General features: G+C 62.5%; 96 protein-coding genes and 1 pseudogene. 40 read left to right on the forward strand and 57 right to left on the reverse strand.

Features of this window, described 5'->3' with window-relative positions; all coding sequences use genetic code 11:
* The 5 genes and pseudogenes from KZO25_RS12690 to KZO25_RS12710 form a co-directional block, all read right to left on the reverse strand.
* Positions 1–313, reverse strand: a pseudogene (locus KZO25_RS12690) (TRAP transporter substrate-binding protein); the annotation flags it as partial.
* Positions 314–546: 233 nt separating this feature from the next.
* Positions 547–1,677 carry a serine hydrolase gene (locus KZO25_RS12695; protein WP_223137244.1) on the reverse strand — a complete coding sequence of 377 codons (1,131 nt, stop codon included), beginning with the start codon at positions 1,675–1,677 and terminating at the stop codon, positions 547–549.
* Between the two features lie 35 nt (positions 1,678–1,712).
* The gene (locus tag KZO25_RS12700; RefSeq protein ID WP_223137245.1) at positions 1,713–2,834 is read right to left on the reverse strand and encodes an acyltransferase family protein; all 1,122 of its coding nucleotides are present in this window, start codon (positions 2,832–2,834) and stop codon (positions 1,713–1,715) included.
* A gap of 22 nt (positions 2,835–2,856) precedes the next feature.
* Positions 2,857–3,228, reverse strand: a complete 372-nt coding sequence (locus KZO25_RS12705) for a hypothetical protein (RefSeq protein WP_201025367.1) — start codon at positions 3,226–3,228, stop codon at positions 2,857–2,859.
* Positions 3,229–3,292: 64 nt separating this feature from the next.
* Positions 3,293–3,988, reverse strand: a complete 696-nt coding sequence (locus tag KZO25_RS12710) for a LysM peptidoglycan-binding domain-containing protein (RefSeq protein WP_223137246.1) — start codon at positions 3,986–3,988, stop codon at positions 3,293–3,295.
* 336 nt (positions 3,989–4,324) lie between these two features.
* Between KZO25_RS12710 and glnH the strand changes: the two genes are divergently transcribed.
* The 6 genes from glnH (at position 4,325) to KZO25_RS12740 (ending at position 8,921) form a co-directional block, all read left to right on the forward strand.
* On the forward strand, positions 4,325–5,062 hold the full coding sequence (gene glnH, locus KZO25_RS12715; RefSeq protein WP_223137247.1) for a glutamine ABC transporter substrate-binding protein GlnH: 738 nt from the start codon (positions 4,325–4,327) through the stop codon (positions 5,060–5,062).
* 53 nt (positions 5,063–5,115) lie between these two features.
* Positions 5,116–5,772: a glutamine ABC transporter permease GlnP gene (gene glnP / locus KZO25_RS12720; RefSeq protein ID WP_066446968.1), complete on the forward strand. Its 657-nt coding sequence runs from the start codon at positions 5,116–5,118 to the stop codon at positions 5,770–5,772.
* A gap of 2 nt (positions 5,773–5,774) precedes the next feature.
* Positions 5,775–6,497: a glutamine ABC transporter ATP-binding protein GlnQ gene (gene glnQ, locus KZO25_RS12725; RefSeq protein WP_410505407.1), complete on the forward strand. Its 723-nt coding sequence runs from the start codon at positions 5,775–5,777 to the stop codon at positions 6,495–6,497.
* On the forward strand, positions 6,487–7,539 hold the full coding sequence (locus KZO25_RS12730; RefSeq protein ID WP_262488995.1) for a C45 family autoproteolytic acyltransferase/hydolase: 1,053 nt from the start codon (positions 6,487–6,489) through the stop codon (positions 7,537–7,539). The genes glnQ and KZO25_RS12730 overlap by 11 nt, the downstream gene beginning before the upstream one ends.
* A complete protein-coding gene (locus tag KZO25_RS12735; protein ID WP_262488996.1) occupies positions 7,511–8,434 on the forward strand; it encodes a MurR/RpiR family transcriptional regulator in 924 nt (307 codons plus the stop codon). Before KZO25_RS12730 ends, KZO25_RS12735 begins: the two co-directional genes overlap by 29 nt.
* A 79-nt stretch (positions 8,435–8,513) precedes the next feature.
* The gene (locus tag KZO25_RS12740) at positions 8,514–8,921 is read left to right on the forward strand and encodes a glutaredoxin family protein (protein ID WP_223137249.1); all 408 of its coding nucleotides are present in this window, start codon (positions 8,514–8,516) and stop codon (positions 8,919–8,921) included.
* Here KZO25_RS12740 and KZO25_RS12745 read toward each other — a convergent pair.
* From KZO25_RS12745 to KZO25_RS12755, 3 genes are all read right to left on the reverse strand, one after another.
* Positions 8,909–10,435 carry a PH domain-containing protein gene (locus tag KZO25_RS12745; protein WP_223137250.1) on the reverse strand — a complete coding sequence of 509 codons (1,527 nt, stop codon included), beginning with the start codon at positions 10,433–10,435 and terminating at the stop codon, positions 8,909–8,911. The genes KZO25_RS12740 and KZO25_RS12745 overlap by 13 nt on opposite strands.
* Complete coding sequence (locus tag KZO25_RS12750) at positions 10,432–10,977, reverse strand: PH domain-containing protein (RefSeq protein ID WP_223137251.1); 546 nt, start codon at positions 10,975–10,977, stop codon at positions 10,432–10,434. Before KZO25_RS12750 ends, KZO25_RS12745 begins: the two co-directional genes overlap by 4 nt.
* A gap of 123 nt (positions 10,978–11,100) precedes the next feature.
* Positions 11,101–12,027 carry a M28 family peptidase gene (locus tag KZO25_RS12755; protein WP_262488997.1) on the reverse strand — a complete coding sequence of 309 codons (927 nt, stop codon included), beginning with the start codon at positions 12,025–12,027 and terminating at the stop codon, positions 11,101–11,103.
* Positions 12,028–12,248: 221 nt separating this feature from the next.
* On the opposite strand from KZO25_RS12755, the gene KZO25_RS12760 reads away from it, so the two are divergent.
* A complete protein-coding gene (locus KZO25_RS12760; protein WP_223137253.1) occupies positions 12,249–13,115 on the forward strand; it encodes an SDR family NAD(P)-dependent oxidoreductase in 867 nt (288 codons plus the stop codon).
* 28 nt (positions 13,116–13,143) lie between these two features.
* On the opposite strand, the gene KZO25_RS12765 is transcribed toward KZO25_RS12760, so the two are convergent.
* The 3 genes from KZO25_RS12765 to trxC all read right to left on the reverse strand — a co-directional run bounded on the left by KZO25_RS12765 (position 13,144) and on the right by trxC (position 15,473).
* Positions 13,144–14,379, reverse strand: a complete 1,236-nt coding sequence (locus KZO25_RS12765; protein ID WP_223137254.1) for a methyltransferase — start codon at positions 14,377–14,379, stop codon at positions 13,144–13,146.
* A gap of 13 nt (positions 14,380–14,392) precedes the next feature.
* Positions 14,393–14,902: a hypothetical protein gene (locus tag KZO25_RS12770; protein WP_144439585.1), complete on the reverse strand. Its 510-nt coding sequence runs from the start codon at positions 14,900–14,902 to the stop codon at positions 14,393–14,395.
* A gap of 130 nt (positions 14,903–15,032) precedes the next feature.
* On the reverse strand, positions 15,033–15,473 hold the full coding sequence (trxC, locus tag KZO25_RS12775) for a thioredoxin TrxC (RefSeq protein ID WP_223137255.1): 441 nt from the start codon (positions 15,471–15,473) through the stop codon (positions 15,033–15,035).
* Positions 15,474–15,627: 154 nt separating this feature from the next.
* Here trxC and KZO25_RS12780 point away from each other — a divergent pair, with 154 nt between their 5' ends.
* The 6 genes from KZO25_RS12780 (at position 15,628) to KZO25_RS12805 (ending at position 18,979) form a co-directional block, all read left to right on the forward strand.
* On the forward strand, positions 15,628–15,915 hold the full coding sequence (locus tag KZO25_RS12780; RefSeq protein WP_066443838.1) for a DUF1330 domain-containing protein: 288 nt from the start codon (positions 15,628–15,630) through the stop codon (positions 15,913–15,915).
* Between the two features lie 41 nt (positions 15,916–15,956).
* On the forward strand, positions 15,957–16,310 hold the full coding sequence (locus tag KZO25_RS12785; protein WP_223137256.1) for a putative quinol monooxygenase: 354 nt from the start codon (positions 15,957–15,959) through the stop codon (positions 16,308–16,310).
* Positions 16,311–16,382: 72 nt separating this feature from the next.
* Positions 16,383–16,703 (forward strand): hypothetical protein, encoded by a 321-nt coding sequence (locus tag KZO25_RS12790; RefSeq protein WP_066443851.1) that lies wholly within the window; start codon positions 16,383–16,385, stop codon positions 16,701–16,703.
* Positions 16,704–16,806: 103 nt separating this feature from the next.
* The gene (locus KZO25_RS12795; protein ID WP_066443853.1) at positions 16,807–17,085 is read left to right on the forward strand and encodes a peptidylprolyl isomerase; all 279 of its coding nucleotides are present in this window, start codon (positions 16,807–16,809) and stop codon (positions 17,083–17,085) included.
* A 212-nt stretch (positions 17,086–17,297) separates the two neighbouring features.
* Entirely contained in the window at positions 17,298–18,221 is a 924-nt protein-coding gene (locus KZO25_RS12800) for an ABC transporter ATP-binding protein (RefSeq protein WP_223137309.1), read from the forward strand.
* Positions 18,218–18,979 (forward strand): ABC transporter permease, encoded by a 762-nt coding sequence (locus tag KZO25_RS12805; protein ID WP_066443854.1) that lies wholly within the window; start codon positions 18,218–18,220, stop codon positions 18,977–18,979. Before KZO25_RS12800 ends, KZO25_RS12805 begins: the two co-directional genes overlap by 4 nt.
* 49 nt (positions 18,980–19,028) lie before the next feature.
* Here KZO25_RS12805 and KZO25_RS12810 read toward each other — a convergent pair whose 3' ends face one another.
* Positions 19,029–20,852: a 7TM diverse intracellular signaling domain-containing protein gene (locus tag KZO25_RS12810; RefSeq protein ID WP_223137257.1), complete on the reverse strand. Its 1,824-nt coding sequence runs from the start codon at positions 20,850–20,852 to the stop codon at positions 19,029–19,031.
* A 501-nt stretch (positions 20,853–21,353) separates the two neighbouring features.
* On the opposite strand from KZO25_RS12810, the gene KZO25_RS12815 reads away from it, so the two are divergent.
* A complete protein-coding gene (locus tag KZO25_RS12815; RefSeq protein ID WP_223137258.1) occupies positions 21,354–22,580 on the forward strand; it encodes a GGDEF domain-containing protein in 1,227 nt (408 codons plus the stop codon).
* Between the two features lie 84 nt (positions 22,581–22,664).
* Positions 22,665–23,681 (forward strand): nucleoid-associated protein YejK, encoded by a 1,017-nt coding sequence (yejK, locus tag KZO25_RS12820; protein ID WP_223137259.1) that lies wholly within the window; start codon positions 22,665–22,667, stop codon positions 23,679–23,681.
* On the opposite strand, the gene KZO25_RS12825 is transcribed toward yejK, so the two are convergent.
* Entirely contained in the window at positions 23,662–24,411 is a 750-nt protein-coding gene (locus KZO25_RS12825; protein WP_235588912.1) for a glutamine amidotransferase, read from the reverse strand. The two genes, yejK and KZO25_RS12825, sit on opposite strands and share 20 nt — an antisense overlap.
* Before the next feature lie 156 nt (positions 24,412–24,567).
* On the opposite strand from KZO25_RS12825, the gene KZO25_RS12830 reads away from it, so the two are divergent.
* A complete protein-coding gene (locus KZO25_RS12830; RefSeq protein WP_223137260.1) occupies positions 24,568–26,343 on the forward strand; it encodes an ABC transporter transmembrane domain-containing protein in 1,776 nt (591 codons plus the stop codon).
* Positions 26,344–26,365: 22 nt separating this feature from the next.
* On the opposite strand, the gene KZO25_RS12835 is transcribed toward KZO25_RS12830, so the two are convergent.
* From KZO25_RS12835 to KZO25_RS12860, 6 genes are all read right to left on the reverse strand, one after another.
* Positions 26,366–27,337 carry a YbgA family protein gene (locus tag KZO25_RS12835; RefSeq protein WP_223137261.1) on the reverse strand — a complete coding sequence of 324 codons (972 nt, stop codon included), beginning with the start codon at positions 27,335–27,337 and terminating at the stop codon, positions 26,366–26,368.
* 71 nt (positions 27,338–27,408) lie between these two features.
* Entirely contained in the window at positions 27,409–29,193 is a 1,785-nt protein-coding gene (locus KZO25_RS12840) for a methyl-accepting chemotaxis protein (protein WP_223137262.1), read from the reverse strand.
* A gap of 899 nt (positions 29,194–30,092) precedes the next feature.
* On the reverse strand, positions 30,093–31,469 hold the full coding sequence (locus KZO25_RS12845; RefSeq protein ID WP_201025368.1) for a diguanylate cyclase: 1,377 nt from the start codon (positions 31,467–31,469) through the stop codon (positions 30,093–30,095).
* A 792-nt stretch (positions 31,470–32,261) separates the two neighbouring features.
* Complete coding sequence (locus KZO25_RS12850) at positions 32,262–32,543, reverse strand: DUF503 domain-containing protein (protein ID WP_223137263.1); 282 nt, start codon at positions 32,541–32,543, stop codon at positions 32,262–32,264.
* 47 nt (positions 32,544–32,590) lie between these two features.
* A complete protein-coding gene (locus KZO25_RS12855) occupies positions 32,591–33,532 on the reverse strand; it encodes a pirin family protein (protein WP_066447076.1) in 942 nt (313 codons plus the stop codon).
* 143 nt (positions 33,533–33,675) lie between these two features.
* Positions 33,676–34,437, reverse strand: coding sequence for a metallophosphoesterase family protein (locus KZO25_RS12860; RefSeq protein ID WP_223137264.1), 762 nt, complete (start codon positions 34,435–34,437; stop codon positions 33,676–33,678).
* 164 nt (positions 34,438–34,601) lie between these two features.
* On the opposite strand from KZO25_RS12860, the gene KZO25_RS12865 reads away from it, so the two are divergent.
* A complete protein-coding gene (locus KZO25_RS12865; protein WP_223137265.1) occupies positions 34,602–35,171 on the forward strand; it encodes a hemerythrin domain-containing protein in 570 nt (189 codons plus the stop codon).
* A 106-nt stretch (positions 35,172–35,277) separates the two neighbouring features.
* Here the strand turns inward: KZO25_RS12865 and KZO25_RS12870 are convergent, their stop codons facing one another.
* Both KZO25_RS12870 and KZO25_RS12875 read right to left on the reverse strand, forming a co-directional pair.
* Positions 35,278–35,766 (reverse strand): GNAT family N-acetyltransferase, encoded by a 489-nt coding sequence (locus KZO25_RS12870; protein WP_262488999.1) that lies wholly within the window; start codon positions 35,764–35,766, stop codon positions 35,278–35,280.
* A 158-nt stretch (positions 35,767–35,924) separates the two neighbouring features.
* Entirely contained in the window at positions 35,925–37,046 is a 1,122-nt protein-coding gene (locus tag KZO25_RS12875) for an alpha/beta hydrolase (protein WP_223137266.1), read from the reverse strand.
* Between the two features lie 61 nt (positions 37,047–37,107).
* Between KZO25_RS12875 and KZO25_RS12880 the strand changes: the two genes are divergently transcribed.
* Both KZO25_RS12880 and KZO25_RS12885 read left to right on the forward strand, forming a co-directional pair.
* Positions 37,108–38,040, forward strand: coding sequence for a helix-turn-helix domain-containing protein (locus tag KZO25_RS12880; protein ID WP_223137267.1), 933 nt, complete (start codon positions 37,108–37,110; stop codon positions 38,038–38,040).
* 195 nt (positions 38,041–38,235) lie between these two features.
* Positions 38,236–38,508 carry an NAD(P)-binding domain-containing protein gene (locus KZO25_RS12885; RefSeq protein WP_223137268.1) on the forward strand — a complete coding sequence of 91 codons (273 nt, stop codon included), beginning with the start codon at positions 38,236–38,238 and terminating at the stop codon, positions 38,506–38,508.
* 179 nt (positions 38,509–38,687) lie between these two features.
* Here the strand turns inward: KZO25_RS12885 and hutH are convergent, their stop codons facing one another.
* From hutH to KZO25_RS12910, 5 genes are all read right to left on the reverse strand, one after another.
* Positions 38,688–40,259, reverse strand: a complete 1,572-nt coding sequence (gene hutH / locus KZO25_RS12890; protein WP_223137269.1) for a histidine ammonia-lyase — start codon at positions 40,257–40,259, stop codon at positions 38,688–38,690.
* Positions 40,260–40,282: 23 nt separating this feature from the next.
* On the reverse strand, positions 40,283–41,416 hold the full coding sequence (locus tag KZO25_RS12895; protein WP_223137270.1) for an AMP-binding protein: 1,134 nt from the start codon (positions 41,414–41,416) through the stop codon (positions 40,283–40,285).
* An 86-nt stretch (positions 41,417–41,502) separates the two neighbouring features.
* Positions 41,503–41,886 (reverse strand): photoactive yellow protein, encoded by a 384-nt coding sequence (gene pyp / locus KZO25_RS12900; protein WP_066447085.1) that lies wholly within the window; start codon positions 41,884–41,886, stop codon positions 41,503–41,505.
* 599 nt (positions 41,887–42,485) lie between these two features.
* Positions 42,486–43,349, reverse strand: a complete 864-nt coding sequence (locus KZO25_RS12905; protein WP_066446752.1) for a sensor domain-containing diguanylate cyclase — start codon at positions 43,347–43,349, stop codon at positions 42,486–42,488.
* A 278-nt stretch (positions 43,350–43,627) separates the two neighbouring features.
* Positions 43,628–44,518, reverse strand: a complete 891-nt coding sequence (locus KZO25_RS12910; protein WP_066446749.1) for a DMT family transporter — start codon at positions 44,516–44,518, stop codon at positions 43,628–43,630.
* 380 nt (positions 44,519–44,898) lie between these two features.
* On the opposite strand from KZO25_RS12910, the gene KZO25_RS12915 reads away from it, so the two are divergent.
* The 6 genes from KZO25_RS12915 to KZO25_RS12940 all read left to right on the forward strand — a co-directional run bounded on the left by KZO25_RS12915 (position 44,899) and on the right by KZO25_RS12940 (position 50,361).
* Positions 44,899–45,780: an NAD(P)-dependent oxidoreductase gene (locus KZO25_RS12915; protein ID WP_223137271.1), complete on the forward strand. Its 882-nt coding sequence runs from the start codon at positions 44,899–44,901 to the stop codon at positions 45,778–45,780.
* A 96-nt stretch (positions 45,781–45,876) separates the two neighbouring features.
* Positions 45,877–46,731: an AAA family ATPase gene (locus KZO25_RS12920; protein ID WP_223137272.1), complete on the forward strand. Its 855-nt coding sequence runs from the start codon at positions 45,877–45,879 to the stop codon at positions 46,729–46,731.
* 2 nt (positions 46,732–46,733) lie between these two features.
* Positions 46,734–47,912 (forward strand): vWA domain-containing protein, encoded by a 1,179-nt coding sequence (locus KZO25_RS12925; protein ID WP_223137273.1) that lies wholly within the window; start codon positions 46,734–46,736, stop codon positions 47,910–47,912.
* Positions 47,913–48,025: 113 nt separating this feature from the next.
* Positions 48,026–48,673, forward strand: a complete 648-nt coding sequence (locus KZO25_RS12930) for a hypothetical protein (protein WP_223137274.1) — start codon at positions 48,026–48,028, stop codon at positions 48,671–48,673.
* Positions 48,670–49,428, forward strand: coding sequence for a DUF3307 domain-containing protein (locus tag KZO25_RS12935; RefSeq protein ID WP_223137275.1), 759 nt, complete (start codon positions 48,670–48,672; stop codon positions 49,426–49,428). The genes KZO25_RS12930 and KZO25_RS12935 overlap by 4 nt, the downstream gene beginning before the upstream one ends.
* Before the next feature lie 3 nt (positions 49,429–49,431).
* On the forward strand, positions 49,432–50,361 hold the full coding sequence (locus KZO25_RS12940; RefSeq protein ID WP_223137276.1) for an N-acetylmuramoyl-L-alanine amidase: 930 nt from the start codon (positions 49,432–49,434) through the stop codon (positions 50,359–50,361).
* A gap of 60 nt (positions 50,362–50,421) precedes the next feature.
* Here the strand turns inward: KZO25_RS12940 and KZO25_RS12945 are convergent, their stop codons facing one another.
* On the reverse strand, positions 50,422–50,868 hold the full coding sequence (locus tag KZO25_RS12945; RefSeq protein WP_066446723.1) for a hypothetical protein: 447 nt from the start codon (positions 50,866–50,868) through the stop codon (positions 50,422–50,424).
* A 130-nt stretch (positions 50,869–50,998) separates the two neighbouring features.
* Here KZO25_RS12945 and KZO25_RS12950 point away from each other — a divergent pair, with 130 nt between their 5' ends.
* The 7 genes from KZO25_RS12950 to KZO25_RS12980 all read left to right on the forward strand — a co-directional run bounded on the left by KZO25_RS12950 (position 50,999) and on the right by KZO25_RS12980 (position 58,608).
* Positions 50,999–51,592: a GNAT family N-acetyltransferase gene (locus tag KZO25_RS12950; protein ID WP_223137277.1), complete on the forward strand. Its 594-nt coding sequence runs from the start codon at positions 50,999–51,001 to the stop codon at positions 51,590–51,592.
* A 142-nt stretch (positions 51,593–51,734) separates the two neighbouring features.
* A complete protein-coding gene (locus KZO25_RS12955; RefSeq protein ID WP_223137278.1) occupies positions 51,735–53,456 on the forward strand; it encodes a proline--tRNA ligase in 1,722 nt (573 codons plus the stop codon).
* A gap of 3 nt (positions 53,457–53,459) precedes the next feature.
* Positions 53,460–54,134 carry a lytic transglycosylase domain-containing protein gene (locus KZO25_RS12960; protein ID WP_410505406.1) on the forward strand — a complete coding sequence of 225 codons (675 nt, stop codon included), beginning with the start codon at positions 53,460–53,462 and terminating at the stop codon, positions 54,132–54,134.
* 88 nt (positions 54,135–54,222) lie between these two features.
* A complete protein-coding gene (locus KZO25_RS12965; protein ID WP_223137279.1) occupies positions 54,223–54,900 on the forward strand; it encodes a methylamine utilization protein in 678 nt (225 codons plus the stop codon).
* Between the two features lie 9 nt (positions 54,901–54,909).
* Positions 54,910–57,252 (forward strand): EAL domain-containing protein, encoded by a 2,343-nt coding sequence (locus KZO25_RS12970; protein ID WP_223137280.1) that lies wholly within the window; start codon positions 54,910–54,912, stop codon positions 57,250–57,252.
* The gene (locus KZO25_RS12975; RefSeq protein WP_223137281.1) at positions 57,249–58,109 is read left to right on the forward strand and encodes a DUF3034 family protein; all 861 of its coding nucleotides are present in this window, start codon (positions 57,249–57,251) and stop codon (positions 58,107–58,109) included. Before KZO25_RS12970 ends, KZO25_RS12975 begins: the two co-directional genes overlap by 4 nt.
* Positions 58,110–58,161: 52 nt before the next feature.
* Positions 58,162–58,608: a group I truncated hemoglobin gene (locus KZO25_RS12980; RefSeq protein WP_223137282.1), complete on the forward strand. Its 447-nt coding sequence runs from the start codon at positions 58,162–58,164 to the stop codon at positions 58,606–58,608.
* A 76-nt stretch (positions 58,609–58,684) separates the two neighbouring features.
* Here the strand turns inward: KZO25_RS12980 and KZO25_RS12985 are convergent, their stop codons facing one another.
* The 5 genes from KZO25_RS12985 to rfaH all read right to left on the reverse strand — a co-directional run bounded on the left by KZO25_RS12985 (position 58,685) and on the right by rfaH (position 61,840).
* Positions 58,685–59,779 carry a sensor domain-containing diguanylate cyclase gene (locus KZO25_RS12985; protein ID WP_066446704.1) on the reverse strand — a complete coding sequence of 365 codons (1,095 nt, stop codon included), beginning with the start codon at positions 59,777–59,779 and terminating at the stop codon, positions 58,685–58,687.
* A 50-nt stretch (positions 59,780–59,829) separates the two neighbouring features.
* A complete protein-coding gene (locus KZO25_RS20025) occupies positions 59,830–60,312 on the reverse strand; it encodes a hypothetical protein (RefSeq protein WP_235588959.1) in 483 nt (160 codons plus the stop codon).
* Between the two features lie 183 nt (positions 60,313–60,495).
* A complete protein-coding gene (ccoM, locus tag KZO25_RS20170; protein ID WP_305038517.1) occupies positions 60,496–60,612 on the reverse strand; it encodes a cytochrome c oxidase subunit CcoM in 117 nt (38 codons plus the stop codon).
* Between the two features lie 146 nt (positions 60,613–60,758).
* Positions 60,759–61,265 (reverse strand): peptidylprolyl isomerase, encoded by a 507-nt coding sequence (locus tag KZO25_RS12995; RefSeq protein ID WP_223137283.1) that lies wholly within the window; start codon positions 61,263–61,265, stop codon positions 60,759–60,761.
* Positions 61,266–61,300: 35 nt separating this feature from the next.
* Positions 61,301–61,840, reverse strand: coding sequence for a transcription/translation regulatory transformer protein RfaH (gene rfaH / locus KZO25_RS13000; protein WP_223137284.1), 540 nt, complete (start codon positions 61,838–61,840; stop codon positions 61,301–61,303).
* A gap of 166 nt (positions 61,841–62,006) precedes the next feature.
* Here rfaH and KZO25_RS13005 point away from each other — a divergent pair, with 166 nt between their 5' ends.
* Positions 62,007–63,374 carry an AmpG family muropeptide MFS transporter gene (locus KZO25_RS13005; protein ID WP_223137285.1) on the forward strand — a complete coding sequence of 456 codons (1,368 nt, stop codon included), beginning with the start codon at positions 62,007–62,009 and terminating at the stop codon, positions 63,372–63,374.
* A gap of 129 nt (positions 63,375–63,503) precedes the next feature.
* On the opposite strand, the gene KZO25_RS13010 is transcribed toward KZO25_RS13005, so the two are convergent.
* Both KZO25_RS13010 and KZO25_RS13015 read right to left on the reverse strand, forming a co-directional pair.
* Positions 63,504–65,321, reverse strand: coding sequence for an SEC-C domain-containing protein (locus KZO25_RS13010; RefSeq protein WP_066446695.1), 1,818 nt, complete (start codon positions 65,319–65,321; stop codon positions 63,504–63,506).
* Positions 65,322–65,425: 104 nt separating this feature from the next.
* The gene (locus KZO25_RS13015; RefSeq protein WP_066446692.1) at positions 65,426–66,670 is read right to left on the reverse strand and encodes an ABC1 kinase family protein; all 1,245 of its coding nucleotides are present in this window, start codon (positions 66,668–66,670) and stop codon (positions 65,426–65,428) included.
* A gap of 166 nt (positions 66,671–66,836) precedes the next feature.
* On the opposite strand from KZO25_RS13015, the gene KZO25_RS13020 reads away from it, so the two are divergent.
* From KZO25_RS13020 to KZO25_RS13030, 3 genes are all read left to right on the forward strand, one after another.
* Positions 66,837–68,765 carry a DNA topoisomerase III gene (locus tag KZO25_RS13020; protein WP_223137286.1) on the forward strand — a complete coding sequence of 643 codons (1,929 nt, stop codon included), beginning with the start codon at positions 66,837–66,839 and terminating at the stop codon, positions 68,763–68,765.
* A 79-nt stretch (positions 68,766–68,844) separates the two neighbouring features.
* Positions 68,845–69,735 (forward strand): ketopantoate reductase family protein, encoded by an 891-nt coding sequence (locus tag KZO25_RS13025; RefSeq protein WP_223137287.1) that lies wholly within the window; start codon positions 68,845–68,847, stop codon positions 69,733–69,735.
* A gap of 237 nt (positions 69,736–69,972) precedes the next feature.
* The gene (locus KZO25_RS13030; RefSeq protein ID WP_262489000.1) at positions 69,973–70,434 is read left to right on the forward strand and encodes a hypothetical protein; all 462 of its coding nucleotides are present in this window, start codon (positions 69,973–69,975) and stop codon (positions 70,432–70,434) included.
* A 427-nt stretch (positions 70,435–70,861) separates the two neighbouring features.
* On the opposite strand, the gene ppc is transcribed toward KZO25_RS13030, so the two are convergent.
* The 5 genes from ppc to cysM are packed head-to-tail and all read right to left on the reverse strand — an operon-like array spanning position 70,862 to position 78,983.
* Positions 70,862–73,510 carry a phosphoenolpyruvate carboxylase gene (ppc, locus tag KZO25_RS13035; protein WP_223137289.1) on the reverse strand — a complete coding sequence of 883 codons (2,649 nt, stop codon included), beginning with the start codon at positions 73,508–73,510 and terminating at the stop codon, positions 70,862–70,864.
* Positions 73,507–74,379, reverse strand: a complete 873-nt coding sequence (gene mazG / locus KZO25_RS13040) for a nucleoside triphosphate pyrophosphohydrolase (protein ID WP_223137290.1) — start codon at positions 74,377–74,379, stop codon at positions 73,507–73,509. The genes ppc and mazG overlap by 4 nt, the downstream gene beginning before the upstream one ends.
* Positions 74,376–76,667 carry a GTP diphosphokinase gene (gene relA / locus KZO25_RS13045; protein ID WP_223137291.1) on the reverse strand — a complete coding sequence of 764 codons (2,292 nt, stop codon included), beginning with the start codon at positions 76,665–76,667 and terminating at the stop codon, positions 74,376–74,378. The genes mazG and relA overlap by 4 nt, the downstream gene beginning before the upstream one ends.
* A gap of 2 nt (positions 76,668–76,669) precedes the next feature.
* Positions 76,670–78,085, reverse strand: a complete 1,416-nt coding sequence (locus KZO25_RS13050) for a TRAM domain-containing protein (RefSeq protein ID WP_223137292.1) — start codon at positions 78,083–78,085, stop codon at positions 76,670–76,672.
* Position 78,086: 1 nt separating this feature from the next.
* Complete coding sequence (gene cysM / locus KZO25_RS13055; protein ID WP_066448761.1) at positions 78,087–78,983, reverse strand: cysteine synthase CysM; 897 nt, start codon at positions 78,981–78,983, stop codon at positions 78,087–78,089.
* A 118-nt stretch (positions 78,984–79,101) separates the two neighbouring features.
* On the opposite strand from cysM, the gene KZO25_RS13060 reads away from it, so the two are divergent.
* The gene (locus tag KZO25_RS13060; RefSeq protein ID WP_223137293.1) at positions 79,102–81,819 is read left to right on the forward strand and encodes an ATP-binding protein; all 2,718 of its coding nucleotides are present in this window, start codon (positions 79,102–79,104) and stop codon (positions 81,817–81,819) included.
* A 37-nt stretch (positions 81,820–81,856) separates the two neighbouring features.
* Here KZO25_RS13060 and pdxJ read toward each other — a convergent pair whose 3' ends face one another.
* The 10 genes from pdxJ to rpoE all read right to left on the reverse strand — a co-directional run bounded on the left by pdxJ (position 81,857) and on the right by rpoE (position 91,957).
* Positions 81,857–82,657 (reverse strand): pyridoxine 5'-phosphate synthase, encoded by an 801-nt coding sequence (gene pdxJ / locus KZO25_RS13065; protein ID WP_223137294.1) that lies wholly within the window; start codon positions 82,655–82,657, stop codon positions 81,857–81,859.
* 30 nt (positions 82,658–82,687) lie between these two features.
* Positions 82,688–83,389 carry a DNA repair protein RecO gene (recO, locus tag KZO25_RS13070; protein WP_223137295.1) on the reverse strand — a complete coding sequence of 234 codons (702 nt, stop codon included), beginning with the start codon at positions 83,387–83,389 and terminating at the stop codon, positions 82,688–82,690.
* Positions 83,390–83,442: 53 nt separating this feature from the next.
* Positions 83,443–84,342, reverse strand: a complete 900-nt coding sequence (era, locus tag KZO25_RS13075) for a GTPase Era (protein ID WP_066448536.1) — start codon at positions 84,340–84,342, stop codon at positions 83,443–83,445.
* Complete coding sequence (gene rnc, locus KZO25_RS13080) at positions 84,339–85,031, reverse strand: ribonuclease III (RefSeq protein ID WP_066448540.1); 693 nt, start codon at positions 85,029–85,031, stop codon at positions 84,339–84,341. The genes era and rnc overlap by 4 nt, the downstream gene beginning before the upstream one ends.
* 75 nt (positions 85,032–85,106) lie before the next feature.
* Entirely contained in the window at positions 85,107–85,910 is an 804-nt protein-coding gene (gene lepB / locus KZO25_RS13085; RefSeq protein ID WP_066448545.1) for a signal peptidase I, read from the reverse strand.
* Positions 85,911–85,924: 14 nt separating this feature from the next.
* Entirely contained in the window at positions 85,925–87,742 is a 1,818-nt protein-coding gene (gene lepA, locus KZO25_RS13090) for a translation elongation factor 4 (RefSeq protein ID WP_066448547.1), read from the reverse strand.
* Positions 87,743–87,952: 210 nt separating this feature from the next.
* Complete coding sequence (locus KZO25_RS13095; protein WP_223137296.1) at positions 87,953–89,392, reverse strand: DegQ family serine endoprotease; 1,440 nt, start codon at positions 89,390–89,392, stop codon at positions 87,953–87,955.
* Between the two features lie 70 nt (positions 89,393–89,462).
* Positions 89,463–90,467 (reverse strand): MucB/RseB C-terminal domain-containing protein, encoded by a 1,005-nt coding sequence (locus tag KZO25_RS13100; protein ID WP_262489001.1) that lies wholly within the window; start codon positions 90,465–90,467, stop codon positions 89,463–89,465.
* A complete protein-coding gene (locus KZO25_RS13105) occupies positions 90,464–91,141 on the reverse strand; it encodes a sigma-E factor negative regulatory protein (protein ID WP_223137297.1) in 678 nt (225 codons plus the stop codon). The genes KZO25_RS13100 and KZO25_RS13105 overlap by 4 nt, the downstream gene beginning before the upstream one ends.
* 210 nt (positions 91,142–91,351) lie before the next feature.
* On the reverse strand, positions 91,352–91,957 hold the full coding sequence (rpoE, locus tag KZO25_RS13110; RefSeq protein WP_066448558.1) for an RNA polymerase sigma factor RpoE: 606 nt from the start codon (positions 91,955–91,957) through the stop codon (positions 91,352–91,354).
* A gap of 299 nt (positions 91,958–92,256) precedes the next feature.
* On the opposite strand from rpoE, the gene KZO25_RS13115 reads away from it, so the two are divergent.
* Positions 92,257–93,333 (forward strand): 3-deoxy-7-phosphoheptulonate synthase, encoded by a 1,077-nt coding sequence (locus KZO25_RS13115; protein ID WP_066448560.1) that lies wholly within the window; start codon positions 92,257–92,259, stop codon positions 93,331–93,333.
* Between the two features lie 104 nt (positions 93,334–93,437).
* Here the strand turns inward: KZO25_RS13115 and dinG are convergent, their stop codons facing one another.
* Complete coding sequence (gene dinG / locus KZO25_RS13120) at positions 93,438–95,585, reverse strand: ATP-dependent DNA helicase DinG (RefSeq protein ID WP_223137298.1); 2,148 nt, start codon at positions 95,583–95,585, stop codon at positions 93,438–93,440.
* A gap of 219 nt (positions 95,586–95,804) precedes the next feature.
* The gene (rhlB, locus tag KZO25_RS13125) at positions 95,805–97,079 is read right to left on the reverse strand and encodes an ATP-dependent RNA helicase RhlB (RefSeq protein ID WP_223137299.1); all 1,275 of its coding nucleotides are present in this window, start codon (positions 97,077–97,079) and stop codon (positions 95,805–95,807) included.
* 218 nt (positions 97,080–97,297) lie between these two features.
* On the opposite strand from rhlB, the gene KZO25_RS13130 reads away from it, so the two are divergent.
* Together KZO25_RS13130 and xthA are read left to right on the forward strand one after the other, a co-directional pair.
* On the forward strand, positions 97,298–97,534 hold the full coding sequence (locus KZO25_RS13130; protein ID WP_223137300.1) for a hypothetical protein: 237 nt from the start codon (positions 97,298–97,300) through the stop codon (positions 97,532–97,534).
* A complete protein-coding gene (gene xthA, locus KZO25_RS13135) occupies positions 97,534–98,364 on the forward strand; it encodes an exodeoxyribonuclease III (RefSeq protein WP_223137301.1) in 831 nt (276 codons plus the stop codon). The genes KZO25_RS13130 and xthA overlap by 1 nt, the downstream gene beginning before the upstream one ends.
* A gap of 47 nt (positions 98,365–98,411) precedes the next feature.
* Here xthA and KZO25_RS13140 read toward each other — a convergent pair whose 3' ends face one another.
* From KZO25_RS13140 to KZO25_RS13165, 6 genes are all read right to left on the reverse strand, one after another.
* On the reverse strand, positions 98,412–99,248 hold the full coding sequence (locus KZO25_RS13140; protein ID WP_223137302.1) for an energy transducer TonB: 837 nt from the start codon (positions 99,246–99,248) through the stop codon (positions 98,412–98,414).
* The gene (locus KZO25_RS13145) at positions 99,245–99,652 is read right to left on the reverse strand and encodes an ExbD/TolR family protein (RefSeq protein ID WP_223137303.1); all 408 of its coding nucleotides are present in this window, start codon (positions 99,650–99,652) and stop codon (positions 99,245–99,247) included. Before KZO25_RS13145 ends, KZO25_RS13140 begins: the two co-directional genes overlap by 4 nt.
* Positions 99,645–100,178, reverse strand: coding sequence for a MotA/TolQ/ExbB proton channel family protein (locus tag KZO25_RS13150; protein WP_223137304.1), 534 nt, complete (start codon positions 100,176–100,178; stop codon positions 99,645–99,647). The genes KZO25_RS13145 and KZO25_RS13150 overlap by 8 nt, the downstream gene beginning before the upstream one ends.
* The gene (locus KZO25_RS13155; protein ID WP_223137305.1) at positions 100,162–101,535 is read right to left on the reverse strand and encodes a MotA/TolQ/ExbB proton channel family protein; all 1,374 of its coding nucleotides are present in this window, start codon (positions 101,533–101,535) and stop codon (positions 100,162–100,164) included. Before KZO25_RS13155 ends, KZO25_RS13150 begins: the two co-directional genes overlap by 17 nt.
* The gene (locus KZO25_RS13160; protein WP_316935703.1) at positions 101,532–102,305 is read right to left on the reverse strand and encodes a DUF3450 domain-containing protein; all 774 of its coding nucleotides are present in this window, start codon (positions 102,303–102,305) and stop codon (positions 101,532–101,534) included. Before KZO25_RS13160 ends, KZO25_RS13155 begins: the two co-directional genes overlap by 4 nt.
* A gap of 365 nt (positions 102,306–102,670) precedes the next feature.
* The gene (locus KZO25_RS13165) at positions 102,671–103,282 is read right to left on the reverse strand and encodes a superoxide dismutase (RefSeq protein ID WP_223137306.1); all 612 of its coding nucleotides are present in this window, start codon (positions 103,280–103,282) and stop codon (positions 102,671–102,673) included.
* Positions 103,283–103,537 lie beyond the last annotated feature (255 nt).

The raw sequence follows: 103,537 nt of genomic DNA on the forward strand, positions 1-103,537 counted from the left end.
CCAGGGTGCCGGTCTGCAGCATCTCCATCATCTGCACGTCGTCGCCCAGCTGGCTGTTGGGGAAGATATTGACGGTGATGCGGCCGTCGGTGCGCTGGGCAAGGATGTCGGCGAAGTAGCGGCTGGAGAGGTACTGCGGTGAGGTCTCGGCCAGGCCGATGCCCATGCGGATGGTATGGCTGCCGTGATCGTCGAGCACGGCGCCGTCGATGGCGGGCGGATCGGACAGCTCCGGTGATTGGGCATGCGCCATGCCGAGAGTGAGCGTGGCCGCGCCGGCCAGGGTGAGCGTGCTGCGCCAGTAGCGTGTCATGGCGAATTCTCCAAGGATTGTCGTTGTTGAAATAGGGTCATCGAAGCGTCTTGCAGAGTGCCTGTGCCTGGTCAAGGTGACCCGTCGACCAGGCCAATCGAATGGGAGGTGGCAAACACCTTGTTACCGGTAACATTCGATGCATTGAGGCTAGCCATAGCGACGAAAGGTGTCAACGCTTATAGCGCCAACACCAACTAGACTTTAGTGGCATGCAGGATGGCAAGCGCAGCTCAGGGGGCGTCGAGAAAGACACCCGACTCGTACAGGGCCCTCCCCACGGCTGCCAGCATCTGTTCAGAACGCGCCACGTTGAGAACACCGCGGGTACAGGCCACGATGACAGCCCGCTGCCGCGCACTCCCCTCCCCTTGGCTTGCGATACCGGCATCACAGGTGCGCCGGTGCTGGGTGCCGGTCTTGTGGGCGAACCGTATGTCACGCCCCATTCCCGCCTTTAGTCGCCTTTCGCCACTGGTGGTGCCTGAGAGGATCACCATCAGTTCTGCCGTGGCGTCAGCACCCAGAGCCCTGCCCTCGGCCAGCTCGGCGAGCAGTTCGGCAAAAGCGTCGAGTCGACCGGCGTTGAGGTCGGTTGCATAGTACGCCTGGAAGGCGTCATCCAACGAAGTGAGCTGCAGCGAATCATGCGCAACGCCCAGCCGCCTGGCGAGCCACCGGAGCCGCTGCTCGTCGCTTTCCAGCTTGCGCAGCTCGATGAAGTCGAGCCCACTCAGCGCGAAGGCCTCAGGGTGGAGCTGGCGGTAGACATGACGACGAACGTCCACCAGGGTGGTGATTGGTCCCAGTCCGTCAGGGTCTTTCACCAAGGACTGGGCCCGCCGATTTACGCTGTCGAGGCCAAGAAAATCGATCAGCATGTCGCTGGCCGTGTTGTCACTGACCGTCAGCATCGGCTCGAGCAGCTCCCGCAGCGTGAGTTCACTGCCGGGAGCGGCCCAGTTGGTAGGCCCCGCGCCGTCGACGTAATGGCTTTCGTACAGCACCAGGCGATCGTCCAGTGTCGCGCTGCCCGCCTCGACACGAGCCATCAGCTCGATGGCCACCGGTACCTTGACCAGTGACGCCAGGTACCAGGGTTCACGGTCGCGCCAGCCGTAGCGAGCCTCCTGCCCTGCATTGTCCAGTTTCCAGATATGGACACCCAGTTCGCCGTCGAAGCCCGCTTCAAGCAGGGCCAGTCGCGCGTCAAGCCGCTTGGTCCAAGCCGGTACAGTCGCGACACTGGCTTCGAGCCGATCCCTCCAGCCGGCACCGGACGTGGCCCACAGCGGAGACGCCAGCAGCGAGAAGGCAAACAGCGCAAGCAGCGGCAAGTGCGGCGGAAGAATCCATCGAGACATGGCGGATACCCGTTGCAAGGCGATGATTGAACCCGTCAGACGTACTTGCGGAACCAGCGGGTCAGGCTGATCCAGCCCGCCGTGGCGAGCACCAGCGCCAGGCCAAAGCCCAGCACCTGCGGGTAACTGAACACCTGCCAATACCCCAGCAGGAAGCGAAAGATCAGGAAGATCACGACGATATGGAAAATGAAAGCCATCAGCGCATCTGAGCCGACCACGGTGATCGGTTTCAGCCAGGCTGCCGCCGTGCCTCCTCCCAGCAGGCAGAGCGCGAGGATGACCAGCGCGCCACCCACGCTGAACAGCATGAAGGGCAGCTCCGGAGGGTGCTTGCCGACGTTCCAGGCCACCGCCACCAGCGCCTCGCCGAGCCCGGGCAGCGACACCGCCACGAACCCCATCAGCAGCGCCGCCCCGATGCCCGCCAGCCCCAGTACCAGCCAGCGACGCGCCGCTGGCTGCCAGTAGCAGCGCAGCACTGCCTCACCGATAAGCAGCCCCACCATCACCAGCGGTAGCCGCGAGAGCTGGCCCCAGGTGTAGTGATCGGGATCCTCGACCAGTATCGCCTTGAGCGGTTCGATGCCCCAGAAACCGAAGTGGCGCTCGAGCCACCCCGCCAGCAGAGCCACCAGCAGAGGGCTCGCCAGGCGCGACCAGAGTGGCATCCTGCGCCACAGGGGCAGCACCCAGGGGATCCACAGCAGTGCGATGGCATAGAAGCCGAGGATCTCGACCCAGATGGGAAAGCGCTGGTAAAGCAGGGTATCGAGAATGTCCTCCGGGGCGTAGAGCGGCATCATCTCAACGACGGTCAGCACCTTGTACCAGAAGAGCACCTGAAGCCCACGAAGCATCAGCTTCAGGCGCCGTCGCGGCCAGTCGGGGCTATCGCACTTCGGCAGGAAGGCCACGGCCAGGGCGATACCGAAGACGGTGATGAACAGCGAGGAGGAGAACTTCGTCAGCAGGTGGATCGGCACCATTCCCCAGTCGGGGACCTGCCGAATGCCCAGCAAGCCGCTGACGGCATGACTGACGATCATCAGCGCAATGGCAAACCCGCGCGCCAGATCGATCGCCTCGATACGCCCCGGCGATGGCGGCAGTACCGGCCGCTGCGCCAAGATCCCCCTCAATGCCTTCCTTAGCATGAAACGATTTCCTTATCCGCGCTCACTCAGGGGCGCTCAACGGCTCGACATGTTCCAGTGTCAGCCGACGTCCTTCCGTTGCCGAATATTCGAAATGGCCGACAACACGCACTCGCTCATCCAGGTGCGGTGCGATCTCCTCATGGGGGAAGATTTCCACGCGGTTGAGATCCTGATCCTCGACCCAGTAGTGCAAGGGATCTTCAAAACGCCGCACGACACCCTCCGTGGCAACCGTGGCACCATCATGGGCCGCCGGGTTTGCTGCCAGCACGGATAGCGTGACTTCCGCGTTGCCCTCATCCCCTCCACAGGCCGCCAGCAACAGCAAGCAGGCGCCGGCAATTGGCCCGGCGCGCCACGTCACCATGCCTGGGGTTCGTAGACGATGCATGTGGACCTCCTTCGACCGCCGGCAACGCCGACGGCCAAATCGTAACGGATGATAGCCAGTTATCTCAGCGGGGCAGTACCAGCGTCAGGCCCGGCCAGACCAGGTCCGGATTGCGCAACACATGAGCATTGGCTTCATGAATCGCCTCCCAGCGATTGCTGTTGCCATAATAGCGCCCCGCGATACCTGCCAGGGTCTCTCCCCGCCGCACCTCGTATAGCGTATCACCGCGACCACGAGCGACCAGTGCCTGGTCTCGTGCCAATTCCGCAATGAGCTGGTCGATGTTCTCTTCCAGCGCTGCATCGCTGCCGCCGGCCTGAAGCAGCTCACTGCGCGCAGAACGAATCGCCTCAGCCGTGAGACGAGCCGAGTTGACGGCAGAATCGAGATCGAGGTCGCCACCCTCCTCTTGTGGCAGGCGCGCGCGCAGTGCGGTCAGCTCACGCTGGGCCTGGCGCAACTGAGCCTCGCGCTCTTCCAGGCGGGCCGTCAGCTCATCGGCTTGCGCATCCGTGGCCTGCTCGTCGTTAGTCTCGTCATCCGCATCTTCTGCCACCTCGTTCTCTTCAACGGGGGCGCCCGTCGACTCCACCGTTGTTTCGTCGGTCTGCTGGGCCGCTTCGGCATCACCCGCCTCCTCATCCTGCTGAGCGATGGCTGTTCCCGAGAGGGCGAACACCAGCAGGCCGGCGCTCACCAAACGGGTAACCGTCCCGAGTTGTTTCGGCCCCGTCGACGTAAGGAAAAGATCGTTCATAGCGACACCTCTCTGCAACGGTTCTGACAGCATTGTCTTGTTCTTGATCGTCAAACGCCTTCCTGCAAAGGACGATGCCCCGACACCGCAGGCGTGCAGGCGTTGCTCATGGGTCAAGTATGGACAGCCATGGCTAAAGTTTCTCGTCGAGGCTTCAACGTAAATCAGGTCAGCCTGTTTCAGAAGAGCTGCATTCGCCTTCTTAGGCCTGAAACGAGCACTACACATTTCTTTACGCAAATATCTTGCTATTCTTCCAGTCATAGACAAATATATTTGCAGGCATGCCGCAACAGCATGTCTGCGCCATACAACAACGACAAGAGGAAAAAAATCATGAAACAGTTGCTTACCTGGTCCGCTCTCGGTCTGTCACTGGCCGTTGCCTCTGCCGCCACAGCCGACAAGCTCATCGTCGCAACCGACACCGCTTTCGTGCCCTTCGAGTTCATGCAGGATGGCGAATACGTCGGCTTCGACATCGACATGTGGGCCGCCATCGCCGAAGAAAATGGATGGGAGTACGAGCTCCGTCCCATGGACTTCTCGGGCATCATCCCCGCGCTGCAGACCAATCAGGTCGACGTTGCCCTGGCCGGCATCACCATCCGCGAGGACCGAGCCGAGGTCATCGATTTTTCCGACGGCTACTACGACAGCGGTTTCACCCTGATGGTCCCGATCGATAGCGAGATCGAAACCACCGATGACCTGGCCGGCAAGAGAATTGCCCTGCGCATGGGCACCTCTGCCGCCGACTATGCCCAGGAGCACTTCAACGAGACCGAGCTACGCCTGCTGCCCAATATCGACAACGCCTATCTGGAACTGCGCTCGGGCCGCGTCGACGCCGCCATGCACGACACACCCAACGTGCTCTATTACATCGCGACCGCCGGCGATGGCGAGGTCAAGGCCGTCGGCGAGCAGATGATGGCTCATGAGTACGGCATCGGCTTTCCCAAGGGCAGCGAGCTGGTCGAAGACGTGAACGCATCGCTCGCCGCCATGCGTGACGATGGCCGCTACGACGAAATCTATGAAAAGTGGTTCGGTTCCCGTCCGGGTGAGTGAAGCCGTTCGTCACACTCCCTCAACGACGCCCCTGACGAGATCCGAGGTACACGATGAATACAGACTGGTCCGTCATCGCCACCTTCATGCCACAGTTGCTGAACGGTGCCAAGATGACCCTTTTCATCACCCTGGTCGGGCTGTCCGGCGGCATGGTGGTCGGCGCAATAGCCGGCCTCATGCGCACCTACGGCAACTGGCTGCTCAACTACACGGCTATGATCTACATTGAGGTGATCCGCGGAACGCCGATCGTGGTTCAGGTGATGTTCCTTTACTTCGCGCTGCCGGTGCTGGCCAGTATTCGCATCGACCCTCTGACGGCGGCGATGATCGCCATCATCATCAATGCCGGTGCCTATATCGCCGAGATCGTCCGTGGTTCGCTGCAATCGATCAGCCGAGGGCTTGCCGAGGCCGGTCTGGCGCTCGGCCTGCCGCGCTGGAAGGTACTGGTGCATATCGTCGGTCCGCTGGCGTTTCGCCGGCTGATTCCCCCGCTGGGCAACCAGTTCATCATCAGTCTCAAGGACACGTCGCTGTTCATCGTGATCGGTGTCAGTGAGCTGACCCGGACCGGCCAGGAGATCATGGCAGCCAATTTCCGTGCCGTGGAGATATGGAGCGCCATCGCGGTGATGTACTTGATCATGACGGGTTCCCTCACCCTGATGCTGCGCTACATCGAGAGAAGGATGAAGATCCTATGAGCATCATCGAATTCAAGAACGTCTCGAAGCATTTCGGTGCGCTCAAGGTACTCGACGAAGTGGACCTCACGATTGACCAGGGCGAAGTGGTCGTATTGATCGGACCCTCCGGGTCGGGAAAATCGACCCTGCTGCGTTGCATCAACGGCCTGGAAATGATCACCGGCGGCGACCTTCTGGTAGACGACATCAGCGTACTGGCTGGCTATGCAAAGCTGCGCGAGATTCGCCAGGAAGCCGGCATGGTGTTCCAGCAGTTCAACCTCTTCCCTCAGCTGACGGCGCTGGACAACGTCGCCTTTGGACCCAAGCATGTCCGCGGACAGTCCACGCAGGCGGCCAGGACCCAGGCCTTGGCGCTGCTCGACAAGGTCGGGCTCAAGGATCGCGCCGACCACTTCCCCAACGAGCTCTCGGGGGGACAACAGCAGCGAGTCGCCATTGCCCGGGCGCTCGCCGTCAAACCCAAGGTGATGCTGTTCGATGAGCCGACATCGGCTCTCGATCCCGAGCTTAAGCAGGAAGTGCTCAACGTCATGCGCGACCTCGCCGAGGAAGGCATGACCATGGTGGTGGTTACCCATGAGATGTCGTTTGCCAGACATGTCGGTTCGCGGCTGATCTTCATGGAAAACGGCAAGATCGCCGTGGATGGCCACCCCCACGAGATTCTGTCCGGCGAGAGTAACCCGCGGCTGAAGGACTTTCTGCGCCATGTCCATTGACGCCTCCTCCATGACCACCGGTACCGCTGAGCTGTCGCTGGTGACTACCGGCGGTGGACCTTTCGACACCGGCCTCGCCCTGGGTCGCCATGGCTATCGCGCGGTACACGACAGCCTGGTGCGCAGTGATATCTGGCATGAGGTCACCGGAGAACGACACAATCCCCGGGTGGCGCGCATGCTCGCCTATAGCCGTCTCCATCACCCGGCCGTGGTGGAGGAGATCCGTGGTCTCGCCCAGGGGTTGGGGCTGCCCTTCGAGGCGGTCTTTGCCTGGAACTGTCGCGGCGATCTTCTAGCCAACAGCCCCGACGGTTGTACCACCGTCATTCTTCCCGGCCCCGAACCCTGTATCGCTCACAATGAGGATGGTCTGCCGTTCTTCGATGGCGAGAGTTTCCTGGCCAGCGTGAAGCCCGACGAGGCGCCCGCCTTCCTGGCCTTCTGCTACCCCGGCTCCATTCCGGGGCATACCTTCGCGCTGACGGCGGCCGGAATCGTACAGACAGTGAACAACCTACGCCTCCAGCGCATCGAGCCCGAGGTGCCGCGTATGGTGCTGGGGCGTGCCATGCTCTCGTTGGGCTCACTGGATAGTATCCATGGCCTCCTCCGGCAGGCGCCAGCCAGCGGCGGCTTTCACTTTACCCTGGCTCAACGGGGCGACCCACGACTGCTTTCGATCGAGGTTGGCGCCGGCCAGGTCTCGCAGCGGCATGTGGAAAACGCCATGATCCATGCCAACCACGCGCTGCATCACGGCTTCAGCCAGACATGCCAGATCATTACGCGCTCCTCCCATGACCGCCAGGTGCGAGGGGATGGCCTGATTGCCGCTGGTGAGCGCGACCCGCTCACCATCCTTTCGGACATTGGCGGCGGTGGCCTGCCGATCTACCGGCGTGAACCGGACGACCCGGATCGCGAAAACACCCTTGCGACTGGTATCTTTCGCCTGCTTAATGACGGCATTCAGTGGGAAGTTCACACCCCGGGGAGACAAATACCACTCCATGGCACCGACAAGTCGCTCTTCGAATAATGGCCAGGCGCCTCGTACTCTCGAGGAACTGCAGGCCCTGTCCATCGCGATTTCTCGCGGCGACGCCGACCTCCATCTGGGCCCCCGCGCCCGTGAGGTGCTGTCGCAGTTGATAGAGCTGCGTGGCGATCAGTCACTACTGTCGATTTCCTCCCTGGCCCGGCGCCTGGACGTCAATCCATCGACCATCTCACGGCTGGCCCGGGCGCTGGGTTACGAGCGCTTCGGTGAGTTGCAGAGCCTGCTGTTGAGTACGGGCTTGACGCCAGCCCGCTCTTTCTATCGCGAGCACGCCACCGCGGCGCTGGCAGCCGACAAGCAGGATCTTCAGGCCCAGGCGAGGCAGCTATGCGGGGAGCATCAGCTCAATATCGAACGCTTCATGGAAGGACTGACCAACGAGGATCTCGGTGCCTTCGCCAATGCGGTGATGGGAGCCCGCCGGGTTCGCCTTCATGGCATGCGCCAGTTCCACGCCTTCGCCAGCTTTCTCGCCTACGGACTGGGCATGATCCGCTCGGATGTGGGTCTGCTCAGCGACGACAGCCTGGGCGTGGCCGAAGGGCTCGCGTCGATGACGGCGGGCGATGTGCTGATCGCCGCGAGCTGCAAGCCCTACACACGCCATGTAATCGACGTATGCCGTGCGGCTCATGAGAACGGGATTCGTACCATTGTTGTCACCGACTATTCGAGTTCCCCCCTCGTCCGCCACTCGGAGATTGTCATCCTGGCGCCCCATGAGTCGAGCTTCATTTCCAATAGCATGGTGACGTTTCTTGGTGCTGCGGAGTGCCTGGTCAATGCATGCGCCACCGTGGGAGGCGATGGGGCAGCCCACGCTCTCTCACGGCGCGACAAGCTCATCGATCAGCTCGACATCGAGATCGGCTGACAATGGCATCCTGGCGCTTAGACCGGCATCATGGCCCCCCGAAACACGTTCATTCACGACCGAGACTACCTAACGCTCCATGAGAATCCTGATTCGCTACTTTTTCCGCGGCGTGCGCCTGGTGCTATCGCCGATCCTGCTGGCTTCTGAAAAACTGAGCAAGCCAACCGCAATGGCACGCTCACCCGAAAAGCAGGCAGAAGTCGATGCCGCCTGCGCCCAGTTGGCCCTCTACCAGTTCCAGAGCTGCCCCTTCTGCATCAAGGTACGCAAGGAGATAGCCCGGCTGGGCCTGAAGATCGAGCTGCGGGATGCCCGCAACGACCCGGCTCATCGCCAGGCACTCGAAACCGGCGGCGGTCGCATCAAGGTGCCTTGCCTGCGCATCACCGCTGAAGACGGCCAGGAGGAGTGGCTCTACGAATCCAATGCCATCAATGCCTGGCTGCATCGCCGCTTCGGCGATGCACAGCATCAGGCGACCTGATCGGATTCGACGCTGGCCAATAGCCGATTGGCCAGCTCCCAGGCCACGCGCTCTGGCAGGTACGGCAGTCTCAGCCGACCATTGGCCAGGTCGAGTTGCAGCGAGGCCACTCCTCGCCGGCGCTGCAGCCAGTTCTGCTGGATGACGACCGATATCAGGTTCTGCAGCGGGAAGATGCTGGTACGCTGTCCCCAGAGCCCCTGCCGGATGCGCATATGTCCCTCTTCCTGCGCCCAGCCCATGGCCATCCAGCGCAGCTGAGCCACCCCCGCTGAAGCCACCATCAGTGCGGCAGCGCCCACTCCCCAGGCCGCAGGGTGGAGACCACCCGGACCAACCGCGCCAAGCACAATCAGCAGTAACAGTGACGATCCCAACAGCAGGCGTAGAAAGATCACGCGACGATAGATGACGTCGACACGAGCCAGCGGCTGGTCCAAGCTCAACCCCGGCCACAGGACGGTGGTGAGCTCCCTGCCCTGCTCTGTCGTCAGGCCTGGCACCAGGAACCGTCGCGACTCTGCCGCTCCACCACCACTCATCGCGCCGAACTGATGACAGACCAGGTAGCCTCGACCCAGCAGGCGCCCAAGCCCGGTCTGCGCCCACTCCACAACCTGAAGTCGCGATAGGGAGAGAGCCTGCTCCTGGCGAGAAAACAGGCCGCTGACCTGCACCTGCCGCTCGCCGTCATCGAGCAGGGCATAGCCATGAAAGCGCCACCAGGCAGCCAGCACGGCAAGCAGCGCCAGCATGGCCATTAACCCCAGCACCCCCAGTCCGATCGCCAGCAGCGTCGACTCGGGCAGCCATGCCTGCAGATCGAGCTGAGGCAGGCGGTCATGAATCCAGCGCTCCAGCGGCCGGATCAGCGGTGAAAGCATCGCTGCAATGACATAGATCGAGCGACTGGTCAGCCCATGGAGTATCAGCGCTCCCGGCGTGATGGCAAAACGCAGGACGGCTTCCCTGCCGCCGGCCTGCCCCCTATCGCTATCCGCAGCCACCGGTTCCTTGATGTCCCACTTCAAGCCCCTCAACCCGTGGCCTAGCGCTTGAGCAACCCCACGGCGAATACCCGGCAGTTGAATGCTCGACGCCTCGCCGGCCAGCGTCTCGACCTCCCAGAGCACGAGACCGAAGGGGCGCATGTAGGCCGGCTGGTGCAGGGCGATATGCTGCACATGGCGAGCCGCCACCTTGAACTCCCGGTGTTCGAAAAGCCCCTTCTGAACAATCAGCACGTCGCCTTCGAGGCGAAAGCGGAAGCGCCGGTAGTAGAGCAGGCTTAGCATTCCGGCCACCAGCAACAGCAACATGCCCCCCAGGGCAAGCTCGCGCAGCCCGACCTGCTCGACCATGGCCAGGCCCGCGCCGGCGCCCAGCAGCAGCGGCATGTGCTGGCGCACCAGCGACGCCCCAGCGCTGATCAGCAGAAGCCCTACGGCCCAGGGGGAAAGCCGCTGCCAGCCGGACACCAGCCTCTCGCTGGGGGAGGGCTGCACTGGGCTCATGGCGTATTGGACTCAGGCGTGGCCGCATCATCCGGGGTTGCCGACAGGCGCATCAAAAGGTGTTGCTTGACCGCTTCAGCACGTTCTGTAGAGAGCCCCTCAAGCAGCAGATCAGCGCCCCTCCCTCCGGCAGTGAAGCATGCCAATCTGACGAGGCCGAAGGCACGCTCCACGGGATTGCTCAGGGTCTCGACGTGCTGCAATCTCACCAACGGTAGTACCTGCGTGCGGCACACCAGCAGGCCGCGGCGGTAAATCAGGTCGTGCTCACGGAGGCCATAGCCCCGCCGGCTCGCCTCTACCCAGCCGAGAGCGATGACCACCATCCCCAGGCCCGCCACACCAGCGGCAATCCACGGTTGCCACTCCGCCAACAGCTCATGCTGAACCGGGAAGAACCAGGCCACCAGCGTGAGGAAGGCCCAGTGGAACAGGCGAAGCAAGGACTGGCAGGGGGCCAGCCGTCGGGACACCGGTGTGAGCAGTGCGTGCTCCACTTTCGGTAAGCCTTCGGGGTCCAGCGATGGGTTATCGAACGTCACAGTGGCTCCTGTTGCGGCATCATCCCGGCTATCAGCCGCGCTCCGGCGGCCCTCATCCGACAACATAACAGAAGCCAGCAGGGAGTATCGGTCCAACAGGGGGCATGTCGCGGTGCCTGGAACTCAACGCCGAGCCATCACCTCCAGCGCCCTGGCCAGGCCCGCGGTGACCCTGGCCATGGTTTCGTAGTCGAGCCGATCCGGGGTATCGCTCGGACCGTGGTAGTGAGGGTTACGAAAGTTGGCGGTATCGGTCAGCATCATCGCAGGGTAGCCCATTTCCCAGAATGCCCAGTGGTCGGAGCGGCGAATGTCGCCGATCAGCTCGGGAGCCGACAACCCTTCCGAGGGCACCTGGGCACTTTCCCGGAACGCGCCAATGGCCTCGCGCACCAGAGAGCGGGAGGAGAGGTTGCCAATAAAGGCCACGAAATCCCCCCGGTCCGGGTAGAAGTACCCGAGTAGCGGCGGATGGTACTGGCTGCCGGGAGCATCGGTGTAATACCCCAGCATCTCCAGCGCAATCATGCCGGTAATGTTCATGCCCTCCTCTCGCGCTTGGCGGGCATAGCGCAGGCTACCCATGGCATCGGTACCGAAAAAGGGCATCTCTTCGTTGGCAAAGGCAACCAGATGCAAGGTTCGATCAAGCGGCACCCCCTGGAGCAGACGTGCAAGCTCAATCAGCACCGCCACACCGGAGGCATTATCGTCGGCGCCCGGACTGCCCCGCACCGTGTCATAGTGGGCACCGACAACCAACACCTCGGATGCCAGGCGCCCCCCCGGAATTCGCACCTCAACGTTATGGAACGTCTGGTTGCCGGTCGGTACAGCATGGCGAAGCGGCTCATGGCCGGCCGCCTGAAATGCGTGCTCGATGTAGTCGGCCGCGGCGTGCAATGCGTCTGGTCGCCAGTAGTGGCGCTCGCCTATCTCGCCGGCCAGCTGCAGGACATGGCCATGCAGCCGGCCGTACAGCGCTTGTGCCTCCTCATCCAACGCTTGCGGCTCGCCCTGGAACGACGACCCGGGCATATGCAGTATCATCCTGTAGCTTACTCCCAGTGCGAGAAGGAGAAGGAGAAAGAACAGGAGCAGCCCGAGTAGCGTGCTCATGCGTAAAAGTGGGTTACGCTTCATGGCCGACCTCCTGTCCGCCTGGCTATACCGCTAAAACAGCCACGGCCGATTCCCATCGACGCGAGGCAGAGTCTCCCTCATGGTATACGCTATCGGCGATTTTCACTGGCAAGGGCAAGGAAACGTACATGGAAGACACGATGGCCTCGGCATCGCCGAGTATCCTCATTACCGGCTGCTCCAGCGGTATCGGCCATGCCGCGGCCAAAACCCTGTCGCAGAGGGGCTGGCGGGTCTTCGCCACGGCCCGTCGGGAGCATGACGTTGAGCGACTGCGTCAGGAAGGCTTCAACGCGCTGCTGCTGGACCTGGCATCCAGTGCATCGATTTCGGCCGCGGTCGACGAGACGCTGGGACAGACTGGCGGCCGCCTCGATGCACTGTTCAACAATGGTGCCTACGGCCAGCCGGGTGCGGTGGAAGACCTCTCGCGCGCCGTGCTGCGCGACCAGTTGGAAACCAACCTGCTAGGCACCCACGAACTGACGACGCGAATCATCCCGGTGATGCGGGAGCAAGGTGCCGGCCGCATCGTGCAGAACAGCTCTGTTCTAGGCTTTTCCGCCCTGCCCTACCGTGGCGCCTATGTCTGCTCCAAGTTCGCCCTGGAAGGGCTGACCGACACCCTGCGCCAGGAACTCTACGGCACCGGCATCCACGTCAGCCTGCTGCAGCCTGGCCCCATCGCCAGCCGATTTCGCGAGAACGCCTACCGCGCCTTTCGCGACAACATCAATGCCGCGACCAGCCATCACGCCGTCACCTATTGCGCCCTGGAGGCCCGCCTGGCGGGGGAAGGACCATCGGCCCCCTTCACGCTCGAGGCCGATGCGGTGATTCGCAAGCTGATACATGCCCTGGAAAGCCGGCGGCCCAAGGCCCGTTACCACATCACGGTGCCGACCCACTTGTTTGCAGCTCTGAAGCGTATCCTCTCCACACGGGGCATGGACCGGATCCTGCTGCGAGCGACTCGGGGGGAAAGGGAAGTATGAGCGTCTAGCCCGAGCCGGCCACTTGCCCTCAGGCTCCGGCCTGACCGCTTGACCGGCTGGCTCGCAGCAGCAGGTTGCGGGGAGTCAGCTCACGATCGCAGAAGATGCCGAGCTCGGCATCGAATCCCGACTCGGTCAGCAGCGTCATGCGGTCCAGTGCCAACCACACCTCCAGCGGGCGCCGAAACAGATGGCGGACCAGCTCCAGCCGCTTCACCCGACATTGGCGTCGCCACCCGGCTGCCTCGAAGCTCGCCCAGTCAACGTCCGTGGCGTGGGACAGGCCCTTCTGTTGTGCCGCCCAGCGGCAGAAATCGGCAAAATTATCGGGCATGCGCCCATAGGCCAGGCTGGGAACGGGCAAATAAGCGTCGATACCACGTACTTGACGCTGCCATTCATCGAAGCCCAGACGCCAGGCATTGGCCCGTTCCCGGCTCCGCTGAACCCCGCCGGGGGCTGTTACGGTCTCCTGGACCGACATCGCCAGGTCTTCCCGGGAGAGCAACAGGTCATGCGCCTCGATCAGGGCTTTGGCGCGGCGGGACAGCGGCCGGTAGACCTCGTCACGGGTGCGCTGGTAGCAGCATGGCGCCAGCGTGACCGAACTACCCGTTTCTGCGGCGAGTTGGAGCAATCTCACATGCAGGTCGCCACAGGCATGCAGTGCCGCGATGTGGGTCTGCGACGACAGCGCCTGCTCCAGTTGAGAGGCCATCACGTCCTGCTGGCGCATGTCCACCGCCACACCCTGTCGCTGTGCAAGCTGGCGGCCCTCGTCACACAGGGCGCCCTGCCACTCCAGGGCGGTGACACCGACAGCATGTCGACGTGCCAGTGTACGAGCAAGGTGCCCCTTGCCGGCACACCACTCCACCAGCGATTCACCGGGCTTTATGCGCAGTTGCTCGACGAAGGCCTCGATCTGCGACCACTTGCGTCCTCCTACATGCTGCCCCCATTCACGGGGAAGCGAGGCAACCGGAGGGGATAAAATCGGCAGGTCAACGAGCGCCTCCAGCTCTGCCACCGGCAGCCACTCCGCAAGCGGCGAGGCATGAAAGGGATTGGCCTGCAGTCGCACCACGTCTTGCTCACTCAAGCCAAGCAGGGTCTCGCCAAGAGCTGCAAAATCGTCGTGCCAGGGCAGGCAACGGTACTGGAAGGGCAGCGGGCGCCACAGCGGCTGCCAGCGGGACAGCAGCTCGGTGAGGCGGGCAAGGAGATGATTAGCCTGAGGGTCGACTCCTTCTTGGCCTGGCACTACCAAAGACTGCCTAGTACTCAATGCGGGAAGCAGTGATATCGAACGTCACGGCGATGTCGACCCCCTCTTCCAGGTTCGGTGGCTCACCCAGGGCCTCCTGCAAGGCCAAGGTGCCCTGCACGCTGCCAGCCACCCGTGCGACGGCTCCCTCCACGGCAAAGGTAGCCAGGGTGAACTGCACATCGCCCCCCTCCGAGGTGTAAACGGGGGGCATGGCCGAGGTGCCGATCAGGTTGAGCACATCATAATTGAGCACCTCCCCGTCCTTTAGCGCCATGCTGATGGAGAGTGAATCCCGGCTTCTCCTCCCGTCGGGGTCGGCGAAGCCAACGATATCGATCAGGTAGTCACCGTCGCCGATATCGGTAAAGGTAGCGCTGGCGTCGTCGTACTGGCTCAGGATAAACCACTCGCGCTCGGTTCCATCGAGCTCACCTTCCAGGCGCTCCGCCATAGCCGATACCGACCAGAACCCGCCGGCCAGTATGGTACTCAGGACCATCGCCCCCCATTGCTTCATGCTTCCCCCTTGCTAGTGCCCAGCCACGCCACCTTTGACCAGCGGACCACGAGCGTAGACGTCTGCGTCTGAATCTCTTCTCAGGGTAACCGGAAAAGCCCCCATGATGCGCTTCTTGTCGAAACAACAATCAAGTCAGTAGATAAGGCTGCAACCATTGGCGGAGCTGTGCCCCCTGCACCAAACCGGGCTGCCGTGCCACTTCCCGGCCGCCACGGAAGACGATCAGGGTGGGGATACTACGTATACCGAAACGACCGACCAGAACCTGATGGGCTTCGGTATCAAGCTTGGCAAACCGCATCCGTGGCTCGAGTTCCCTGGCTGCCTCGGCGAATATCGGTGCCATCGTCTTGCAGGGACCGCACCAACTGGCCCAGAAGTCCACCACGACCGGCATCTCGCTGCGCTCGACAACCGCGCGGAAATTCGCCTCGGTCAGCTCGACTGGCTCTCCGGTAAAGAACCGATTCTTGCAGCTGCCGCATTTCGGCCCATCGGCCAGGCGCGCCTGGCTGACGCGGTTGATAGCGCCACAGCTGGGACAGCCAAGAATGAGTGAAGCGGACATGAAGGGGCTCCTTGATCGCGACATTGACTACAAGATGACGCCACAGCCAACGTCCATCAAGGGTTTACGCCAGGCAGTCGCGCCATTATCTGCGGCGGAATGATAAGGTGACCTGCCAGCCGCCTTGGCGCCATCCACCGGAGGATCGCGAGAAATGAGTAAAGCCTATGTCGTGGGAAACGTCACTATCAAGGATGCCAATAGGTGGGCGCAATACGTCGCCGACGTGCCTGCCACCATCACCCCCTGGGGTGGCGAGCTCATGCTGCGTGGCAAACGGGCTGCCGTGCTGGCGGGCGAGGCGCAGCACAGCAACCTGGTAGTCATCTCCTTTCCCGACCTGGAATCGATACACGGCTGGTACGCCTCCCCCGCCTATCAGGCGCTGATTCCACTGCGCGACGCCGCCGCTACGGTCGACCTGGCGGCATACGAGGACTGAGTGGTATCGTCTGCGCTCCACTGATTCCACAGAGACGTGACATGTCGCAGAAGATCTACTGCACTGCCAGATTCCTCCCCAAGCCCGGCAAGGAGATGGCTGTGTTCAAGGCGCTTCAGGCACTCGAGCCCAATAGCCATCGAGAGGATGCCTGTCTGCTCTATACCGTCACCCGCCAGATCGACAGTCCATTTGCCCAGGGTGACAGTTTCCCCATCGTCTTCCATGAGATATGGGCCAACCGTGAAGCCTTTGAGGCGCACTGCCAGCGCCGTGAGATCCAGCAGTTCTTCCACGATCAGGTCGAGTCACCCGACGGAGATATCGAGGCGGCCAATGTCTGCGTCTATACCGATGAACCGGTCGATTTCGATGCCCCGATTGCTACTCGATGACTGCGCACTACCGCGAAACGGGCAGGAGCTGCGGCTCCCCGCTGTAACTAGGTCAGCCTTCAAGGAGGCCCCATGGGGCGCCTGTTCTCTCTTATCGTGATGATGGGTCTCGCCTATGGCGGACTCTACCTGTATTACGGCGTGGCAATGAAGCAGGCCATCGAGCAGCAGGTCGCCGACCGCGGCCTATCCACCCTGGAGGTGGAGCGTATCGATTATGGCCCTCTGGCACCGCTCACCTCGGAGACCAGGATCTCGGCCACGGTCACCTATCGTGGCGCAGAAGCCACCCTGGACATCCGGGTCCTCGGCCACCCTATCTTTTCGGATGAGATCCGGGTCGAGCTGGACGGGCTGCAGGCACTGCGGTTAAGGATCGGAAGCGGGGAGTGAAGGCACTGGCGAAACCATCCCAGCGGTAGCGCCGGCTGACGTGTGGCCATGATAGAATTGCTCTCCCTTTCAACGGCAAGATGCCAACTTTGGAGATAACGACATGGCCAGGGCAACCGCGCGTCATATTCTGGTAAGCAGCGAAGAGAAGTGTGAGGCCCTCAAGGCGGAGATCGAGGGTGGGCGTGATTTCGCCGAAGTGGCAAAAGAAAACTCATCCTGCCCTTCCGGCGCCCAGGGCGGTGACCTCGGCAGCTTCGGGCCGGGCCAGATGGTTCGCGAGTTCGACGAGGTCGTCTTTTCCGGCGAGCTGAACAAGGTTCACGGCCCGGTCAAGACCCAGTTCGGCTACCATCTGCTGGAAATCACCAGCCGTAGCTGACCCGCAACGGGACAGAAAGAAGCCGCACGTGCCCGTCACGGCGGCTTTTCTCGTTCCATGCCCTGTGCCCGGCGCTATCTCGCGTTACGATGGCCTTCATTGACTCGTTCTCTAACGGAAGCAGGGACATGACCCTATCATTCAGCCAGGAGCCCAAGGCCAGAGCGGATACCGCTGCAAGCCTGGGACAGAGGACAGCTACCGGCTCACCGATGATCCAGGTAGCCCAGCTGGACAAGATCTTCGAGGGTGGCTTTCACGCCTTGAAGAATGTCAGCCTGGAAATCCAGCGCGGCGAGATCTTCGCCCTGCTCGGCCCCAACGGGGCGGGAAAGACCACATTGATCAGTGTGATCTGTGGACTTGTGCGGGCCAGCAGTGGCAGTGTCAGGGTGGATGGCCACGACAACGTGAGTGACTATCGCCAGGCGCGGGCAATGATCGGCCTGGTGCCGCAGGAGCTGACCAACGAGGCCTTCACCACGGTATGGGATACGGTGAGCTTCAGCCGCGGGCTGTTTGGCAAGCCCAAGAACCCTGCACACATCGAGAATGTCCTGCGCGCCCTGACCCTGTGGGAGAAGCGCGACAACCGCCTGCTTCAGCTCTCCGGCGGCATGAAGCGCCGGGTATTGATCGCCAAGGCCCTTGCCCATGAGCCCAAGGTCCTGTTTCTCGATGAGCCTACCGCCGGTGTCGACGTGGAGCTGCGCCGCGAGATGTGGGAGGTGGTACGCCAATTGCGCGACCAGGGGGTGACCATCATCCTCACCACCCACTATATCGAGGAAGCGGAAGAGATGGCCGACCGTATCGGCGTGATACTGGGTGGCGAGCTGGTGCTGGTGGAAGAGAAAGCGGCGTTGATGCGCCAGCTGGGGCGCAAGGAGCTGACACTGCATCTGGATCAGGCCCTCGATGACGTACCGGCGGCGCTGGCCGGTCACGACCTGGCGCTGATGGAGGACGGCCATGCACTGGTCTACACCTACGACGTGACACGACAGGAGGAAGGTACCGGAATCGCCGGCCTGCTTGCCGACCTGGAAGCCACCGGCATCCGGGTCAAGGACCTGCATACCCGGCAAAGTTCGCTGGAGGAGATTTTCGTCAGCCTGGTCAGGGAGAGAGCATGAACCTGCAGTCCGTCAAGACCATCTATCTGGCCGAGATGGCACGAAGCCTGCGCACCGTTCTGCAGAGCATCGTCTCGCCGGTTGTGTCCACTTCGCTCTACTTCGTGGTTTTTGGCGCCGCCATCGGCTCACGCATCAGCGAAGTGGATGGCGTGAGTTACGGCGCCTTCATCGTGCCCGGGCTGATCATGCTGATGCTGCTGACTCAGAGCGTCTCCACCGCCTCGTTCGGTATCTTCTTTCCACGCTTTTCGGGCTCGATCTACGAAATCCTCTCGGCCCCCATCTCCTACCTGGAGATCGTTCTGGGTTTCGTCGGTGCGGCAGCCACCAAGTCGCTGATACTGGGCCTGATCGTGCTTGGCACGGCACGCCTGTTCGTACCCTTTACCATCCAGTACCCGCTGGTCATGCTGCTCTTCCTGGTGCTCACCGCTATAACTTTCAGCCTGCTCGGCTTCATCATCGGCATCTGGGCCGACGGCTTCGAGAAGCTGCAGCTCGTGCCGCTGCTGGTGGTCACTCCGCTGACCTTCCTCGGCGGCACCTTCTACTCCATCGACATGCTGCCCCCCTTCTGGCAGACGGTGACGCTACTCAACCCGGTGGTCTACCTGGTCAGCGGCTTTCGCTGGAGCTTCTACGGCAGCGGCGATGTCAGCATCTGGGCCAGCATGTTCATGATCGTGGCCTTCCTTGGCGTCTCGCTGGCAGTGGTGAACTGGATATTCAAGACCGGCTATCGGTTGAAGCCTTGAAGGCACGCTGACAAGACGCGATCGCAGCCCAGTCGCTTGAGCCCGGGGGTTAGTTCACACTCAGTGGATAACAGCATACCCGGTTGCGTCCCTGGGCCTTGGCAGCGTAAAGGCTCTCATCGGCTGCCTGTATGAGACTCTCGGACGCCTGGACCGAGTCGGGAACAAGGGTTGCCACCCCGACGCTGGTCGTCACCTGCACGGAGTGGCCACCTAACTCGAGTACCAGGCCGGCCACGCTGGCACGCACACGCTCGGCGACAACGCGTGCGCCTTCCATTCCCGTACCGGCGAGCACCATGATGAACTCTTCCCCACCGAATCGCGCGACGATGTCGCCTGGCCGGGAGATTAGCCCTGAAATGGCTTTCGCCACTTCCTTCAGGCACTCATCACCGGCCAGGTGTCCGTGGGTATCATTGAAGTACTTGAAGTGGTCGATATCCATCAGCAGGACGCTGATCGGCTCGCGGTGGCGGAACGCTCGCTGGTACTCTTTGTGAAATTTTTCGACGAAGAAATGCCGATTATGCAAACCGGTGAGCTGATCAGTATTCGAGGTGTTTTCCAGTTGCCGATTCATCACTTCCAGCTTCTGCAGCGCGGTTTCCAGCTCTCGTGTGCGCTCATTCACGCGCCGCTCCAACTCCCGGTTGGCCGTTTCCTTGGCAGCCAGCAGGGCCTTCTGCGCCTCCTGCACTCGCCGGGAGGAAGCCAGGACCTCCTGTTGTGCCTGGAAGCGGGCCGCCCGTTCCTGATTGATGCGGTCCCCCAGGGCAAAGGAGAGCAACAGCACCTCCAACACTGCACCTATCCGGGCGCCATTGGCAAAAAGCGCATTACCCGGCAGTACCCCCCAACGATTCAGTGCCAGGGCGCTGGTCCCCACCACCACGGCAAACCAGGCTAGCGCAAAGTAGCGCGCATGTGAGTGCCCCCTGGCCCACATCCAGAATCCCACGGTCAGCATGGTGACCATGATCAGCATCCCCTGCAGGGAGTTGAGTCGGATACTGAGCGAATAATCGATCACGAAACTGAGCCCCGACAACAGCAGGGAGATGACCAGCAGAGCCATGAAGAAACGGTACATGGCCGGCCATAGCTGGCGCAGCCTCAGGAAGGTGCTGGAAAACAGCAACACCATGACGCCGGTAACGGCCACCGTGAAGGTGACTGACACTTCGTTCCAGGCAACCGCGCTGGGCCAGAGGTACTGATAGGTGTCACCGTAGAGTGAACCGATGAAAAGCGTGAAAGCGGCGACGAAGCCAATGTAATAGAGGTAGCTGCGGTCCCGGACAACGAAATAGAGAAACAGGTTGTAGAAGAACATGGCCAGCATGATGCCGTAATAGAGGCCGGAGATGATGGCCTCCTGCCGGGCATGCTCTGCGAAGGCCTGGGCCTGCCACAGGACCGGCTCGAAGTGCATGCTTCCGCTGGTACGAACCCGGACATAGAAGCGTGTGGTCTCCTCTTCACTCAACGACACCGGGACGACGAACTGGTGATGCTCGACAGGACGCGCATGGAAGGGGTGGTCGTTGCCCAACGCAAAGCGTGCCTGGAGTCGATCCCCATGCAGAACGTAGATATCCAGCTCGTTCAAGAGTGGTTCGGAAATATGCAGGAAACGGTGGCTCATGGTGCTGTCCACCGGTCCGACGCTGAAACGGTACCAATAGGGTTGGGTGGTGAACCCGAATGCCAGGCCCGCATCCTCGGAGGCTTTCCAGTCCAGGCGATCCTCGTTTTCAAGCAGCTCATTCAGCGACGTGTAAGCAGCGCCGTCATCGATAGCCCACTCCGTGGCCGTGCCCAGGGATATCCTTTCCGGCTGCGCCGCCACAGCAACGGCCGGTAGCAGCATCAGCAACAGGCATACCAGGATTGCTACCTTCCAAGGTGGTAACACCCGTCTATTTGCCAAACGTCTCAACAAAGGCGAAACAATCCTCTATTGCGTGTTATCGAACCCATTGCGGCACTGCGCCAGGTAGCAAGGAAGCGCCTTGCCAAAGCCATTGAAAGCAGTATGTCACATATTTTATTTAGCGAGCGTACAATCGAAAGGATGAGACAGGGTAATGCGAGGTACGTAATGGACAACCACAGGCATGTTATCCGACAGTCGGTAAATCATGCAGCGCATGACAACCACAGCCATTACGCAGGGATTACCGACTAGCGGAGTTTCAACGTAGTGGCATATTCTTGTCATCGCACGCGCTCAGGAGCGACTGGTAAAACGGGTGACTCGCGTCCATGCTTGATATGCAATGAAGCGGCGCATCCAGGGAACCGGCTCCGCGGACAATAGACAAGTATGATAAACGGAAGGGCTAGCAGTTCCCTTCCAAGGAAGGAGTCGATGGCTGCTGGCAACAACAAGGCCAGAGAGGCGCCTCTTCTAGACTGGCGCAGCGAGTTTCAGGATTCAGCGCTGGAAGCGTTACACCGTCGCACCATGCTGGCCCAGGATGCCCAGCAGCTTTGCTACGCCCTGTGGGCAATTTCCGGCATTTTCTTCGCCTTCACCCTGGCCGACTTCGCCCTGCTCGGCGCTGGCAGTGAATTTCTCGCATTGCTTGCCATCCGTACGTTCGTCGCCCTTTGCTGCATGGCACTGGCACTGGCCGTCAAGCTGCAGCCCGCGCTGGCGCATCGCCGCATGCCCGTAAACCTTGCCTATTTCGTCGGTATCACTGGGCTGCTTTTCACCATACCGCTTCACCCCGGCACAGACGGACTGCATATTGCCACCATGGTCGTGGCCACCACAACGCTATACCTGCTGGTACCCAACCGGCTGCACTGGATTCTTGTCTGGAACGCCTATCTTGCCATCGGCTTTGCCGTCGTGCTCGGTTTCAGCTCCGACCTCTCGCCTGGCATGTTGGCCAGCGGCCTGCTACTGCTGGGCTTCGCCAATCTGCTGGGCTGGGTGACACTCACTCGGCTCAACCGTCTTCAGCGCAGGCAGTTCGCCTTGCTGCTCGAGGAGCAAGACAACAATCGCAAGCTGCAATCCGAAATCGATGAACGACGTCTACTCGAGCAGCAGCTTCGCTTCTTGGCCAGCACCGATCACCTGACCGGCATCGCCAACCGCCGCCATTTCTTCGAGCTGGCCGCGCGGGAACTGAACCGTACCAAGCGTGAGGACACGCCGCTCGCCATCTGCATGGTCGATATCGACCTGTTCAAGGAGCTCAACGATCATCATGGCCATGCCGTAGGCGACCTTGTCCTGGCAACGGTTGCTACCTGTTGCGCATCGGTACTGCGTGACACGGATATCATCGGCCGATACGGCGGCGAGGAGTTCATCATCGCCCTGCCCGGGTCCGACGTTGCTACCGCCACCGTCATCGCAGAGCGGCTACGCGCGAAGGTGGCAACGCTGTCCCTGCCAATGCTCGGCGAAACACCCATGCTGTCCGTCACGGTGGGAGTCAGTCTCGTGGCGGAGGAAGAAATGACGCTCGAACCGGCCATGCTGCGGGCCGACGAAGCGCTCTATGAAGGTAAGGCGCAGGGGCGAAACCGTGTCGTGGTGGCCGACGCACCCTCATCTCACGCCGCCATTGAAGCCTGAGTGCGGGTAGTCAATCAGCCGCCGGGTTGAACTCATTCCCGTAGCGGGTATCATCCCCTTCCCGCCCCTCTTCCCGGACAGTCCATGCCGATACTGCACAGCATTATTCATCGCATCGCCAAGGCATCCAGCGAGCAACCGGCCACCCTGTATCCGGCACCTGCCGAAGCCGAGGCCTCGGATTCCCTCGAAGAGCTTTTGGTCCGCTTCAGCGATGCCTACCACGCCAAGCCCAAGGCCTGGGGTCACTTCATTAGCGCAGAGGACATCGAAAATGCTCAGGCGCTGCGATTTCCGCGGGCGCTGACGGATTACCTGGAGAACCAAAGCGACTTCGCCGCCTTCACCCGTGACGTGGCACAGCACATCGCCGAACTGCTCGATGCGCACCTTTCGGTCTCGGGGCACCTGCTGTTCGTCGAGTACCTGCATGGCGACACCCACTACCTGAGCCTGGCACTGCTCCACCATCGCGAGGGCTACGCCATCGACGCCGACCATGGCGTAACGACGTCAGCCCAGCTCAACCTGGCCCAGATGAGTCTGGCAGCGAGAATCAACCTCAGCCAGTGGCGCAGCGACGCCTCTTCCCGGCAATACCTCTCCTGGACCCGTGACCGTGGGGGAAAGAAGCTGTCCGAGGGATTTGCCGAACTGCTCGGCGCCACCGAGGGCGTGGACGCCACCGGCGAGACCCGCACCCTGCTGAAGGCGTTCAGCGACTATGTAGAGCAGGAGGACTTTGCCGAAGACAAGAGCCGGGAAAAGACGGATGTACTGCTGGAATATGCCAACGAGCAGGTCCGCAGCGGTGAGCCCATGACCCTGGAAACGCTCTCGGAACTGCTCGACGAGCAGCAGCCGAAGGCCTTCTTCGATCATATTCGCCACGCCGACTACGGACTCTCCCCCGAGATTCCACCGGACAAGCGAACCCTCAGCCAGTTTCGACGCTTCACCGGGCGCTCAAACGGCGTCTCGATCAGCTTCGACTCGCACCTGCTAGGCTCCAGCATCGAATACGACGAAACGCAGGATCGCCTGATCATCAAGAAAGTCCCCAATGGGCTGCGGGAGCAGCTCAAGGAGCGGCAGGGATGAGCTGGTTGGCCGCATCCGCCGCCATCAGCCACTCCCTGAAGACCTGCTGACCGCGCCGTTCGAGGTCGGGGCCTAGCAACAAGGCCTGCTGGCGAAGCGCAACGGGATCGACACCAGCCTCCGCCAGTTCGACGGCATGGCCGATCAGCCACTGCTCGATTCGCCCCGGGTCCGCCTCCAGGTGAAACTGCAGCCCCAGCACGGTGTCGCCCACAGCGAAAGCCTGGTGCGGGCAATCGTGACTATAGGCCAGGCGCACGGCACCGGGCGGGGTCTCGAACATGTCACCATGCCAGTGCAATACGCTATCCGGATTGCCGATATGGCGCAGCGGGCCTTCCTGTCCCTCGCGGGTCAAACTGACATCGGCAAAGCCGATCACCTTCTCCGGCATGGGAAACACCCTTCCCCCCAGTGCACGGGCGATCAGTTGGGCCCCAAGGCAGATTCCAAGCAGCGGCCGACCAGAGTCGAGGCGGTGTCGAATGGCGTCGAGTTCCGCGCCAAGGAAAGGGTATAGCGCCTCATCGTTGGCACCAATTGGCGCCCCGAGTATCACCATCAGCTCGGGACTCTCCACGTCCAGTGCCTCCAGGGCGTCGGCTCCCAGCACTCCTGGATCCAGGTAGCGAACACGATATCCCAACTCCTCCAGCACCGGTTCGAAGACCCCCAGGTCCTCGAATGCCAGATGGCGAATGGCAACCACACTCTTCATCCCGCTCGTCATCGTATGAAACTCCCTTTTCAGGTAACCCTTCCAGCTTAAACCGCTTCGAACCGATGCGAAAAGTACTGCAGCCGGTCACATGCCTGCCACTCCCATGCACTCCCAGGACGGTACTGGTATCGTGGCGGCATGCCTGCCACCAGCGACGACCCTGTCATGACCTCACGCCCCGACCCTCGTATCCTGCTACGCCTGCTCAAGCTGCTGGCGCCCTATCGTGGCCGTTTGTTCATTGCCGCCCTGGCACTGCTGGCGGCTTCGGCCAGTGTGCTGGTGCTGGGCCAGGGCCTACGCCTGGTGATCGACCAGGGCTTCCTGGCCCGCGACGGCACCCAGCTCAACCAGACGCTGGCAGCCATGCTCGCCGTCGTCAGCGTACTGGCAGCGGCCTCCGCGCTGCGCTACTACCAGGTTAGCTGGATCGGCGAACGCCTGGCCGGCGACCTGCGCCGGCAGGTCTTCGACCATCTTCTCGCCCTCGAACCGGCCTACTTCGAGAGTGCCAGCCACCGCGACCATGGCGCCGCCGAGATCGCCTCACGGCTGACCGCGGATACCAGCGTGCTGCAGACCCTGTTCGGCTCCTCGATCTCCATGGCGTTGCGCAACCTGGTGATGCTGCTGGGTGCCGTAGCGCTGATGCTGTTAACACAACCCTGGCTCTCGGCGCTGGTGCTGATCGGCATACCCGCCACCGTACTGCCGATTCTCTGGTTCGGTCGGCGCGTCCGTCGTCTCTCACGCCACAGCCAGGATCGCGTGGCCGAGCTCGGCCGCTACGCCAGCGAGGCACTCGATGGCATCCGCACGGTGCAAGCCTTCACCCATGAAGCGATCGACCGACGCGACTACGGCGAGCGCGTCGAGCAGGCCTTCGCCACCGCTGTGATTCGCACGCGACAGCGGGCCTGGCTTACCGGTGCGGCCATGATGGCGATATTCGCGGCCGTGGGGCTGATGCTGTGGCAGGGCGGGCAGGCGGTGCTGGCCGGAGAGATGAGCGCAGGGGAGCTTTCCGCCTTCGTCTTCTATGCGGTGCTTGCGGCAGGCGCAGTGGCGACCCTGGCGGAAGTGGCCGGCGACGTGCAGCGCGCCGCCGGCGCCGCCGAGCGGCTGCTCGAACTGCTCGACACCGAGCCTGGCATACGCCCACCACCTCATCCGATATCGCTGCCCACCCCGCTGCGCGGCGAGATTCGACTGGAGAGCGTGAGCTTTGCCTATCCCGGACGCGAGATACCGGCGCTCCACTCCCTCGACCTGTGTATTAGTCCCGGCGAGCGCATCGCCCTGGTAGGACCTTCCGGCGCCGGGAAGAGTACGTTGTTCGGGCTGCTGTTGCGCTTCCACGACCCCGACCACGGCCGCCTGACGCTGGATGGCATCGACCTTCGCGAACTCGACCCGAGAGCGCTGCGCGCTGCCATGGGCCTGGTGGCTCAGGAACCGGTGCTGTTCACCGGCACGGTGGCTGACAACCTGCGCTACGGCAAGGCCGACGCCTCCCTAGAAGAGCTGCGCGATGCTACCCGTGACGCCAACGCGCTGGGCTTCGTCGAAGCCCTGCCCCGAGGTTTCGACACCGACCTAGGGCCCGGCGGCGTGCAGCTCTCAGGCGGCCAGCGCCAGCGCCTGGCGATTGCCCGGGCGCTGCTCAAGGATCCGCGGGTACTGCTGCTGGATGAGGCCACCAGCGCCCTGGACGCCGAGAGCGAGCGGCTGGTGCAGCAGGCACTGGACCGGCTGATGGCCGGGCGCACCAGTTTGGTGATCGCCCACCGATTGGCCACCGTAACCGCCGCAGACCGCCTGCTGGTGTTCGACGAGGGGCAGCTCGTCGCCGCCGGCCGCCACGCCGAACTGCTCGAGCAGAGTCCGCTCTACCGTCACCTGGCGGAACTGCAGTTCGAGCGGCACAGAATGGAAGCCTGAACGTGCTCCACCATCGATACTTTCAGATGGTGTTGCGCAGGCCGAGTTCATAAGGATGAGGATTCAGATACGTCTGCTGACGAATATAGTCCGAGCCGTGGCGCTTCACGTAGTGGTTGAGCAACCGCACCGGGACGGCAAGGGGTACATGGCCAAGGCGGTACTCCTCCACCGCCTGCAGCAGATCCTGTTTGGCCGCTCTGTCGAGCTCCTGCTTCAGGTAACCCATCACGTGCATCAGCGCGTTGGCATGTGTCTTGCGCGTAGCCAGGCGTGACAGCGCTGCCATGAACCGTCGCAGGTAAGAGTGCTTGACCTGTTCCAGCGGCATGGCATGGGCTTCGCTGCCAAGGTAGCGGCCAAGGACACGATAAGACTCGACGTGATGCGCCATGAGGAGGTACTTCTGGCGGCTGTGGAACTGGATAAGGGCATGAAAATCCGTGACGCCCTCGACGTGCCGTTTCCAGTCGTCGAAGGCGAATACCCGGGAGATGAAGTTCTCGCGCAGCACGGCGTCATTCAAGCGTGCTTCTTCCTCCAGCGGAAGCTCCGGAAAATGCTCACGCAGCACGTGGACGAAGCAGCCCGAATCGGAATGGCTTGGCGTCCCGTTCTCGTCATAGACCTTGACCCGCTCGAGCCCACAGCTTGGCGAGCCCTTCATCAGGATGAAGCCGCGCAAATGACGGTGGCGTACCACGAACGCCTGTCCCACCTCTTTCAAGCGCTCGGTAACATCGAGTTCGGGATCTACCGTTCCCTTGACCCGCGGTGGCTCGCCGGGCGTACCGACCAGGCGAATGGGCTCACGCGGCACGCCGAGACCGGCTTCCAGTTCAGGGCAGAAGGGTTCAAAGGCGAAGCAGTCCTGAAGCACCTCCAGGCAGTATCGGGAGCGCTTGTGACCACCGTTGTAGCGCACCGGCTCCCCCATCAGGCAGGCGCTGATGCCCAACGGTATCGCACTCTTCGGCGAGGACGTCTCGGCCAAGGTCAAGCTCCCTTACCAGCCACATGGTTTCATGGTCGCTCCACTATGACTCTCGGGCAAGCGACTCCCGCCTAGAACGTCTCCCATTCGCTTTCGGCCGGCTGGAGCTTTTGCCGCCGGGGAGGCTCGGCTGACAAAGCGGTGGGGGCCGGCAAGCCGGCTTGTACCGGGGGTAACGAGGATGACGACGACTTCTCACCGCCAAGCACGAACGCATTGATCAGTTGGGTCAGCTTTTCTGCCCGGCTGCGCATTGCTGCCGCGGTATCGGTATTGTGGCCCACCATGGCGGCATTCTGCTGTGTCATGGTATCCATCTGACTGACGGCGGCATTGACTTCATGGATACCAAGGCTCTGCTCACGCGACCCGGCGCTGATCTCGGCGATGACATCATTGACCCTGCTGATGCTGGAATAGATCTCCTGCATGGTCATGCCAGCCTGATGAACAATATCGGTACCATGGCGGGTACGCGTCATCGATTCCTCGATCAGTGTCTTGATCTCGCGAGCCGCATCGGCCGAGCGTTGCGCCAGCGAGCGGACCTCCTGGGCCACCACCGCAAAGCCACGACCATGCTCACCGGCCCTGGCCGCCTCTACTGAGGCGTTCAGCGCCAAGATATTGGTCTGGAATGCAATGCCGTCGATAAGCGAGACAATCTCGCCGATCTGTGACGATGAGGCATTGATCTGTTCCATCGTCTCCTCGACCCGCTGCATCGATTCCTTGCCCTGCCGAGCAACCTCGGCGCTGCTTCTGACAAGCTGGTCCGCCTGCTCAGTATGCTCGGCGTTGTTCTGTACGGTGGAAGTAATCTCTTCCATAGCTGATGAGGTCTGTTGCAGGCTGGCCGCCGCCTGATCAGTGCGCGATGCCAGCTCATCGCTGCTGCGTGCAATGCTCAATGAGGCCGAGTACACATCGTTCGCCCCCGCCCTTACCTCTCCCAATGTGGCCTGAATGCGCGCCAGAAAACCATTGAACTGCCTGGCGAGCTCGCCAATCTCGTCCTTACTGTTAACGCGCAGCCGACGCGTGAGGTCGCCTTTGCCTTCTGCCACGCCCTGAGCAATCTCGTTCATGTCGGTGGCGGTCTGGCGAATCTGATGTACTGTACGGCGGGTAATCCAGATAGCAAAAACCGTGATGGATAAATTGATGACCGAGGCAATGATCCAAAGTCGTATCAGCGTTTCGATCAGGTTCTCCCTGGCCGTTGCCTCGATGACTGCCATGGCTGCATCTACACCGGTGGCGTAGACGCCGGCACCGATTACCCAGTTCCACTCGGGTATGGCAGCGGCATAGGAATATTTGGGCTCCACCACACCGCTTGCCGGATTGGGCCATTCGTACTCGTATCGGCCACCGCCCTGACGGGCGATGTCGATCATGTCGCGTATCATCCGATTGCCGTTGGCATCCTGGGTAGCCAACATGTTCCGCCCTTCCTGTTCAGGGACGGCAGGCTGTACCAGCATGGTGCCCTCATAGTCGAAGACAAAGACGTAATTATCCTCTTCAAAGCGCAAGTCGCGAAGCAGCTCGATAGCAGCCAGTCGCCCCGCCTGCGGTTCAGCGGCAGAGCGTGCCACACTATCGACCAATGTCGTGGCCACCTCAACGATACTCTCGGCGCCATGGCGGCGCGCTTCGAGCATCAGTTCACGCTGCTGGGCGAGCTGGGTACGGTTGGAATCGATACGTTCGAGGCCCTCGAGTATCAGCAGGCAGGATGAGGAAATAATTAGCGGTACCAATACCAGAAGCAGGATCTTGTTCTGCAGGTTCAGCGTCAGCAGCGACTTGAGGCTGGCAAACCTGGTCCCCTTGGATGCGTACGTTTTCATGGACGGTGCGTTCTCGCTGTGGGTGGGCGGGTTCATTGGAGTTATTGGGCTGCGCCTGTCATGAAGCCCCAAACCATCAAGCAGGACCAGTGGACCTAAGACCATCGCATCTCTGTATGTTAGAAAATATTGATCTGCATCAACCCATCACCTCCAACGCGTTTCCCATGCCCGGTCATATCTACCCTCTACGTCCGGCTTTCCAGGGGCTTGCTTCGGCAGCAGCCAGGCCGGCTTGATCTCGGCCACACTGCATGCCGGCTTGTCGAAGTTGTCGTTCCAAACCGCGAGGAAGCTATCCAGGGATAGAGGCGCGAGTGCAGAAACTAATCACACAGACCCAACCGGGTGCCTCACGTAAACACACAGCCAAAACAAAATGATCTTTATTTACTATGAACCAGCTTCCTTTCCTTGCATTAATATACCCAAACCGGCTTGATACACCGCTTGACGACGCCTAGGGTAAGTTATAAGGGGGGATAGAGTGCTTCTCAGCCCGGAGCAAATCATTGACATGTGGCTGTCGAGGTACAAAAAACCAGCAGCAGGAGCGCCAAAATTGCGTCGTCGTTGAGTCAGTCCCGAGAAAGCCAAAAAAGGAGAAAGGGAATGTCTATTCAGCAAAATGACAGAAACTGTAATCTTGTCAAGACACTGTATCACGCCGCACAGGGCGAGGCGCGCAGTCAGAGTCACGCGTCTGAAGCGAGATTGAAGTCGGACAAGTCGGCGCAGGATTTCTTTGACAATCTGTCGAAGGACTATAACGAGATTGCCTGTCAGGCACGCTTACTACTTAACAGGAAAACGTTATCACCACATACACTTGACACTTATGAGGCGAACGATGGTTAACACGCTGAATACATGGCTGCCTGCCAGGTGCCTATGATTTGCTAGGCACCGCTGTGACGCCTGGCTGCAGCATTTCTTTTCTTCGTCTGATACATCGCCCTGTCAGCGGCGTCGCAGAGCGCCATGGCGCTCTTGCCATGCTGGGGAAATGCCGCCACTCCGATACTGAGCGTAAGAGTAATGGTATGACCATTCAGCACATCGAACCGGCTCGATGCCACTAGGTCGCATAGTCGTTCCGCTGCCTCTTGGCCTGCCTCGAACGACATTTCGGGAAGAATCACCGTAAGCTCATCACCACCATAGCGAGCCAAAAAGTCTATCTTGCGCAACTTGTCCTTTATGAGATGGCTGATCTGCCTCAGCACCGCATCGCCAGCCAAGTGTCCATAGTTGTCATTGATATCCTTGAAATTGTTCAAATCAAGCCATAGCAGACTAAACGAGCGGTCATAGCGAGTGGCACGGGAGAGTTCATCCTCCAGGCGGCGGTTGAACGCACGCCGGTTGGGCAATCCCGTCAAGGCATCCTGCGTCGCCAATTCCTCCAGCTCCTGCTCCAGCCGCTTGCGTTCGGTGATATCGATGATGATTCCTTCCAGAAACTGTTCACCATCGATGGTCACCGCACGCCCCTGCTCCCAGCACCACACCAGGTCGCCATTGCGCTTGCGAAGCTGATATTCAACGGCGAAGGGCTCCCCCTGCTCAATGGCCTGATCGACCTGGACATGGAGTCGTGCAAGATATTCCGGCTGGATGAGGCTGGCCCAGGCAACGCCCCGATTAGCCACCAGTTCCTCTGGCCGGTATCCCGTGAGTTCCAGGCAGGCGCTGGATACGAACCGCATGCTCCACTGGGCATCGTTCAGGCAGCGATAGGCCATGCCCGGCAGGTTGGCAATCAGTGTCCTCAGCTCCCGTTCACGCTTCTGCAGGGCCTGCTCGGCAGCACGCCTGGCAGTGACATCACGGCCGATGGCTACCGAGCCACAAACATGGCCGTGCTCATCGGTAAGCTGCCTGGAGTCCCAGGCGATGATTTTCTCCTCACCACTCTTGGTGAGGATGCTGGTCTCAAAGCCCTGGACCTCAGCCCCCTCGCTGAGGATCTGCTGAACTTCGCGGGCAATACTGCTGCGATAGTCAGGGTCCGGATATAGCAACTGCCAGATACCGTCACTGCCCAACACCTCATCACGGCGATATCCTGAGATACGTTCGGCGGCATCGTTCCACAACGTCACCCGTGCCTCACGGTCGAGACCATTGATCCAGACGTGCGCACTCTCGATAACACTTTCCCGAAACTGGCTCAGCGCATGAAGCTCCGCTCGCTGCTGCTGATTGCGCTGCAACAGCGCTGCGTCGGCCTTCCATTCTCGTCTCAACAGGAAAAACAGTGCGACGCTGGTCACGGCCACAAATCCCAACCCTTTCGCGGACTGGGCCTGAGTGAGCCAAGATGTTCCCGCCACACGCTCACCGAGCCACCAGTCGGACACCAAAATCCATACACTGGCCAAGAGTGCATAATAGAGCGTTATTCGTGCCGCACGGCTGGCGGGCGTAGCGGGTTTGTCCATGCGTACCAGGCTTCGTGGCACCAATCATCCACGGAGCGTAGAAGCGATGCCAACATTATCGGGGCTTTCCGAGGAGTCCAGAGCCCACTTTCTTCGCGCTAGTTTGCCATTGTTTCCTATCGTGAGTAAAAAAAGATGATGGATGCTAGCAGCCTCCCTATCAGCCACATCGACTAAGGTCTCATTGCCCTGCCACTGACCGACATCGAAGCTGGTGTCCGGAAACAAGCATTTTTGAAAATAGTCCTGACAAAAAAAAGGCCCCCGAGAGGGCCCAAGTGGAGCACGCCAGCTCACTCTGTATATCGCCTTCACGGATGGCGACGTTGAAACCGGTTGCAGGCCCAAAGTGCTCAGCCTGCCTTTTCTTTTACATACGAAAAACATGCCAATACTGGAATAATTAAATAAAAAACAACAGCTTACTGGAATCGCACAGCCACCCATACCTTGCCCCGCTGCTTTGCAGCAACTTCTCCGCACCACTTGAACTCACTATCGCCCAAGCCTGCTTCAATTCCGTGCAGTTACCGCTTTAATCGCCACAATGCCGATCCTTGTTGCCCTGTCACTGGCGTGTCTGCCGCCTGGGGTTCATCCAAGTGCAAGACGACGCGATGGCAGTTACAAGGTCTGCCGGGACACGTCGAGCACGCGACCATCAACCGTGCGTTGCAGCTTCTCCTCGATCTCGCTGCATAGAGAATCCACCTTCTGCTGCGAGATGCCGGTCACCACGAAGGTCCATTCGCTCGCTTCCAGCCGGTCGCGTTCGCCGCTCTCGCATACCGCCACAGCCGGGTTGCGGCCAAAGCGCTCATGAAGTCCGCCCATACGCTGGCGCTTCTCCTTGAGGGACGCACAGCCGGGCAGTGAAAGGTTCATGGTCAGGATGGTGATGTGCATGGGAGTCCTTCCGTTGATCGCGATCGCGCTCTAGCCGGGCATTCCCACTAGACCTTCCACGGCAATGGCGCCGGCATCAACCGCTCACCCGACCATTGGGGAATGCTGCCAAAGCGCTCGCTGCCCGCCTCCCAGTCGCGCTGGGCCTCGGCGATCTCCGCCTTGCTGTGGCCGACGAAATTCCACCAGATCAGCACTTCTTCCCCCAGCGGCTCACCACCGATCAGAATGGCACGACCGCCTGCGCTCATCGACAACTCCACCTCATCGCGACCGCGGCCCAGGTAGGCCAGCTCATTGGCGACAAAGCGTTCTCCACCGATCTCGAGCTCACCGTCCAGGGGCAGTACGGCGTACTCGAAGTCATCTCGCAGTGGCAGACTGATCGTTGCGGCCCGGCTAGCCTCGAGGTCGAGCCCCACCAGCGGTGAGAACGTCAGGGGCGGCGCCCGGCGGCCGTCGAATTCACCGATAAGCAGGGTCAGCTCGACGCCGTGCGCCTGCCAGCGGGGCAGCTCCGCATAGTGATCGAAACGAGGCTCGGTATTACGGCTCGCCTCGGGCAGTGCAATCCAGAGCTGGGCAGCATGCAGGTGGCTGGCGCCGGCCACCGACTCTTCGGTATGGCTGATGCCGCGCCCCGCGGTCATCAGGTTGACCTGCCCCGGTCGTATCACCTGCTCGCTGCCCAGGCTGTCGCGGTGCAACACCTCTCCCTCGATCATCCAGGTGAAGGTCTGCAGGCCGATATGCGGGTGCGGCCCGACGCGCAGGCCAGCGCTGTCGCTCTTGAAGACCGCCGGCCCGGCATGATCGAGGAAGCACCAGGCCCCCACCAGGCGCCGCTGACGTGAGGGCAGCACGCGATTGACCGGAATACCGCCTACGTCAGCGGTGCGAGCCGAGACATGCTGAACCTGGCGTTTTCCGTCGACCAGCGGGCAATCCAGGGAGGATGAGAGGCTGCCTTCATTGACGAGATTGCTCATGGAACACTCCTTGAGGACGAAGTGAGTCTAGCTGCCGAGATGGTGTGGAGTGAAGCCTCGGCGAAACCCCGAGCGGTGATTCTCTCAGCATAGGCATCGCCTACGCTGCCCACCCGGGACTTGACCAGACATTTGGCCACCGCTCACACCTCGATGACCAGGTCCGGCACGAACAGCGGCGGCTCGAACTCACCGGGGTAGCCCCCGGGGTTGGCAACGACCCGGGTACCGGCGTACGCCATGTCCACCGGCTCGTGCACATGGCCGTGAATCCACAGGTCGGCGCACCCCATCAACCCCGGCAGATGCGAGGCGAAGGCGGGCGACAGGGCGTCACCCCGGTAGCGCGGGGGGATGCATTCGGCCAGTGGCGCATGATGGCTGATCACCACCCGCGGCCCGACGAAGGGAACGGCCAGTTCCGCCTCGAGCCAGGCCAGGGCCTCGGCGTGCAGCCGCTGGCTCTCCAGGGGACTGAAGATCTCCCCAACCGGCTGTTCGATGATGCTGAAATCCGGCATCAGCCAACGCGCTTTCTGCTCGGTCAGCGCCGGATCGTTGTCCGGCTCATCGGCGTAGAGAGCGAAGTCCGTCCATAGGGTGGTACCGTGGAAACGTACCCCGTTCAGCGTCAGCGAACGGTTGTCGAGCAGATGGATGCCCAGTCGCTCGGCTTCCTGGGCGAGGGTGTGGCGCAGCACGGGCATGCTGGTGCCGTAGAACTCGTGGTTCCCCGGCACATAGATAATCGGCTGGTCGGCAAAGCGCGCCGCGGCCCATGCCAGGCCCTCTGCCTCGCGGTGAATATCGCCGGCGAGGATAACCGCGTCGGACGCCACCTCCGGCAGCTCCCGCCCCTCGTCGAAATGTTCCAGATGCAGGTCTGACAGCACCCTGAGCCGCATGACGATCTCCTTGTTCTGCGCACCGGACGTACCTCACCCATTTCAGGTAACACCAGCATAAGCGGGAGACGAAAGGCTGCGCCAGGTTTGGCTGATGCACTAATCGACGACTATGTTGAGTTGGCCTGTTGCAAAAGGCGCAACGACTCAACGGAGGGAGTCTCATGAACGGCCAACAGACCAGCACGTCCGACGTTGTCGATATTCTTACCCACGACCACCGCGAGATGGAGGAGCTTCTCGATCAGATTCAGGCCTCGCCCGATGCCGAACAGCGCCGGGATCTCACCGACATGCTGATCGCAGAAGTGGTGCGGCATGCGGTCGCCGAGGAGATGTACCTCTACCCGGTCATGGAAAAGCGCATTCCCAATGGCACCGAGGAGGCTGAGCACGACAAGGAGGAGCACGAAGAGATCATGCAAGTGATGAAACAGCTGGAGGATGCCGACACTGCCGAGCCGGCTTTCATGGAACGCATGCATAAACTGGACGAACTATTGCGGCACCACGCCAAGGACGAGGAAGTCGACCAATTTCCCAAGCTGCGGGAACTCATCTCCGCTGAAGAGCTGATCGACTTGGGCAAGAAGATCGAGAGTGGCAAGCGCCTGGCACCCACCCGTCCTCACCCCGGTGCGCCCCACTCCGAGCTGTTCCACAAGACAGTGGGGGCAGGGGTCGGCATGATCGACCGCCTGCGTGACAAGCTCAGCGGGCGCATGACGGGTTGATATCGCTGAACCTCCGCTTCGCCCGGGCGCCTTCCGGAAAGGCGCCCGGATGTGGACGATGGCTCTGTCACTAACGGTTCACGCGTTTACCCGTCTCGGCTTAACTTCACGACGTGAGCGAATTTTTCGATGACACCTCGTCGATCTCCAGCGTCATGAATAGGCTGTTTGGGTCTGGCTGATAGCTCCCGAAAGGTGGACAGGGGGTAAATCCAAATGAGACATATAAGCGACGCGCGGCCTCAAAAAATTCCATTGAGCCTGTTTCCAGGCTTAGCCTCGAATAGCCCTGGCTGGCCGCTTCTTGGATGATGTGCTGCAACAACCGCGAGGCAACACCTTTCCGTTGGTGGGAGGCAGCAGTCCGCATGGATTTTATTTCAGCATGCGAATCAGTTATATGCTTGAGTGCGCCAAATCCGGCTAGCTCCGAGCCATCCCAAATGCTCCAGAAAGTTATACCGGGGCTACGTAGACCACTCAGATCCAGTGCATGCCGGCTTTCGGCCGGGGCCGTGTGCGCCATAGACCCGAGATGCTCTTGGAGCAGGGCAATGACTTCTGGCCCTTCTAGATTGTCAATTCGGATATTCAAGAAATTCCCCCTACCCCTGACGCCAAAAATCAGCGGCGCCAACAAAACGTACACTGGATTAACTTGTTAGGCATGTTCCCTGTGATAAGCAGGGTGGAAGCAGACCGGCTGAGCCTTGGCCCCCATTGGCTGGCCTATCTCTGGATCCCAGCTTTTCATCAGTGCTTGAACAGATGCTCCACAAACCATGAGCATTGTGCAGGCGCGGAAACGTTGAACGACTCCTCCGTATAGGCCTCGAAATGGGCGCAATCGAGAACCAACAATTTTTTCGGTTCCAGCGCCTGCTCATATGCCTTAAGCGTCAGGTCGGCGGGCGTAAGATGATCGGAGCGCCCTACCACCATCATCAGGGGCGTAGGGCCGATTTTGCCGATCCAGTCGCCCGGCTCATACTCAGTGAACAGCTCCATGGACCTGAGCGTGATCTCGTTCACCCATGCCCCACGGTGTTCATCGGACAGCCCGTAAAAGAACTCCCGGCTGTCGTCGGTGGGCAAAGCACAGGCATCCGCTGGCCCATTTCCAACAACCGGCAATCGGAGCGGAGCCTCACCACGCAAACGCCCGGCACGATCCGCTGCGAAGCCCTCACGCAGTTGCTCCCAATGATCAGAGCGCACCAGCCGCCGGGCGTTCTCCAGCCCGGAAACCAAGGGCACCTGAGACACCACGCATTTCACTCGGCGATCCTTCGCCGCAACAACCAGCACATGACCACCGGAATAGCTCGACCCCCAGACGCCGATCCGGCTAGCATCCACTGTATCCAACCCCTGAACATAGGTGATGGCATCGCGGTAGTCGCGAACCTGCTGGTCTGGATCAATCTCGCCCCGCAATTCCCCCCCGCTCTCACCCAGATTGCGATTGTCGTAAACGAGCACATTCATTCCAGCCGCCTGAAACGTCTCGGCAAAACCGCTGAGATGCATCTCCTTGGTCGCGGAAAACCCATGCGCCATCACGATACAAGGAGCAGGGTTCTGGGTCGCTTGAAAAAACCAGCCAACCAGCTCGGTTCCATCTTCGGTCTTGAAGGTTACGTTCTTCTTCATTGTTTTGTCCCTCGGTAGCAAGCAATGCGGCCAGTATTCGGTGTAGATGCGCACGATGTTTGACAGAGAGTGCGTCAAAAATTGATTTTGAGGGCAGCCGCCATCAAGCACCTCCACACGCTCAGAGCCGTTGAAGCCAAGCCGGAACGCTGGTAGGTTTTGATCAATTAGCCTGTTGATTCCTTCTGAAACTCTGGATTCCATAAGCTTGTTACAGGGCATTACGCCGCCAAACCAACCTCCCCTGGCGGCTCTGGGAAATACCCGGGATGGAGGAAGGAATATGTTGCACTGGTCATCGGCCGAGGTAGACGTCAGGCACCGGTATGACGCATGGGCCCATGCCCTGAATGCCTCTCACTTGCCGTGGGCGCTGGGGCGCCCGCGAACCGAGGCCTTCTCCGCCCAAGTGTGTTCGGTTGAAACCGGCGCGCTGAACATTGTGAATTGCCGCTGTGACCCCTGCGATGGCGCCCGCACCTCGCGACACATTCGAGCCTCAGACGATGCTCACTACGGCCTGCTCGTTGTGCGGCGGGGGCGTGAACGCGTGCGACAGGGTAGCTTCGCTGCCGAGCTGACGCCGGGTTCGATGCTGATTTGGGATTCGGGCGAAGCATGCGAGTTCGACGTACTGGAGTCGCTGGACAAGACCACACTCTTTTTCTCCAAGGACTGGCTGGATCGTATGATCGGACGTTCCGAATTACCCACGGGGGTCATGGATACGTCAGGCGGCTTTGGGGCGTTGTTCAGGAGCCGGATCCTGACGCTTGACGGCATGCTTGGGAGTGTCGATGGGGTAGCACTCGACCACTTAGGTCGGTCGCTAGCCGAGGATATCATCTACGCTGTCGGTAACCACGCCCACCGAATCGTTCCGCCTCGTGCGGCCCTCGTTGCTCGGGTGACAGCGATCATGGAGGCGGCGTTCCGTAATCCCAAGCTTTCCCCCGGTGTTATTGCCGCAAGAGCGGGGATTTCGGTGCGCTACCTGCACCAGTTGTTTCAGGATGCAGACGAGACGGTCTGCGCCCGGCTTCTTCGCTTGCGGCTCGATGCGGTGGCACATGACCTACGTGACCCCGCTCTCGCCAATGCCTCGCTCACCCAAATTGGCTTTGCCAATGGATTCGCCTCCTCCGCTCATCTGAGCCGCAGCTTCCGCAACCGCTACGGGATATCGCCAAGCCAATGGCGGCGCGACGAGTGCTAACCCCGTCGGGTTCGGCTGCAACCGCCTTCTACTACCGGACGCCCGGGTTATTGTGAAGTCAGCACTCTTGCTCGAGATATCAAGCGGTTTTCTCACTTGGCGGCCTTCCTTGCCGACATACAGTTGATGAAAAACCCATCCATTGCGCATCCTAGGGGCTCTCGCTTACCTGCCTCGCTCACCTGGAGAATCGACATGACACAGCCCCGCCTCGGCTTCGTCGGCATCGGTCTGATGGGCGACCCCATGACCCGCCGCCTGCTTGACGCCGGCTTTGCCGTTACGGTGTGGAACCGCCCCCCGGAGAAGAGCGTTGCACTGCGTGTTGCCAGTGCTACGGTGGCGGGCTCCATTGGCAAGTTGGTGGAGGGGGTGGACGTGGTGATGCTGTGCCTGGCCAATACCGCCGTGGTGGAGGGCGTGGTGTTCGGCGAAGGCGCCGCTGACGTGAGGGCAGCACCCGATTGACCGGAATACCGCTTACGTCAGCGGTGCGAGCCGAGACATGCTGAACCTGGCGTTTTCCGTCGACCAGCGGGCAATCCAGGGAGGATGAGAGGCTGCCTTCATTGACCCGTCCTTGTCACCCAGCATAAGCGGGAGCGAGAGCGTTTTGCCAGGTTGGGTAGCGCAGCGGCCCGGGCGGGTCAGCAGGCCTGAGGGTCCAGCAACGCCATCAACGAAGCCACCTCGCCCGGGTCGGAAAGCGCATGAGAAAGCCTGGCGATGTCTTCTGCCAACGGGCGATCCTGCTCAAGAGCCGGTGCATGGGTGCGAACCCAGGCACACAACGCCTGTGACGCTTGACTCAGTAAGTGCGCCCCCTTCAGCTCGGCACCCTGTACCAGCACCAACGCTTCAATCGCCAATATTTGATAGAGATAATCGATACTTGTACTGGCGCGCCTTGCCGCGATCGTACCTAGCGGGACAATATCCTGGTTATCGGCATTGGTCGGGATCGATTGGATCGAGGCCGGGATTGCCTGACTACGCAACTCAGCCACTAGCGCCGTGGCAGTCACCTGGGCCCCCATGAACCCACTATGCAAACCGGTATCGCATGGCTGCATGAAGGCGGGAAGCCCCTTGCTTTTCAGCGGGTCAGTCACCCTTGCGATGCGTCGTTCGCTATACAGGGCCATCTGGATCAGCGCATTGTTGAGATGGTCGCTGGCAAAAGCCAGGTGCTGGCCGAAAAAATTCCCGCCATGCAGGACAGTATCGTTGTCAGGAAACAGTAGCGGGTTGTCGGTCACCGCATTCAGCTCTAGCCGCACCGTCTGTGCGTGCTGCTCGACCACATCCCACACCGCCCCCAGGGCCTGTGGTGCGCAGCGTAACGTGTAGGCATCCTGGAGCAGCGGGCGGTGCTGTTCGATGCCATTTTCCATTTCAGGAAGCGGCACTAACGCTGCTTGCCACGCGGTAAGCAGTTGACTGCTTTCCGAAAGCGACCATAACCACTGATGCAATTTCCGTTGCCCCGGATGAGGACGCAGCTCCCCGATCGCCGGGTGAAACGCCTCACGGTGCCCTTCGAGGAGCTCCGTGTAGAGCAAGACCAGCAGCGTACTGAGCTTTATCGCCCGCTGTGCGCCAGTGGCATTCAAGGCGGCGATACCCACCGTGGTTGACGTGCCATTGACCAGCGAAATGGCATCTTTGCCCTGCAACAGAAGTGGCTGCCAGCCCAACTGCTGATGTGCTATCGCACTCTCCATCCACTCCCCGCCCTTAAGGCTCACTCTTCCCTCGCCGCTGAGAGCACGGGCCAAATGTGCCAGCGGGGTCAAGTCACCGCTGGCACCAACGGTGCCGCGTGACGGCACCTCAGGAATCAAATCGGCTCGAAGCCAAGCGAGCAGCCTTTCGACGAGTGCCGGATTGGCGCCGGAATGACCACGCACCAAGCTGATCGCTCGCGCAGCCATCATCGCACGGACATGAGGTCGCGACAGCGGTTCGCCGACACCACTGCACAGGTGGTAAACCAGGTTCTTCTGCAAAAGCGCCGACTGCATGGGGTCGACGTGCGTTGTCGCCAACGGACCATAGCCCGTCGTGACACCATAGATGAGCTGGCGCCGCTCGATGGCGTCGCAAAGAAATTCATGCGCCTTCTCGACGGCACGTCTATCACTCTCTGACAAAGCAAGCGCCATGTTTCCAAGCGCTATCGCCTCGACTTCATCCAGCGTCAACCGCCCGTCATGCATGGTGAACCTTCCTCGATAGATTGTTACCAATCACTGAGCTTGCCCATGGTGTTGGTTGGCAAAGCATCACCGTAGGTGACGCTGACGGGGCGCTCGGCAGCGGGCCACCTGGCAATCAGTTGCGCAATATCTTGCGCCGCTGCAGGCTCCTGACCGCTAGCCGGCACAATGAATGCCTTCAAGCGCTGCTGCGCGGTATTGCCCGTGGTACGAATGGTGCACTCCTCGACGCTCGCCAACGACAGCAATCGCTGTTTGACATAGGAAAGGCTGACATTCACGCCGCCTATCGAAACCACGCCGTCATGACGACCATTTAATGTAAATGTCGTGTCGCTGTGCCAGTCTGCCTTATCCAATAACGGAATGATGATATTGTCATCAACTCGTTTAATACTCTGATTATCATGGTGCTGCCAGTGGCACAGCAGTTGATAGGGCATGTCATGCTGCCAGCGGGTCGCCACACCGCCGGTTTCCGTGCTGCCGTATATATCGAGCAATCCCATCAGACCTTGCTTGATCAAGCGGCCGGATGTCTCTGGCGATAACGGCGCCGTGGATGAAACGCCTGCGACGTGTTCTGGCCACCCCGTGTTTGATCGCGCCAGGTAATCCCAGCGTGGAGGAACGCTAACAACGACGTCGCCAGGTGATAAAATGGGCAAGGCAACACCGCTCACGGCCTTGCGCGGCACTCCCGCCACGCAGGGGAGCGCAACGCCCAGCATGAAGCCGTAAAGATGGTGCAACGGCAGCCAACTGATGACCCGTTGCATCGACATTACCGATGCAAAATGCCGGGCCAGTGCGTTGGCCTCCGCCTCGATATGTTCCCAGCGGTGGAAATGAGCGCTGGGCGATCCGGTACTCCCTGAGGTACGGAAAGTCAGCCCTGACGTTTCAGTGATTGTTTCCGCCACGAAAGACGCCCAGTCATCAAAGCTGTATGTCATCAACAGGCGGTCTTCCAGGCCAGTTTCATACAAGCAGAAAAACTCATTGACGCAGGCAGCAAGATGCAAACGTTCGAGCGAATCAATCTCCTGTAGCTCCTGCCAGCCAGGCACTGCCTCGCCCCGATATGCGGCCAGTTCAGCGCAAAACAGGGAGTGCATTACCGCTTTGCAATCTGCCTGGGTAAGCCATTGGGTCATAGATGGATTCCTGAGAAAGGCAGACTTTAACAGCGCAAACAGCCGACCTTAGTCATGACAAAGCAACCAAGGTCAGCCTCATTTTGTTATAGCCGCTTGACAAATATCCAGTACGAATCGCCAGTAAGCGCCTTTTTCATATGCACCTTTACCTTGGTGGGTTTCATTTTATAATCAAAAATATATTCAAACATGGTATTGAGATCATTATTCTTGACCCCTTCCTTGAAGCGGCCCTGAAATTCCTTGCTCTGCGTACAAGGTGCCACATCGGTAAAGAAGTTCTTGCCGATGACGCTTTTTGGATCACGGCCGGTGATGCTACCTTCCGCGGCATTGTACTGCATGATCTTGCCGGAGGCATCGAGCTGGATGGCCCCAAATGCAAGGGAATCCAGTTTCTTGTCATCCATTTTTGCCAGCGAGTTTTCAATATCATCACTGCCGAAAGTCACTTTATCTAGTGCCATTTCCACAACTCCTGCGCCTGTCAATGGTTACTACCGTGTGGCAGAAATAGATTATATCTATAGCTATACAAAAGTCCTACAAATCTATCACAGATTAGCAGCAGCCCTTCTCCTGAGCAAGCACTGGATACAATTGCAGGAAGCCCTGCTGGCCTCGACCGGCAAGGGGAGTGCCCGGCCCCAATTGACCTGAAAGCCATACGGCCCCTCCTCGTTACAGCGGCCGTCCACCCTTGGCTCAGTGCCCTTGAACATCCCGCAACCGAGCAGTTCGACGCTGCGCTGGAACGACTCGCTCAGGCACGACTGTCTCAGCCGCTAACCGCCAAGGACAAGGTGCTGGAGACGGCCAGGGCCGTGCTGGTGCTCCGCGGTGGACTGGCCCCCCTCTATGCCCGGGGACCGACCATCGAATCGGCGGGCATCTTTGTCTTCACTACGCCCCCTAGAGGTGGGCGACCCCCAGGCAGTGCCGGTAATCGAGGTGACCCGCATCGCCAAGCTGGGCAAGACCAGTTGGGCAAAGGAACTCTGACAGCGGGCTGGAGAATGCGGTGCTCAGCGACTGGGGGTCGCAGGCCTCCCGGTGGTGTTGCCCATCACCCCGCTTCCGAACGACGCCTTTTCATCCGGTACATATCGCCATCCGCCTGACTCATCAAGGTATCGACATCCTCCCCGTCCGCGGGATAGCAGGCTACACCGATACTGCATGAGATCATGTTGATGTCGCCGAATTCAGCGCCCAGCGGCTCGGACAAGACCGAGAGTATATGCTCCACCTTGTTGGAAACGGCATCCGCCGACTGGATGTCCGTCAAAAGAACAGTGAATTCATCGCCACCCATGCGGGCCACCGTGTCCGTTTCACGTACGCAGCCTTCCAATCGCCGAGCAATCGTACAGAGCACGCGGTCACCCACCGCATGGCCATGGGCATCATTGATATCCTTGAAGTGGTCGATATCCAGAAACAGCAAGGCCAGGCTATTCTGGTGGCGATGAGCCGCACGCAAGCCCGAGTCCAGCCGATCATTGAACAGGGACCGGTTGGTCAGCCCTGTCAGCGGATCATGGTGGGCGAGGAAACGTAATTCTTCCTCGGCATGCCTTAGGGCCGTCACGTCCCGCGCGACGCCGATTCGCACCCCCTCCTCCTCGGACCATTGGGCAGACCAGAGGATAAAAACGATACCGCCATCCTTACGGAGATAACGGTTGCAGAAATCGAGGTGGGGCTGACCATTCATGACTCGGTCAATCGAAGCCCGTGTAGTCGCCAGGTCGTCAGGATGCCAGTAGTCGGAGATCGAAGTGCCGATCAGCTCGTCGGCAGGGTAACCGAGCAGCGCCTCACAGGCATCGCTGACGAAGACGATCTTGTCCTGCACATCAACCACGAATACCGTGTCCAGCATCAGATGGATCAGCTTGGGGTAGAGAGCATCCAGGTCAACGAGCATCAGTCATGGCAATCCGGTTCAAATCGTCCAACTGTAGCACGACGGCGGACAAACTAGCCCAGGGAAACACCTGTGTCGCCAGTTCCATTTCAATCGCCCTAAAGACACCTTCCTGCCGTACCACTATATACGAAAAAAAAGTTGCGGGGCCGCTCCGACGCAGCGGCGACTGGTGGGCGCAGGCCTTCCGGTGGTGTTGCCCGCATCGGCAAACAGCACAAACGGCAGGAATCGGCCAAAACGGCCTTTGAGTTTGTCATGATATATAACGTTTGAGCTCAGCGGTCGGCCGCTTTTGGACGGTCCCTTGGAGCGGGCTTGGCGCTGTTAGCATGTTGTTTCTCCAGAATGACCAGCGCAATTCCACCGAGGATAGCCATGGACGCCAATACCAACCGCAACGATATGGACTCGCCCAGCATAACGGCACCGCCCGCAGCCGCGATGACCGGAACACTGAGTTGCACCGTCGCAGCACTGGTGGCTTTCAGTGCAGGCAATACTGTGTACCAGATGGCGTAGCCCATTCCGGATGCAAGCGCCCCCGATGCAACTGCGTACCAGAATCCAGCAGGATCCAGTGATGAACCGCTCAATGTTATCAAGCTCAGCACTACTGCGATTGGGACGGCGCGCAGAAAATTCCCCGCTGTTACCCTGAGGGGGTCACCTGCAGCTTTTCCGCGCAAGGAATAGATTCCCCATGCAACCCCAGCCCCTAGCATCAATGTGGAGCCGGCGAGTGGCGGTGCCGTGAGCCCCGGCAGCAACAGAATCACCAGTCCCGCGAGAGCGAGAAACAAACCGATGATCTGCAACGTCCGCAACCGTTCTCCCGCGTAGATGCCATAACCGATCATTGTCGTCTGGACAGCGCCAAAGAGCAGCAATGCACCGGTTGCCGCTGACAAGCTCACATAGGCAAACGAAAATCCGGCGGCATAAGCAAACAATGCAAATGCCGATGACCAGCTTCCACCGCCCGTAAATGTGCCACGGCGCATTTGCACAATCAGCCACAGAACCACTGCACCGGAGATCAACCGAATGGCAGTAAAGCTCGCCGCATCAATGCTAGTGTCTTTGAGTGCGATCCGGCAGAGCAGTGAATTACCGGCAAACGCAACCATAGCAAGCGACGTCAGGGCAATGATGCGTGCATACGACATTGGAAGTTTTCCTAAGCGCCATTGAGCGTCTGTACTCTAGAGCGCCCGATTGGTATTAGACGCGTGTTGTATGATGGGGTGAACGTGTCGGCACGTTTGTCCGGCATATGCAGCCCGTCGTTACAATGTCGGGTTGGTTACCGGTCTAACTCAACCCTATCTTCCCCAGCAGTGTAATTCTACGTAATATTACAAACCATTGCTGGGTGCCATGTCGCTATCTGCTTTTGCTTACAGGGCATGGCTTTTGACCTGCCACTTTTCGCCTGTTTGTCCCGTTTTTCCTTGCCCTCACCTGCCGACATGGAGTTGATGGAAAACCCTTCCATCGCGCATGCTGGAGGCTCTCACTTTCCTGCGCCCTCACTGGAGACAGACACATGTCACACCCTCGCCTCGGTTTCATCGGCATCGGCCTGATGGGCGACCCCATGACCCGCCGCCTGCTGGACGCCGGCTTTGCCGTCACTGTGTGGAACCGTACCGCGGAGAAATGCGATGCGCTGCGTGTTGCCGGTGCCACGGTGGCGGACTCCATCGGTGAGTTGGTGGAGGGAGTCGATGTGGTGATGCTGTGCCTGGCCAATACGGCCGTGGTGGAGGGCGTGGTATTCGGCGAAGGCGGCGTGGCGGCCCATGGTCGCGCCGGCCAGCGGCTGTTGGATCTTTCCAGCAGCGACCCGGCCGCCACACGGGACTATGCCGAGCGGCTAGAGGACGAATGCGGCATGCGCTGGATCGATTCCCCGGTCTCCGGCGGCGTTGCCGGAGCCGAGGCCGGTAGCCTGGCGATCATGTGCGGCGGAGCGGAGGACGATGTCGATGCCGTGCGCCCCCTGCTCGCCCCGCTGGCGGCGCGGGTCACCCACATGGGTCCGGTGGGCGCAGGTCAGGTCACCAAGGTGTGCAACCAGATGATCGTCGGCTGTCAGGCGGCAGTGATCGCCGAGATGGTGGCGCTGGCGGAGGCCAGCGGCGTGGATGCCTCGCGACTGACCGAGGCACTGGCCGGCGGCTTCGCCGATTCCAGGCCGTTCCAGATCCTGACTCCGCGCATGGCGGCCAGCGAGTTCGACAAGCCGACCTGGCACTTGCGCACCCTGCTCAAGGATCTCGACATGGCGGTGGCCCAGAGCCAGCGCGCCGGCAGCGCCACGCCCATGAGCGGCCTGGCCGCCCAGTTGATGCGCACCCATGCCAGCCATGGCAACGCCGAGCACGACCCGGCGACGCTGGTGGAGGCTTACCGCCGCAGGGAATGACAATCAGCCAGCCACTCACGACGATTTGTTCCCTGCCCCACCCTTCCGTACACTTGTTTGACTCTCCCCTACACGATGCTATCGCCGAGGCACCCCATGGCTTTCGATTCGACTTCCACCTATGTGGCCACCGATGCCCTCAAGCAGGCAGTGAATGCCGCCGTGACCCTTCAGCGCCCGCTGCTGATCAAGGGCGAGCCGGGCACCGGCAAGACCCTGCTGGCCGAAGAGCTGGCGGCCTCGTTGGGCACCCGCCTGATCACCTGGCACATCAAGTCCAGCACCAAGGCTGCCCAAGGCCTGTATGAGTATGATGCGGTGAGCCGCCTGCGCGATTCCCAGCTCGGCGTCGAAGGCGTGGAGAATGTCGCCAACTACATCAAGCCCGGCAAGCTGTGGGAGGCCTTCACCGCCGACGAGCGGGTGGTGCTGCTGATCGACGAGATCGACAAGGCCGACATCGAATTCCCCAACGACCTGCTCCAGGAGCTGGATCGCATGGAATTCCATGTCTACGAGACCGGCGAGACCATCGCCGCTCGCCACCGGCCGATCATCGTCATCACCTCCAACAACGAGAAGGAGTTGCCCGACGCCTTCCTGCGCCGCTGCTTCTTCCACTACATCGAGTTCCCCGACCGCGAGACCATGCAGCAGATCGTCGACGTGCACTTCCCCGATATCGCGCCGAAGCTGGTCGGCGAGGCGCTGGAGGTGTTCTTCGACCTGCGCCAGGCCCCGGGGCTGAAGAAGAAGCCCTCCACCTCGGAGCTGGTGGACTGGTTGAAGCTGTTGATGAGCGACGACCTGGCCCGGGAAGCGCTCTACAACCGCGACCCGGTGAAGGCGATTCCGCCGCTCGCCGGTGCCCTGGTCAAGAACGAGCAGGATACCCAGTTGCTGGAGCGGCTGGCGTTCATGCTGCGTCGCCAAGGCAACCAGAGGCGCTGAGCATGTTCATCGGCCTGTTCGAGACCCTGAAGCGTGCCGGCGTGCCGGTGTCGCTGCGCGAGCTGCTCGACCTTCACGCCGTGGTCGAACATGGCGTGGTGTTCGCCGACATGGAGGCGTTCTACCAGGTGGCGCGCACCGTGATGGTCAAGGACGAGCGGCACTTCGACCGCTTCGATCGCGCTTTTTCCGCCTGGTTCGAGGGACTCGAGAACCTCGACGCCGCCATCGAGGCGCTGATTCCCGAGGACTGGCTGCGTCGCGAATTCGAGAAGCAGCTCTCCGAGGAGGAGAAGGCGCAGATCGAGTCACTGGGCGGGCTCGAGGCGCTGATCGAGACCTTCAAGAAGCGCCTGGAGGAGCAGAAGGAGCGCCACGCCGGGGGTAACAAGTGGATCGGCACCGGCGGCACCAGCCCCTTCGGCGCCTACGGCTACAACCCCGAGGGCATCCGCATCGGCCAGGAGGGTTCGCGCCATCGCCGGGCGATCAAGGTATGGGACGAACGCCGCTTCCGCGACTACGACGATTCGCTCGAGCTGGGCACCCGCAACATCAAGATGGCACTGCGCCGGCTGCGCAAGTTCGCCCGCCAGGGTGCGGCGGAGGAGTTCGACGTCGACGCCACCATCCGCGACACCGCACGAGACGCCGGCCTGCTCAACGTGCGCATGCGCCCGGAGCGCCACAACGCGGTGAAGGTGCTGCTGTTCCTCGACGTGGGCGGCTCCATGGACGACCACATCCGCGTCTGCGAGGAGCTGTTCTCCGCCGCCCGCTCCGAGTTCAAGCACCTGGAGCACTACTACTTCCATAACTGCGTGTACGAAGGTGTCTGGCGCAACAACCATCGCCGCACCAGCGAGCGCATTCCCACCATGGACGTGTTGCACACCTACGGCAGTGACTATCAGGTGGTGATCGTCGGCGATGCCGCCATGTCACCCTATGAAGTGACTCACCCTGGCGGCAGCGTGGAGCACTTCAACGACGAGGCCGGCGGCGTGTGGCTCAAGCGGCTGGCCGCCAAGTTCCCTCGGCTGGCCTGGCTCAACCCCATGCCGCCCCGGGCCTGGGAGTACACTCAATCCACCCAGTTGATCCGCCAGTTGCTCGACGACCGCATGTACCCGATGACGCTGGAAGGACTGGAAAACGCCATGCGCGAGCTGGCTCGCTGAGCAGCAATAGCCCCACAGGGCGATAACGCACAAATATAGCCCTTAAGGGTTATTTAATTGCCAAATAGCCTTTTTCGGCTATGATGAAGTCGACCCTCCCTGGAGCGCTTGCCATGACCCAGCGAATCGCCGTGCTGACCGGCGATGTGATCGACTCACGCAAGATCCAAGATCGTCAGCGGCTCTATACACAGCTGGACAAAAACCTGGCCGGACTGGCCGCCCGGCATGGCGGACGCAGCGAACGCTTCCGCGGCGATGGCTTCCAGTTGGCCCTGCCCGGGGCCGCAGCCGCCATGGAGGTGGCTATTGCCATGCGCGCGGCGCTGATCGAGCAGTCCGAGACCGACCAGCGCTGGGACGCCCGCATTGCGGTGGCGGTAGGGCCGGCAAGCTGGCCGGGAAACGGCCGGCTTGCCACGGCGGATAGCGAGCCCTTCGTGCGCTCCGGCCACGATCTGGATGCCTTGAGCGAGGGCAGCTCGCACCTGTCGCTGGCACTGCTCGACGAAACGGACGACGGTAGCCTGGCCCTGTTGACGCGCTATCTGGATGACATGGTGGCAAGCTGGTCGCGCTACTCGGCGGAGGTGGTCAGGCTCAGCCTGGAGAGTGAGTCCTCCCAGCAGGCCATGGCCGATCACCTGGGCATACGCCAGCCCAGCGTACACAAGCGGCTGCGCGCCGCCCGCTGGCCGCTGCTGGCCGATACCCTGGCCTACCTGAGCGAGCGACTGGCGGAAAAGGATAAACGCCGATGAACCCCAACGATCTGTCCCTGCTGATGGGGCTGGTGCTGGCCCACCTCGTCGGCGACTTCCTGCTGCAACCGCGCCACTGGGTCGACGAGCGGATGCGTCGCCTGCACCGCTCGCACCACCTGCTCTACCACGTGCTGGTTCACGCCGGACTGACCGCCCTGGTGCTGATGATCGCATCCTGGCTGCTGCCGGGCTCCCCGGGCTCGCTGGGCGTGTTCGCCGGTGCCGCGGCGGTGGCCACCAGCCACTGGCTGATCGATCTGGGCAAGGCGAAGCTGCCAGCCGGCCGGCTGCGCTGGTTCCTGCTCGACCAACTGCTGCACCTGCTGGTGCTGTGCGCGGTGTGGCTGGTCTGGCTCGGCAGCCTGGCCCCACTCGAAGCGCTCGGTGCCTGGCTGCTCACGCCGACGGTGCTGGGCGTCGCCACCGCCTACCTGCTCGTGACGCGGCCCTTCTCGTTCGCCATCGCCATGCTGATGAAGCGCTGGAGCAGCCAGCTCGAGGATACCGGCACCCTGGCCCGGGCCGGTGCCCGCATCGGCATGCTGGAACGCCTGCTGGTGCTTTCCCTGGTGCTGCTCGACCAGCTTACCGCGGTGGGCTTCCTGCTCGCCGCCAAGTCGGTGCTACGCTACGGCGACCTGCGCGAATCGAAGGATCGCAAGCTGACCGAGTATGTGCTGCTGGGTACTCTGGTAAGCGTGGCCTCGACCCTGGTGCTGGGACTGACGCTAAGACTGCTGCTGGAGAGCTGAACCATGTGGCGCAAGCGCGTTGCCATTGCCTCCCTGTCCCTGCTGCTCGCCGCCTGTGCGGGATCGGGGTTAGGGCCGGAAACAGGGCCGGGCACAGGATCCCTGGAGCCACGCCCCGGCTATGTGGTGGACCACACCCATGTGGCACCTTCCCACAACAGCCGGGTACGGCACCTGGTGATGCACTACACCGATGTGGACGAAGCGGAGTCGCTCGCCGTGCTCACCGGCCCCCGGGTCAGCAGCCACTACGTGCTGCCGCTACCGGCACGGGAGCATCGCGGCCAGCCGCTGGTCTACCAGCTCGTCGACGAGGAGCGCCGCGCCTGGCACGCCGGGGCCAGCGCCTGGAAGCGCCGCACCAATATCAACGATACGTCCGTCGGCATCGAGATCGTCAACACCGGCCCCGATCGCCCCTACGCCGAGGTGGAGCGGCTGCTGGAGCAGCATCCCGAGGCGGCGGGGGAGATCGGTTGGGCACCCTACCCCGAGGCACAGATCCAGGCGCTGATCGCCCTGTCGCGGGATATCATCGAGCGACACAATATCCATCCCACCGACGTGGTGGCCCACTCAGATATCTCGCCGACGCGCAAGATCGACCCGGGCCCGGCGTTTCCCTGGCATGCACTATACGAAGCGGGTGTCGGCGTATGGCCCGAAGAGGCCACCGTGGCACGCTATCGCGACCGCTTCGACCAGGCGCTGCCCGAGCTCTCCACGCTGCAGGCGGCGCTCCAGGCCTGGGGCTATCCGCTGGTGGTAAGCGACGAACTGGATTCACAGACTCGCGCGGTACTTCGCGCCTTTCAGATGCGCTTTCGCCCCACCGACTATCGTGGCCAGCCCGACGCCGAGAGCGCCGCGATCCTCTGGGCACTTCTGGCACGCTATCGACCCGATGAACTCACAGCGCTGGAGCCCCGATAGCAAAACGCCACCCATTGGGGTGGCGTTTCAGGCATGACGCTGTTGGCACGAGGCCGCCCGTTACATGGTAGCCAGGCGCTCACTGTCGTTGATGCCGGACATGCGCACCAGGGCCAGGGCCTCGTCGAGTGAATCGACCTCCTCGACCAGGAGCAGCTCGCTATCCAGGCTGACCCTCTTGCCGGTCTTCTCGGAAAGCAGCTGCTCCAGGGCGGCGACATCCATGTTCTCGTCGAGCGGCATCGCATCCACACCGGCGGTCTGGGTACCTGGCAGATAGATGGTGCCGTTGGAGAAGTCCACCGCGTAGGCAATTACCCCGGGCAGGATAAAGAACAAAAGGCCCACGCCATTGGCGATGGCCACCACGGGGTCGATGCGCCCGTCCAACTGCCCCTTTCGTTCGGGATGGAAAAGGGTGCCGCAGCCTGACAGCGCCGTGATGGTAATACCGACCACCAGGCCGTTCAGGGTACGACGAAGCCTGGGCTTAATGGCTGGGCTCATGACAGGGTCTCCGGAAAGGGATGTCATCGATGCTGTGGCATTGCTGGACAAGGCACCGAGAGTCAGAATCGAAGCGAGTCTACCATAGCCGTTCTTCATACAAGCGTTTAGCATTTTCACGGAGGCACCCATGGCCGAGATCACCATCAGTACCTGCCAGGGGAGCGCCATCACGCCCCACCTCGACGACCTGGCCCGGTTGAGGATTCGCGTCTTCCGCGATTTTCCCTACCTCTACGACGGCGACCTCGCCTATGAGGCCGACTACCTGCGCCGCTATGCGGAGTGCCCCGAGAGCCTGTTCGTGCTGGCCTTCGAGGCCAACGCCCTGGTGGGCGCGTCCACCGGCATGCCGCTGGCCGCCGACATGGCGGAATTCCGCGCGCCCTTCGAGCGGGCCGGCTTCGATATCGGCAGCGTGTTCTACTATGGCGAGTCGGTGCTATTGTCGAACTACCGTGGCCGCGGCATCGGCAAGGCCTTCATGGAGGCCCGGGAACGGCATGCCGCCGAGCGTGGCTTCTCGACCGTGGCCTTCTGTGCCGTGGAGCGCCCCGACGACCACCCGCTGAAACCCGAAGGCTACGTGCCGCTGCACGGCTTCTGGCGCTCGCGGGGCTACGAGCGCCACCCCGAGCTCGCCACCACCTTCCACTGGAAGGAGGTCGGCGAGCCCGAGGAGACCGACAAGCCGATGGTGTTCTGGCTGAAGTCGTTGGGGTGAGGGCCTGTCCTCGGCGCTCCTCGCCTGTTCACCAGCTCACTCTTTTGCCGCCGCTACCCGTTGCCCGTACAATGCCCCGAACGCCGCTCGTCGCGGCACGCCGACTCATGTCAAGCCCATGCTGGAAGGAAACACCGGACCCATGCGCGCCACCCAACTGTTGATCGCCACCCTGAAGGAAACACCCGCCGACGCCGAAGTGATCAGCCACCAGCTGATGCTGCGCGCCGGCATGATCCGCCGCCTCACTTCCGGCCTCTATACGTGGCTGCCGGTCGGTCTGCGCACGCTGCGTAAGGTGGAGCGGATCGTGCGCGAGGAGATGGACCGCGCCGGTGCCCAGGAGGTGCTGATGCCGGCGGTGCAGCCCGCTGAGCTGTGGCAGGAGTCCGGCCGCTGGGAACAGTACGGCCCCGAGCTGCTGCGCCTGAAGGACCGCCATGAGCGCGACTACTGCGTCGGCCCCACCCATGAAGAGGTGATCACCGATCTGATGCGCCGCGAGCTGGCAAGCTACAAGCAGCTGCCGGCCAACTTCTACCAGATCCAGACCAAGTTTCGCGACGAGATCCGCCCGCGTTTCGGGGTGATGCGCTCCCGCGAGTTCATCATGAAGGACGCCTACTCCTTCCATATCGACCAGGCCTCCCTGAAGGAGACCTACCAGGCGATGTACGATGCCTATGTGCGCATCTTCACCCGCCTGGGCCTGGACTTCCGTCCCGTACTGGCCGATACCGGCGCCATCGGCGGCACCGACTCCCACGAGTTCCATGTGCTGGCCGACTCCGGGGAGGACGCCATCGTCTTCTCCAACGAGTCCGACTACGCCGCCAATATCGAGAAGGCCGAAGCCCTGCCGGCGCCGCTGGGGATGACACCGGAGCGTCAGGCACCGCAGGAAGAGCTACGGCTGGTTGATACACCGAATGCCAGAACCATCGCCACGCTGGTGGAGCAGCACGACCTGCCCATCGAGAAGACCATCAAGACGCTGATGGTGCGTGCCGCCGAGGGCGGCCTGATCGCCCTGCTGGTGCGTGGCGACCATGAGCTCAACGAGATCAAGGCGGAGAACCTGCCCGAGGTGGCCGAGCCGCTGACCATGGCCACGGAGGAGGAGATCCGTGCCGTGGTAGGTGCCGGTCCTGGCTCGCTCGGCCCGGTGAATCTCGACATGCCGATCATCATCGACCGCAGCGTGGCGCTGATGAGCGACTTCGGCGCCGGCGCCAACGTCGATGGCAAGCACTACTTCGGCATCAACTGGGAGCGTGATGCGCCCTTGCCCCAGGTTGCCGATCTGCGCAACGTGGTCGAGGGCGACCCCTCACCGGATGGCAAGGGCACGCTCTCCATCAAGCGCGGCATCGAGGTGGGTCACGTCTTCCAGCTGGGGAAGAAGTACTCCGAAGCCATGAACGCCACGGTGCTCGACGACTCTGGCCGCGCCGCCCACCCCTGGATGGGCTGCTACGGCATCGGCGTGACCCGCGTGGTGGCCGCTGCCATCGAACAGAATCATGACGACGGCGGCATCATCTGGCCCGATGCCATCGCTCCCTTCCACATTGCCCTGGTGCCGATGAACGCACATAAGTCGCAGCGGGTTCGCGATGAGTCCGAGCGTCTCTATGCCGAACTCACCGCCGCCGGCTTCGACGTGCTGCTGGACGATCGCGACCTGCGCCCGGGCGTGAAGTTCGCCGACCAGGAGCTGACCGGCATCCCCCACCGCCTGGTGGTGGGCGACCGGGGCCTGGACAAGGGCGAGCTGGAGTACAAGGGCCGTCGCGACAGCGAAGCGACCATGGTGCCGGCAGACAGCATCCTCTCGTTTCTCCGCGAGCGGATTGAAGGCTAGGACATGCCGCCATTCGCCGCCTGGCTGATGCTCGGGTTGATCGCCCTGCCGCTGTCAGGCGGCGCCCAGGCAAATGAGGGTGCCGACGCCAATGAGCCAGGGTTCATCGGCGCCCTCTCCACGAACAGCCCACCATCAACTAACCAGCCGACGGAGCCCCGCGTCCAGGTGCTGCCGGACATTCCCCCCTCGCTGCGGGCGACCCTCGACGCAGTCACCACAGCGGAGCTGCCGGCGGAGTCGGTATGGGCGGCACGCCAGTGGATGAACACGATGGAGCCGCGCCTGGCCCGCTACGTCTCGGACGCCGATCTGCGTAAGGAGATGCTCGGGCGCATCTATCACGAGTCTCGCCTGGCCGGCCTGTCGCCGGAAATCGTGCTGGCGGTGATCCAGGTGGAAAGCGCCTTTCGCGCCGACGCCGTCTCCTCGGCCGGTGCCGTGGGGCTGATGCAGATCATGCCCTTCTGGATTCGCGAACTCGGCCGACCGGCGGATGAGCTCAAGGACCCCTGGCTCAACCTGCGCTACGGCAGCACCATCCTCGCCCACTACCTGGCCGTGGAGCGCGGCGATCTCACCAGGGCGCTTGCCCGCTACAACGGCAGCCTGGGCCAGACCTGGTATCCTGAGCGAGTGATGGCCGCATGGCGCAGCCATTGGTGGATTGCTCCCTGAACCTGAGCCCCTGTTCAAGCTTCCAGACGTATCAGCCGATATGGGATAGGCAACATGCCCCGACGATTCTCAGCCATTGGAGCCCTCCATGACCCACCCGTGCGGCATACTCGCCAGGGCCGCCTGGCTGTTTCTTTGCCTGGGACTGCTGGCCCCGGCCGCACAGGCCACCCGCATCGTCATCATCGATGCGAACAGCGGTGACCCGCTTGAGAATGCCGTGGTCGAGATCCAGACCGGTACTGCGGAGCCGACGCAGTCTGCCGAGGTCATGCAGCGTGACGCGGCCTTCCACCCCCACGTTTCGGTCATTCCTACCGACAGCGCAGTGAGCTTTCCCAACCGCGACACCACCCGGCATCACGTCTACTCATTTTCCCCGGCAAAGGTCTTCGACCTTGAGCTCTATCTGCAGGAGACACCGCCTCCGGTGCATTTCGATCGTACCGGTGTCGTGGTGTTGGGCTGCAACATTCATGATCAGATGCAGGCCTTCATCGTCGTCAGCGATGCCCTGCATGTCGCCGTCACCGCCGACGATGGCGTGGCCGAGTTCGATGGTTTGCCCACAGGCAGCCACGATGTGCGCGTCTGGCATCCTCAGCTATCGGATACCCACCAGCAATGGTGGGAAGGCAGCGTGGAGGTCGGTCAGTCACTGACGGTGTCGCTGTCGCTCGAGGGAACGCCGCCACCGCCAGAGACGCTTTCCCCCCTGCAGCAGCGCTTCCGCGATGCCGCCCAACAGCATGCCGAGCAGAACTGAGATGGCGATATGACATTCCGCTTGCGCCTATTGGTGGTCATGCTGCTGGTTGTGGTGGTGTCACAGCTGGTCACCGGCGGTGCACTCCTGCGCGCGATCTCCCAGGATGCGCTGGAAAAAGGGAATCGCGACCTGGGCGTCGGGCTCCGCGTCCTCGAGCAGGTACTCGACGAGCGCGGCCGATTCCTGCAAGGCAACGTCGAGATCCTCGCCAATGACTTCGGCTTCAAGAGTGCTGTCGCCACCCGGGACACCGGCACGCTGCAGTCGGTGCTCGCCAATCACGGCGATCGCGCCGGTGCCGACATGGTATTGCTCGGCGACCTCGACGGCACACTGCTGGCAAGCAGCCACCACCCCCAGGGAACGGCAATGCCCTTCCCCACGCTTTGGGAGCAGGCGCGGGAGACGGGTGCAGCCGTCGAGGTCGTCATTCAGGAGGGTAAGCCCTACGAGTTCGTGTTGTTGCCAGTACGTGCTCCCAACCTGATCGGTTGGGTCGGCATGGGTTTCAAGATCGACCAGGCACTGGCCAGCGAGATCCACGCCCTGACCCGATTGGACATCAGCTTCATCACCCATCGGAATAGCAGCGATGGGCCGGGGCACCGGGTTTCGTCGCGGGAGGACCTCGACGCCGCAGCCCTCCAACGACTCACCGCCGAGCTCGATTCCGGGCGCTTCCTTCAGACAAGCGCCTTCACCGAGGACGATCGCTACCTGACTCGCGCACAGCTCCTGCAAAGTGATGCCGGCAACCAAACCTATGCGGTCGTCCAGGCATCCCGCTCCAGCCTCCTCGGCGCCTATCGCGATCTGCAGTGGCAGTTGGGTGGCGTTATCGCCGTGATCCTGCTCTTAACGGCGGCCCTGGCGGCCTGGAGCGCAAGAAGCATGAGCCGCCCCTTGAGCGTACTGGCCGATGCCGCCAGGAATATCGGTCGGGGACAGAATCTGAAAAGCGTGGATGTAACCCCGCATGGCGAGATAGGCCTTCTGGCGGGTACGCTGCTCTCCATGCAGGAAGACATCCGCCAGCGCGAGCAGAGCCTGTTGCATCAGTCCCGCCATGACCGGCTTACCGGCCTGCCCAATCGCAGCTCGGCCCAGGATGATATCGAGGTTCTGATCCGCCAGCAGACCCGGTTCAGCCTGCTACGCATGGAGATACTCGATTTTCGGCGCATCAATGACACCTTTGGCTACGCCCTTGGCGATCGCGTGCTGATCACCCTGGCCCAGCGGCTCAGAGACCTTCCTTCCCCCGTGCGCAACGCCTACCGCCTCGGTACGGACGAGTTCCTGCTGGTGGTCGATGTCTCGGCATGCGATGACCGCTGGGTCGAGTCACTCCTGGCAGGGCTCTCGCAACCCATCGACCTCAATGGATCGCCAATCCATCCGGACCTGCTCGTTGGCGAAGCGAATTACCCTGACCATGGCAACGACGTCAACCTGCTGCTGCGCCGGGCCGATATCGCCCTGCATGCGGCGAGTGCTCGACACCAAAGCCATCAACGCTACCTCGAGGGCCAGGACGAGGAGCACCTGCGCCAGCTGACTCTGATCCGCGACCTGCAGAGCGCCGTGACCTGCGATCAGCTGCACATGGTCTACCAGCCCAAGATCGATGCCCGTAGCGGTGAGGTGGTGGAATTCGAGGCCTTGATGCGCTGGCAGCACCCCTCCCTCGGTTTTATTCCTCCCGATGAGTTCATCACCCTGGCCGAGCGCTCCGGCAACATACGGCCATTGAGCCGCTGGATGTTCAACGCCGTATGCAGCCAGCTTGCCGCCTGGCAGCGCCAGGGACAGCGTCTCTCCGTGGCGATCAACCTCTCCGCCGCGGACCTCGGCGATGCCGACCTGGTCGACCTGCTGCTCAACCACCTGCGCCACCATGGCCTGCAAGCCGACCAGCTGGCACTCGAGATCACCGAGAGCGCCGTCATGGAGGACGCGACCCTGGCCAGCCACTCACTCAACCGCCTGCGGCAGGCGGGCCTGACAATATCCGTAGACGACTTCGGCACTGGCTACTCTTCGCTGGCACAGCTCAAACGGCTGCCGGTTGGCGAACTCAAGATCGACAAGTCCTTCATCCTCCAGCTCGACAGTGAAGATGATGACGCCACGATCGTGCGCTCCACCATCGAAATGGGCCATAGCCTGGGGCTACGCATCGTGGCCGAAGGGGTCGAGAATGCCGCCAGCGCGGGGCTTCTGAAGGAGTACGGTTGTGACTTCCTGCAGGGGTATTGGATCGCTCGCCCCCTGCCCGCCGACAGCGTGATCGAATGGCTGGGTGGCAATAACCCATTCCCCCTCTCCGCGATAAGGCATGCCAAATGACGACTTGCCGCTCCGTCCTGCCGGCATGGATGCTGGCCAGCGTACTGCTCGCCCTGTACCTGATCACCGGCCCCGCCCTCGCCGGTAGCCGCCTGCTCGCCACCGGCGGCGTCAGCCAGATCGAAGGAGCCGCCGGTGGCGGCCTGTCGCCATGGGGTGTCCTGGCGGGCAACGCCAGCGAGGGCGAACTGGCCGCGACCGCCTTCGCCAGCGTCGCTCCGCTGAGGGACTATCGACTGACGGTGGGCGGTGTTGCCCTCAATCTGCATGACCGCCTGGAACTCAGTCTTGCTCGCCAGCGCCTTGACCTGGACACGCTGGGCGGTCGCCTCGAGCAGCAGGTCGCGGGCGCCAAGTTGCGGCTGGTCGGCGACCTGATCTACCACCCCTGGGGGATATGGAGCCTGGGCGTGCAACATAAGCAACTGGACGACGGCACCCTGCCATTGGCAGTGGGCGCCACTAGCACGCGGGGAAGCGACATCTACCTGAGCGGCAGCAAGCTGTTGCTTGCCGCCGTCGCCGAGCGAAACCTGCTGCTCAACCTCACCCTGCGCTCGACGTCTGCCAACCAGGGTGGCCTGCTGGGGTTTGGGGGCGATAGGGAGGGGGGACGCTCACTGGTAGCGGAAGGCGCGGCCGGGATTTTCCTGACCCGGCGCTGGGTCGTCGGGGCGGAATATCGACAGATGCCCGACAACCTCTCCTTTGCCCGTGAAGACGATTGGCGCAGCCTCTACTCGGCCTACTTCTTCAGCCCCCACCTGTCGCTGACAGCTGCCGCACTGGACCTTGGGTCGATCGCCGGGCTCGATCATCAGCGCGGCGGCTATCTATCGATACAGTTCGCCTTCTGAGCCCTATGGGTGCTGAATCATATTGGTGAAGAGTGTTCCTGGAGAAAAGCGCATGAAAGCCCTGTGGACGACAGCCCTTGCAATGATGCTATTGCTGGGCGGCTGCGCTCAGCGCCCAGCCGAGCCCACACTTTACCAGCAGCTCGGTGGCAAGCCGGGGGTGGCCATGGTGGTCGAAAGCCTCATGTATCGCATCGCCGACGACCCACAGCTCATCGGCTTTTTCACCCACACCAATATCGACCACTTCGTCGCTTCGCTGGAAGAGCAGCTATGCGACCTGGCCGATGGCCCCTGCCACTACCAGGGCCCGCCCATGGATCGCGCGCATCAGCACATGGGCATCGACAACGCCGACTTCAACCGCCTGGTGGGCCATATGGAGCAGGCCATGATCGACGAGGGAATTGCTCTGGGGGCGCGTAACAGGCTGCTGAGGCGCCTGGCGCCATTACATGGTGAGATCATGCGTTATCAAACCCCGCCGCCGACCACCTGACGTACCGGCACACAGCCGGCGGGGCGAATGTTGCTCACGACGCGCGTTGGCTGGTGCCTGGCTGATTCCTTCAGCATCAGCTGCGTTCGAGCTTCAGGTCGCCGCTGTCAGCAACCACTTTCGCTTCTGCCACCTGCCACCCGTCGCGTCCGCCGGCCTTGACCCGGTAGAGGGCCTGGTCCGCGGCGGCATAGCCGGCATCGAAACCCGCCTGGCCTGCAATAAAGCATGCCGCCCCCACGCTGAAGGTGACGGTGGGTGAACCGGGATGTGCAGGGTGCTCCAGCGCCGCCTCACGCAGCTCCTTCACCAATCTCTCGCAGTGCCCTGCCAGTACATCATCGTCGACACAGTCGATAAGGGCGGCGAATTCATCACCGCCCATGCGATAGAGTCGTGCCTGTCTACCCAACGTCTCATCGATGAGATGAGCCAGGTGTCGCAATAGCTTGTCCCCGTCAGGGTGCCCGAGGTGGTCGTTATACTGCTTGAAGAAGTCGATATCGATCAGAATCAGCCCCATGGGTTGACCCTTGCTGGCCAGCACATCCTGATGAAGTGCGCTACGATTGCCAACGCCTGTCAGCGGATCGCTGAGCGCACGAGCCATCCATTCCAGGCTTTCCCGGGTGGCACGTTCGGCGCTGCGCCGATGACGCTCATGCATCCACCAGAAAGCCAGGCCTAGCACGAAGATGACCACGCTGCCGATCAGGACCTGCCCCTGATGTCGGCGAGTGTCTTCAACGAAGGCTGCCGTGACGCTGCTACGCCGATCCAGTTGGTGCATTTCGATTTCGGTGAGACAGCGAATCGGGCTCAGCAGGCTGTGGCGTAGGTCTCCGGGCAGCAAGCTCTCTCCCGAGCGGAGCTTCACCTTCAGCTCATCGAGCGCCGCCAGGCTCGGTCGCGTACAGCTGTACTCGTTGCGATAGAGGCCTATGTCAAACAGGCTATAGGCCAGTTCCAGATGAAAATGCGCGCGATCCCTGCCGTCATCGTCTACCGGACTTGCAAGCAGGATATCCAGGCTCTCCTGAAGGTAGTCGCGGGAGCGAGTGGCAAGCTGCTGACCGGTCAGGTTACCGGCCTGACTGAAGTAGGCGTGTATTTCGGGATAGACCCAGCGGGTCTGGTAGGCGATCAGCAGCATCAAGAGCGTAAAGCTCATCAGGCTTAGCCAAAGCCACCCCAGATGCCGTCTCCAGCGAGGGGCTGGTATCACGGCACCGTCTCGATACGCTTGATCATCCAGACCCAGTCGTTGAAATTGCGCAGATTCGCAGGATCCCGGTCACCGTAGTCTCGCTCGACCAGTCGTATCGGCCCCCGGTCACGCAACGTCAGGGGCTCTCCGTTCTGGTGCGTGACGAGGATCCAGTTGTCATCGTCCCAGCCACCTAGAGCGACGTCATAGTCATCCCAGGCGTAAAAATGCAGGGTCTCCGGCACGCCACCGAGATGCGCTACCAGCAGATCGCGAAATATCAGGCCGCGTATCGCGACCTCGTCCGCCAGGTAGGGGTCGAAAAAGGTGAACTCGACATCGGCCTGCTCACGCAGGTCATCGACGGAGAGATGGATCTCCTCATCGTTGTGCTGCAACGTAATCTGGTCGGGACTGGCCGCGGCAACGGGGGTAGACAACAGCAGGGTTGCTGCCAGCCATGCCGCCAGACAGATGAAAGGTCGCGAAGATGTCATGGGTGGTCTCCGTCCTTCGGGTGGGGAACGCTTGTTTCTTGTTGTTACCGACAGTTGTTACGAATCGTTGTTACCGGATTTTGCCAGAGTGTATCATGCCGACATAAAAATGCCGGCCCTGACGGGCCGGCTACTGGGGGGATAAAATCCCCCCTCCCCTGACGACTTGCTGTGCAGCTTGGCTCAGTGCTTCTTCTTGCGACGATGGTCGCGAATCACGAAACCGACCCAACCTGCCATGAATGCGATCATCATTGCGACGGTGACCAAGCCGAAAATAACTGCGTCATCCCAGTACATGGTGTTCTCTCCCCCGTCTCCAATGCGATGAGTGAACTGTAGCGCGTCAACGCCGGGGGAAAACTGACCTGTATCAATTTTGTATCTGGCCGCCCTCGAGCATGGCGCCAAATTTGATGCAGGTCAGTTTTTGGCTGCCTTTGGGCTCAGGGTACCTTGCGATCCTCTACTAGAGAGGGGTCGACATCCGGCGGGAGGGGATGACCCTTGGCCAGTTCGGCACGATTGGCCTCGCGCACCGAAAGAACCTCGAGCCGGTAGTGCAGGGTGCGACCGGCCAGCGGATGGTTGGTATCGATCTTCACCGTGTCGCTGGCGACCTCCAGGATGGTAACGATCTGAGGGCCGTCATCACCCGGCGTCTGGAACCGCATTCCGGGAGTCAGGTCATCCATGGGAAAGGCGGCGCGGCTCACTTCCTGAACCAGCGCCTCGTTACGTAGCCCGTATGCCTCGGCAGGCATCAGGGTCACCGTGAGTTGTGCGCCCTCCTGCTGCCCTTCAAGAGCACGCTCCAGCCCGGCCATGATGTTGTCATGGCCATGCAGGTACTCGAGCGGTACCGCTCTGGCCCGCGAGTCATCGAGCACAGCGCCCTGCTCGTCACTCAGCACATAGTGCAGCGTAACGACACGTTGCGGGGCGATTGTCATGGCTTTCTCCTTCATTTATCTGGGCGTTTCCTGACTCAGTCCTGGGGGCGCAGCTGAGCCACGGGCAGTACCAGTCGCTGCTGGCGGTTCAGCAGATTGAGCAGGACGATGGCACGCTCCTCGCCTTTGTGGCTGGAAAAGACCGCCTGGAGGTCCTTGAAGGGGCCCTCGGTGATCTCGACGATCTCGCCGGCGCGAAAATAGACGTTGGCGGTGGCATTCAGATCCCCGATCCCCTTCTCGCGCAGCGTGTCGACCAGGGCATCTTCTACCGGCAATGGCTTATCGCCGAATGTAACGATCTTAAGTACGCCGCGGGTGGAACGAATCGGACGCCAGTTGCTGGCAACGCGATCAAGGCGAATGAATAGATAGTGGGGAAACAGTGGTTCATTCAACCAGACCAGCTTCCCCCCCCGCTTCTTCTGCACCTCCAGCACTGGGTGAAAGAGGTCATAGCCCTGGTTCCCCAGATGCTCGGCGGCACGAAAGGACTCCCCTCCCTTGCACTGGATGACATACCAGCGCGGCAGGTCATCCTCGGCGTCGGCCGGTGGGCATGTGGAATCACTCATGAAGGGCTCCTGATCGAGATATCCTGCTGGTAACGCTGTCGGGGCTCTGCAACAATCGGACAGCCACTGCATGCCGCTCACCCCGCCGAGCGGTGGTCATTCTAACATTGTTAAGCGTTTTCGGGCGGCCCCCGGGGCTGCCGAGCCACAAGGAGCGGCATACCGCATGTCCATCCCTATCGCCCGTCGCAGCTGGCGTTCCGCCCTGGCCATCTATCTGCGTGCGCCGGTCATCACCATGCTCTTCCTGGGTTTCTCCGCCGGACTCCCTTTCCTGCTGGTTTTCTCGACGCTTTCCGCTTGGCTGCGCAGCGACGGGGTGGAAGTCGCCGCCATCGGCTTCTTCTCCTGGATCGGAATTCTCTACTCCATCAAGTTCTTCTGGGCGCCCATTGTCGACCGCCTGGCCCTGCCCGTGCTGACCCGCCGATTCGGCCAACGACGTGGCTGGATGCTTCTGGCCCAGGCCATGATCGCCGCCGGCCTCATCGGACTCGCCAGCCTTGACCCCAACCAGAACCTGATGCTGGTGGCCGCCTTCGCCCTGCTGGTGGCCTTCGGCTCGGCCACCCAGGATATCGCCATCGATGCCTTTCGCATCGAGTCCGCCCCGGACGATATCCAGGCGGCCATGGCGTCGACCTATATCATCGGCTATCGCGGCGGCCTGCTGGCCGCCGGCGCCGGCGCCCTCTACGTGGCGTCTTGGATCTCCTGGGAGGCCGCCTACCTGACCATGGCTGCTCTGGTGGGTATCGGTGTGATCACGGTACTGGTGCGCCCGGAGCCGGAGCGCCTTTCACTGACGACGCAACTGATCCATGAACCTCGGGTACGTGCCTTCATTCGCGCCAGCCGCGGCCAGCCGCGCCATCTGCGTCGCCTGGGAGCCTGGTTGATCGGCGCCGTGGTCTGCCCCTTCACCGACTTTCTCTCGCGTCACCGGCTCAAGGCGCTCTGGCTACTGGTGTTCATCGCGGTATTCCGAATCAGCGACCTGGCCATGGCCTCCATGGCCAATCCGCTCTATATCGACCTGGGCTTCTCGCTGGCCACCATAGCCAATGTGACCAACGTCTTCGGCATCGCCATGAGCATCAGCGGCGGTATCCTGGGCGGCCTGCTGGTAGCCCGCTACGGCATCGGGCCGATACTGGTGCTGGGCGCGGCAGCGGCCACGCTGACCAATCTGCTTTTCGCCGCCCTGGCTCTGGCCGGCCAGAGCCTGCCAATGCTGGTCATGGCCATCGTCGGTGACAACCTCGCCAACGGCCTGGCCAGTGCGGTCTTCATCGCCTTCCTTTCAAGCCTGACATCCCGGGCCTACACGGCGACCCAGTACGCACTGTTCTCTTCGCTGATGACACTGCCAGGCAAGTTCCTGAGCGGTTTTGGCGGTCTCGTAGTAGCGGCGGAGGGATACGCCACCTTCTTCGTCATCGCCACGGCCCTGGGCTTGCCGGCCATCGCACTGGCGATCTGGATCAGCCGCGACCCGGAGCTGGTACCGCGCCCCTCGGCCCCGGCAACCTGACATCGAGCGACCAGGCAACACAGCCTGGCCCGCTTGGGCAACGATAGTCTTTGAGACAATGCCAGTCTTGAGGCGAGGGGGGCAGGAGCGAAGAGTGGAAGAGCGGCCTGCTCAAGCAGGCCACGTAAATCAGCGTGACAGGTTGGCCTGCAGCCAGGCCAGGGCGCCGGGGGTAGCGCGCCACTGGTCGCGCATCAGGGTGCGGTACTGCCAGGCTTCGGCTCGGGTTCCCGGTTCGGCCACGCTATCCTGACCGGTACGCACGGGGCGAGGGTTGTCGGCGCAGAGCATGGCCAGGGCATGCGCGTTGTGACTGGTCACCTCTTGCAGCATCGCCTCGGCTTCCTCCTCATGCGATAGGCGATAGAGAGCCAGCGCCCGCCCCATCAGCATGCCCAGTACCGGCTCCTCCTCACGCCGCGTTTCGGTCAACGCCAGCGCCTCCTGGTCGCGTCCTTCTCGCAGCAACTGGTCGAGGACCAGTTCCTGCAGCCCCAGGCTGTCCTGGTCATCCAGCGTCAACAGCCGCTCGGCCAGTCGGCGAGAACGCTCCCTGGCACCGCGCTCCATACCCACTACCAGCGCCAGGCCGGTACGCAGCAGCACCGCGTTGTCGGCATTGTCCCACAGGAAGGGGCCGTCACCCTCGCCGCGGATGCGTTCGAGCCAACGCTCCAGGCGGTCGGCAAGCGGTTCGAACAGACTCGGTGACATCCACGGCAAGCTGCCGAAACGGCTGGTCAACGCCAGTGCCAGCGCCTGGACGACGCGGGGTGAATCAAGCCATTCTGGATGGGCGCAGAGCTGGCGCAGCCAGGTACCGGCTTCAACCCAGGGCTCCCCCTCGAAGCCCAAGGCACTCTCCTCATCGACTGCCACCTCGAAATGCACCTGCCAGGCGGCAAAGAGCGTGTCTTCCCGGGCGCTGCTGTGGTATTCCAGCCCGCCTTCATCGCCATGACGGATATCCAGCCCCGGGGCCGGCGGCAGCTCGGCCAGCAGGGCCTGCAGCGCGGCCAGCGGCTCCGCCAGGTCCTCCTCGGCGTTGAGCAACTGATCGGCCAGGGTGGCGCCGGGGTTTTCGGCCAGGTCGGCCAGGAACTGCATCTGGTCGGGCTCAAGCTCGCCCTGGCGCTCCAGTCGACGGAACCAGAAGCGCGCACGCTCCGCGGCCTCCTGCTCATGGCCTTCGTGGAGCAGCAGCATGGCTTCGATATAAGCCAGGGTAGGCGAGTCGGGAAGCGCCTGCTGGGCGCGCACGAAGGCCTCCCGGGCGCTGTCCAGGTCATCGCTGTCCAGGTGCATCAGGCAGAGACGCTCCAACGCCACGCCGCGCAGAAACAGCGGACCGCGGTCCAGCACCTCATCGAGCAGCTCGGCGCGCTTGCGGTTGAATCCGCGCTCCTGGTAGAGGTCAATCAGAAGCTCGAAGGCCGGCTCGGCCTGTACCGGTAGCCGCGACCAGTCGCCGCGATGAAACAGTGACTCCAGGATCTGCTGGGCACGCCCCCGCTGACCGGTCTCTGCGGCGATAAGGCCGGCTTCGAGCAGTGCCTGGGCCGGTGCGCGCCCGCTTGCCAGGGCTGCCTTCAGGGTCGGCCCCTTCCAGTCTCGCAGCGACAGCATCCACATCAGATGATCGGGGACGTCGGCAGGCATCGCCACCGCACCGCAGCAGTGCTTGGTCTTGCGCCCTGAATCACACCAGCAGGGCTCATTGCGCCCCGGGCGCGCCAGGGGCTCGCAGGCAAAGCCGGCACGTTCGAGCGGGGTCTGGCACCACAGCTCGGGAGCCAATGCCTGGGCCATGGCCAGGTCGCCACCCATCAGGACGGCGCCCTCTTCTCTCGCCCAGGCCATGAACGCAGGATACTGCTCGTCATCACGGATCGCCGCCAGCGCCCCCGAGGCAAAGCCCAGAAGCTGTTCCACCCATACTGCCAGCATCGCCGTCTCCGCCAATCCCGAAAGCCGCATATTCTAACAGGGAAGCGCCGCTTCATGTGGGTTGCGAACCCAGGCCCTGGCAGGAAGCCATTGGGCCATTCTCTTCAGCCCCGCGCCCACTCCAGTAATGGCCGGGTACGAGCATCCATGTCCAGCCTTGCACCGAGACGCACGAGATTCCAGTAGTGGCCGTTCAGGGTGCGTGACAGGAGCAGGATGTCTGCCGGGGGCTGAAGCCTGTCCATGGCCGCCCACACCTTGGGGCTGAGATCCCGTAACTGGCGATGCATCCGCACGTCGGCGAAATCCTGCTCGCCCGGCTCGAACAGCGGCGCCACCGCCTCGGCAGCCTCGCGATACAGCGCCAGGGGCGCTCCCTGCCCCTGACGTCCGCCAAGCTGTCGCAGGGCATCGTCCATGGCCATGGGGTCGTTGGCCAGGGCAGCATCGAGCAGCGCCATCATCGCCTTGAGATGAGCATCGGAGACCGGTATCACCGCCCCCAGGTCATAGATCACCAGTCGCCCCTGCTCATCGGCAGCGAAGTTGCCGGCATGGGGGTCGGCATGCAGCTCGCGGTGGGTGAACAGCTCTTCGGTGACCCAGTCAGCCAGCGTCGTGGCGATTCGCTGGCGAGTGGCATCGTCTCCCGCCTCCAGTTCACGCAGGGGCGTGCCTGCCACGTGGCGCATGGCCAACACCCGGGGACCGGAAAGCTCGGGGAGCGGCTCGGGAATCACCAGGCCGTCGAGATGCGCATAGCGTTCCCGGTAGCGCGCCAGGGCACGTGCCTCGGCCTGATAGTCCAGCTCATTGCGCAGGCCGGCGGCCAGCTCTTCGAACAGCGCATCGAGCCGTGCCTGGGGGACCTTGAGCCAGCGTCCTAGCCGCATCATGCGCCGCACCTGCGCCAGATCGCCCTCAAGGATCTCGGGCAGCCCCGGGTACTGCACCTTGAGCACCAACGTTTCACCGTCATGGGTGACTGCCCGGTGTACCTGACCCATGGACGCGCTGGCGAAGGGGCGCTGCTCGATCTCGCGAAAGAGCGTATCCGGATCGCCGTACTGCTCGACCAGGGTGCGCCGGATGCCCTCCCAGGGCATGGGCTCGGCTTGACGCTGCAAACGCGCCAGTTCGTCGACAAGATCCGGCGGCAGCAGATCGTCCCACTGTGCCATGATCTGCGCCAGCTTCATCGCCGGCCCCTTCAGCTCGGAGAGTCCCTCGAACAGCGCTTCGCCCAGCGCGCGCCAGTCGGCCTGGCCGCCGAGACGCGTGCGAATCACGGCGCCACCCGTGCGGGCACCAAGCCCCAGCAGACGTCGTGTTCTTCCGCGTTCGCGCATATCGCCACTCTCCTTTTGCTGTCTCGAAAAGGTTGCCTCGAAACGTTAAGCTCGAAGCGCCGGATCAATGATACAGGAATTGTACAACGATAAATCGGGTCGAGATCTGGCGGACAACCTCCATTACTGTAAGAATATCCATACCTTGAATTCCTGTGGCGCCGACATGCGACTGATCATTGCCGAAAAACCCAGCCTCGCCCGGGCCATCGCCGACGCCCTGCCGGGCAGCACACGTCGTGAAGAGGGCGCCCTGCACGCCGGCGACACCGTAGTCACCTGGTGTCTTGGGCACCTGCTGGAGCAGGCGCCGCCCGACGCCTACGACCCCGCCTACAAGCAATGGCGGCTCGACCACCTGCCGATCCTTCCCGAGCGCTGGAAGCTCGCCCCCCGCCCCAAGGCCCGGGGACAGCTGGCGGCGATCCGTCGACTACTGAAGAGCGCGCGCGAGGTGGTGCATGCGGGCGATCCCGACCGGGAGGGGCAGTTGCTGGTACAGGAAGTCATCGAGCACCTGGGCTGGAAGGGCCCGGTATCGCGCCTGCTGGTCAGCGACCTCAACCGTCCGGCGGTAGCGCGCGCCCTGACCCGCCTGGAGGACAACAGCCGCTATCACGCGCTGTATCGAGCCGCCGAGTCCCGGGCCCGGGCCGACTGGCTCTACGGTATCAACCTCACGCGGGCCTGGACCTTGACCGGACGACAGGCCGGCCACGATGGGGTGCTCTCCGTCGGCCGCGTTCAGACGCCTGTACTGGGGCTGGTGGTCCGCCGCGACGCGGAAATCCGCGACTTCGTCCCCTACCCCTTCCATGTGCTGTGGGTCGATATCGCCGTCTCCGGTGGGCAGCTACGCGCCTGGTGGCAGCCTGCCGAGACGCATCGACTGGACGAGCAGGGGCGGCTGCTCGAACGCCCCCCCGCCGAGGCCCTGGCCGCTCGCCTGCCCGGTGCCGAGGGCCACCTGGCCTCCCTCGACGCTCGCCAGAAGCGCCAGGCCGCCCCGCTGCCCTATTCGCTCTCGGCGCTGCAGGTGGACGCCGCCCGCCGCTTCGGGCTCTCGGCCAAGGGGGTGCTGGATATCTGCCAGCGACTCTATGAGCGCCACAAGCTGATCACCTACCCGCGCTCCGACTGTCGCTATCTGCCCGAGGATCATCTTGCGCAGGCACGCCGCACCCTGGAGAGCGCCTGTCACAGTGACGCCACGCTGCAGCAGTGGTTTGCCGGAGCAGACTTCACGCTGCGCTCCAAGGCCTGGAACGACAAGAAGGTGGGTGCCCACCACGCCCTGTCACCCACCGGCAAGCCGGCGGACCTGGGGCGGCTGGAGAAGGCCGAGGCCGATGTCTTCCGGTTGATAGCCCGCAATGTCCTCGCACAGTTCTACCCTGCCCTGGAGACCCGCGAGGTAAAGGCCGAGTTCGTGATTCTCGACGAGCGCTTTCGGGCCAGCGGGCAGGTGCTGCTGCAGCCCGGCTGGAAGCCGCTGTTTACTACCCGCGATGAGGCGCCGCCGCTGCCGCCGCTCAGCGAAGGAGAAGCCTGTCGGGTAACGGACTGTGCCGTCGAGGATCGCGAGACCCGCCCCCCGGAGCCCTTCACCGATGCCAGCCTGATCAAGGCGATGATGAATATCGCCCGCTACGTCGACGACCCGGCCGTTCGCCGCACGCTGCGCGAGCACGACGGCCTCGGCACCGAGGCGACACGTGCCGGCATCATCGAGACGCTGCTGGAACGGGGCTATCTGGTCCGTTGCAACAAGGCACTGCGCGCCACGCGGCTGGGCAGCGGCCTGATCGCTTCGCTACCCGAGGCAGCCTCCCGCCCCGAGCGCACCGCGCTGTGGGAACAGCGGCTGGGCGCCATCGCCGAGCAGGACGCCGACCCCGCCCCCTTCATGGCCTCGCTGATCGCCGACCTGCAAGCGCTGCTGGCCAGCGCCGATGCCGGACGGCTGCGCAGCGCCATGGCCGAGGCCAAGGGCGAGACAGGGCCGGCAGCAGCATCGCGCCGGGGCAAGGGCAGCGGCAAGCCCCGCCGCAGCAGGAACGGCACCGCGTCACCTCGCAAGCGACACACCCGTTGAATGCCAGGTCTCGAGGGCGTTTCCTATGCCAGGACCATGGTAATCTCCTGAGTCGAACGCGTGGAGGAAATGGCAACTTATGTCGACCGCTTCACACCTGATCGTGGGACCCGGGGCGCTGGGCCGGCTGCTCGCACTCCACCTCGCCGGCAGCCAACCGGTGGTGCTGGCCGGACGCAGGCCACTCCCCCCGGAGCAGGCCCTGCTCACCCCGGAGGGCGGGCACCGAATACACCGCCTGACCATGGCCGACAGCCGCCGGCTACCGCCACTGGCGCCCGCCTTCCTGCACCTGACGACCAAGGCCTACGCCACCGAGGCCGCCTATGCCAGCGTGGCCGCCCAGCTGCCACCGGCGACCCCGCTGGTGCTGTGGCAGAACGGCTATCAGGTTCAACCCAGCCTGAGCCTGCGTCACACCGGGCCGGTACTCTGTGCCTCCACCACCGAGGGCGCCTGGCTCGCAAGCGATACCCGGGTGGTACATGCGGGGCATGGCCTTACCTATATCGGCGATCTCGATAACCGTTACCCCGAGCTTTGCCGGGCGCTAGCCGCGACCCTCACCGACACGGGCCTTCAGGCCAGCGCGGTCGACGACATCCGCGTTCGGCTCTGGCACAAGCTGGCAATCAATGCCGCCATCAACCCGCTGACCGCCCGCTATCGCATTCGTAACGGCCAGCTGCGGGACCGCCCATTTCGGTCGATGGTGAATCAGGTGATCGAAGAGGTCGCCGCCATCATGGCAGCCGAGGAGATCCCGGCCCCGGAGGCGGGTTGGAATGAGCTGGTCTGGCAGGTGGTGGCGGGCACCGCCAATAACCGCGCTTCCATGCTGCAGGACGTCCTCGCCGGGCGTCCCACAGAACGAGAGGCCATTCTCGGGCCGCTACTGGCTGCGGCCAACCGCCACGATATAGCGGCGCCCTGCCTCATAGCGCTCGAAGCCGCTCTAGCCAAGCCCTGATAGCGATCGTTGATCGCCTGCGTGGCACAACGAAGCAAGGCCTGCTAGCCTGTTAGGGATATCACTATTTGAGCAGGGTCCTAGCAAAGCAAGAGTAGAGGCCGCCTGCCAAGGCCAGGGATCATGAAATCGGGTTTAACACTAGCCGTCGCGCTGTTAGCCAAACTGCTTTTCCTTGCGTCACCGCTCGTATCGGCTGACGGAGCGCCTTCCTATGCCGGTAAATCCAGCGAGCTCATGTATCTCGACAATGGAGTGGTACTGGAAGGGCGGGGCCTGGAAACGCCGGATGGCTACACCTCCGGTTTCCGCCTTACCGCCGGTTTCTCACCGCTGAACATGCCGCGTCTCGACCTAGGTGCCGAATTCAGCTACCGCGAGAGCGATGAAGTACCGACACACCTCGGCGATCAGCCAATGATCCTCAATACAACCAGCTTGGGGGGCAGTCTGGTGGCCGGCGTTCGCCTCGGACAGTTGGGGCTGTATGCCAAGTCCGGCTTCACCGAATGGGAGGGTGACCCGGTAACGCGCAGCGACGACATGCTGTTCGCTACCGCCGGCACCGCTCGAGTCCATGGCTTCGGTGCCCGCCTGCAGCACAACCGCCTCATCAGCCGCCTGGAATTCGAGGAGTTCGATGCCCCCAGCATGGCCCATATGAATCTGATCACGGCCTCGATTCACTATCCCTTCTAGCATTTCCGTTTAGCTTTATCCTGACGCTTTTCCTTCGACCTTGCCCCTTTGGCTTTCCCTGATGGCGGGCATGTCGGTATGCACGACAACAACCAACCTTTCAACCTCCGCCGAGGCGCCTATCGGCGCCAGTCGCGACGCGGAGCGGCGCTCCGACAGCGGCTTCATCCTGCCATGGCAGGCGATTGCCACCCTGTAGGAGTATCTTCAGATCACGACTGGAGGCCGAAGGACTCCCGGCGGTGTTGCCGACGCCAACGCGGCGGCCTCCACCAGGCGCCCGCTGAGTCTTATGCGTAATCAGGTGACTTCTTGACCATCGAAACACTTTAGTGTGGCTCAAGATTTGCCCGATGGCTGACTTTCTCGTCTCGACACGCCCGACCTATTGGCCGGGCGATGTCGTTTCTGCCTTGCCGGCGGAAACTCAGCCGGTATTGCGCAGACCCGCAGCGATACCCGCCATGGTCACCATCAAGGCGCGGGTGAGCTCACCGCTGATGGCGCCATCGGCATCGCGGTTTCGCTGCAGCAGCTCTGCCTGCAGGCCATGTAGGGGGTCGATATAGGGGTTGCGCACGGCAATGGCCTGGCGAATCAGCGGCGTCTGCTCCAGCAACTCTTCCTGGTCGAGGATCGTCAGTAACACTTCGTTCAGGCGGGTGAAGCGTTCCCGCAGGTCCTCGCCCAGCGCCTTCAGCGCCGGCTCATCCACCAGGCGCCTCTCGTAGTAGCTGGCGATAGCCACATCGGCCTTGGCCAGCAGCATCTCGAGCATGTCCAGGTAGGTGCCAAAGAAGGGCCACTGGTCACGCATCTCGCGCAACGTCTCCAGGCCACCCTCTTCCTCGAGGCGGGTGCAAAACGCTTCACCGCTCCCCAGCCATGCCGGTAGCATCAGGCGAATCTGGGTCCAGGCGAAGATCCAGGGGATTGCGCGCAGGGTTTCCACGCCCCCATCCTGGCGTCGCTTGGTGGGACGCGAGCCTAGAGGCAGCCGGCCCAGCGCGCCTTCCGGCGTCACAGCTCGGAAATAGGGCACAAAGTCGGGGTTCTCACGCACTACGCTGACATAGCCCCGGTGGGCGATAGCTGCCAACCTGTCCATCTCCTCGCGCCAGTGAGGCTCGGGGGACGGCGGCGGCAGCAGGGTGGCCTCGAGCACCGCACAAGCATAGATCTCCATGGAGCGCAGTGCGATGTCGGGCTGGCCGAACTTGAAGCGAATCATCTCGCCCTGCTCGGTAACGCGAAGACTGCCGTTCACCGAACCCGGCGGCTGGGAGAGGATGGCAGCATGCGCCGGACCACCGCCGCGGCCGACGGCACCGCCACGACCGTGGAAGAGCGTCAGCGAGACGCCGTGGGCGCGGCATACCTCGACCAGCCGCTCCTGCGCCCGATACTGGGCCCAGGCCGCCGCCAGCTGCCCGGCGTCCTTGGCCGAATCGGAGTAGCCGATCATCACCTCTTGAGTCATACCGGCTAGCGCCCGGTAGCCTGGCAGCGCCAGCAGGCGGTCGATCACATCGCCGGCGCGGTTGAGATCATCGAGCGTCTCGAACAGCGGCGCGATGGGCAGCGACACCTGGCCCCCTACCTCCTTCATCAACAACGCCACGGTCAAGACATCAGAGGGCTGCGCCGCCATGGAAATGATGTAGGTACCCAGCGCTTCGGACTGCTCACTGGCGATGACGCGAAAGGTGTCGAGCACTTCTCGTGTCTCGGCCGAACACTCCCAGCGCCGCGGAATCAGGGGGCGGCGAGACTCCAGCTCCGCCAGCAGGAAAGCCTGACGCTGCTCTTCGCTCCAGTCGCGGTAGTGGCCCAGCTCCAGAGCTCCGGTCAGCTCCTCCATCACCAGAGCGTGGCGACTCGCCTCCTGACGAATGTCCAGCTTGGTCAGGGTGACGCCGAATATGGCGACACGGCGCAGCGTATCCAGCAGCGCGCCGTTGGCGATGGTATCCAGGCCGACATCGCACAGCGAGCGATAACAGGTCAGCAGCGGCGCATAGAGCTGATCGCTGTTCTCGATGATGGGGCCTCCCTCGAAGCTGCGGCCATCGAGTTCCGCCTTGGCCCAGTCGCGGGTCGCCTCCACCCGTTGCACCAGTCGCTTGAGCAGTTCGCGATAGGGCTCGGCGACGCCACCCACTTCGGCGCGCAGCGCACTGTTGGATTTCCACATGGAGAGCTCGGCCTTGAGCTGCTCCAGGTCCCGCAGGTAGAGGTCCGCCGCCATCCAGCGGCCCAGCAGCAATACCTCGCGGGTGACCCGAGAGGTGACGTTAGGGTTGCCATCACGATCCCCGCCCATCCAGGAGGCAAAGACGATGGGGGCGGCATCCAGGGGCAGGCGCTCGCCGGCAGTCTCCAGCAGTAGGGTATCCAGGTCACGATGAAAGGCGGGCACCGCCTGCCACAGCGAGTTCTCGATGACGGCAAAGCCCCACTTGGCCTCGTCTACCGGCGTCGGCCGCTCATGGCGGATCTCGTCGGTGTGCCAGGCCTGGCTGATCAGCTCCTCGAGCCGTCCCCGGGCACGGCTCGCCCGCTCGGGATAGTCGCTGGAGGATTCGATGGTCGACAGGCACTCGTCGATGGCGTCGTATTTCTGAATCAGGGTGCGACGTATGACCTCGGTGGGGTGCGCGGTAAGCACCAGTTCGACGCGCATGTTGGCGAGGCTCTCCACCAGCTTGCGCGGGGCATGTCCGGCCTGCCTCGCCCGCGTCAGCAGCTCCCCCAGCATCGGTTGGCTGCCCGGTCGGTAGTCCTCCACCCGGCGGTAGCGGGCGCGATAGTGCTGCTCGGCGATATTGGCCAGGTTGAGGAACTGGTTGAAGGCCCGGGTCACCGGCAGCAGGTCGCGGTCGGGCAGCTTGCGGAGGTACTCGATGAGTTCACGGCTGCTCTGGACATCGCCCTGCCGGCCGCTCTTGGCATAGCCACGGATGGCCTCGATCCGATCGACGAAACCCTCGCCGAGATCGTCCGCGATGGTCCGGCCCAGGCTATCGCCCAGTATGCGTACGTTGTCACGCAGCGATTCGTGCAGATCGTCACTCATGGCCGGTCTCCTGAAGACAGTTCGGAAATGGGGGTGTCGTGCAGTTTGGCCTCCTGCCAGTAGTGCTCCATGGTGGCCAGGTCGACATCTCGCGTGGTCAAGCCCCGTGCGTTCAGCGCCGCTTCCACGTAGCGGAAGCGGCGCTCGAACTTGGCATTGGTCTCACGCAGGCAGCGCTCGGGGTCTGCCTTGAGGGTGCGCGCCAGGTTGGACACCGCGAACAGCAGGTCGCCCACCTCCTCGGCCGCATGGACGGTGTCATTCTCGGCCAGCGCCTCCTCGACTTCCTCGAGCTCCTCGCGGATCTTGGCGATCACACCACGGGCGTCGGGCCAGTCGAAACCCACCCGGGCGGCGCGCTTGGAGAGCTTGACGGCCCGTGACAGCGCCGGCAGGGTTCGCGGCACGTCGTCTAATACCGAATTCGCCGAACCGTCGGAGGCACGCTGGTCGCGCTCTTCGGCCTTGAGGCTTTCCCAGCGGCTGTTGACTAAATGCGTCTCAACCTGCTCGGCGCTGACGCCGGGCGGTCGGCGCGAAGCCAAGGTGCCCTCGGGAAAGACATGGGGGTGGCGGCGCAGCATCTTGTCGGTGAGGATGTGGACCACGTCATGAAAATCGAAGCGCTCCTCCTCCTTGCCGAAGCGACTGTAATAGACCACCTGGAACAGCAGATCGCCAAGCTCACCGGGCAACTCGCCGAAGGCACGCCGTTCGATGGCATCGGCGACCTCATAGGCCTCTTCCAGGGTATGAGGCACGATGGAATCCCAGTCCTGCTTGATGTCCCAGGGGCAGCCCTCTACCGGATCGCGCAGCACGGCCATCAGCGTGAGCAGATCGTCGATGCCGTAACGGCTCTCGCTCATTCCTTCTTCCCCTTGTTCTTTGGCCTCTGGCTCTTGGCCCCCTTGGCACCGCTACGCAAACGCTGCACCTCGATGACGTTGGAGAGTTGCTGAATACGGGAAAAGAGCCGGCCAAGGGTTTCCAGGCCGTCGACTTCCACGGTGATTCGCATCCGGGCGATGCCGTCACGGGTATCAGTGAGCGTATTGACCGAGAGCACATTGACCTTGTCATGGCTGAGTATGCCGGTGACATCGCGCAGCAGGCCGGAGCGATCCCAGGCCTGGATCTCGATATCCACCGGGTACTGGGTACGCGCCCGCTCGCCCCACTCCACTTCGATGACCCGCTGGGGCTCGTCGACGCGCAGCTGCAGGATATTAGGGCAGTCCTGCCGATGCACCGTGACGCCGCGGCCCTGGGTGATGAAGCCGACAATGGGCTCGCCGGGCACCGGGTGGCAGCAGTTGGCCATGCTGGTCTTGAGGTTGCCCACCCCCAGTACCGTAATATCGCTGCTGCCCCCCCTGCCAGCATCGCGCCGCGGCTTGGCCAGCAGACGATCGAGCTGCTCCTGGTCGTCGGTCTCGCCGAACAGTTGCTGCGCCTGGTGCAGCACCTGGCCGACCCGCAGGTCGCCGGCCCCCAGCGCGGCGTACATGTCGTCGGGGGTGGTGTAGTTGACCTTGCGCGCCAGGGTGTCGAGATCCATGTCCTCGACATCCAGGCGCTTCATTTCCCGCTCGAACAGCGCCTTGCCCTCCTCGAGGTTCTGATCGCGGGCCTGATGCTTGAACCAGGCCTGGATCTTGGCCCGGGCCCGGGACGTCCGGACGTACCCCAGGCTGGGGTTGAGCCAGTCGCGGCTCGGCCCGCCCTTGCTGGCAGTGAGGATTTCCACCTGCTGGCCGGTCTTGAGCTTGTAGGTGAGCGGCACGATACGTCCATCGACCTTGGCCCCACGGCAGCGGTGGCCCACCTCGGTATGTACCCGGTAGGCAAAGTCGATGGGGGTGGCGATTCGCGGCAGGTCGATGACGTGGCCGTCGGGGGTGAAGACGTAGATGCGATCCGGAGCCACGTCGCTGGAGAGGCCTTCGCGCAGGTCGCTGAAGTCGCCGACCTCCTCCTGCCATTCGAGCACCTGGCGCAGCCAGGCGATCTTCTCCTCGTAGCTGGAGCTCTTGCCGCCGGTGTCGTGCCCCTTGTAGCGCCAGTGGGCGCAGACCCCCAGCTCGGCTTCGTCGTGCATGGCGAAGGTACGGATCTGGATCTCGAGCACCTTGCTCTCGGGGCCGAACACCGCGGTATGCAGCGACTGGTAGCCGTTCTTCTTGGGATTGGCGATATAGTCGTCGAACTCGTTGGGCACGTGCCGCCAGCGGGAATGTACCAGGCCCAGCACGGTGTAGCAGTCGGCTACCTCCGGCACCAGGATACGTACTGCACGTACATCGTTGACCTGGGAGAAATCGATGCGCTTGCGCTTCATCTTCCGCCAGATCGAATAGATATGCTTGGCACGGCCGCTAACTTCGCAGGGAGAGATGCCCTGGGCTTCCAGAACACTCTGCAACGTGTCGACAACCTCATGAATATAGCGATCGCGATCCAGCCGCTTTTCGGCCAGCTGCCGTGCGATGGTCTTGTAGTCATCTTCATGCAGGTAACGAAAGGAGAGGTCCTCAAGCTCCCACTTGACCTGGCCGATGCCCAGGCGATGGGCCAATGGCGCATAGATATCGAATACCTCGCGGGCTACCTGCAGGCGCTTTTCCCGAGGGGCATCCTTGGCCTGGCGCAGGGCGCAGGTACGCTCGGCGATCTTGATCAGCGCCACGCGCACATCGTCGATCATGTTGACCAGCATCTTGCGCAGGTTGTCCTGCTGGTCGTGCTGCACCATGCCCTGGCTCGGAGTCTGGGCATTGCTGATGGCGGCCATCTGCAACACACCCTCGATCAAGCCCGACACCTCGCTACCAAAACGCTTGGTCACACCCTCGATGCCTATCTGGCCCTCACGTACAGCCCGATAGAGCACGGCCGCCTCCAGTGCCGGCTGGTCAAGCTTGAGCAGACCTAGAATATCGGCCATCTCGAGCCCCATACGGAAACTGGAAGCCTCCGGCAGCCATGACTTGTGGGGGCGCTCTGCCTGAAGGGCCAGACGCTGGGCAAGTTCGCAGGCCTCCTGCATCTCGGCCGGGTCACGCAGCTTGGTGTCTTCCTGCAACCGCGCAAGCCAGTGGCCGATGTCGACGTCACCCGAATCGGTCAATGGCTGGTCATCGCGCACTTTCACCATCTCTAGGCTCCTTGCGATGGTGGCTGCCGTTCGCAGTGCTCGAACAGCAGGATGGTTTCCAGATGCGAGGTATGCACGAACATGTCGGCTACCGCCGCACGGATGATGCGATAACCCCCATGCACGAGTCGTGCCGTATCCCGGGCCAGGGTGGCGGGGTCGCAGGCCACATAGACCAGCCGGGCCACCGGACGTTCCACCAGGGCACGGCAGGCCGCTGCCGCACCATCACGGGGCGGATCGAGCACGACGACATCGGGCTCTATGCCCTTCAACAGTGCAACGACCGCCGCCTCGCGGTTCAGGTCTGCCTGGCGGGAATCAACCGGCAACCCGTTAAACCTGGCGTTGTCCGCCAGACGCTCGACCATGGCGGGATTGCCCTCCACCGCCGTGACGTTGGCGCCGTCGGCCGCCAGCGGCAGGCTGAAGTTGCCGACACCAGCATAGAGGTCGAGCACCCGCTCGCCAGCCGTGGGAGCCAGCCATTCCCGTATCGTTGCGACCAGCTGCGCATTGACCGCCTCGTTGACCTGGAGAAAGTCGCCGGGGCCGAAGCACAGCTTGAGATCACCACCGCTGCCGGGCAGGCGATAGGCGAGATCGGGCGCACTGCCCAACCACTCGAACACGGGCGCGTCGCGCCCCACCAGGCGCCCCACTGCCACCCCATGGTCACGGGCGAACACCTGCCAGCGCTGGCGGTCGGCATGATTGTCTCGCAGCTGACGCACCACCACTGCGGTCACGCCATCGGCGGCGATCAGTTCCAGATGTCCAACCTGACGCGGCGCCTCCAGTTGGGCAAGCAGTACGCGCAACGGTACCAATAGCGCCTCCAGAACGCTCACCAGCACCAGGCAGTGCTCCACATCCACGAGGCGACTGGCATGGTGGACGCGAAAACCCAGGTGGACCCGCTCCTGTGCATCGACCTTCACGCCCAGCCGGGCACGGCGTCGATAGCCGGACGCAGTGCCTGCCAGCAGGGCGGGTGAAGTCGGCAGGGTGACGCCCTCTCGAGCCAGAAGGTCGGCCAGCACGGCCTGCTTGTGCTGCCGTTGGGCTGACACGGCCAGATGCTGGAGATCGCAGCCGCCACACTGAGCATAGTGGGGACAGGGAGGATCGACCCGCTCCGGAGAGGTTTCGAGGAGTTCGCGAACATGGGCTTCATCGAACCGCTTGCGCGAACGGTGAACCGCTACCTCGAGACGCTCTCCGGGCAAGGCACCATCGATGAACAGTGTCTTGCCGCTGGCAGAACGCGCCACGCCGCGGCCATCATGGGCCAGGCGCTGAACCGTGACCGCCGTCACCTCGGGGTCGGTCGTCCGTACGGGGGGCTCGCTCCGCCCCTGGAGGCCGGAGACACCCGAGCGTTGACGCGACGGCCGTCGCTTGCCAAGCATCGCCACGTCAGGCTTCCGGGGCAAACAGGCCGGTGGAGAGGTAGCGATCGCCACGATCACAGACGATGAAGGCGATCACCGCATTCTCGACCTCCGCGGCGATACGCAGCGCCCCTGCCAGAGCCCCCCCGGAAGAGACGCCTGCCAGGATGCCCTCCTCCCTGGCCAGCCGGCGCATGTGTTCCTCGGCCTCATGCTGACCGATGTCGAGCACCCGATCCACACGGGAGGCGTCAAAGATGCTCGGCAAGTACTCCTTTGGCCAGCGCCGAATACCGGCGATACTGGCACCGTCCTCCGGCTGCAGGCCTATGATCTGAATAGCGGGATTGCGCTCCTTGAGGTAGCGCGACACCCCCATGATGGTTCCCGTCGTCCCCATGGAGCTGACAAAATGAGTAATCGTGCCGTCGGTCTGGTCCCACAGTTCAGGACCGGTGCCGAGATAGTGTGCCAGCGGATTGTCGGCGTTGGCGAACTGGTTGAGCGGCTTGCCCTCGCCCCGGGCGATCATCGCCTCGGCCAGGTCGCGCGCCTCTTCCATGCCGCCTTCCTTGCTGACGGTGATCAGCTTGGCACCGAAGGCCGCCATGGCCTGCTTGCGCTCGCTGGAGGCGCTTTCCGGCATGATCAGAACCATCTTGTAGCCCTTGATCGCCGCCGCCATGGCCAGTGCGATACCTGTGTTGCCCGAAGTGGCCTCCACGAAGGTGTCCCCCGGCTGGATCTCACCACGCTGCTCGGCCTGTTCGAGCATCGACAACGCAGGGCGGTCCTTAACCGAGCCGGCTGGATTGTTACCTTCGAGCTTGGCAAGCAGCGTGTTATTACGGCCAGCCGTGATACGCTTGAGCCGCACCAGGGGCGTATTGCCAACCACGTCCGCAATGGTAGGAAAATGCATGTAACCGTCCTTATGGAAAGGTCTTTTCAGCATTATATCCGTGACGCCTCTCACTGGACAGGCATCCCGGGCAGCTGTGGCATACTGACTTGAGAAGTGCCGTGATAAAGGATTACCGATGTCGCTCGGAAACCGCTTGACGCTATGGTTGCTCTGCCTTCCGCTACTGGTATTGATGATCGTCGTGACGCTGGGCCTGCATCAGGAATCCGAGTGGCGCAAGTCGGCACTGCGTGATCGCCTGACTACCGCCGCAGAGCTACAGGCGCCGACGCTCGCCCAGGCCTTGATAGCCAATGATGAGGCGCATCTGGACAAACTGGCTCATCGCCTGCTCGATATCGAAGAAGCCCGTGGCGTCGGTGTCTATACCGAAGCCGGCATGACGATACTGGAGCTGGGACGCAGCCGTGCCCAGGTTGCCAGTGCAACGCCTCAGGAAACCCGGCTCGACACCCGGGGTGACATGTGGCGACTCATGGTGCCCCTCGACTTGCCCGAGCAGAATGGCATCGTTCAAGGGCTCGCCTGGTTAGAAATCGACATCGATTCACGGGCACTGGCCCTGGACCACTACCGCCGCCTGGCCAGTGCCGGCCTTGGGCTACTCTTACTCGGGCTGCTGCTGTTCCTGCTCGCCTCCTCGCTGGGACGGCGTCTGGATAGCAACCTGAACCGTGCCACCGACGCACTGCGACGCCTGCGCAATGGCGATCTGCACACTCGGCTGGCTGAGGAGGGCCCCCCGGAACTGCGCCAACTGGCCCATCAGGTCAATGCTCTCGGGGACAGTCTCGAACACTCTCGGGACAATATGCAGCGCCAGATCGAGCAGACCACCGCCGACCTGCAGGAGTCGATGGAAACCATCGAGATCAAGAACATCGAGCTCGACCTGGCCCATCGGCGCGCCCTGGAGGCCAACCGAGTCAAGTCGGAATTCCTGGCCAGCATGAGTCACGAGATTCGCACCCCGCTCAACGGTATCGTCGGCTTCTGTCGCCTGCTGGGGCGCTCGCGCCTCGAGGCGCGACAACGAGAATGGCTCGATCAGGTCCAGGTGGCTTGCGACAACCTGCTGGCCCTGGTCAATGACGTGCTGGATTTCTCGCGCATCGAGGCAGGACGCCTCGAGCTCGACCGCGCAGAGGTGGATATGGTGTCTCTGGTGGACGAGGCCCTGGGGCTTCAGGCGCCGCTGGCCCACCAGAAGGGGCTCCACCTGCTGGGCCTGGTCTATGACGACGTCCCCTCACCGCTTCGCGGCGACCCGCTACGCATCCGCCAGGTTCTGATCAACCTGGTACACAACGCCCTGAAATTCACCGAGCAGGGAGAAGTCATCGTACGGGTCATGGTGGAGGATCACTCCCATCAGAATCAGGTCCTTCTACGCGTCAGCATCAGCGATACCGGTATCGGGCTGACTCCTCAGGAGCAGCAGGACCTGTTCCAGGCGTTTCGCCAGGCGACGGCAGGCCACTCCCGGCAGTATGGAGGCTCGGGGCTGGGACTCGCCATCAGCCGGCAGTTGGTGGAGCAGATGGGGGGGCGAATCACGGTCGAAAGCGAGCCGACGAAGGGCTCGATCTTCGCCTTCAGCCTGCCGCTGGATGTCATCGGGGGCATGGAGTCGTTGCCCGAGCGCATACTCGACAGCGAACGTATTGCCCTGTACGAGCCACACGCCCCTACCCGCCATGCGCTCAGCCATCTTCTAACCCGCTGGGGAGCACAGGTGGTCGAAGTGCCCCAGCCCTCGGTTCAATCGCCGGCACCCGCACTGATGGTGGCCGGACTCCCCACCCTACTGACCGATAAAGTGCTGGAGGAGTGGCAAACCTGGCTGGACAACTGCCCCTGTCCGGTTCTGCTGCTGGTGAATGCCACGCCATTGGAACTACCAAAGCTCACCCTTCCCGCCGGTGGCGAGCTGTTGTGCAAGCCCATCTCTCGCCAGGCGCTGGCCGAAGGCCTGCGACGCTGTGGTTCGCTGCGTGGTGAGGTAGTTGTGGCACCTAACCTGAATCGACTTATGGTAGTGGACGATAATGCCAGCAACCGGCGTCTGCTGAAGGATATGCTGCAACGACCGGGGCTTTGGATCGAGGAGGCGGGTAGCGGTGAAGAGGCACTGGCCCTAGCCGAAAGCGAACCTTTCGACCTGGTTCTGATGGATATTCGCATGCCGGGTATGGATGGAGTAGAGACCACCCGAGCACTACGCCGGCTGGGCGGCTCCTGGACGCACTGTCCGGTGGTTGCCGTTACCGCCCACGCCCTGGAGGATGACCGGCAGCAGTTGCTGAACAGCGGCCTTCAGGAAGTCTTGATCAAGCCGGTGGATAGCCATGCCCTTGAAGTCCTTCTGCAACGACACTTGCGCATTACAGCGCCTTTCAGGCAAGTAGAGCCGGTGAAAGCGGAGCGGGAAGAGCAGAGCGAGGAGCTGGCTGTAGTTGACCTGGCCCTTGGCACTCGCCTGGCCAATGGTAGTGAATCCCTTGCCCTCGAGCTGCTGCAGGAGCTCGCCGTTTCACTTCCAGCCAGTGCCAGGGAGCTGCAGGCGGCCCTGTCAACAGAAGATCCTGAGGCCCTGCTGGATACGGTACATGCATTGAACGGCGCCTGCCGCTACTGCGGGGCGCCGGAGTTGGCGTTGGTGGCGGAGACCCTGGAAACCCGGCTGCGCTCGAAGGGCATGACCGATGTCGAGCCGTTGATCGACGATCTCTTCCGGGCGATGGACCGGCTGCGGGCCTGGCATGCCCAACAGCAGAACCAGCCTTCCCGTACGGCCAATGCCAGCGAGGCTTTTTCGTCAAAGGACAAATAAAGCCAAGGACACGTCAAACGAGGTTACGCCCGGATGATCAGCCGGTTTCATCGCCCTCCCCATGATCGTGGTGATCGTGCTCTTCCAGCGAAGCGAGGAAACCCGCCTCCTGGCCGGCGATGATCAGGCGCTTCATGTCGGCCACGGCTTCCTTCAGACCCACGAAGAGGGCTCGCGCAATAACGGCATGGCCGATATTGAGCTCATGCAGGCCGGGAATCGCGGCAATGGGCTCGACATTGTGGTAGTTCAGCCCGTGACCGGCATTGACCGTAAGCCCAAGCTCCAGGGCCATTTCCACCGCCGCCGCCAGCCGGGCATGTTCACGGCGAGCCGCGTCACCGGCCAGCTCGGCATAGGCCCCCGTATGCAGTTCGATGACCGGCGCCCCCGCCTTCACCGCGGCCTCGATCTGGCTGGGCTCGGGATCGATGAACAGCGAGACCTCGCAACCTGCCGCCGCCAGCCGTCGGCAGGCCGTGGAGATAGCCGGAAGCGCGCCGACCACGTCGAGTCCACCCTCCGTGGTCAGCTCTTCGCGCTTCTCCGGCACCAGACACACATGGGCGGGTCGGATCTCTTCGGCCAGGGCGAGCATCTCCTCGGTGACCGCCATCTCCAGATTCATGCGCGTGTTAAGGACCTCGGCCAGCAGGCGCACATCGCGAGGCTGAATATGCCGCCGATCCTCGCGCAGATGCACGGTGATGCCGTCGGCACCGGCTTCCTCGGCCAGCAGCGCCGCCTGAACCGGATCGGGATAGCGGGTGCCCCGTGCCTGACGCAGGGTAGCGATATGATCGATATTGACGCCGAGCAGGATCCGCGGGGGATGCATGGTCTCTCTCCTAAGCCGATAAAAACGGGATCAGTGTGGGCCGGCACGGCGCCGCTGGGCAAGCTGGCGCATCAACTCGCGTGAGCGCAGTGGCCGAGTTCCCAGCAGGGGCGCCAGTGCCGCCCGGGTAATCGCCTTGGCGGGACCGGCAAGGCCGGGCTTGGTCCAGTCGCCGCCGGCAAGCAGCCGAAGGGTACGACCATCGATTCCGGGTTCGCCGGGGACAAAGGCACGCGTTGTGAGATCGAAACGGTAGTGACAGTGAGGATCGAGTTCGCGCCCATCAGGTTCGGTGAAACGCGGCGCCGCATCCAGAGCGTCTAGCAGCGCCATCTCCAGCCGGCGCAGCGACCCGGCACGCCCCTCGGGTCGAGGCAGAGCCTCAAGCAGCGAACCATAGAAAGCAAATACCTCGCCTACCGGAAGTTCCACCGGTAGGGTCCGAGTCAGCAGCTCGTTGGCATAGAGCCCGCAGAGCAAGCCCTCGCCTACCAATAGCGCTGCGGAGCCACGGCTTTCCATCAATCTCAGCCGCTTGAGTTCGCCCTCTCCCACCCAGGTCACGTGCAGCGCGGCGAAGGGTTGAAGTCGTCCACGCGAACGCGACCCCGGGCGCTGCACCCCCTGGGCCACCGCCCGCACGCGTCCGTGCTCCAGGGTCAGCAGTTCGACCAGGGCGCTGGTTTCGCGATAAGGACGCTTGTGAAGCAGGAAGGCCGGCTGCGGCTGCATGTCAATCACCCGGCGGCTACACCGGCCTCATCGTGCATAACCATGGATCGTCATCAGTCGAGGTTGTAGCCAAGGCTCTTCAAGGCTCGCTCATCATCGGACCAGCCCCGCTTCACCTTGACCCAGAGATTGAGCATTACCTTGGCATCCAGGGCACGCTCCATGTCCAGGCGCGCCTCGCGACCGATGCTCTTGATACGCTCACCGTTCTCGCCGATCAGGATCTTCTTCTGGCCCGAGCGCTCCACCAGGATCAGGGCGCTGATATGCACCACGCGCCCTTCGTCGCGAAACTCCTCGATCTCCACCGTGACCTGGTAGGGCAGCTCGTCGCCCAGCTGGCGCATGATCTTTTCCCGCACCAGTTCGGCAGCCAGGAAGCGCTGGCTCTTGTTGGTAACCTGGTCCTCAGGGAAGTGGTGAACACCTTCGGAAAGGTGCTTGGCCACCTCGGCCTCGAGCTCCGGCACGTTGGTGCCGTGCTTGGCCGAGATGGGAATGATAGCGGCGAAGTCGCGCCGCGCCCCCACCTCGCCCAGCCATGGCAGCAGCGTGCTCTTGTCCTCGAGCCGGTCGACCTTGTTGACGGCCAGGATGACCGGTGCCTGAACGTGCTCGAGCCGCTGAAGCACGACCTGATCCTCGTCGCTCCAGCGGGTGCGGTCGATGATGAAGACCACACAGTCCACGTCACGCAGGGCCTGGGTCGCCGCCTGGTTCATGAAGCGATTGATCGCCTTGTTGCGATCCTTCGCCATGATGTGGATGCCGGGAGTATCGACGTAGATAAACTGCGCCTCACCTTCGGTCTTGATGCCCATGACCTGGTGGCGTGTGGTCTGTGGACGCCGCGAAGTGATCGAGATCTTCTGGCCGAGAATTCGGTTCATCAAGGTGGACTTGCCCACATTGGGGCGCCCCACGATGGCGACAAACCCGCACGTTTGGCTCATTTACCACGCCCTCCCAGGGTCTCGATCTGAGACAACGCCATCTCCGCCGCCTGCTGTTCAGCATGACGCCGGCTGGCTCCAATTCCCAGGGTGTGTTCGTTTAGCAGTTCGATGTGACACTCCACGGTAAAAGTCTGGTCATGCGCCTCCCCTTCCACCGATACCACTTCATAGCGAGGCAAGGGTACCTGGCGCGACTGCAGAAACTCCTGGAGCCGTGTCTTGGGGTCCTTCTGGGTGTCCTGCAGGTCGATGGCCTCCAGGCGTTCGGCGTACCAGGCCAGCACCCGGGTCCGTGCCACATCCATTCCGGCATCCAGGTAGATGGCGCCAAGCACGGCCTCGACGGCATCGGCGAGGATGGAGTCACGGCGATGACCGCCGCTCTTCATTTCACCGGAGCCGAGTCGCAGGCACTCGCCGAAGGACATCTCCCGGGCCAGTTCAGCCAGCGTCTGACCACGTACCAGCCTGGCACGCAGCCGTGATAGCTGGCCTTCCCGCGCTTGGGGAAAACGCTGGTAGAGCGCTTCTGCGATCACGAAATTGACGATGGAGTCACCGAGAAACTCGAGTCGTTCGTTATTCTGGCCGCCGAAGCTGCGATGGGTCATGGCCAGCTCCAACAGGGCGTCATCCCTGAAGGTGTGACCGATGCGTCGGCTGAAGGCGTTGAGGGAGTTGCTCACGAAGCTCCTGCTATCTACGAAAAAACGGACTGCCTAGCGGCAAGAATAAGAACCGTCGCCGAGAGACCCCGAAGGTCAATGAATACGACGAACGCTGGAGAAACTGGGCAGACCACCATCCCACTGCATCCAGACAGCAAAGGCACGCCCGACGATGTTCTCTTCGGGTACGAAACCCCAGTAACGGCTGTCGTTGGAGTGGTCGCGGTTGTCACCCATGGTGAAGTAGTGCCCGTCCGGCACCACCAGTTCACGCACGCGCGGCCCCGGATCACGAGGATTATTGTAGATCCGGTGGCTGATTTCGCCCAATTGCTCCTCCAGCAGCCACTCTTGCGGTGCTTCGGCCGGCCCCTCTTCGATCAGGCGCTTGGGTACCGGCTCGCCGTTGACGTAGAGCTGCTTGTCCTCATAGCGCACGGTATCGCCCGGCAGCCCCACCACACGCTTGATGAAGTTCACCGAAGGCTCGTTGGGGAAGCGAAAGACCATGACGTCACCGCGCTGGGGGTCGTTCATTTCGACGAAGCGGGTATGGGTCACCGGCAGGCGCAGGCCATAGGCGTACTTGTTCACCAGGATGAAGTCACCGACCTCCAGGGTGGGGCGCATGGAGCCGGATGGAATCTGGAAGGGTTCCACCAGGAAGCTGCGCAGCAGCAACACCACCAGAAGGACCGGGAAGAAGGAGCGCGCGTAATCGACCGGCCAGGGCTCCTTGAGCACCTTGGCCCGCGTCTCTTCATCAAGCCCTTCGGTCGTTTCAGCTTCGGCAGTGGCCAGGCTCCGCCGTCGGGCCGGGCGCAGCAAGATCAGATCGAGCAGCCATATCAGACCAGTGACTGCCACAGCAATCACCAGCAGAAGTGAGAAATCCATAGTATCGTCGGTCCCTAGTCATTCACCTTGAGTACGGCCAGGAAAGCATCCTGGGGAATTTCCACCCGACCGACCTGTTTCATGCGTTTCTTGCCCGCCTTCTGCTTTTCCAGCAGCTTCTTCTTGCGGGAGACATCGCCACCATAGCACTTGGCCGTCACATTCTTGCGCAGAGCCTTGACGGTGGAGCGAGCCACGACCTGGCCACCGATGGCGGCCTGAATCGCCACGTCGAACATCTGGCGGGGAATCAGCTCCTTCATCTTTTCCACCAGCAGGCGCCCGCGGCCATGGGCATGATCGCGGTGGATGATGACCGCCAGCGCATCGACCTTGTCGCCATTGATCAGTACGTCCAGGCGCACCAGCTTGGCCGCCTGGAAGCGTTCGAAACCGTAATCCAGCGAGGCATAGCCCTTGGAGATGGATTTTAATCGATCGAAGAAGTCCATCACCACTTCGCTCATGGGCAGCTCATAGACCAGCTGGATCTGACTGCCCAGGAACTGCATGTCGCGCTGGGTGCCGCGGCGGTTCTCGCACTCCATGATCACGTTGCCGACGAACTCCTGGGGCACCAGGATACTGGCACGAACAATGGGCTCGCGCATCTCCTCGACATCGGCCATGTCCGGCAGCTTGGAGGGGTTGGAAACGTACTTGACGTCGCCATTCTTCATCGCCAGCTCGTAGACCACGGTGGGCGCCGTGGTGAGCAGGTCCAGGTTGTATTCGCGCTCCAGGCGCTCCTGGACAATCTCCATGTGCAGAGTGCCGAGGAAGCCGACACGGAAACCGAAGCCCAGGGCATCGGAGTTCTCGGGCTCGTACTCCAGCGAGGCATCGTTGAGCGCGAGCTTCTCCAGCGCGTCGCGGAAGTCCTCGTAGTCGTCGGCGCCGACCGGGAACATGCCGGCATAGACCTGTGGCTTGACCTTCTGGAAGCCCGGAAGGCGCTCCACGTCAGGCGTCTTGGCATGGGTGATGGTATCCCCCACCGGCGCACCCTGAATCTCCTTGATCCCGGCCACCACGAAGCCGACCTCACCGGCACGCAGGATGCCGGTCTCCTTGCGCAACGGGGTGAAGATCCCCACCTCGTTGGCCTGCCAGTCACGACCGGTGGACTTGATGCGGATCTTCTGGCCCTTCTTGAGGGTGCCGTCGAAGACACGAACCAGCGAGACGACACCCAGGTAGTTGTCGAACCAGGAATCGATGATCAGCGCCTGGAGCGGTGCTTCCCGATCGCCCTTGGGCGGCGGAATATCGCGTACCAGGCGCTCGAGCAGCCCGTCGATGCCCAGCCCGCTCTTGGCCGAGACCTGGCAGGCATCGGTGGCATCGAGGCCAATGATCTCCTCGATCTCATGGGCCACCTTGTCGGGGTCGGCCTGGGGAAGGTCCATCTTGTTGAGCACCGGCAACACTTCGAGGCCCTGCTCGATGGCGGTATAGCAGTTGGCAACCGACTGGGCCTCGACGCCCTGGGCCGCATCCACCACCAGCAGCGCTCCCTCGCAGGCGTAGAGTGAGCGTGAGACCTCGTAGGAAAAATCCACGTGCCCAGGGGTGTCGATAAAGTTGAGCTGGTAGGTATGACCGTCATCGGCCTGGTAATCCAGCGTTACCGACTGGGCCTTGATGGTGATCCCCCGCTCACGCTCGAGATCCATCGAGTCGAGCACCTGCTCCTTTAGCTCGCGCTCGGAGAGCCCGCCGCAGCTCTGGATAAGGCGATCTGCCAGGGTCGATTTGCCATGGTCGATATGGGCAATGATCGAGAAATTCCGAATGTACTTCAGCTTTTCGTTGCTTGCGTCGTTGCTCATCTAGCCCAGTCCGGTTTTCGTCACGTGCGCGGAGGTGGCCGGTTCGCCCGCGACCCGCTCACGTCAAATGAATGCAATGGCGAGTATTGTACCGGCATGGCGGGGGGTTGGACAGCGCAGCCGTGGGCTACTGCCCGGAATGAAGGCGCCCCTCACCGGGAGATGAGGGGCGCTTCGAGGGGAACGGCGAAAACGAAATCGCGTCGCGAGTCAGTTCTGGCCCAGTCTCAGGGCGACGAACAGAGAGCGCCCTTCGCGATAGAGTCGCACCGGAACCGCCCGGTCCGTCGGTAGCTCCTCGACCAGTTCCAGCAGCTGCGAGCCGCTCTCCACAGTGTGATGATCGATACTGACGATGACATCCCCACGGCGAATACCGGCCAGGGCAGCCGCTCCCTGAGGCTCGACCTCACGCACCATCACGCCGGCCTCGACACCAAGCCGCTCACGCTCGGCCTCATCGAGTTCACTAACCGCGATCCCCAGGCGCGCCTGGGCACTCCGCTCATCACGGGCCTCGGCACGTGGTTCGTCGGTGTCCGGCCAATCGCCAATGGTCACGGTGACCTGCTCACGCTGGCCATCGCGCATGATGGTCAGCTCCGCATCGCTGCCTGGCGAGACGCGACCGATCAGACGCGGCAGATTGCGCGAACGTTCCACTTCCTCGCCGTCCACCTCGAGAATGATGTCACCGGCGCGAACGCCCCCTTCGGCCGCCGGCCCTTCCGGGTCCAGATCGGCGATCAGCGCGCCGCTGGCAGTGTCCATGCCGAACGATTCGGCCAGGTCCCGCGAGACCGGCTGGATCATCACGCCGAGCCAACCACGACGCACACGCCCGTCATCACGCAACTGGTTGGCCACATCCATGGCCACGTTAATGGGTATCGCAAAGGAGAGGCCCATGAAGCCACCGCTCCGGGTGAATATCTGGGCATTGATACCAATGACTTCGCCATCAAGGTTGAACAATGGACCGCCCGAGTTGCCCGGATTGATGGCAACATCGGTCTGGATGAAGGGTACATAGGCATCCCGCGGCAAGGTGCGGTTTATGGCGCTGATGATGCCGGCTGTCACCGAGTAGTCGAAGCCGAAGGGCGAACCGATAGCGGCCACCCATTCGCCGACCCTGAGCGTATCGGAATCGCCGGTCGGCAGAGTCGGCAGGTCCTCGGCATCCACCTTGAGCACGGCGACATCGGTCTGCGGGTCGGCGCCGATCAGTTCGGCCTCCATTTCGCGGCGATCGTTGAGTCGTACCAGTATCTCATCGGCCCCCTCGACCACATGGGCATTGGTCAGAATGTAACCATCAGCGCTGATGATGAAACCCGAGCCCAGCGACTGACGCTCCTGGCCCTGACCGGGCCCCGGACCGCCAGGACCACCCGGGCCACCCGGGCCACCCGGAAAACGATCACCGAAGAAGTGACGGAAGATATCGGGTATGTCCTGCCCACCGAACCCCTCGAACGCCTGGCCACGCTCCAAAGTACGCGTGGTGGATATATTGACTACCCCCGGGGCGGCCTGCTCGACCAGGTCGGCGAAATCGGGAAGGTCACGAGCCTGGGCCGCCTGCCAAGGGAGCAACAGAGCCAATAGAAGCGCCCACAGCGGAAGGGATCGAGTTATTGGTTTCATTAAAAAACTCCTGCGTCGTTGTGTACGGTTCACCTGCCGGCAGTCACACCAGGTTCCACCTGCTGACCTCTCATTCGCCATCATCGGACGCCGCCTCCCAGGCCAGACTATCCGCGACCTGAGCAAGCACGCGGGGCGGCAGCTCTCCCATCACCACGACCTGCATGGGCTTGTCATCTACACTCACATGGCGCACCACGGCAAGCGAGATACCCAGCCGATGAAGACCGGGAATGAGACGTTCCCGCCCCTCCTCGATAGGCTCGACGAACAGGCTCAACGTAGAAAGTCCGTCGCTGTAGATGCGGTGCCCCACTTCCGTGCCATGACGGTCGCTGCGAGTATCGACCGGCTGGTCGACAAACCCTTCCGGCAGCCATTCGGGATACCAGGGCTGCTGAGGGGGGACGCGAAGATCATCGAGAAAGACGCCACCCTCATGGAGCTGAGGCGACTGGAGTTCGGTAATCTGGAAGGTTTCGACCACACGGCCACGGTCATCGAGTAGCTCGCGCTTCAAGGGGAGTGCTGTGGATGCATCGAGCCAGACTCGCTGGCCGAAACGCAGCCCGTCGAGTGGTTCGATGTCCAGGCGCACGGCCGAACGATTGGCGATGCGTTCGCCGCTTCCCAGGCCAAGTCGATAAAACTGGTCGAGATGCCTGGCAACCCCGGCCGGTGAGGCGGGTGCTTCTTCCTGGCCATCGGCCCAGCCCAGCCGGCCGATGCGCCCACGGCGCTCTAAGAAAACTTGGGGTCCGTCGAGAAAGCGTGCCACTTCGCGCTCTACGCCATCCTGGATATCGTGGGAAAGCGCCAGTGTCCTGACGCCGTCGATGCCGATACGCACTGCCCGCGCCTGGAAGATGTAGCAATGATTGGCCCAAAGGCTGCGCTCGAACCAGTCGATCGGCGACTCCGGCGCATCCCAGTCAGATAGCTGGCGACAGTCGAATTGCTCGTTTGCTGACTCGGTGTCGCGTGGCGTGTCGGCGGCCAGGGGCAGCGAAACGAGCAAGCCACCAATGCCGCTGAGTACTGCCAGGCGACACAGGGTACGCCCGGCCTTCATCATTGCTGCCCCAGCGCCTCGCTACCGGAAGCGCGCAATAGCGGCATCCAGACATCACCGCTGCGATAGGCAGCACCCTCTGAATGTCGATCAAGGTAGGACTGCAGCAACCTCGCCTGCTCCTGATCAGAGCTCGCGGGCTGGCGGGATTGCGGGGACAGGAAAAGCGGACTGTCGAAACTGGCTCCCACAGGCATGATGCCCGCCTGGCCACCTGAGGCTGCCGGCGAAAAGAGGGGTGCCCCCTGGCTGGCCAGGCTTCGCTGCGGCTGCTCCGTAGTAGCGGTACGAGATTCGTTCCCGGCGACCGGCGCATCGCCGGTGCTGGCAAAGTCACTGCCGCTGTAGAACTGCACCCCGGTGATCACCATTAGCGACACGGCAGCCGCAATACCGGCACCGCGAGCCAGGGAGGGAGCACGACGCGGGGCCGAGGGCACCGTTTCCAGAGCCGGTGCCGGCTCCTCCTCAAGGCGGGACATGATGCCGGCCGAAAGGTCCATGCTGACATCGATGTCATGATCCCGACGCATCAGGCTACGCATCAAGTGATAGCGTCGCCAGGCATCAGCCGCATCGGGGTCGTCCTCCAGGGACTTCAGCACCCGACGCAGCTCGAGATCATCACCTTCGTTGTCCATAAGGACAGAAAGCGATTCCCGTGCGTTCTGACTCATTCTCACACCCCCACACTGTCAAGGCACCCTGCCTTGCATCCAATGAAATCCGGTATTTCCTATCACAGCTGCTGTCACACAATACCGGAAATACCGACCCGCTCACGTACCCGTGAAAGCGTTGTAACGTAACAATCACTGCTTCTGACGCCGCCAGCGCCATACAGTTCAGCGCCAATGCAAAATCCTTCGAATTTTCTCACTCAGCTGCTACTCCGTTACCGACTCCCGGGTTCGAGCCGTCGTCACGAAGGGCTGAATATGCTGGTCCACTGCCTCACGGGCACGAAAGATGCGCGAACGCACCGTCCCTACCGGACACTGCATGATATGGGCAATGTCTTCGTAAGAGAGCCCGTCCAGCTCGCGCAGGGTAATCGCCGTGCGCAGGTCGTCGGGTAGGTTCTCGATGGCTTCGAATACCGCTGACTCGAGCTGGTCCCGCGCCAGCGAGGCCTCCGGCGTCTCGATATCGGCAAGCCGCCCGCTATGATCGAGGATCTCGGCATCGACGATATCCAGGTCACTGCCAGGCGGACGCCGCCCCTTTGATACCAGGTGATTCTTGGCAGTATTGATGGCAATCCGATACATCCAGGTATAAAAGGCGCTCTCGGCGCGAAACTTGCCCAACGCCCGGTACGCCTTGATGAAGGCCTCCTGTGCCACATCCTGTACTTCACTGTGATCCTGTACATAGCGCCCGATCAGCCCGATGATCTTGTGCTGATACTTCCTGACCAGCAGGTCGAACGCACGAGTGTCGCCCTGCTGGGCACGTTCCACGAGCTGTTGGTCGGTCTCTCGGCTGCCCATTCACGCCCCCCCCGACCGGGAGAGTGCCTGATAACTGGCGGATAAACGAAACATCGTGCTGGATTCTACATGCATGGTGTAAACCTGGTGCCTGTTGGCAGCTGAGTGTTCCTGGAGCATTGCCCCATCTAGACGGCAAGTGTTCCTGTTTATTGGCCGCGCTTCAAGCCGGCCGCCATGCGCCGGCAATCAGACAGGCGACCCGGTTCAGGGTTCCGGCCACAATTGATATTTTATCGCTCCGCGGGTGTATAGTAGATCATCCCCCCGCCTTCAACGCATTCGATACAGGTAGCGAAATGTCAGATCAGCAGGTCAGCAACCTCAACGTTCTTTCCCAGGACGTTCTGATCACCCCCGAAGCGCTCAAGAACGAAATACCGCTTGGTGAAATCGCCGAAAAGACGGTCATCGAGGGGCGTCGGACCATTCAGAATATCCTTGATGGCAGCGACCCCAGGCTACTGGTGGTAATCGGTCCCTGCTCCATCCATGACATTGATGCAGCCCTTGATTACGCACGTCGCCTGCGTCGCCTGGCCGACGAGGTGAAGGACAGCCTCTATGTGGTGATGAGGGTCTACTTCGAAAAGCCCCGAACCACTGTCGGCTGGAAGGGCTTGATCAACGACCCGCACCTCAATGGCTCATTCGAGATCGAGGAAGGGTTGCACATCGCCCGTCGGCTGCTCGTCGAACTCTCCGAGATCGGGCTGCCCCTGGCCACCGAGGCCCTCGACCCGATTTCGCCCCAATACCTGCAGGACTGTATCAGCTGGTCGGCAATCGGCGCACGCACCACCGAATCCCAGACCCACCGGGAGATGTCCTCCGGGCTTTCCAGTCCCGTCGGGTTCAAGAACGGTACCGACGGCAGCCTTGACGTTGCCGTCAACGCCCTGCAGTCGGTGGCGCACCCGCATAATTTCCTCGGCATCAACCAGAGCGGCCAGGTTTCAATCATCCGCACCCGTGGCAACGCCTATGCCCATGTGGTGCTGCGCGGCGGCAACGGAAAGCCCAACTACGACAGCGTCAGCGTCGCGCTGGCCGAGCAGGAGCTGCGCAAGGCCGGCATCAAGCCCAACATCATGATCGACTGCTCCCACGCCAACTCCAACAAGGACCCGGCGCTGCAGCCCCTGGTCATGGAGAACGTCACCAACCAGATCCTCGAGGGCAACCGTTCGATCATGGGCCTGATGGTGGAGTCCCATATCGGCTGGGGCAGCCAGAAGATTCTCGACGATCACAGCCAGATGCAGTACGGCGTCTCGGTGACCGACGCCTGCATCGACTGGGACACCACCGAGGAGGCCATGACCCGCATGGCCACCAAACTGTTGCCGGTCCTTGGATCCCGTGGCGACACCTGACCCCAGTCGTGACGCACCAATGCCAGCAGGCCCGCCTCCCACGGCGGGCCTGCTGCATGAGAGACCTCACTTGCCCTCTGTCGTCTTCTGTCTTATCTGCCCTGTCAAACCCCTTCCGTTACACCATCGATCTCACGCACGAAAGGCGGTAGCGCATCGAGCAGTGCCCGTCCGTAGCGACGCGTCAGCACCCGGCGGTCGAGCAGCGTGATGCGCCCCCGGTCGGCCTCCTTGCGAATCAGTCGGCCACAGGCCTGTACCAGCTTGATCGATGCATCGGGAACGCTGATGCGCATGAACGGATTGCCGCCCTGGCTCTCGATCCACTCCGCCAGGGTCGCGCCGACGGGGTCGTCGGGCACGGCGAACGGCAGCCGGGTGATCACCACGTGGGTCAGGTAGTCACCGGGCAGGTCGATCCCTTCGGCAAAGCTCGCCAGACCGAAGATGATGCTGCCCTTACCGTCGTCCACCCGGGCCCGGTGCCTCTCGATCAATTCACGCTTGGGCAGCCGGTCCTGGGCCAGCACCCGTTCACGCTGCGCAGACGGCAAGGCCTTCTCGACGGCGCGCAGCTGCGCCCGCGACGAGAACAGCATCAACACCGCTTCGTCAGCGCCAAGGCCACCGATAAAGTCGATGATGGCCCGCTCGTGCCCCTCACGGTCGGCAGGGTCCACCGCCTCCCGAGGCACGCTGAGCACCGCTCGGGAATAGTCGAACGGGCTCGGCAATCGCTGGTAGCGATAGCGGTTGGCCAGGCCAGCGCGCTCCTGGAGTCGCTCGAAACGGCCCAATGCGGTGAGGGTCGCCGAGGTCACCACGGCGCCGTAGCAGCTCCCCCACAGCGTTCTGGCCAGGGTAGGAGCGGCGGAGACGGGGCTCGCCGAGAAAGTGAGTTCGGGGTCTCCGCCGAAGCGCTCCAGGGTCATCCAACGGGCCTGTGGCGGTTCGCCGCCGGTATCGACTTCGGCATAGGCCTGCCATAGCCCATGGGCCTCCAGCGCACGGCCGTGCAACAGTGCCATCAGCGGGAGCCAGGCTTCCGCCTGCTCCCGAGCGAGCCCCGTGTGCTTGTCCGGGTCGAGGCTCTCGCGCAGGATATCGCTCAAGGTCTCCAGGGTCCGTGCCAGCTCGGCGAAGGCAGTCAACAAGGTGCCGGCATGTTCCCGCAACCCATCCGGCACCCGTCCCATTTCGAAGCGGTGCTGAAGAGCCTCCTCGCCATCAGCCAACCCATGTGGGCGGCCGGCAAGCTGGTGCCCCAGGGAGAATGCCTCCCCGAGGCGAGGCTCCAGCGCCGCAATGGCTTCGGGGAGCGTGCCCAGCAGCCTGGCCACGGTGGGCTGGATGGCCAGCGCCTGGTTGAGCTCGGTGAGAGACTTCTTCAGGCTACCGAGCCAGCGCAGCGAACCGCTCACACCGACCCGGTGGGCGAAGTGATTGAGCGCCTTGTCCGGCAGGTGATGGCCTTCGTCGAAGACATAGATGCAGTCGCCGGGTGGCGGCAGCACGACACCGCCACCCAGGGACAGGTCGGCCAGCACCAGGTCGTGATTGGCCACGACCACATCGGCAGTCTCAAGGTCGCGGCGCGCGCGGAAGAAGGCGCAGGCGGCGAAGTGACCGCAGCGCCGGTTGGTACACTGCCGGTGATCGATGGTCAGGCGCCGCCAGTCGGTGTCATCGATCGATTCGGACCAGCTCTCGCGGTCGCCCTCCCAGTTGCCGCTGCCGTAGGCATCGGCCATCTCGCGAACCAGGGCCTGGAAATTGTCGCCGGACTCCTGAACCAGGCTCTGCTCGAACATCGACAGGGTGGGGTTGCCTGTCACGCCGTCCAGCTCCTGCTCGAGGCGCGCCACGCACAGATAGCGACCGCGCCCCTTGGCCAGGGCGTAGTGGAAGTCCAGGCCGCTGTGGGCCTTGAGGGCGGGCAGGTCCTGATGCAGCACCTGCTCCTGCAGGGCCACCGTGGCGGTGGCGATGACCAGTCGCTTGCCGCGAGCCTTGGCCACCGGTAAAGCTGCCAGCAGGTAGGCCAGGGTCTTGCCAGTGCCGGTGCCGGCCTCGAGCACGCAGACATGCTCATCGGAGATGCGCTTGCCCGAGTCGTCGGCCACGATGCCGCTCAGCGTACGAGCGATCTCGGCAATCATCAGCCGCTGGCCGTAGCGTGGGGTTAGCCCCTGGGCCTCCAGCACGCGTCGATAGGCGGCCTGTATCTCGCCCTTGAGGGCCTCGTCCAGCATGGCCTCACTCTCTAGAGAACTTTAAGGGGAATGGCTTGAGCCCATCGGCCCTTCAGCGACTGCCTGGGAAACGCCAAGCGGTGGCGGCGGCTTCGGCGCCGTCGACAGGTTTACGAGGAGGCGCTGTGAACCCTTCCCTGGGCGCTACTTTTGCCATCCCTGGCAAAAGACCTCCTCTTCAACCTGTCCCCGGCTCCCTCGCGGCGAGGGTAGCAGGCGTTACAGCAGCCCCTCGGGCGGATGCACGCAGGGCAATTTGCCGTTGATGTAGCGCTCGATCTCGGGCAGCGAGAAGGCATCCTCTTCGCCGACGAAACTGATAGACACCCCGTTGGCGCCAGCGCGGCCGGTACGGCCGATGCGATGCACATAGTCTTCCGGGTCTTCCGGCAGGGTGTAGTTGATCACGTGACTGACATCCTCGATATGGATCCCGCGGCCCGCCACATCGGTGGCCACCAGCACCTGGATCTCCCCTTCGCGGAAGCTCTCCAGCGTCTTGATGCGCTGATTCTGGGGCACGTCACCGGAGAGCATCGCCGCATTGATGCCCGCCTTCCTGAGCAGTTCGTCGAGCTTGCGCACCAGATCACGACGATTGCCGAACACCATCACCCGGTCGAAGCTCTCCTGACGCAACAGGTTGACCAGCAGGCGCTGCTTGTCATCGTCGCTGACCATGTAGACCCGCTGATCGATGTTGGCGGCGTTCTCCACCGTGACCTCGATCTCGACGTGTGCGGGCTCATGGGTCCATTGGCTGGCCAGATTGAGGATGTCCTGGGAGAACGTCGCCGAGAACAGGAAGGTCTGGCGCTCCTCTTTCTTCGGCGTATGCCGGATGATTCGCTTGACGTCGGGAATGAAGCCCATCGACAGCATGCGGTCCGCCTCGTCGAGCACCAGCACCTCGACCTGAGTCAGGTCGACGTCGCGCTTCTCGTGGAAGTCCAGCAGCCGGCCGGGGGTCGCCACCAGGATGTCGACCTTGCGCCCCAGGGCATCACGCTGCTTCTGGTAGTCCATCCCGCCGACAACACTGGCCACGTTGAGCGACGTGAAGCGTGCCAGGGCCTTGGCGTCCTTCTCGATCTGCAGCGCCAGCTCGCGGGTCGGCGCCACGATCAGGGCACGCGGCGCACCAACCTTCTGGGCGTTCGGCTCTTCCTCCTCGAGGAAGTAGGCCATGATCGAGATCAGGAAGGCAGCGGTCTTGCCGGTGCCTGTCTGAGCCTTGCCCACGATGTCACCACCCAACAGGGTCTGGCTGAGCGCTTCTGCCTGGATCGGGGTGCAGTATTCAAATCCCAGGGCATGAATGGCTCGCATCAGCGGTAGCGGCAGATCGAAGTCGTGAAAGCGCCACTTGCCCGCCTCGACAGGCACCTGGAACTGGCGAAGATCCCAGTTCGACTGGCGGCGGCGCGGCTTGCGACGACGACGTTTGGGCTTGCGGTTCTCGGCCGGTGCTGTGGTCTGTTCCGACTCGCTCATAGGCTCTGTGTCTTGTCCGTTGCAATGGGTGATGGAAACGCTGCACGAATGCCAGCGCAAGCGAATCGCTCAACTCACTCGTCGATTCGTTCAGCGTTTCCTGAACTTCGTACAGCCGCATATTGTACCAGCCTATCGCGATGAGGGCGCGCCTGGTGCAATGGACTGATAGAATAACGGTCTATGCCACCCTTCGACACCCAATGGAGTCCGGCCCGATGACACGCCGCAAGAAGACCCGCTCGCTGGCCGACAAGGTGACAATCCGCACCGGCAAGCGCAAGGATTTCAAGCAGTGGCGCCATGAGAATCCCGATCAGGTGACCTCGTCGCGCCGCTTCACCCAGAAGAAGCGCCAGCAACGCAAGCTGCAGGCGGCACGCAAGCAGGCCCGCCAGGAAACGGGGCAGTCCATTGCCATCCACCCGGAAAACCGCGGGGAGGCGCCGGAGTAATGCGCCTGGTATCCTTCAACATCAATGGATTGCGCGCCAGGTTACACCAGCTCGAGGCGCTGATCGAGTCTCATGCCCCGGCCGTGATCGGCCTGCAGGAAACCAAGGTCCACGACGACGAGTTTCCCCGCGAGGCAGTCGAGGCCATGGGCTACCGCGTCTACTTTCATGGCCAGAAGGGACACTACGGCGTGGCCCTTATGTGCCACAGGGAGCAGTGCCCCGGCGAACCCGAAGCCGTTTACTACGGCTTTGACGATGATGACGAGCAGGCCCAGCGGCGCATGATCGGGGTGAAGCTTCGCACCGCCGATGGCGAGACGCTGACGGTATGGAACGGCTACTTTCCCCAGGGAGAGAATGTCGACCACCCCACCAAGTTTCCCATCAAGCGGCAGTTCTATGCACGCCTGGCCCGATTGCTGAAGGAGGCCCATCGACCCGACGAGCGGCTCGTGGTCATGGGCGACTTCAACATCTCCCCCGCCGATATCGATATCGGCATTGGCGAGCCCAACCGCAAGCGCTGGCTGCGGGAAGGCAAGACCAGCTTCCAGCCGGTAGAGCGGGAGTGGCTCGACGGCATCAAGGCATGGGGGCTGACCGACAGCTACCGCCTGCACTACCCGGAAGTGGACGACCGCTTCAGCTGGTTCGACTACCGCTCACGCGGCTTTGAACGTGAGCCGAAGCGCGGCCTGCGCATCGACCATATCCTGGTCACCCCATCGTTGGCCGAGCGCGTGCGCGATGCTGGCATCGACTACGACCTGCGCGGCATAGAGCGACCCTCGGATCACGCACCGGTCTGGACCGAACTCGACCTCTGAAACCCACACAGGCGATCAGAGGATTCATGGCACGGAGTGTCATGACATCACCTCAGTTGGAACTCGAGGCGCTGGCGAGCTCGGCGCACGCCGCTGGCCGGTTCGAACTGCCAGCGCCCCACGGCCTGCTCGGCGGCCGAATCGAAGACATTGCGCGGCTGCGACTCGATCACGCGAATGGAAGCGCGATCGATGCTGCCGTCGGGGCGAATCAGAAACTCTAATTCCACGTGCCCCTCGAGACCGCGGCGCTGGGCACGAGAAGGATACTCAGGCGGCACGCGACTGGTGGGCGCGATCTGGCCAACATCCACCGGCCCCTGTTCGGCGGGTGCGGCCTGTTCGGGCGTCGGTCCCGGGGTGGGCGCTGCGCTCGGCTGCGGCGGTGACGGGCTCGACTCGGCCCTCGGCGACGGCTCCGGTACCGGTTCAGCGATCGACTCAGGCTGAGGCGGCGACTCCGGGGCTGGCTCGGGGGGCGGCTCCGGGGCTGGCTCGGGAGGCGGCTCCGCGGCTCGCTCAGGAGACGGCTCGGGCTGTATCTCGGCAAGCTCCGGCAGGCTACTGTCGACCTCGAGCGGCTCCATCGGCTCGGGCGGCAGTTCCGGTTCGGGCATAGCAATTGCACTCTCCCGCGGCGGCAGTGATTCCGGCTGGGGCGGTGGGCTGACTTCGACCTGTGGAGGCGGCGGCTCGACACTGGGCTCCACCGGTTCCACCGGTTCCTCCTGCACCGTATCGGGCGCCTCGACCATGTTCATGGTCATGGCTGCGTCAAGTACCTCGAACTCCTCCTCCGGCGGCGTAACGAGCAGCGCCAGCAGCCAGAAGAGCAGCAGCGCCAGGGCCACCCCGCCCAGCAAGGAAAAGGATATCCGGATCATGACCGACTCCGGCTGGCGGCCACCGCCATCTGCTCCACGCCGGCCTCACGGATGCGGTCCATCACCTCGATCAGCAGACCGGTGGTCGACTCGCGATCGGCCTGAATCACCACCGAGCCATCGTCGCTGACCAACCCGGCAACCTCGCTGCCGACGCGGTGCAGGTCCACCGCGCGGCCATCGACCCACACCGCCCCTTCAGGGGTGATCGCGACCATCACCTGGGCGTCGTGCCGGGGCGTGGCGGCACTGGACTCGGGGCGCTCGATCTCCACCCCGCTCTCCTTGATGAAGCTGGTGGTGACAATGAAGAAAATCAGCATGATGAAGACGACATCCAGCATCGGCGTCAGGTTGACCTCGCTGGCTTCGCCATCGTCGGCGCCAAGGCGGCGTCTACGCATCGGTATCCTCCACGGCGCGGGCCAGGCGGTCATGCAACCGCTGATCCTCGCGACGAATGATCTGCTCAAGGCGGCTGGTGAACATCAAGCCCACCACCGCCACCGCCATGCCGGCCAGGGTCGGCAGGGTGGCCCGCGCCACGCCGTCGGCCATGGCCCGGGCCTGGCTGGTATCGGTCATCGCCAGGCTGTCGAAAACGGCAATCATGCCGGTCACGGTACCCAGCAGCCCCAGCAAGGGGCACAGCGCCACCAGCAGCTTGAGCCACGGCAGCGTGCGCCGCAGCCGCCCGATCAGCTCCCGTGCCCAGACGTCACGCAGGGTCAGAGCACTCCAGCTAAGGTGATCCCGGCGCGCCGTCCAGCGCGAGATCAGAGCCCGCCGCGCCCGGCGATAGGTGATACGGAAATACCACACCCGCTCCAACGCCAGGCTGAACAGCAGCATAGCCACCATGGCGATGACGACCAGGACCGAGCCGCCCGCCTCAACCAGCCTCTCCAGCGGCTCAAGCCAAAGCGGCATCGCGACGCGCGCTCCCGGAGACGCCATCGGGCCCATGCGGGCGGTGCTCGAGCTGCTCGGCCAGGGCGGCACTCGCCTGCCCTTCCACCAGCCCGGCCAGGTGTCGGCTGCGTCCGGCAAGCGCCGTATGAGCGAACAGCAGCGGCACGGCGGTGATCAATCCCAATACCGTGGTTACCAGCGCCTGACTGATGCCTCCCGCCATCAGCTGCGGATCGCCGGTCCCGAACACGGTGATTGCCTGGAAGGTCACGATCATCCCGGTCACGGTGCCCAGCAGGCCCAGCAGCGGCGCCACCGCCGCCAGCAGCTTGACCAATGGCTGTCCGCGTTCCAGCTTCGGCAGCTCGGCCAGCACCGCCTCGTCGAGCCGCGCTTCCAGCGCCTCCGGAACGGGCTCATCCTGCAGCTTGCGGAAACGCTGCAGCACGCGCCCAAGCGGATTGTCGCCACGCAGGGCGGTCAAGTCGCGCAGCTGGCGGCGCATGGCCAGGCTCACCTTCAGCAGGTAGGCATATTGCAGCAGCGCCACCAGCAGGCCAATGGCACCCAGCCCCACCACGACGTAGCCCACCGCGCCTCCCTGATGGAAGCGCTCAACCAGGCTCGGTCGCTGGGCCAACGCCGCCATCACCTGGCCGCGTGTCGGATCCAGCGCCAGCGAGCGCGATTCACCGGCATGGAAGTCCGCCAGGCTGGCAGCCACTTCCCGCGGCGTGCGCTCGACTACCGACAACACACCATCGTCGGCGCCACGGCGCAGCAGATGTCCGTCGGTGAAGGCGGCAAAATCGCCCAGCCGGATGACCTGCCGCGGGGTGATCTCGCCGCTGGCCGCCGCCACCGGCGACTCGAAGCGCACCACGCGAGCCGTATCAACCGTCAATGCCACCAGGCTCTCGGCAAAGGCCTCGAGATGTTCGAGTTCGAGCACCTCGGCATCTTCCAGCCGCGGGGGGAGACCGGCACCTCCCAGCGTCAGCCAGCTTTCTGCCAGGTCGTCACGCAGTTCGCCGCTGTGCCGGACGAGCGAGGCCAGTATCGCCTCGAGATCGTCGCCCTGCTCCTCCTGCCGGGCCTCGAGTTCGTCCTGCCGCTCGCTCAATGCCTGCGCCTCGGCCTGCAGTTCGGCGTTGCGGGTTTCGGCCAGTTCATGGGCGGCGCGAGCCTCCTCGAGGGCGGCTTCCAGGGCGCCGCGATCCTCGAGGAGCTCGGCCAGCCGTGCCCGGTCACGAGCCTCGGCGGCCTCGCGCTCGGCACGTAGAGAACTCAACGACTCGGTCTGGGCCTGGAGGCCAGGAGAAACACTCATCAACACCGCCAGCAGCAGCCCGACCGTGAAACGTGACAGACTCATGCGTCCTCCTCCCCGGTCCGCTCCAGCAGCTGCGATATCGGCAGCATGAGGAGTTCGGGAGCCCGGCGATCACGCGCCATGCGCAGGCCATTGCGGACTTCGCGTCGCTGTGCCTCGTCGAGTGCTGCCCAACTGCCCGCATCGACCTGCCACACCCCACCGGCGCGACCGTCCGGGCTGAGATAGTAGAAACCCAGGCGCCCCAGGCGCAGGTAGTCAACCTCGCGGCGGGACTCTCCTTCACCGAGATAGCCGCGCCAGGCATCGATTTCGCGCCCGTATTCCAGCTCGGTGCGCCAAGCCTCGACCACCCGCTCCCAGCGCTCGGCGGTGGAACGCTCGCTGGCATTGGAGCGCAGGCTGGAGACCCGAGCCTGACGCTCCTCGCGCAGGAAGGGCATGTCGTTGTCGACCCATTGATCGAGCCGCTCGACGAGACGCTCTTGCAGTACCGGCAAGACCTCCCGGGTTTCCTCCAACGTATCCAGCGCCCTCTCGCGGCGGTCGAGAGTCTCGGCCTGGCGCACGAGCCGCGGGGCGAGCTCGGCATTCTCGCGCACCAGGCGAAGCTCGGCGCGCTCCAGCTCACGCAGCTCCTCGAGCATGGCCCTCGCCTCATCATCGGCGTCGTCGATGTGCGACTGCAGCTCGGCCTGGCTGCGCTGGGCCTCTCCAGCCTCACTGTGCAGCGTCGGGCCGGCAAAAGCCGGCACGGCCAGACCCAGCCAGACAAATGCCCACCAGAGGCATGGTTGGCGAAACGTGCTCACGTGCGGACTCCCAAAAATGACGACCGAAACAAGCATACCGCCAAGGCGGCAACAGCGCATGACAATGCCACAAATGATAAGCATTATCAATAACACTCGGCGAAGGTACGCTGCCGGAGACTATACCGAACGAACATCAATCAATAGGCGTTTGACCCAGTGACCGCCTGCGACCGGAATGATAATTGCATCTCACAAGGATCAGCTATCTGGCAATAGCAACCGGGGCACGGCCAGCTTCACGACCTAGACCGGACAGCGCCTGCGCCATCGGCCAGGTTGGTAGAATCGTGCGGGGATAGGCACAACGCAATCGCCGCAGCCAGAGGCTGCGGCGATTGTCTGTAAGCGCGCCTGTGCGCTGGTCAGGAGGTGGCTTGCTGGTAGCGGCGCTCCACGTCCTCCCAGTTGACCACGTTGAAGAATGCCTCGACATAATCCGGACGCTTGTTCTGGTACTTCAGGTAGTAGGCGTGCTCCCATACGTCCAGACCCAACACCGGCGTGTTGCCATGCATGTGCGGGCTGTCCTGGTTCAGGGTGTTCTCGACCACCAGCTTCTTCTCCGGGGTCACGCTTAGCCAGGCCCAGCCGCTGCCGAAGCGCCCAAGGGCCGCCTTGGTGAAGGCCTCCTTGAAGGCATCGAAACCGCCAAGTTCGCTGTCGATGGCCTGGGCCACCTTGCCCTGGGGCTGACCGCCCCCGCTGGGCGACATCATCTGCCAAAACTTGGAATGATTGGAGTGGCCACCACCGTTGTTGATGACCTCCTGGCGCTTCGCTTCAGGTACGCGGTCGATGCTAACCATCAGCTCATCCACTGGCATGTCTTCCAGCCCAGTGCCTTCCAGTGCCGCGTTGAGCTTGTCCACATAGGTCTTGTGGTGACGCGAGTGGTGTATTTCCATGGTCATCGCATCAATGTAGGGTTCCAGCGCATCATAGGCGTAGGGAAGTTCAGGTAGTGTATGCGGCATGGTAACTCCTCCTTGAATGAAGCATAACGGGGATCAACCCCCTCTTGGTACTTCCATCCAGCATGGCAAACCCTGGCGCCTAACGCTAATAGCTATTGTTACTGTTTTGTATAGCCACGCTTCATGAAACCAGCGGTAAGGACTTGCAACGACAGAAGCCGACCCTCGCCTGAGGATCGGCTTCATAAAATGCACGACAACAGTGCCCTTACAGCTTGCTCTCGAGCTCCGGCAGGATCTCGAACAGGTCGCCAA

The sequence above is a fragment of the Halomonas sp. ANAO-440 genome (assembly GCF_019915905.1).
Lineage (GTDB): Bacteria > Pseudomonadota > Gammaproteobacteria > Pseudomonadales > Halomonadaceae > Halomonas > Halomonas chromatireducens.

What these genes read in the sequence shown, in the direction of transcription:
- KZO25_RS12695 (WP_223137244.1), bottom strand. Translation starts at nt 1,677, where the DNA reads ATGTCTCGATGGATTCTTCCGCCGCACTTGCCGCTGCTTGCGCTGTTT.
- KZO25_RS12700 (WP_223137245.1), bottom strand. Translation starts at nt 2,834, where the DNA reads ATGCTAAGGAAGGCATTGAGGGGGATCTTGGCGCAGCGGCCGGTACTG.
- KZO25_RS12705 (WP_201025367.1), bottom strand. Translation starts at nt 3,228, where the DNA reads ATGCATCGTCTACGAACCCCAGGCATGGTGACGTGGCGCGCCGGGCCA.
- KZO25_RS12710 (WP_223137246.1), bottom strand. Translation starts at nt 3,988, where the DNA reads ATGAACGATCTTTTCCTTACGTCGACGGGGCCGAAACAACTCGGGACG.
- glnH (WP_223137247.1), top strand. Translation starts at nt 4,325, where the DNA reads ATGAAACAGTTGCTTACCTGGTCCGCTCTCGGTCTGTCACTGGCCGTT.
- glnP (WP_066446968.1), top strand. Translation starts at nt 5,116, where the DNA reads ATGAATACAGACTGGTCCGTCATCGCCACCTTCATGCCACAGTTGCTG.
- KZO25_RS12730 (WP_262488995.1), top strand. Translation starts at nt 6,487, where the DNA reads ATGTCCATTGACGCCTCCTCCATGACCACCGGTACCGCTGAGCTGTCG.
- KZO25_RS12735 (WP_262488996.1), top strand. Translation starts at nt 7,511, where the DNA reads ATGGCACCGACAAGTCGCTCTTCGAATAATGGCCAGGCGCCTCGTACT.
- KZO25_RS12740 (WP_223137249.1), top strand. Translation starts at nt 8,514, where the DNA reads ATGAGAATCCTGATTCGCTACTTTTTCCGCGGCGTGCGCCTGGTGCTA.
- KZO25_RS12745 (WP_223137250.1), bottom strand. Translation starts at nt 10,435, where the DNA reads ATGAGCCCAGTGCAGCCCTCCCCCAGCGAGAGGCTGGTGTCCGGCTGG.
- KZO25_RS12755 (WP_262488997.1), bottom strand. Translation starts at nt 12,027, where the DNA reads ATGATACTGCATATGCCCGGGTCGTCGTTCCAGGGCGAGCCGCAAGCG.
- KZO25_RS12760 (WP_223137253.1), top strand. Translation starts at nt 12,249, where the DNA reads ATGGAAGACACGATGGCCTCGGCATCGCCGAGTATCCTCATTACCGGC.
- KZO25_RS12770 (WP_144439585.1), bottom strand. Translation starts at nt 14,902, where the DNA reads ATGAAGCAATGGGGGGCGATGGTCCTGAGTACCATACTGGCCGGCGGG.
- trxC (WP_223137255.1), bottom strand. Translation starts at nt 15,473, where the DNA reads ATGTCCGCTTCACTCATTCTTGGCTGTCCCAGCTGTGGCGCTATCAAC.
- KZO25_RS12780 (WP_066443838.1), top strand. Translation starts at nt 15,628, where the DNA reads ATGAGTAAAGCCTATGTCGTGGGAAACGTCACTATCAAGGATGCCAAT.
- KZO25_RS12785 (WP_223137256.1), top strand. Translation starts at nt 15,957, where the DNA reads ATGTCGCAGAAGATCTACTGCACTGCCAGATTCCTCCCCAAGCCCGGC.
- KZO25_RS12790 (WP_066443851.1), top strand. Translation starts at nt 16,383, where the DNA reads ATGGGGCGCCTGTTCTCTCTTATCGTGATGATGGGTCTCGCCTATGGC.
- KZO25_RS12795 (WP_066443853.1), top strand. Translation starts at nt 16,807, where the DNA reads ATGGCCAGGGCAACCGCGCGTCATATTCTGGTAAGCAGCGAAGAGAAG.
- KZO25_RS12800 (WP_223137309.1), top strand. Translation starts at nt 17,298, where the DNA reads ATGATCCAGGTAGCCCAGCTGGACAAGATCTTCGAGGGTGGCTTTCAC.
- KZO25_RS12805 (WP_066443854.1), top strand. Translation starts at nt 18,218, where the DNA reads ATGAACCTGCAGTCCGTCAAGACCATCTATCTGGCCGAGATGGCACGA.
- KZO25_RS12810 (WP_223137257.1), bottom strand. Translation starts at nt 20,852, where the DNA reads ATGCTGCTACCGGCCGTTGCTGTGGCGGCGCAGCCGGAAAGGATATCC.
- KZO25_RS12815 (WP_223137258.1), top strand. Translation starts at nt 21,354, where the DNA reads ATGGCTGCTGGCAACAACAAGGCCAGAGAGGCGCCTCTTCTAGACTGG.
- yejK (WP_223137259.1), top strand. Translation starts at nt 22,665, where the DNA reads ATGCCGATACTGCACAGCATTATTCATCGCATCGCCAAGGCATCCAGC.
- KZO25_RS12825 (WP_235588912.1), bottom strand. Translation starts at nt 24,411, where the DNA reads ATGACGAGCGGGATGAAGAGTGTGGTTGCCATTCGCCATCTGGCATTC.
- KZO25_RS12830 (WP_223137260.1), top strand. Translation starts at nt 24,568, where the DNA reads ATGACCTCACGCCCCGACCCTCGTATCCTGCTACGCCTGCTCAAGCTG.
- KZO25_RS12840 (WP_223137262.1), bottom strand. Translation starts at nt 29,193, where the DNA reads ATGAAAACGTACGCATCCAAGGGGACCAGGTTTGCCAGCCTCAAGTCG.
- KZO25_RS12850 (WP_223137263.1), bottom strand. Translation starts at nt 32,543, where the DNA reads ATGCACATCACCATCCTGACCATGAACCTTTCACTGCCCGGCTGTGCG.
- KZO25_RS12855 (WP_066447076.1), bottom strand. Translation starts at nt 33,532, where the DNA reads ATGAGCAATCTCGTCAATGAAGGCAGCCTCTCATCCTCCCTGGATTGC.
- KZO25_RS12860 (WP_223137264.1), bottom strand. Translation starts at nt 34,437, where the DNA reads ATGCGGCTCAGGGTGCTGTCAGACCTGCATCTGGAACATTTCGACGAG.
- KZO25_RS12865 (WP_223137265.1), top strand. Translation starts at nt 34,602, where the DNA reads ATGAACGGCCAACAGACCAGCACGTCCGACGTTGTCGATATTCTTACC.
- KZO25_RS12875 (WP_223137266.1), bottom strand. Translation starts at nt 37,046, where the DNA reads ATGCCCTGTAACAAGCTTATGGAATCCAGAGTTTCAGAAGGAATCAAC.
- KZO25_RS12880 (WP_223137267.1), top strand. Translation starts at nt 37,108, where the DNA reads ATGTTGCACTGGTCATCGGCCGAGGTAGACGTCAGGCACCGGTATGAC.
- KZO25_RS12885 (WP_223137268.1), top strand. Translation starts at nt 38,236, where the DNA reads ATGACACAGCCCCGCCTCGGCTTCGTCGGCATCGGTCTGATGGGCGAC.
- hutH (WP_223137269.1), bottom strand. Translation starts at nt 40,259, where the DNA reads ATGCATGACGGGCGGTTGACGCTGGATGAAGTCGAGGCGATAGCGCTT.
- KZO25_RS12895 (WP_223137270.1), bottom strand. Translation starts at nt 41,416, where the DNA reads ATGACCCAATGGCTTACCCAGGCAGATTGCAAAGCGGTAATGCACTCC.
- pyp (WP_066447085.1), bottom strand. Translation starts at nt 41,886, where the DNA reads ATGGCACTAGATAAAGTGACTTTCGGCAGTGATGATATTGAAAACTCG.
- KZO25_RS12905 (WP_066446752.1), bottom strand. Translation starts at nt 43,349, where the DNA reads ATGCTCGTTGACCTGGATGCTCTCTACCCCAAGCTGATCCATCTGATG.
- KZO25_RS12910 (WP_066446749.1), bottom strand. Translation starts at nt 44,518, where the DNA reads ATGTCGTATGCACGCATCATTGCCCTGACGTCGCTTGCTATGGTTGCG.
- KZO25_RS12915 (WP_223137271.1), top strand. Translation starts at nt 44,899, where the DNA reads ATGTCACACCCTCGCCTCGGTTTCATCGGCATCGGCCTGATGGGCGAC.
- KZO25_RS12920 (WP_223137272.1), top strand. Translation starts at nt 45,877, where the DNA reads ATGGCTTTCGATTCGACTTCCACCTATGTGGCCACCGATGCCCTCAAG.
- KZO25_RS12925 (WP_223137273.1), top strand. Translation starts at nt 46,734, where the DNA reads ATGTTCATCGGCCTGTTCGAGACCCTGAAGCGTGCCGGCGTGCCGGTG.
- KZO25_RS12930 (WP_223137274.1), top strand. Translation starts at nt 48,026, where the DNA reads ATGACCCAGCGAATCGCCGTGCTGACCGGCGATGTGATCGACTCACGC.
- KZO25_RS12935 (WP_223137275.1), top strand. Translation starts at nt 48,670, where the DNA reads ATGAACCCCAACGATCTGTCCCTGCTGATGGGGCTGGTGCTGGCCCAC.
- KZO25_RS12940 (WP_223137276.1), top strand. Translation starts at nt 49,432, where the DNA reads ATGTGGCGCAAGCGCGTTGCCATTGCCTCCCTGTCCCTGCTGCTCGCC.
- KZO25_RS12945 (WP_066446723.1), bottom strand. Translation starts at nt 50,868, where the DNA reads ATGAGCCCAGCCATTAAGCCCAGGCTTCGTCGTACCCTGAACGGCCTG.
- KZO25_RS12950 (WP_223137277.1), top strand. Translation starts at nt 50,999, where the DNA reads ATGGCCGAGATCACCATCAGTACCTGCCAGGGGAGCGCCATCACGCCC.
- KZO25_RS12955 (WP_223137278.1), top strand. Translation starts at nt 51,735, where the DNA reads ATGCGCGCCACCCAACTGTTGATCGCCACCCTGAAGGAAACACCCGCC.
- KZO25_RS12960 (WP_410505406.1), top strand. Translation starts at nt 53,460, where the DNA reads ATGCCGCCATTCGCCGCCTGGCTGATGCTCGGGTTGATCGCCCTGCCG.
- KZO25_RS12965 (WP_223137279.1), top strand. Translation starts at nt 54,223, where the DNA reads ATGACCCACCCGTGCGGCATACTCGCCAGGGCCGCCTGGCTGTTTCTT.
- KZO25_RS12970 (WP_223137280.1), top strand. Translation starts at nt 54,910, where the DNA reads ATGACATTCCGCTTGCGCCTATTGGTGGTCATGCTGCTGGTTGTGGTG.
- KZO25_RS12975 (WP_223137281.1), top strand. Translation starts at nt 57,249, where the DNA reads ATGACGACTTGCCGCTCCGTCCTGCCGGCATGGATGCTGGCCAGCGTA.
- KZO25_RS12980 (WP_223137282.1), top strand. Translation starts at nt 58,162, where the DNA reads ATGAAAGCCCTGTGGACGACAGCCCTTGCAATGATGCTATTGCTGGGC.
- KZO25_RS12985 (WP_066446704.1), bottom strand. Translation starts at nt 59,779, where the DNA reads ATGAGCTTTACGCTCTTGATGCTGCTGATCGCCTACCAGACCCGCTGG.
- KZO25_RS20025 (WP_235588959.1), bottom strand. Translation starts at nt 60,312, where the DNA reads ATGACATCTTCGCGACCTTTCATCTGTCTGGCGGCATGGCTGGCAGCA.
- ccoM (WP_305038517.1), bottom strand. Translation starts at nt 60,612, where the DNA reads ATGTACTGGGATGACGCAGTTATTTTCGGCTTGGTCACCGTCGCAATG.
- KZO25_RS12995 (WP_223137283.1), bottom strand. Translation starts at nt 61,265, where the DNA reads ATGACAATCGCCCCGCAACGTGTCGTTACGCTGCACTATGTGCTGAGT.
- rfaH (WP_223137284.1), bottom strand. Translation starts at nt 61,840, where the DNA reads ATGAGTGATTCCACATGCCCACCGGCCGACGCCGAGGATGACCTGCCG.
- KZO25_RS13005 (WP_223137285.1), top strand. Translation starts at nt 62,007, where the DNA reads ATGTCCATCCCTATCGCCCGTCGCAGCTGGCGTTCCGCCCTGGCCATC.
- KZO25_RS13010 (WP_066446695.1), bottom strand. Translation starts at nt 65,321, where the DNA reads ATGCTGGCAGTATGGGTGGAACAGCTTCTGGGCTTTGCCTCGGGGGCG.
- KZO25_RS13015 (WP_066446692.1), bottom strand. Translation starts at nt 66,670, where the DNA reads ATGCGCGAACGCGGAAGAACACGACGTCTGCTGGGGCTTGGTGCCCGC.
- KZO25_RS13020 (WP_223137286.1), top strand. Translation starts at nt 66,837, where the DNA reads ATGCGACTGATCATTGCCGAAAAACCCAGCCTCGCCCGGGCCATCGCC.
- KZO25_RS13025 (WP_223137287.1), top strand. Translation starts at nt 68,845, where the DNA reads ATGTCGACCGCTTCACACCTGATCGTGGGACCCGGGGCGCTGGGCCGG.
- KZO25_RS13030 (WP_262489000.1), top strand. Translation starts at nt 69,973, where the DNA reads ATGTATCTCGACAATGGAGTGGTACTGGAAGGGCGGGGCCTGGAAACG.
- ppc (WP_223137289.1), bottom strand. Translation starts at nt 73,510, where the DNA reads ATGAGTGACGATCTGCACGAATCGCTGCGTGACAACGTACGCATACTG.
- mazG (WP_223137290.1), bottom strand. Translation starts at nt 74,379, where the DNA reads ATGAGCGAGAGCCGTTACGGCATCGACGATCTGCTCACGCTGATGGCC.
- relA (WP_223137291.1), bottom strand. Translation starts at nt 76,667, where the DNA reads ATGGTGAAAGTGCGCGATGACCAGCCATTGACCGATTCGGGTGACGTC.
- cysM (WP_066448761.1), bottom strand. Translation starts at nt 78,983, where the DNA reads ATGCATTTTCCTACCATTGCGGACGTGGTTGGCAATACGCCCCTGGTG.
- KZO25_RS13060 (WP_223137293.1), top strand. Translation starts at nt 79,102, where the DNA reads ATGTCGCTCGGAAACCGCTTGACGCTATGGTTGCTCTGCCTTCCGCTA.
- pdxJ (WP_223137294.1), bottom strand. Translation starts at nt 82,657, where the DNA reads ATGCATCCCCCGCGGATCCTGCTCGGCGTCAATATCGATCATATCGCT.
- recO (WP_223137295.1), bottom strand. Translation starts at nt 83,389, where the DNA reads ATGCAGCCGCAGCCGGCCTTCCTGCTTCACAAGCGTCCTTATCGCGAA.
- era (WP_066448536.1), bottom strand. Translation starts at nt 84,342, where the DNA reads ATGAGCCAAACGTGCGGGTTTGTCGCCATCGTGGGGCGCCCCAATGTG.
- lepB (WP_066448545.1), bottom strand. Translation starts at nt 85,910, where the DNA reads ATGGATTTCTCACTTCTGCTGGTGATTGCTGTGGCAGTCACTGGTCTG.
- lepA (WP_066448547.1), bottom strand. Translation starts at nt 87,742, where the DNA reads ATGAGCAACGACGCAAGCAACGAAAAGCTGAAGTACATTCGGAATTTC.
- KZO25_RS13095 (WP_223137296.1), bottom strand. Translation starts at nt 89,392, where the DNA reads ATGAAACCAATAACTCGATCCCTTCCGCTGTGGGCGCTTCTATTGGCT.
- KZO25_RS13100 (WP_262489001.1), bottom strand. Translation starts at nt 90,467, where the DNA reads ATGATGAAGGCCGGGCGTACCCTGTGTCGCCTGGCAGTACTCAGCGGC.
- KZO25_RS13105 (WP_223137297.1), bottom strand. Translation starts at nt 91,141, where the DNA reads ATGAGTCAGAACGCACGGGAATCGCTTTCTGTCCTTATGGACAACGAA.
- rpoE (WP_066448558.1), bottom strand. Translation starts at nt 91,957, where the DNA reads ATGGGCAGCCGAGAGACCGACCAACAGCTCGTGGAACGTGCCCAGCAG.
- KZO25_RS13115 (WP_066448560.1), top strand. Translation starts at nt 92,257, where the DNA reads ATGTCAGATCAGCAGGTCAGCAACCTCAACGTTCTTTCCCAGGACGTT.
- dinG (WP_223137298.1), bottom strand. Translation starts at nt 95,585, where the DNA reads ATGCTGGACGAGGCCCTCAAGGGCGAGATACAGGCCGCCTATCGACGC.
- rhlB (WP_223137299.1), bottom strand. Translation starts at nt 97,079, where the DNA reads ATGAGCGAGTCGGAACAGACCACAGCACCGGCCGAGAACCGCAAGCCC.
- KZO25_RS13130 (WP_223137300.1), top strand. Translation starts at nt 97,298, where the DNA reads ATGACACGCCGCAAGAAGACCCGCTCGCTGGCCGACAAGGTGACAATC.
- xthA (WP_223137301.1), top strand. Translation starts at nt 97,534, where the DNA reads ATGCGCCTGGTATCCTTCAACATCAATGGATTGCGCGCCAGGTTACAC.
- KZO25_RS13140 (WP_223137302.1), bottom strand. Translation starts at nt 99,248, where the DNA reads ATGATCCGGATATCCTTTTCCTTGCTGGGCGGGGTGGCCCTGGCGCTG.
- KZO25_RS13145 (WP_223137303.1), bottom strand. Translation starts at nt 99,652, where the DNA reads ATGCGTAGACGCCGCCTTGGCGCCGACGATGGCGAAGCCAGCGAGGTC.
- KZO25_RS13150 (WP_223137304.1), bottom strand. Translation starts at nt 100,178, where the DNA reads ATGCCGCTTTGGCTTGAGCCGCTGGAGAGGCTGGTTGAGGCGGGCGGC.
- KZO25_RS13155 (WP_223137305.1), bottom strand. Translation starts at nt 101,535, where the DNA reads ATGAGTCTGTCACGTTTCACGGTCGGGCTGCTGCTGGCGGTGTTGATG.
- KZO25_RS13165 (WP_223137306.1), bottom strand. Translation starts at nt 103,282, where the DNA reads ATGCCGCATACACTACCTGAACTTCCCTACGCCTATGATGCGCTGGAA.